The organism is Janthinobacterium kochi (assembly GCF_051380715.1).
Classification (GTDB): domain Bacteria; phylum Pseudomonadota; class Gammaproteobacteria; order Burkholderiales; family Burkholderiaceae_D; genus Janthinobacterium.
In genome coordinates, this window is the sequence record NZ_JBNYXO010000016.1 from 1 (window position 1) to 90625 (window position 90625).

Consider the following 90625-nt stretch of genomic DNA (forward strand, 5'->3'; position numbering starts at 1 on the left):
CTTGTGAACATTTGATATTTTAAGTTAGACGCCCATCCGAAGATTGACGCTGCACTTACATCAAATGCCCACACTTATCGACTGTTAATTGTTAAAGAACGGTATTCGGTACTGCTTATTTGCGACTTTCGCGCTATCGACAAAGCGTTGTGTTTGTCAGCTGCGAAGAAGGAAGAGTATGAAGCTTTTTCAGCATTTCGTCAACCTTCTTTTTTGCCGTCTGCTACTGCATCTGGCTCCCTCTGTTTCGCTAAAACTAGTGCGTCTCATCGGGGAGGCGAATCATATCAAAGACCGTCGAAGTTTGGCAAGCGCTTTTCCAGGAAAGCGTGCATGCCTTCTTTTTGCGCGGGAGTGCCGAAAGCGGCCTGGAACAAACGGCGCTCATAAGCGACGCCGTCGGTCAAGGTCGTTTCAAAGGCGCGGTTGACGCAATCCTTGATCATCATGGCAACCGAGGTCGGCATGGCAGCGATGGTCTTGGCGGCAGCCAGCGTCTCTTCCAGCAATTTATCGGCTGGCACCACGCGCGACACCAGGCCGATGCGTTCCGCCTCGGCGGCGTCGATGGTACGTGCCGTCAGCAACAGGTCCATGGCCTTGGCCTTGCCGATGGCGCGCGGCAGGCGCTGCGTCCCGCCCGCCCCTGGCGTGACACCAACCTTGATTTCCGGCTGGCCAAATTTGGCGCTGTCGGCGGCGATCAGGAAATCGCACATCATGGCCAGTTCGCAGCCACCGCCAAGTGCGTAACCCGCTACGGCGCCCACTACGGGTTTGCGCACGCGCAAGATATGCTCCCAGTTGCGGCTGATGTAACCCTGAGTGAAGGTGTCCGGGTAGGTGTAATCGGCCATAGCGGCGATATCGGCACCGGCGGCAAACGCTTTTTCGCTACCCGTGAGCACGATACAGCCGATATTCTCGTCCGCGTCGAACTTCAGCAGGGCGTCGCCCAGCTCATTCATCATATTGTCGCTCAATGCGTTGAGCGCCTTCGGGCGGTTCAGGCGGATGACCGCCACTTTGTCCTGGATATCGATGATCAAGTCTTCGTATTGCATAGTGTCTCCTCTGGATGAACGGTGCAACGATTGTAGCGGCTAACGGCGGCGGTGCGGCAGGTGCGCTGCTATTATTGTGAGCCCGATCACCTTTATCGAGCAGCGTATTTTCTCTTCCTTCTTTCAGTACTGCGCCCACTACCTGCGCGGCGACGGCAGCGCCGCCAGCGTCAATTTTCGCCGCCTGTGGTTCAGCAACGGCCTCAATTGCTTCGGCGCACAGATCACCTCGCTGGCCCTGCCGCTGTGTGCGGTACTGCTGCTGCATGCGACGCCGGAACAGATGGGCGTGCTCGTCGCGCTGCAAGCGCTGCCGTTCGCCCTCTTTGGCCTGCCTGTCGGCGTACTGCTGGACCGGCGCAGCAAGCACCCGATCATGCTCTTCAGCGAAAGCATGTCCGGCCTGGCCCTGGCCAGCGTGGCTGTTGCCTACTGGTGCGGCGTGCTGTCGATGCCATGGTTATATATAGTGGGGTTCATCATCGGCACGGGCTTCGTCGTCGGTGGCGGCGCCGAACAGGTCTTCCTGACCTTCCTCGTGGGACGCGATGGCTTGATCGATGCGCAATCAAAATTTGCTGCGACCGAATCGGCTTCGCGCCTGATCGGCCCCGGCCTGGCCGGTGTGCTGGTGCAAGTCTTGTCGGCGCCCGTCGCCATCCTGTGCACGGCTTGCGGCTATTTTGTTTCCGTCTGCAATTTGCGCGCCATGAGCGTACGCGATCCGCGTCCCGCACCATCCGACAAGCACGCCCTGCGCGACATCGCCGACGGCTTGCTGTTTGTCTGGCGTGAACCACTGCTGCGCGCGCTTGCCTGGGGTGCCGGCATCTGGCACTTCCTGTTTTACGCCAGCATGGCCTTGACGGTGCTGTTCGCCACGCGCGACCTGGGCATGAGTCCTGGCGTGCTGGGCATGACGCAGATGCTCGGCGGCGCCGGCGTATTGCTCAGCGCCTTCATCGTCAAGCCACTGACGCGCCGCTATGGTGCCGGCCGCACCATTCTCATCGGACTGGCATCCACCTCCGTCTGTTTTGCCATGACGCCCACCATCCCCGCCGCCCTGTTCGGCAGCGCGGCCGCCAGCGCCGTGGCTTATGCCGTGCTGATGTTCTTTTTCGATTGCGGCGTGATGCTGTTTTTTATTCCCTACCTGGGCCTGCGCCAGAAAGTCACGCCCGACCCCATGCTGGGCCGCATGACCTCGACCATGCGCTTCCTGACGGTGGCGACGGCACCGCTGGGCGCGCTGGCCGCCGGCTGGGTAGCGGAACACTTTGGCGTGCGCAATGGCCTGGCCTGCATCGCGGCAGGCAGCATTCTGTTGACGGTCGCGATGGTGTGGGGCACGCCGCTGCGTAGCGTGCGCACCTGAAGCGATGAACGGGCATACACTGCTGAAAGATTGCCTTGGCGACACTATTCATGCCAAAACTTGCGAGGTTTGATTTATATCAAGGTTTTAATTGATGTAAATCCATAAGCTGTCTTACATCACTTGAGGAGCACGCTATGTTTAACACCATCTTATTTCCCACCGACGGCTCGCCGTTGTCCGACAAAGCCGCCGAGACCGCCCTCGCCTTCGCTCAATTGAACAAGGCCAAGCTGGTCGCCATCAGCGTGGTGCAGCCCTTTCCGTTCTCGCCGATGGCCGATGGCGGCATCGTGCTCGACGCGAGCCTGTATGAACAGCAGATGCAGGAAGCCTCGCAACGCGCCATCGACAAGATCGGCGCAGCGGCGCGCGCCGTTGGCGTGCCCTTCGAAGGCGTGGTCGCCGTGTCACCGAGCCCGCATGACGAAATCGTCAATGCGGCGCAAACCTACCATTGCGACATCATCCTGATGGCCTCGCATGGCCGCAAGGGCTTGAACAAGCTGTTCGTGGGCAGCGAAACGCAAAAAGTGCTGGCGCATACCCTGCTGCCAGTCATGGTCCTGCGCTAACCTTGCGCTAGCGCATCCCAACCCGGCGCCGCGCAGTTCCCCCTAGCGCGCCGGTGCCTGTTTCGGCAGCAATACCCACACGGCGCCGCTCTGCTTCATGCGGCCCGCATTCTCTGCCGCTTCCGCGCCAAAGCCAAAAAAGTAATCGACCCGGATCGGCCCGCGAATGGCGCCGCCCGTATCCTGCGCCATCACCAGGCGCTGCATGGGAATCTCGCTATTGGCTTGCGTGGTGGACAGGAACACGGGCGCACCCAGTGGCAGGAAGCGCGAATCGATGGCCACCGAGCGCTGCGGCGTCAACGGCACGCCCAATGCGCCCTTCGGCCCCACCTTGGGATCGGGCAGGCGCTCTTCCTTGAAGAAGACATAGCTGGGATTGGCGTTGAACAATTCATCCTTGCGCGTAGGGTGGCCAGCAATCCACGCCTTGATGCCCTGCGCGGACGCCTGATTCAGGGTCAGCTCGCCCTTGTCGACCAGGTAGCGGCCGATCGATTTGTATGGGTGGCCATTCTGGTCCGCATACGCCACGCGCACGGTTTCCTGCGTATCGGTCAGCTGCACGCGCCCGGAACCTTGCACTTGCAGGAAGAACGCCTCGACTTCGTCATCCACCCACAGCAACTCCTTGCCCGTGACGGCCGTGGCGCGCTCGATGTCGGCGCGGGTAGCGTACGGGATCACCTTCTTGCCCACCAGCCTGCCTCGCAAGCGCATGTTTTTCAGTTCCGGATACACGCCGGACAAGTCCACCGAGACCAGATCGTCGGGCACCTTGTACAGCGGAGTCTGGTATGGACCGCCGCGCTTGCGCGCCCCATGCAGCAGCGGCTCATAGTAGCCAGTGACGAGGCCTGTGCTGACGCCATCGGCGGTGATGACTTGATTGGGCACAAAGAAGGTCTCGAAGAACAGGCGGATGGCCTTGTCGCTGTCGGCATTCACCTGACGCGCTATCGTGCACGATTCTTTCCAGTCCGGACGTTTCACCAGCACGCCGCACGAAGCCATGAACGCTGGCCAGGCGGCGCGCATGTCGTCGCGGGCCCAGCCAGGCAAAGCGGCAAATTTGGCGGGCATGAAGGTGGGGGCTGCCCCATCCGTGCCATCCCTGGCATCGGCCGGCTTGGCCGGCACCGGCTTGACGACGGTCGGCGCGATGGCGGGCGCCATGCCACTGGTGGCAGCGGGTGGCGTGGACGGCGTGGTGCAGGCGGATAGAGCAAGCGCGACGCCGGCGATTGAAACGGGTAGACTACCGCGTGTCAACAGAAGGCGGGTAAATACTAAGCTGCGGGTAAATAACATAGGAGTGCGTATGTGGATCTTGATGATAGAGGCGCTGGTGGCGTTCTTCTTGCTGGCATTTATAGTCTGGTGGACCATGTATTCGGGTAAAAAACCCGCGCCACCCGCGCGCAAGCAGCTCGGCGAAGAACAGGACAGCACCGAAAAACTGAAATAGGGGGCGCACGCCCCCGGCCTCTCGTTAATGCAGGGTACGCGGCACCGACAGCACGAATTCGGGAATCGGCGCTTCGAACTGATGGCCATCTTCGGCCACACAAAAGTATTCGCCGTGCATCGAGCCTTGCGGCGTGCCCAGCATGGTGCCGCTCGTGTATTCGAACTGCTCGCCCGGCTGCAGCAGCGGCTGGTGGCCGACGGCACCCAGGCCGCGCACCTCTTCGACCTTGTTGTTCGCATCCGTGATGACCCAGTGGCGCGAAATCAGTTGCGCGCCTGCCGTGCCCGTGTTGACGACGCGAATCGTGTAGCTGAACACGTGCCGCCCCTGGTCGGGGGCCGATTGTTCGGGCAGATATTGTGTCTTGACCGTTACCGTAAATTCATAAGTCGCCATCGTCATTCCTATTCAGACATTGCCAGTCATATATTGTGTGTCGCGCGCGCCGCATTGGCCATCGCGCGCCGTGTATTCTGCGTTCCAGTAAGGCATGGTAACGGCGTCAAGCGTAAAATAGCGCATCTTCGCATTTTCTACTCTTAGCCCTTAGCCACCATGACAACATTCCGTATCGCTCCCAGCATCCTGTCCGCCGACTTTGCCCGCCTGGGCGAGGAAGTGCGCAACGTCGTTACCGCCGGCGCCGACATCATTCACTTCGACGTGATGGATAACCATTATGTGCCGAACCTGACCATCGGCCCGCTGGTGTGCGAAGCGATTCGCCCGCACGTGCAAGTACCCATCGATGTGCATCTGATGGTAAAGCCTGTCGATCGCATTATCCCGGATTTCGCCAAGGCTGGCGCGAACATCATCACCTTTCACCCGGAAGCGTCGGATCACGTCGACCGTTCCTTGCAGCTGATCCGCGACAATGGCTGCAAATCGGGCCTGGTTTTCAACCCGGGCACGCCGCTGCATTACCTGGAACACGTGATGGACAAGATCGACATCATCCTGATCATGTCCGTTAACCCTGGCTTCGGCGGCCAATCGTTCATCCCGCAAGCACTGAAAAAAATCGCCGAAGCGCGCCGCATGATCGACGAATCGGGTCGTGACATCATGCTGGAAGTCGATGGCGGCATCAAGATCGATAACATCGCCGCCGCCGCTGCCGCCGGCGCCGACACCTTCGTCGCCGGCTCGGCCATCTTCGGCAAGCCGGATTACAAGGCCGTCATCGATGCCATGCGCGCCGAATTGGCAAAAGTGACGGGCGCCTGATGCAAGCGGGCACGGTGAAAGACCACGTACTGGCCGGCGTGCGCGCCGCCATCATCGACCTCGATGGCACGATGCTCGACACCGTGCCCGATTTTCATGTCGCCATCAATGGCATGCGCGCCGAATTCGATCTGGTGCCCATCAGCGCCGAGGCCATCAAGCTGATGGTGGGCAAGGGCTCGGAAAACCTGATCCGCACCGTGCTGGCCCTGGACTTCGATGCCGCCGGCGTGGAACAGCGTTTTGACACGGCGATGGAGGCTTACCAGCGTCACTACCTGGCCATCAATGGCCAGTTCAGCACCTTGTACCCGGACGTGGAAGCAGGGCTGGCGGCAATGAAGGCGGCGGGCTTGCGCCTGGCCTGCGTCACCAACAAGCCGATCGCCTTCGCCCTGCCCCTGCTGAAGCAGAAAAAGCTCGACGGGTATTTCGAGATCGTCTACGGCGGCGATTCGCTGCCGAAGAAAAAACCCCACCCCATGCCGCTGCTGCAAGTGTGTGCGGACTTCGACCTGGCGCCCGCCAAAGTGGTGGCCATCGGCGACTCTTCGAATGACGCGCAAGCGGCACGGGCTGCGGCTTGCCCCGTCTTGACCGTACCGTATGGCTACAACCACGGACACCCTATACACGACACCGATTCCGATGGTATAGTAAATACGCTGCTCGAAGCGGCCGATTTTATTAGCATGCACAACAGACCAGCATACTGACCAACCCAACACCATATCGTGAACACGTTTCTCATCAAAAAACACAATGTCACCCAAACCGGCTCGATTGAGGCCTGGCTTTGGCGACGCTGGCAATCCTGGCAGGCCTAAGGGCCGAGCCGTGTAAGATTGCTGTCGGCGGCACGCGCGCATTTGCGTGTTGTATGCGCCGGCAGGTTTTTTGATAACCCACCGCAGGGTCTGTGCTTTGACAGCACGACGCACACGCGTACCCTGGCGGCATGGAGAGACACATGACCGAACTCGAATTCAAATCGCTGTCCCAGCAAGGCTACAACCGCATCCCCCTGATCGCGGAAGCTTTTGCCGACCTCGAAACCCCGCTCACGCTATACCTGAAACTGGCGCAAACCCAGCAAGGCGGCAAGAACACCTTCTTGCTCGAATCCGTCGTCGGCGGTGAACGCTTCGGCCGCTATTCCTTCATCGGTTTGCCCGCCAACACCGTCTTGCGCAGCCATGGTAACCGCACCGAGATCGTCAAGAACGGTGCCGTGATCGAAGAGCACGAAGGCAATCCGCTCGACTTCATCGAACAGTACCAGTCGCGCTTCAAGGTAGCCCTGCGCCCCGGCATGCCGCGTTTTTGCGGCGGCCTGGCCGGTTACTTCGGCTACGACACCGTGCGCCACATCGAGAAAAAACTGGCCGGCGGCGCGCCGAAAGACGACTTGAACCTGCCCGACATCCAGTTGATGGTGACGGAAGAACTGGCCGTCATCGACAACCTGTCCGGCAAGCTGTACCTGATCGTGTATGCCGACACCACGCAGCCCGAGTCGTTCTCGAAAGCGCGCCAGCGCCTGAAGGACTTGCGCATGATGCTGCGCCGCGGCGTCGATGCACCGGTCACCAGCGCCTCCGTGCGCACGGAAACCATCCGCGACTTTTCCAAGGAAGACTATCTGAAGGCGGTCGCCAAGGCGCATGAATACGTGATGGCCGGCGACTTGATGCAGGTGCAGATCGGCCAGCGCATCCGCAAACCGTATGTTGACTCGCCGCTGACCCTGTACCGCGCCCTGCGTTCGCTGAACCCGTCGCCCTACATGTACTTCTATAATTTCGGCGACATGCAGATCATCGGCGCCTCGCCCGAAATTTTGGTACGCAACGAGAAGCTGGCGGACGGCGGCAAGAAAGTCACCTTGCGCCCCATCGCCGGCACCCGTCCGCGCGGCGCCACGCCAGAGCGCGACGCCGAATTGTCGGCCGAACTGCTGGCCGATCCGAAAGAGATCGCCGAGCACGTGATGCTGATCGACCTGGCGCGCAACGACATCGGCCGCATTGCGGAGACGGGCAGCGTGCACGTCACCGACCGCATGGTCATCGAAAAATACTCGCATGTGCAGCACATCGTCTCGAACGTGGAAGGCACGCTGAAAGACGGCCTGTCGAACCTGGACGTGCTGCGCGCCACATTCCCCGCCGGCACCCTGACGGGCGCGCCAAAAGTGCGTGCCATGGAAGTGATCGACGAGCTGGAAATCACCAAGCGCGGCATCTATGGCGGCGCCTGCGGCTACCTGTCGTTTGGCGGCGAAATGGACGTGGCAATTGCCATCCGCACGGGCGTGATCAAGGACGGCATGCTGTATGTGCAGGCCGCAGCCGGCATCGTGGCCGATTCGATCCCCGAAATGGAATGGCAGGAAACCGAAAACAAGGCGCGCGCCGTATTGCGCGCCGCCGAACAAGTGCAAGATGGCCTGGATGGGGAGTTTTAAGATGCTGCTGATGATCGACAACTACGACTCCTTCACCTACAACATCGTGCAGTATTTCGGCGAGTTGGGCGAAGACGTGCGGGTCTACCGCAACGATGAAATCACGATCGAACAGATCGAAGCGCTGAACCCGGACCGCATCTGCATCTCGCCCGGCCCGAAAGCACCGGCACAGGCGGGCATTTCGGTGGAAGTGCTCAAGCACTTCGCCGGCAAGAAACCGATACTCGGCGTATGCCTGGGCCACCAGGCCATCGGCGAAGCGTTTGGCGGCAAGGTCATCCGTGCCAAGCAGGTCATGCATGGCAAGACTTCCCTCATCGCACATACAGGCGTGGGTGTCTTCAAGGATATACCCAGCCCCTTCACAGTGATCCGCTACCACTCTTTGGCGATCGAACGCGCCTCGCTGCCTTCCTGCCTGGAAGTGACAGCGTGGACGGACGACGGCGAAATCATGGGCGTGCGCCACCGGGAATACGATATCGAGGGGGTGCAATTCCACCCCGAATCGATTCTCTCGGAGCACGGCCACGCCCTGCTGAAGAATTTCCTCGAGCGCTGATTCCATGCGCACGCCACGGCGTGCCATCAGTGTCCTCCTGCGCCATCATTGAAGAAGGAAGCATCATGCCGATCACCCCACAAGAAGCCCTGCTGCGCTGCATCGAACACCGCGAAATCTTTCACGACGAAATGCTGTACCTGTTCCGCCAGATCATGTCCGGCGAAATGTCGCCCACCATGATCGCGGCGCTGACCATGGGCCTGCGCGTGAAAAAGGAAACCATCGGCGAAATCGCCGCCGCCGCGCAAGTGATGCGCGAGTTTTCCACCAAGGTGCCCATGGCCGACACTACCAACCTGCTCGACATCGTCGGCACGGGCGGCGATGGCGCGCACACTTTTAATATCTCCACCGCCTCGATGTTCGTGGCGGCAGCAGCCGGCGCGCGCGTGGCCAAGCATGGCGGACGCAGCGTCTCGTCATCGTCCGGCAGCGCCGACGTGCTCGACTCCCTGGGTGTCAACATCAACCTGCAACCCGAGCAGATCGCCCAATCGATCGCGCAAACGGGCATCGGTTTCATGTACGCGCCCAACCACCATGCGGCCATGAAGCACGCGGCGCCCGTGCGCCGCGAACTGGGTGTACGCACGATCTTCAATATCCTCGGTCCGCTGACCAATCCGGCCGGTGCGCCAAACATCTTGATGGGCGTGTTCCACGCCGACCTGGTCGGCATCCAGGTACGCGTGCTGCAGCGCCTGGGCGCGCAGCATGCGATCGTCGTGTACGGCCGCGACAATATGGATGAAGTGTCGCTCGGTGCCGCCACCATGGTGGGCGAACTGGTCAACGGCGAAATCCGCGAGTATGAAATCCATCCGGAAGACTTCGGCATGTCGATGATCGCCAGCCGCAACCTGAAGGTGGCCGATGCCATCGAATCGAAAGCCAAGATGATGGAAGCGCTGCGCGGCGAACCCGGTGCGGCAGCAGACATCGTCGCCCTGAACGCGGGCACGGCGCTGTACGCGGCCGGCGTGGCCAGCTCGATCGAAGATGGCCTGGCGCGCGCGCGCATCGCCGTCAGCTCGGGTGCGGCCCTGGCGAAACTGGAACAATTCGTGCAGGTCACGCAGCAACTGGGCACCCCGGCACAAGCGTAAGCTCCCCGCCCTCCTTGATAGAATAGCGACCATCATGTCCGACATACTCGATAAAATCCTGGCCGTGAAGGCCGACGAAGTGGCGAAGGCGAAAGCCCATCGCAGCCTGGCCAGCCTGCGCGGCGACGTGGAAAGCGACAGTGCCCTGCGCGCCGATCTGCGCGGCTTCGAGGCGAGCCTGCGCCAGCACATCGCCGCCGGCAAGCCCGGCATCATCGCCGAAGTCAAAAAAGCGTCGCCATCGAAAGGCGTGATCCGCGCCGACTTCCGCCCTGCCGACATCGCCGCCAGCTATGCCCAACACGGCGCGGCTTGCCTGTCCGTGCTGACGGACGAGCAGTTCTTCCAGGGCAGCGTGGAGTATCTGCAGCAGGCGCGCGCCGCATGCGCCATCCCCGTGCTGCGCAAGGATTTCATGGTCGACATGTACCAGATCTATGAAGCGCGCGCCATGGGCGCCGACTGCATCCTGCTGATCGTCGCCGCGCTCGACCACGGTCTTATGGCCGAAATGGAAGCGTGCGCCCACGAACTGGGCATGGGCGTGCTGATCGAAAGCCACGATGGCGACGAACTGACGGCGGCACTCAAACTCAAGAGCGCGTTGATCGGCATCAACAACCGCAACCTGCGCACCTTCGAAACGTCGCTCGACACGACCATCAATCTCTTGCCGCGCATCCCGCAAGACAAATTGATCATCACGGAATCGGGCATCCACAGCACGGCCGACGTGCAACGCATGCGCGACGCGCACATCCACAGCTTCCTGGTGGGCGAAGCGTTCATGCGCGCGCCCGACCCCGGCGTGGAACTGGAACGCCTGTTCAGTTAAAGCATGGTAGGCTGGCACGCATGAGACACGCGATGATCGTCCTTGCCGCCGCCAGCCTGCTGTCGGCTTGCCAGACTGCGGCCCCGCCAGCGGCGCGCACGCCCGCAGCTACGCTCCCTAGCACGCCGGCCGCGATACAGCTCGCCGCCAGCATCGACGCCTACAAGTCGCTGGTCGCGCAGCAGATCATGGCGGCCAACGGTGCATACACGTTCAGCGGGCGCCTGCCGCCCATGCTGCCGGCCATCGTCGTGCTCGACCTGAGCGTGGGGCCCGACGGCGAACTGAAAAGCGTGCACGTCCACCGTTCTCGCAACAGCGAAGCATCGGCTGCGGCGCTGGCCGCCGTGCGGCGCGTGCCAGCGTTCTTTCCGCCGGCGGGACACTTGATGCGCCGCCACGCCCGGACCTTCGATTTTTCCGAAACCTTCCTGTTCAACGACCAGTACCGGTTCCAGCTGCGGACCTTGTCCGGTCCACAGTAAGCGCGCAAGTATCGAGTTCGATGCGGTCGCGTCCCCGCTCCTTGGCCAGGTACAGGGCCGCATCGGCGCGCGACAGCAACTGTTCCAGCCCCTCCACCACCGATGCCTGGCAAGCGACGCCGATGCTGACCGTGCATGATGGCAGGCCCGCATGATTCGGTTCGTGCAGCAAGGTGCGAATGCGTTCGGCCACGCCCAGCGCATCATGCGCCGGCATGTCCGGCATCAGCACGACGAACTCCTCGCCGCCGAAACGCGCCACGCAATCCGATTCGCGCAAGGCGCCTTTGATAACGATGGCCACATGCGCCAACACCTGGTCGCCCACGGCGTGACCGTAGCGGTCATTGATCGATTTGAAGTAATCGAGGTCGATGCTGAGCAGTGTCAGCGGCAAACAGCGACGGCGCGGACTGTCTACTTCGCGCGCATAGGCGTCGCCAAAACCGCGCCGGTTCAACACCTGCGTCAGCGGATCGTGGGTCGAGCGGCGCTCCAGTATCTGCTGCAGGCGGCGCGTCGCCACCGTCATGAAACCCACCGTCAGCAGCAGGGCCATGAAATTGGCGACCGCCAGATAGATGCCGGCCGGCGTGCCGGTCACCGTCAGGTTCACGCTGGCGCCGCCATGCAGCAAGGCCGATACGCCGCGCGCCAGCACCACGACGGCTTGCGTCAGCATCAGCGCGCCAAAGAAAAAACTGGAGAAATGGCGCTCACCATGACGCCACACCAACTGCACCTGGCGCGCGTAAAACAGGAAGACCAGCAGGGAGAAGACCGCCACGCGCGCCGAGAAATCAGGGTGCACCAGCAGCCACCAGCTATTGCCGGCGATGGCCAGGGCAAGTACCAGCAGATAGGCGCGAAGGCTGGGCGCCAGGCCAAAGAATTTCTCCGTGCCCAGCATCGACAGGCCGATGCCGGCCACCAGCGCCGCATTGGCCGCGATCATGGACAATGCCGGCGGCAGCACTTCGCGGGCGCCAAACAGCAGGGACGCGCACACGAGCAGCAGCAAGCCGGCCGCCCAATGCCCCAGGCCATGCACCTCGCGCCGGAAACTGCGATACACCGAGAACATGACGATGCTCATCGCCCCGCACATCAGGGTCGTCATCAGCATGATCGTTCGAGGATCGAGGGTTTGCACGTTAGGGGCGATCTAAAAGAACAATTCGGCAATTTTAGTTTAGTTAAAGAAAAATTAGTTCATTTGCAGTAAATATGATGGCAAGCCACCATTTCGACGGATGAGTAGCATGTGATAAATTGCTGCTTGAAATGAAAAACCGGCCAATCACGGCCGGTTTTCTGTCTTACTGCACGACAGACAGCATCATGCCGCGCTAGGACGCTTCGGCCCCGTGGTTTTCTTCGGCGCCGGCAGCAGGGTCAAGCTGACACCCGGCACGCGGTCACCCTGCAGCACGGCGGTGAATGTCATCAGTTCGTCGCGGCGGAAGGCGTGGATCGCCACCTTGGCGCCGACGGCGTAACGGCCCAGCAAGGCGTCCAGGTTGGTGCCCGTCACGCGCAAGCCGTCGACTGCCACCAGCACGTCGCCCGCCGACAGGCCGGCCAGGTGGGCGCCGCCGCCCTGGTGCACCTGCGCCAGTTTGGCGTCATTGCCGTCGCGGCCCAGGTTGACGTCCAGGCTGGCTTTTTCCGCCTTGCGCGCATCGCTGTATTTCACGCCGAACGGCGCCAGCAGGCGCGCCAGCGGCACGTCGTCCGTGCCGCGGATGTAGCGTTCGAAGAACGGTTTCATGCGCGTGCCGGAGATCTCATCGAACAGGGCTTCGACTTCGGCCGGCGTCACGCCACGGCCTTTGCCTTCTCCTTTGCCCTTGTAGAAATCGCGGCCATAGCGCTGCCACAGCGCCTGCATCACGTCGTCCAGCGACTTTTCGCCATTCGTCTTGCTGCGGATCGTCAGGTCGAAGGCCAGCGCGATCAGCGAACCCTTGGTGTAATAGCTGACGATGGCGTTCGGCGCATTTTCATCCTGGCGGTAGTACTTGCCCCAGGCATCGAAGCTGGAATCGGCCACGCTTTGCTTGCTGCGGCCGCTGCCGCGCAAGACGCTGTTGACGGTCTTGCCCAGCAATTTGAAATAGGCTGCCTCGTCGATCAGGCCCGCGCGCACCAGCATCAGGTCATCGTAATAGCTGGTGAAGCCCTCGAATAGCCACAGCAGCGGCGAATAGCTTTCCGCCTGCAGGTTGTACGGCGCAAAGGCGGCCGGCTTGATGCGCTTGACGTTCCAGGTATGGAAGTACTCGTGGCTGCACAGGCCGAGGAATTTCAGATAACCGTCGCCGATCTCCGTGCTGGTCGACGCCGTCGTCGGCAAGTCGGCGCGCGCACAGATCAGCGCCGTCGAGGCGCGGTGTTCCAGGCCGCCGTAACCGTCGCCGACGGCCATGGTCATGAACACATAGCGCTCCATCGGCGCTTTTTTGGTCTTCGGCTCGAAGAAGGCGATCTGCGTTTCGCAGATGGCTTTCAGGTCGCGGCACAAACGGTCCAGGTCCAGGTTCGGCACCTTGCCCGTGACGACGATATCGTGCGGCACGCCATGCGCCTTGAAGGTGGCCAGCGCGAAATCGCCCATTTCCACCGGGTGGTCAATCAACTCATCGTAGTTGGCCGCCTGGTAGCTGCCGAAGCCATAGCGCTTCGCCTTGAGTTCCGGCAAGGAGGTGGCCACGCGCCAGGTCTTGCAAGCCGCATCCTTCGGCTGCACGATGTGCACCTCGTGCGGCTCGGCCTCCTGCCCCAGTACGCGCAGGAACACGCTGGTGCCATTGAAGAAGCCGTGATTCTGGTCCAGGTGCGCGGCGCGCACGGACAAATCCCAGGCATACACATCGTATTCGAGCGTCAAGGCGCCCTTGCACGGAGCGGCTTGCCACGAATGCTTGTCCAGCTTGGCCAGCGCCACGGCCTTGCCCTCGGATTCGGCGCGGATGCTGACGATGTTGCGCGAAAATTCGCGGATCATGTAGCTGCCCGGAATCCAGGCCGGCAAGGACAAGACCTGGCCGATGGCGGCCGGCGACTTGACTGTCAAGGTGACCTTGAACATGTGGCCCGCCAGGTCGGAGGCGGCGATGCTGTAGATGATGCCGGCGGCGGGCGCCTTGGCGATATTTTTTTTAATTGGAGCTTTTTTCATGTTTTTCTCGTGTCTGGCATGGATGTTCTAAAGTCGCCTGGGCGCGCCATGCACCGGCGACAAATCGTCAGGTGTATCAATATCGCGCAAGATGCCGCCGTCGTCCACTGTCACGTCGCACACGGCATGGCTGTTGACGATGCTGCGCGCGCCCTGGTCGCCATCGAGCGCCAGCAGCAGCGCCAAGTGAAAGGCACTGAACGCGACAGGATTGCCGCGCCGCCCCTGGAACACGGGCACGGCGATGTGCGCGCCATCGCCGATGGCTTGCGACAAGGCGGCGATTGTAGCCGGTTCTACACTAGGCATGTCGCCCAGGGCGATCAACCAGCCCGGTGCGCCGCGCACATGGTCGATGGCGTAGGTGAGCGAGGCGGCCATGCCCGTATCGGCATCATGGCAGACGCGCACCTCGCAGCCCAGCGCACCGAGTGCGCGCGCCACCTGCGTGTCGTCGGCGCGCACCACGGCCAGCACGCGCGGCAATGCCGCCAGCATGTTCCTGGCCGCCGCCACCACGACCGGCAAGCCCGCATGCGGGCCTTCCGTCAACGGCTGCAATAATTTGTTCTGCACGCCGGAAGGGTCGAACCTGCGTCCCCTTCCGGCTGCCAGCAAGATGCCGACCGTACTCAAAAGACCACTGCCGTCATGCGGCCGCCAGGTCGAACGGCAGCTTGCGCAGGCGCTTGCCCGTCAGGGCAAACAGCGCATTGGCGAAGGCGGGCGCCAGCGGCGGCACGCCCGGTTCGCCCATGCCCGTCGGCGCGTCGCCCGATGGCACCAGGTGCACCTCGATCACCGGCATGTCGGGCATGCGCGGCACCGGGTAGTCGCCGAAGTTCTGCTGCTGCACCAGGCCATCCTTGAGCGTGATGGCCGCGCCGGGAATGGTCATGCCCAGCGCCATCAGCGCGGCGCCCTGCACTTGCGCCTCGATCGTCAGCGGATTGACGGCCAGGTTGCAATGCACGCCCGCCCATACCTGGTGCAGCTTGGGCGCGCCTTGCACCACCGACGCCGTCACCACGTAGGCGACCACGGAATTGAACGATTCATGCATGGCCACGCCCCAGGCCTGCCCTTTCGGCAGCTTCTTCCTGCCATAGCCGGACTTGGCCACGGCCAGGTCCAGCGCGGCGATGTGGCGCGTGTGCTTCGCGTCGATCAGCTGCTTGCGGTAGGCGACGGGGTCCATCTTCGCCACGTGCGCCGCTTCGTCAATCAGGGTTTCCATGACGAAGGCCGTATGCGTCGAGCCGACGGAGCGCCACCACAGCACGGGCACGTTCGCCTTGGCCGTGTGCACGGACAGCTTCATCGGCAAGGTGTACGGTTCGCCCATGCCTTCGACCATGGTGCCGTCGACGCCATTTTTCACCATGAAGGCTTCGAACGGCGTGCCGGCCATGATGGACTGGCCCACGATGGTATGGTCCCAGGCGAGTATCTTGCCTTTGGCGTCGAGGCCAATCTGCGCGCGGTGCACATGCGACGGCCGGTAGTAGCCGCCCTTGATGTCGTCCTCGCGGCTCCACATCAGTTTTAATGGTCCGCTCTTGCCGGCAGCCCGGTACGCCTTGGCGACATTGACGGCTTCGACCACGTAGTCGGACGACGGCACGGCGCGCCGGCCGAAACCACCGCCGGCCATCATCGTGTGCAGGGTCACCTGTTCGGGTTTCAGGCCGGATGTGGCGGCAATCGCCGCCTGGTCGCCCGTCTGGAATTGCGAGCCCACCCACATCGTGCATTTGTCGGCCTGCAGGTCGACGACGCAGTTGAGCGGCTCCATCGGCGCGTGTGCCAGATAGGGGAATTCGTAGACGGCCTCGATTTTTTTCGGCGCCTTGGACAATGCGGCGACATCGAATGCGCGCGCCACCGTACCGGGCGTCTTGGCCAGCGCCTTGAAGGCCGCCAGTTGCTGGTCGCTGCTGACCTTTTCCACGGCGCTCGTGTCCCATTCGATCACCAGCGCGTCACGTCCCTGCTTGGCGGGCCAGTAGCCGTCGGCAATCACCGCCACGCCGCTGCCGCCTCGGTCGGTCTTCACTTCCAGCACCTCCAGCACGCCCTTGATGGCCTTGGCCTTGCTGGCGTCGAACTTCGCCACTTTTGCGCCAAACACGGGCGGGCGCGCCACCATGGCCACTTTCGCGCCAGGCGGCTTGAAGTCGATGCCGAACTGCTGTTTTCCCGTGGACTTGGCGGCGGCGTCCAGGCGTTTCACGGGTTTGCCGATGATGGAAAAGTCACGCGGGTCCTTCAGCTTGACGCTGGCAGGTACAGGTTGGCGCATGGCCGCGTCGGCAAGTTCGCCATACGTCGCCTTTTGCCCGCCGGGGCCATACAGCACGCCTTTCGCGGCGCGCACCTGGTCGGGACTGACTTTCCACTGCACGGCGGCGGCGCCCACCAGCATGGCGCGCGCCTTGGCGCCAATTTCCCGGTACTGCGTAAACGAATGGGCGATGCTGCCCGAGCCGCCCGTCATCTGCATGCCGTAGGCGGCGTCCTTGTACTGCTCGCCGGCGGGCGCCAGCGCGCCATGCACCAGGCTCCAGTTGGCGTCGAGTTCCTCGGCGATCAGCATGGGCAAGCTCGTTTGCACGCCCTGGCCGAATTCCAGCCGGTTCACCTGCACCGTCACCGTGTTATCGGGCGCGATGTGCAAAAAGGCGTTCGGTGCATACACGGGCTTGGCGGGCGCGGCATCGGCCGCCAAGGCCAGCTTGCCCGCGCCCGGCAGGAAAAAGCCCAGCATCAAGCCGCCGCCCGCCACCGCGCCGGCCTGCATGAACCCGCGCCGCGAGACGCCACCGGCAAGCACCGCTGGCGCCGATGCCAGCGCCGCGCCCAGGGTCACTCCGCCCTGCTGCAATGCTTCCTGATTCAACCATTCGATACGCATGTCGCTCTCCTCAGGCCAGGGTTTTGGCCGCGTCCTTGATGGCCGCGCGGATCCGTTGATAGGTGCCGCAGCGGCAGATATTGCCGCTCATGGCGCCGTCGATGTCGGCATCGCTGGGTGCCTTGTTGCTGCGCAGCAGCGCCGTGGCGCTCATCACCTGGCCGCTTTGACAGTAGCCGCATTGCGGTACGTCGTGGCGCACCCATGCCGCCTGCACGGCCTTGCCCACCTGGTCGTTTTCCATCGCTTCGATGGTGGTGATCTTCTGTGCGCCGACCGAGGAAATCGGCGTGATGCAGGAGCGGATGGGCTGGCCGTCGAGATGCACCGTGCAAGCGCCGCACAGGGCCGCACCGCAACCGAATTTGGTGCCCGTCATGTTCAGATTATCGCGCAGCGCCCACAGGATGGGCGTGGAAGGATCGGCGTCGACCTGCGTGTCGCGTCCGTTGATATTCAAGTTAATCATCTGCTGCTTCCCCTTTTTTGGATTGTTATGGCATCTACAAACAACGCTTGATGATACGACAGCGGAAAAAAGTACAAAAAAAAGCGCGCCTTGCGAGGGCGCGCCGTCCAGCCTTCCTGGCGACAGCCCGGATTACTTAATGGTCGAGAATTTCTGTTCCAAGGTCTTCGCATCGACTGCGCCCGGAATGCGGCTGCCGTCGGCAAAGAAGATGGCCGGCGTGCCCGAGACGCGCAATTGCTGGCCCAGGGCCAGGATTTTTTCATGCGGATTGGCGCAAGTGGCGGCCACCGTGGCTGGCGCCTTGCCGTTCAACATCCAGTCATCCCAGGCCTTGTTGCGGTCTTGGGCGCACCAGACATTGCGCGACTTGACGATGGAGTCCGGCGACAGAATGTTGTACATGAAGGTGTAGACGGTGACGTTGTCGATTTCCTTCAGCGCATTCTGGCGGAAGCGCTTGCAATAGCCGCAGTTCGGATCTTCGAACACGGCGATGACGCGCTTGCCATTGCCCTTGACGGTTTTCATGGCCGAATCGAGCGGCAGGTCGGAAAACTTGATGCGGTTGACTTCGTCCAGGCGCACCTTGGTCAGGTCTTGCGACGTCTTGGCATCGAAGACGTGGCCAACGAACAGGTATTGCGCGGCCTTGTCCGTGTACAGGATGTCGCCACCCGTACGCACTTCATACAGGCCGCCGTACGGGGTTTCCTTGACCGAATCGACCTTGGCGCCTTCGCCCAGGCGCGGTTCGATCAGCTTTTTGATGTTCGCTTCCGTCGGCGTTTCCGCGCCAGCGCACGACATCATCAGGCCCGAGGCCAGCACCAATGCGATTCTGCTCATTTTTATCACTATCACTTCTCCACTTGAAACGCCTGGCGGAACTGACCTCTGGCCCGGCATCGTTATCTCTTTGACAAAACGATCGCCGCAGACCAGCTGCGGCGACCTTGAATTTTCACTGCTACCATTATCCGGCGATATCTTAAGATTTACTGATGTCCCAAGGCATGCGCAATCATTTTCCGCTTCAGGGCCGGCAATTTATCGAGCAAGTTTAATCCCAAATTGCGAACCACGCGCAACGGTTCCAGATCGGCGCCAAATAATCGCGCCAGACCATCGGTGGCCAGCTGCATCAGCAGCACGTCTTCCTTGCGCGCGCGCGCATAGCGGGCCAGCACGCGCTCGTCGCCGATGCCGCGGTGCGCCTCGCGTTCGGTAATCGTCTTGACCAGCTGCGCCACATCAGCAAAGCCCAGGTTCATGCCGTGGCCCGCCATCGGGTGCACCACGTGGGCGGCGTCGCCCACCAGGGCCACGCGCGGCGCCACCATGGCGTGCGGGCGCATCAGGGTCAGCGGAAACGCGCGTACCAGCTCCGGCTGCAAAGGCGTCAGTTTGCCCAGTTTGTCGTGGCAATATGCGGCCAGGCGCGCGGCCAGGGCATCGGCCGATTCGGACATCAAGGTGTCGGCCAGCGCATCGGGCGCCGACCAGACCAGCGAAACGCGCTCGCCCGGCAGCGGCAGCAGCGCGACGATGCCTTCGCGGCCCGTGAACCACTGGTGCGCCGCGCCATGGTGCGGCTTTTCGCAGGCGAAGTTGCTGACCACGCCGCGCTGGCCATACGAGCGGTAATCGAGACCGATGTCGCACTGGCCTCGCACCCACGATTGGGCGCCGTCCGCGCCCACCACCAGCGCGCAGGTGATGGTGTCGCCGCCATCGAGGTGCACGATGGCCGAGTCATTCGTCCATTCCAGGCGGCTGGCGCGACCCTGCAGCACGTTGACGTTCGGCGCGAATTTCAGGGCGGCGTCCAGGGCCTGGCCCAGGTTGCGGTCCTCGATGATCCACGCCAGCGTACCCACATGGGCGCCGTAGGCGTCGAAACCGAGTCCGCCCGCCTGCGCGCCGTCGCCGTTGACCAGCATGGCGTCGACGGGCGCCACCCTGTCGGCCGCCAAAGCGCCCCATACTTTCAGGGACGACAACAACTGGTGCGCCGTGTGATTGAGCGCATACACGCGCACATCCCAGCTGGCTTCGACCGGCTTGATGGTGGGTGCCGGCGGACTCGCCGGGGATAACAGGGTGACGCTTTGTCCTGCCTGGGCAAACGCCAGCGCCGTGGTTTTGGCGATGGCGCCATTGCCGACGATGCAAACGTCGCTGTGGCTATGCATGAAGCGCCGCATGGTAGGGGGAGTGAGACTGTTCATGCGGCCATTATAGCGTTTGCTCCAGCTGTTTCAGATAGTCCGGAAGTACAGGACGCGTGCCACAGATCAAGCGGCGCCATGAAATACGGGTAGCACGTGGTCCGCAATCTCCTGCAAGGTCTCGGCCAACGGGCGGCGGTTCTGCCGCAGCTGCAGGCCGATATGCCGCACGCCGGCCTCGCGCATGGCGTGCAGCTCGGCGATCAGGCCATCGCGCCCCATGCGCCCGCCGAAACGAAAACGCCGCAGCGGCATGTGCGGATCTTCATCCAGGTCCAGGTGAATGAAACTGACATACGGCTTGTCGTCCCCGGCCACGGCGCACCATTGCGCCGAGCGCCGCGCATGCTCGTCCGGCATGCCCGGATACGCGAGCCAGCGGGTTCGCGCAGCGGCAGCACCACGGCGGCCGTGCCCAGCAAGATGTTTTACGTAATGCCGGCTAGGTAGCCCAGATACGTAAACACCTCGAAGACCTGCGCCGCGTCGCCGAACGATGGATCATACAGGGGCACGTCGCGCAGCCACAGGGCTCTGAAACCGAGGGGGTCGGCCAGCTTTGCCAGCGCCGCATGCTGTTTCAGGTCAGGCTCGCCCGGCACACGGACGGACGCCGCATTCGCCTGGCGTCCCGTGGACGACCAGTCATTAACGAGCGGCAGTTCCAGGCCAATGCTGAAACCGCCCTGCCCCAGCTTCGTCATGGCGCCCATATCAATCCCACTGCGGCGCCAGGCCGTCCGGGTTGGCCAGGCGTTCGCCCCGCTCCAGGGTCGCCATCTGCGCCATTTCGTCCGGTGACAGGGTGATGCGCTGGAAATGCAGGTTTGCTTCCAGGTTGGCGCGTTTTGTCGATGACGGAATCACGGCAAAACCCTGCTGCAGCGACCAGCTGAGGGCCACTTGGGCCGGCGTCACGCCATGTTTGGCGGCGATGGCCACGATCACGGGATCGATGACTACCTTGCCATACGCGAGCGGCATGTAGGCCGTGATGTGGATGCTCTGGCTGCGCGCGAACTCGATGACGGTGCGGTTTTGCAGGAAGGGGTGGATCTCGATCTGCTGCGTGGCGATTTCTGCCGCGCCCACCGTATCGATGGCCTGCTGCAGCTGCGCGCTGGTGAAATTCGATACGCCGATGGCCCTGGTCAGCCCCTGCGCCTTGGCGTCCGCCAGCGCTGCCATATATTCAGCGACGGGAATCGCGTCCTGCGGCGACGGCCAGTGGATCAGGGTCAGGTCCAGTTGTTCCAGCTGCAGCTTGTGCAGGCTATCCTTTAAGCTTGGAATGAGTTTGTCGCGCTGCAGGTTCTCGATCCAGATCTTGGTGGTGACGAACAACTCGTCGCGCGGGACGGCGCTGGCGACCATCGCCTGGCCCACTTCGGCTTCATTGCCGTAGATTTGCGCCGTATCGATATGGCGGTAGCCGACGGCCAGGCCCGTGGTGACGGAATCGATGACGACCTGGCCCTGCAGGCGGAACGTGCCCAGGCCGATGGCGGGGATTGCGGAGGGTTGGGTAGTCGTGTGCATGCGGCAGTTCTCTCAAGTCAGTAGCAATGGCCGCACTATGCGCCTTTCCTTTGTTGATAAAAATACCGTTTACATAAAATTATATTTGATCTTCAAGCAAGGAATGCGATGGGCACGCAGGAAATCCGGGAAAAGTCGCCGCCGGCTCTTGCATTCCCGTTTTGGTCTGCTATAATTCGCCACCTTGGCCTGGTAGCTCAGTCGGTAGAGCAGAGGATTGAAAATCCTTGTGTCGGTGGTTCGATTCCGCCCCGGGCCACCAAGAATTCGTTTTACTTTTAAAAACGCCAACCTTCGGGTTGGCGTTTTTGCGTTTATCGTCCCATCCCGCTTTCAAGCTGAGCATCGCGCTGCCGCGCCAGCGACAAGACCTTCTGCGGCTCTTGATTCAATGACTCCAGCAACGCGACCACGGCCTGCTCGATGGCCCGCCACTCATGCAGATGGCTGCGAAAGTAGCCGATGTCGATATGAGAATTTCTCAAGCCGTGCAGGAAAATCTCGTGCGAGCAGCGGGGATTAATGACCAACTTACCGCGCTTCTTCAGCGCGTTCGCCCTTTCCGTACCGGGATCGGGAAAAAAATCCGGGTCGCAGACAATCTGCGTTTCTATCCGCTCGCGCGATGGGTATAGATACAAGTCCTTTTCATAAAATACCGTGATCACATCTTCCCGCACGCGCTGCGGCAGATCGCTGTGCTCATAGCGCAGCAAGCCATCACGTGACGCCGCCTGCTTGCGATTGGGCATCCAGATCGAGCTAAAGCGCTGGGCAAGCTGATATTTTTCGGCCAGCGTATTGGCGTCAAAATTCTGCACCAGAATGGAGACTTCATCCTGATAACTGATCCAGATGGGCGTATTGTCATGCGGAGCGATGAAGGGCCGCAACTTGCCCCCCTTCCACTGCGCTTGCAAGAGCAAACCCTGCCTGTTGCCGGCTTGCTCGTACAAACCTCGCATATAGCTTGGAATATAGTTCGCGGGAATGAGAAACTTGTTGCCATTGACCACCATGTGCAGTTCGGTCGCTGGCTGTTTGCGTGGCGACGCATACCAGGCCAGGGCGGCCAGACAAAAGATGGCGAGCAATATCCTTGTTGTCAAATGTCGCTTGCGCGGGGACGGTTGCGTCATCTCATAACCCCGGCATCAGATGAGAGAGGTCCTGCAGATGTTTGTCCATCGGACGTAGACGCTCCAGGCGGAACAGCCTGTCCAGATCCAATTGCTTGCGCAGCCGCTCAGGCGCTATGTCCATGCCGAAGCTGCCATCCATGGCGGCCGGGTAATCGAAATGCATGCGCGACCAGGCGCCATTCGCATAGCGCCAACTGCCGATCTTGTCAGCATCGGCATAGGCCTGGAATGGATCGAGGGCGTAACCTGACGTGAGCACGCCAATTTTCCCCAGCCAGGCGGCATGCTCCATGGAATTTACTCCGTTCAATAACGCGCGCCCTTCCGACCGCAGAACACGCGATGCATTGACATAAAAGCGCTCATCGAGTATGGCCTGCCAGACTTTCTCCGCGCCTGCGACATCATGGGCATTCAGATAAGGAGACAGAGGAACATGGGCGGTCCACCCATATGCATCCAGGTCAAATTTGGTAAATGTATCGACGTGATATCGAGCGATATCTTCCACCGAGAGCGGTGCGACTTTCCCCAGCGTCATCGAATTCGGCCGATATTTTTCACGATATCCAAGATCAGCCCGCATCAGCTCGATGCCAAACTGATCCCAGTCGCGCTCGCTCATCACTCTCCCAAGCTGATCTGCCCGCATCTGTGCATAACCGTTGGCAATGGCGCCGCTGATGGTGTCATTGCGCACGACACCCAGCGCCAGCCGCGCATAGCGGTCGCCGCCGGCGGCCAGATAGTTCCAGTAGGCTTCCCGGTTGCCCTGGGCCGCGTAGAAGCGCAGGATGTCCATATCGCGCGCGACCTTGTTTGCGTTTGCCGCCGCACCTTTGACGGCTGCGGCTGGCACGGTGCGCGCCAGCATGGCAGGCGCCGCCTCGATCGCCGCCGTCCGCGCCTGCAAGGATTGATGCCTGGCCAGCGCCAGTTCATTGCGCGCCAGCCACATGGCGACCGTGGGGCCGAGCCGCGCATTGTGCATGGCGGCGCCGAGTATGGCTTGCCGCCGCATGCTGCCATGACGTATGACGAGGCTCACGCTGCGCAGCATGGCGGTGATGGCGAGCGCATGGCCATGGGCGAAATCGGCGGCAACCATGCTGGCATGGGGGGCTGGGCGATGCAAATCAGACACAACAAAACCGGCGGCCGCAGGATCAGCCCCCCATAGTTTGCCTAAGCCCATGCGGTAAGTGCTGCCGGCGTCGCGCAGGCTGGCCACCATGGACTTGCCCATGGCGCCCGCGTCGAACACCTGCGCCAGCAAGGCTTCCAGCGCCGCCTGCGATGCCAGCGTCGCCATGCCCAGGCACAAGGCGACATCGTGGCAAATTTCGCTCAGCTGTGGCCATATGGTGGCAATATCGACCTGCGAAAACTGCAGGCGCAAACGCTTGAGCGCTGGCTCTTTGGCATAATCGAGCGCCTGCAGCACGCGACGCGAGCGGTTCTCAGAACGCATCAGGACAGCGGCATCATGCCTTGCATGCAACAGATGACGCCGCAGGTCACGCTCGGCTTGCTGATCGAGCGCCACCAGCATGGCATGCAGGCGCGGGCGGTCGTAGGGAAGTATCGTCATGGCAGGCCCGATGGGAAGATTCCCACAGCATGCCGTGCTGGGCTGTACCGGCGTTGAGCAGCCTCAGCGATTGCTCTTATTTTCTTGCTTGCAGCATCTGCATTCGTGTCTCAACGCTGCAAGCGCGGCCTTACCACATCAAATCATCAGGAATCTGGAACGCCGCATATGGATCGTCCTCGTCCACTTCGGTGCTGGCCTGTTTTACACGCACGACGATGGCCGGGTCGCGTTCGGCGATCTTGTCGGCGATGATGCGCGGCACCAGTTCCACGGCGCCGCCCAGGCAGACGATGACCAGACGGCCCGCCACCAGGTGGGCTTGCACGGCGGCCGTCACGTAGATGCGCTCGATCTTGTTGTTGAACGTGAAGTTGTACGGCACGTCGCCGTTGTTGCCCTTGCTTTGGCGGTTTTTTTGCACCATTTGCGCAATCTGCGCCACGATGGCCTTCTGGCTGGCGGCCGCGTCGCGCTGGGCGTTCAGTTCGCGCGCGCGTTCCGCGTTCTTGCGCTGGGTCTCGAGCGCGGCGAGGCGCACTTCGTCGACGCTTTGCGTGCCGCTCTTGCGCTCGTCCTTTTTTTGCTTGCTCTTGTCCTGGTTGGCCAGTTTGACCTTCTTCTTGTCGACCAGGCCGGCCTTTAAAAACTGCTCTTGCAACGAGACCATAACTACTCCGTGTTGAGGGTGCGCCGGCCAAGGCAGCGGCATCGGCCGGTGGAAAGACGCTAGCATAGCAAAAAACAGGGGCGCTGCCGCCGCAACATGGCTGCCCGGGCCAGCCGGCAGGTTCTTGGCGCCTGCCCGTAACAAAAAGACACACTCGAATGGAAATCTTGTTGATAAATGTCATATAGTTAGTTACGTTCTGCATATCGGCATTGCCTGCCGATTGCATGTCCCCTTCCACTGACTGCGCCTACAAGGATTTGCCATGAAACAATTAATCGCCCTCTGCATCGCTGCCGCGTTTGCCAGCACCGCCTTTGCCGCCGCACCGGAAGCGGCGCCCGTCGCCAAGACGGCGCAACAGTCAAAAATGACCACTTGCAATGCGGACGCCGCCGGCAAGAAAGGCGATGAGCGCAAGGCGTTCATGAAGGAATGCCTGAGCGCCAAGCCGGCACCCGTCATGACGCAGCAAAACAAGATGAAGGCCTGCAATGCCGACGCCAAGGATATGAAGGGCGACGCGCGCAAGGCATTCATGAAAGAGTGCCTGAGCGCCCCCAAGAAATAAGCGCCGGTTCGTAGCGCCAGTGTGCGCTTCACCCCATAGCGCCAGCCGAAAGGCTGGCTTTTTTTCGCCAGCAACACGCCGCCAGGCATGCAACCATGCTTAATGATCAAGATGACATGGAGAAAGATAGCGCGTAGTATTTAGTCAACCTACTGCTCAGTACGGTTACACGGCATTCTGGAGAAAGGACGGCAGCGTGGCGGCGTCGAACGATCTCGCGCACTGGCGCGGCCAGGTCTTTAGCCGCCTGCTGCAGGTGGTGCTGCTGCTTGGCTTCGTGACGGCCATTCCCAGCGCGCTGCTGGCCGCGAGCGAAGCCATCTGGTCCATTGTCGCCCTCGACTTGCTGGCCATCGGCTGGGTCGGCGTCATCTGGCATCTGCGCGCCATGCCCTACCGCTGGCGCGTGTGGCAATTCCTCATCGTCGCCTACCTGGTGGGCGTGGGCCTGTTGCTGAAAATCGGTCCCGTCAGCCAGATCTACATGATGCTCATGCCCGTGCTGGCGGCCTTGCTGCTGGGCATGCGGCCAGCCCTGTCGACGCTGATCCTGACTTCGCTGACCATCTTTTTACTGGGCCTGCATCCCGACGTTGCCCTGCAAATGCCGGGCACGCCCGACTCCCCCGTGCTGCGCGCGCTGATCGTGGCCCTGAACTTCCTGTTTATCGCCGCCGTCCTGACCCTGTCCTGCGCCTTCCTGCTGCGCCATCTGGAAGACAGCAGCCAGGCCCTGTCGCAACGCAACGCCGAGCTGCGCTTGACGGCGACGGCGCTGGCCCGCCTGAACGATATGGTGATGATCGCCGAAGTGGCCGATGCCCTGCCCGGCTCCAGCGCGGTGCCGGCCACGCGCATCATCTTCGTCAACGATGCCTTCGAGCGCAGCAGCGGCTATGCGCGCGCCGAGGTGCTGGGCCGCAGTCTGCTGTTCCAGCAGGGCCCCGCCACCGATGCGGACGAACTGGCGCGCATCGCCGCCGCCATGGCCCGCGCCCAACCGGCGCGCGCGGAATTGCTGAACTATGACAAGAGCGGCAAAGCGTACTGGGTCGAAGCGGAACTGGTGCCGTTTACGGATGCGGACGGCAAGCAGACGCACTGGGTGGCCGTCGAGCGCGAAATCGACGAGCGCAAGAAATCCGAGGCGGACATCCACCGCCTGGCCTTCTACGACGTGCTGACTGGCTTGCCCAACCGGCGCCTGCTGATGGATCGCATCGCCCATTTGCTGGCCGCCGCGCCGCGCGACCATAAAATCAGTGCGCTGATGTTCATCGACCTCGACCACTTCAAGCACATCAACGATGCGCGCGGCCATGCCACCGGCGACGCGCTGCTGCGCCTGGCGGGCGAACGGCTGGCGCAACTGATGCGCAAGGCCGACACGGTGGCGCGCCTGGGTGGCGACGAATTCGTCGTGCTGCTGGCGCACCTGGCCGACGACCTGGACAGCGCCGCCCGCGCGGCTGCCCAGGTGGCCGAGAAAATCCGCGCCGCCATCGCGCGCGACTTCGATATCGACGGGCAGTCCTACCACTGCTCGGCCAGCATCGGCGTATCCCTGCTGCCGAAAGCGGGCCAGCAGGCGCACGATCTGCTGCGCGAAGCCGATATCGCCATGTACCGCGCCAAGGCCGAAGGGCGCAACGGCATCGCCTTCTTTGAAGCGGCCATGCAAGCGGGCGTGGAGCGCCGCCTGACCCTGGAACGGGCGCTGGCGCGCGCGCTCGATATGGGGCAATTGTGCATGCACGTGCAACCGCAGGTCGACCGCGAGGGCCGGGTGACGGGCGCCGAATTGCTGATGCGCTGGCCACAGCCGGACGGCACGCACATTGCGCCGGGCGTGTTCATCCCCATCGCAGAAGAATCGGGACTGATCGTCAGGCTGGGCAACTGGGCACTGCGCGAAGCGTGCCGCGTCGCCAGCGTGCTGGCGCAGGTGGGAACACCCGTCGCCCTGTCGGTGAACGTCAGCCCGGCCCAGTTCCGCCAGCCCGATTACGCCTCCCGCGTGCAGGCCGCGCTGGCCGAACACGGCACGCCGGCGGCCGCCCTGATCCTGGAATTGACGGAAGGCTTGCTGATCGACCAGCGCGACGCCTCGCTGGCGCGCATGCGCGAACTGGCAGCCCTGGGCATCCGCTTTTCCATCGATGATTTCGGCACCGGGTATTCCAGCCTCGCCTACCTGACCTCGATGCCACTGTACGAACTCAAAATCGACAAGCGCTTCATCGACGACACGCCGCACGATGCGCGCGACACGGCCATCGTGCAAGCGATACTGGCCATGGCGCGCCACCTGGGCTTGCGCGTGGTGGCCGAAGGCGTGGAAACGCAGGAGCAGGCCGACTTCCTGGTCGCCCACGATTGCGACGGCTTGCAGGGCTATCTGTATGCGCGGCCCATGCCACTGGAAGCATTTATCACCTGGCTGGCCCTGCGTCAGACTTAGCTTTCCGACATTTCCTGCACGAAACTCCTCCGCTAGAATACCGGCCGCATAGCCTGTACCTTCACCATCCCCTTTTTTTAAAGCGATCCCCGATGCGTCTGGTTCTTCCCCTGCTGCCGCTCCTGCTGCTATCTCTGCTGCCCGCCGCGCATGCGGCCCCTTCCACCACCGCCCCCACGCCGATCACCCTGGATCAGGCCATGGCCGATCCCGACTGGATCGGCACTCCCGTCGAAGCGGCATGGTGGGGCTGGAATGGCCAGCTCAATTACAAGCAAAAACGCCTCGGCTCGCCCTTGCGCGACACCTATCAATTGCCAGGCGCGAACGCCAAACTGAATAGCGGCAAGAAGGTTGACGATGCGCAACTGGCGAACCTCGATGGCCAGCAGATGGTGGTCAACCGGGCCGGCACGCGCGCCATCCTGCTGCGCAACGGCGACTTGTTCGAGCGCGACCTGAAAAACGGCACCTTGACACAAATCACGCGCGGCGTCTCGGCCATCAGCGACCCGCAATATTCAAACGACGGCGGCGCGGTGCAGTACCGCAGCGGCACCGACTGGTTCAGCTGGAGCCGTTCTGAACGCCTGAGCGCCCCCGTCGCCCTGTTGCGCGCCGCCAAGGATCCGGACGCCAAGCCGGAAGCGGACGCCCTGCGCGAGCTGCAACTGCGCCTGATCGTCAACCTGGCGCGCCAGAAGGAAGAACGCGATGCGAGCCGCGAACGCCGCCAGGAAGAGCGCCGCCTGGACAGCACGCGCGCGCCGGAACCGATCTACCTGGGCGATAAAGTCACCATTTCCGGCAGCGCCCTGTCGCCGGACGGCCGCTGGCTGCTGTTCGTCACGCAGAACAAGGCCGCCGAAAAGGGCAAGCTGGGCAAGCTGGCCCGCTACGTCACGGAAACGGGCTACCCGGACGTGGATGACGAGCGCACGCGCGTGGGTCGCAACATGCCCATAGCACAAAGCCTGAAACTGGCCGACTTGCGCACGGGCCAGGTGCGCGACATCGCTTTCGACAGCCTGCCCGGCATCGCGGTCGATCCGCTGGCGCTTCTGCGCGCCGAACAGAAGCTGCCGCCATTGAAAGGCAACCGTCCCGTGCGCATCGATGCCCAGCGCGACGGCATCGCCTGGACCGATGACGGTTCCAAGGTAGCCGTGCGCGTGCGCGCCATCGACAACAAGGACGGCTGGCTCGCCAACGTCGACCTGGTCAACGGCGCCCTCGTGCCAGTGCACCGTATCAGCGACGCGGCCTGGGTCAACCGCCGCGCCGAGGAATTCGGCTGGCTGCCCGACAATGCCACCCTGTGGTACCTGTCCGAGGAAAGCGGCTACGCCCACCTGTACACGAAAACGGGCGCGGCTCCGGCACGCACCTTGACCAGCGGCCAGTGGGAAGTGAGCGCCGTCGAATGGAGCCGCGACGGCAAGAGCGCCTATTTTCTATGCAACCGGCAAGCGCCCGGCACATATGAAGTGTGCGCCAGCACGGCCAAAGATGGCGGCGCGCGCGAAATCACGAATCTGAAAGGCGTGGAAAACTTCGGCCTGTCGCCCGATAACGGCAAGTTGCTGTTGCGCTATTCGACCAGCTATGTGCCGGCCCAGCTGGCCACGGTTTCTGTCTCTGGCGGCAAGGCGACCATCCTGACGGACACGCGCAGCGACGCCTTCAAGGCGCGCAGCTGGGTCATGCCGCAGCTGGTGCAACTGCCATCCACGCATGGCGCGGCACCCATCTGGGCCAAGCTGTACCGCCCCGCACAGCTGGAGGCCGGTAAACAATATCCGATCATCATGTTCGCGCACGGCGCCGGCTACCTGCAAAACGTGACGCAGCGCTATCCCGTCTACTTCCGCGAACAGATGTTCCACAACCTGCTGGTGGAGCACGGTTATATCGTGCTCGACGTCGACTACCGCGCCTCGATGGGCTATGGCAGCGCCTGGCGCACGGCCATTTACCGCCAGATGGGCCATCCGGAACTGGAAGATTTTATTGACGGCGCCAATTGGCTGGCGCAGCAGCACCAGGGTGACATCAAGAATGTGGGCATCTATGGCGGCAGCTATGGCGGCTTCATGAGCCTGATGGCCCTGATGCGCGCGCCGGAAATCTTCAAGTCCGGCGCCGCCCTGCGCCCCGTGACGGACTGGACCACCTACAACCACGAGTACACGGCCAATATCCTGAACACGCCCGACGTCGACCCGCAAGCCTATAAAATCTCGTCGCCGATCGAATACGCCGACAAACTGACGGGCAACCTCCTGATCGCCCATGGCATGATCGACGACAACGTGTTCTACCAGGATTCCGTGCGCCTGTCGCAACGCTTGATCGAGCTCAAAAAGGATAACTGGGAAATGGCCAGCTACCCCATGGAGCGCCACGGCTTCGTGCAGCCGGAAGCGTGGTATGACGAGTACCGCCGCATCTATCAGTTGTTCCAAAGAACCTTGAAGTAATCGTCATTGCCCGGCTCGCTCGGCAAAAACTGTCGGATTACGCGAGGCGAGGCCTCGCTAATCCGACCTACTCGCTCAGGCGTAGGTCGGATTAGCGGCGCAGCCGCGTAATCCGACACCCCCACACTCCAATCGCTCAGTCAAACGGCACGGGCCGCGGCGTCGTATCGGACGATGGCGGCAAGATCGGCAGCACGATGTGCGGCTGCTTGCCCGTCAAGGTTTTCAGGAAGGCCACCAGCTTGGCATTTTCGCCCGGCGTAAAGGTGCGGCCCAGCTGCAAACGGCCCATCACGTCGACGGCTTGCGTCAGGGTCGCCGCTTCGCCATCGTGGAAGTAGGGGTAGGTCAGTTCCACGTTGCGCAAGGTGGGCACCTTGAAATTGAAGCGGTCCGCATCCTTGCCCGTCACGGCCGAGCGCCCTTGCGCCGTCATCGCCGTTTTATACGGTTCCACCACGCCCATCTTCTGGAAGGTGTTGCCGCCCACGGCGGGACCGTTATGACAGGCGATACAGCCGCTGGACTTGAACAGCTGGTAGCCGGCCAGCTCGTCTTTCGTCAAAGCGCTCTTCTTGCCGACCAGCCATTGGTCAAAGCGCGCACCGGGCGTCACCAGCACTTCCTCGAAAGCGGCGATGGCGCGCGTGACTTGCTCGATGGTCAATTTATCCTGGCCAAACACTTGCCTGAACTCCGCGCGGTAGGCGGGAATCGAGGCCAGCACGTCGATGGCCAGCTCATGCGTAAAAGCCATCTCGCCGGGATTGGCGATGGGGCCGCCCGCCTGTTCCTGCAAGTCCTTGGCACGGCCATCCCAGAATTGCGCCACGTTCATGCTGGAATTGAGCACCGTGGGTGAATTGATCGGTCCACGCTGCCAGTTATGGCCAATCGAGGTTTTGATGTTATCCGTGCCGCCCATGCTCAGGTTATGGCAGCTATTGCAGGAAATGAAGCCCGAGCGCGACAGGCGCGGATCGAAAAACAGTTTCTTGCCCAGCTCGACCATCGCCGGATTGGCGACCTTGGCGGCAGTGATCGGCTGGATCGGCTCCTTTTCGGCGGCGTGCAGCACACCGCTGAAAGCGAGGCCGGCGATGAAGACAAAGGGGAATAGGGTGCGGCGCATAGTCTAACTCCTGGAAACATTTCCCAAATCGGCGGCACGCGCCGGCGCGGGAATGCCGCACGCCGGCCCGGTTGCCACCCGTACATCGCTGAATGGATGTTGATTTATATTAACTTTGACTAGTTAATAAGGAAAATGACCGGGATCAAGGTTCTGGCCAAGTACGAATCGCGCTTGCCATTTACGCAAGCGTGGCACATGATGAAGGCATGCAAACGCCAACCTATCCCGTCTTGCTGCGCGCCGCGTGCGCCAGCTTCCTGCTGCTGGCCGCCAGCGCCTGCGGCAGCACCCCCACACACAATGATGCGCCGCCCGCCCCCGGCAATGCCGGCTTGCTGGCGCAGATCCAGGCGGAAGTGGGCAGCGCTGCCTGCGATACCACCCAGCAGTGTCAAACCATCGCCATCGGCGCCAAGGCCTGCGGCGGCCCGGAACGCTACCTGGCCTGGTCCAGCAAGGACAATGACGGAAAGAAACTCAAGGCACTGGCCCAGGCGCAAGCCGAGGCGAGCCGCAAGCAGCAGCAAGCGGACGGCATGATGTCGACTTGCTCCATCGTCACGGACCCGGGCGCCACCTGTGAGGCGGGGCGCTGCGTGCTGCAAAAGAGCGGCCTCGGCGGCAGTTCGGCGATGTAAAAAAAGCCGTTGGATCAGCAGCTTTGGGGGTTCTGCAACGCGTCAGGAGTGCAGCTGCAAGATCTTGATAATTTTGCTTTCCACCGTCTCGCCCGCGCCCGAGGTAGCATTCTTGCTTTCCTTGCGCAGCAACAATAAATGGTCACCGCTGACGCCATACTGGCGCGTGTCGTCCATCTTTTGCGCAAAGCTGATAACGACAAAGGCGCGCCGGCTTGCCCTTGTAGCTATCCATTTTTTCGCCACTGAACACGGCTTCCTCGATATCGCGCGACAGGGCGTCCACCGCCGACACCATGGATCGCAGCTCCGTCGCCTTCATTTCTCCCAGCGCAAAGCCGATCGGCGCCTTGACCTTCGGATCCTTCATCCTGGCGCGCTGCTCGGCTTCCACTTTCGCCAGCACCTCCTTACTGTAGAGCACCTGCAAGCCCGCCGGCCCGCCCTCGACAGCCACCGTGGCCTGGCCAGTATCGTCTTCCGCCGCCTTGCCCTCGCCCTCGCGGCGCCAGGTTTTCGATTCGCCCTGCGCCTTGATGGGCATCTGCCCCTGCAAGCGCGCCAGCGCCGCATTCAGATCGGCCACCCCGTCGGCCGGTGCCGTGCCGCAAAACAAACTGAACAAGCCCGCCACCGCCAGGCCTTGCACTCCAATACATCGCTGCATTGCCACATCCCTTCAGGTCATGCAAGGATGTCAAAACACCATGTTTTTGCCATCTGTTGCATTTGAACACAGCTAGCTCTGGTCAGGTGGAAAGTCTTTCTGCTATAATTCGCCGCCTTGGCCTGGTAGCTCAGTCGGTAGAGCAGAGGATTGAAAATCCTTGTGTCGGTGGTTCGATTCCGCCCCGGGCCACCAAGAATTCAGCAGTACATAACAAAAAGCCAACCTTCGGGTTGGCTTTTTTGTTTTCGCCTGCAAACAACGTCATGCCATCCATCGCCAGCTATGTACGCAAACGTACGGACTGCAGCCGCGCAAGGGAACATGCTGCAGGCAGACCACACACCCATCCCGCCGCCAGCGCCCTGCGCAATACGGCAGACGGGTCACCTGGTCATCTCTCCCTGCCATGCGAAACTCGCGCCCGACGCCGTCGAGCCGTTCCGTACATAACGGCACACTGCCAAAGGATGCATCATGAAACCTACCCTGATATTGCTCGCGCTCGCCTCTACCCTCGCCTTGACCGCTTGCCAGCGCGAAGCGCCACCGGCGCCCACCGTCGTGCAAGTCGTCCCCGGCGCGCCTGGCCCTGCCGGCGCAACGGGTGCCCCGGGTGCGGACGCGCCCGCCGGTGCGACTGGCGCTACCGGCGCCACGGGCCAGACCGGCGACAGCGGTGCCGCAGGATATGACGGCGCCAAGGGCGCCACTGGTGCACAAGGCAACGAAGGCGCCAAGGGCGACGATGGCGCCAAGGGCAAAACGGGCGAGACGGGCGACACGGTGATTGTCGTTCCGCAACGCTAATACCGTTAGCGCCGTGAAGCACCGGGAACCTTGTTCCCGCACAACGCCAACCCCTGCGGTTGGCGTTGTGCGTATGCGCTGTACCGCACAGTAGCATCGGCCATATCGGCCTACCCTGTTCTTATTACACAGGGAGATATCGCATGCTGACGATCATACTGATGGTGGCCCTGCTGGGCCTGCTTGCACTGTTTGCGCCCGGCCCCGCGCGCCGCGCCCTGCTCGCTCCGCGCCTGCTGGCCTTGTTCAAGCGCATTCTGCCAACGATGTCCGACACGGAACGCGACGCGCTCGAGGCGGGCACCACGTGGTGGGATGCCGACCTGTTTTCCGGCCGGCCCGACTGGACAAAGCTGCATGCCTATGGCCGCGCCAAGCTCACGACCGAGGAGCGCCATTTTCTTGAGCACGACGTCGAGCGCTTGTGCGAACTGGTCAATGACTGGGAAACGCAGCAGCAACTCGACTTGCCACCGCAAGCGTGGGCCTACATGAAAAGCCAGGGCTTCCTCGGCATGATCATCCCGAAACAATACGGCGGCAAGCAGTTCTCCGCCTACATGCATTCGCAAGTGGTCATGAAATTGTCGAGCCGCTGCTCGGCGCTGGCGGTGAGCGTGATGGTGCCCAATTCGCTGGGGCCGGCCGAACTGCTGCTGCACTACGGCACCGACGCCCAGAAAGATTACTATCTGCCGCGCCTGGCCGCCGGCACCGAGCTTCCCTGCTTTGCCCTCACCAGCCCGTATGCGGGTTCCGACGCGGCCGCCATTCCCGACCTGGGCGTGGCGTGCATGGGCATGCATGAGGGGCGCACCACCCTGGGTTTCCGCCTCACCTGGAACAAGCGCTACATCACCCTGGCGCCCGTGGCGACCTTGCTGGGCCTGGCATTCCAGACCAGCGATCCTGAACATTTGCTGTCCGAGAATGAAACTCCGGGCATCACCTGCGCCCTGATCCCCGCCAGCCACGACGGCGTGGTAATCGGCCGGCGCCATCACCCGCTCAATGCCGCGTTCCAGAACGGCCCCACCTCCGGCAACGATGTCTTCATCCCTATCGACTGGGTCATCGGCGGCCAGGCGCAAGTGGGCAAAGGCTGGCGCATGCTGATGGAATGCCTGGCGGCGGGGCGCGCAATATCTCTGCCCTCGTCCAGCGTGGGCATGGGCAAGATGGCCGTGCGCGGCACCGGCGCGTATGCGGCCGTGCGGCGCCAGTTCAACATGCCAATCGGCAAATTTGAGGGGGTACAGGAAGCGCTGGCCCGCATGGGCGCCAACCTGTACCTGATGGATGCGGCCCGCACCCTGGCTGCGCACGCCGTCGACCTGGGCGAAAAGCCGGCCGTCATTTCCGCCATCGTCAAATACCACGTCACGGAACGGGGACGCGCGCTCGTCAATGACGGCATGGATATTCTCGGCGGCAAGGGCATCTGCGTGGGCCCCAACAATTTCCTGGCCAGCGCCTACCAGCAAATCCCCATCGCCATCACGGTCGAAGGCGCCAACATCCTTACGCGCAGCCTGATCATCTTCGGCCAGGGCGCCATTCGCGCGCACCCATATGTACTCAGGGAAATGGCCGCCGTCAGCGAAAGCGATGGCCGCAAAGCCGTGCGGGATTTCGACGCGGCCTTCTTTGGCCACGTGGGCTTTGTATTGGGCAACCTGGCCAGGGGATGTTGGTACGGGCTGGGCGGCGCGCGCCTGGCGGCCGTACCCGACGCCTGCGCGCCCGCACTGGCGCCCTACTACCGCGCCCTGACGCGCATGTCGACGGCGTTTGCCGTCATGACGGATATGTCGATGTTCGTGCTCGGTGGCGAGCTCAAGCGCCGCGAGCGGCTGTCCGCCCGTCTCGGCGACGTGCTGGCGCAGCTGTATCTGGCTTCGTCGGTGCTGAAACGCTACGAAGACGACGGCCGCCCCGAAGCCGACTTGCCCTACGTGCACTGGTCGCTGCAAGATGCGCTGCTCAAGGCGCAGCAAGGCTTGACGGGCGTACTCGACAATTTCCCCGCGCGCGTGCTGGCCGTGCTGCTGCGCACGGTTCTGTTCCCCTTCGGCCTGCCCCACCGTCCGCCGTCCGACGAACTGGGCAGCGCAGTGGCGCTGGCCCTGCAAACGCCGGGCGCCGACCGCGAACGCCTGCTGGCCGACGGCCATGTGGCCAGCGACAGCGGCGATCCCGTGGCTTGCGCCGAGCGGGCACTGGTCTTGCTGCCGGAAGTGCTGTCCATGGAAAAGCGCCTGAAAGACACGCCCGAAGGCGCGGCCCTGCGGCACCTGCCGCAAAGCCTGTCCGCCATGCAGCAGTGGCTGGCCGCGGCCAAGGCCGCAGGCACCGTCAATTGCCAGGAGCACAATACCTTGCTGGAATATGCGCGCCTGGTCGACGGCTTGATACAGGTCGACGATTTTACGCCCGCCGCAGCGCATGAAACGCTGGGTTCCTATCCCCGCGATGATGCAGGCGTGGTTGACGCCAGCGGCAAGCCCGGCACGAGCGCTACCAAGGCCGCGCACACGACGATGACGGAGAGCCAGATGGCGCCAGATGTCAATCCCTTGACCCAAGGCAAGGCGTCGCCGCGCCTGCACGCATAGAATGGCCCGCTTTGCCCCCTCCATGCGCCACGCTCCCGAATTACTCCTGCCTGCCGGCTCGCTGGCCAAGATGCATGCCGCCTTTGACTACGGCGCGGACGCCGTCTATGCGGGCCAGCCGCGCTACAGTTTGCGCGTGCGCAATAACGATTTTTCAACCTTGCAAGCCTTGCAGGAGGGAATTGATGGCGCGCATGCGCGCGGCAAGCAATTCTTTGTTGCCAGCAATATCTTCGCCCACAATGCCAAGCTGAAGACGTACTTGCGCGACATGGAGCCGGTGATCGCCATGCGTCCCGATGCCCTGATCATGGCAGACCCGGGCCTGATCATGATGGTGCGCGACAAGTGGCCGGACATCCCCGTGCACCTGTCGGTGCAGGCGAATGCCGTCAACTGGGCCGATGTAAAATTCTGGCATCGCCTGGGCTTGACGCGCGTGATTTTGTCGCGCGAACTGTCGCTCGACGAGATCGAGGAAATCCGCCAGCGCTGCCCGGAGATGGAACTGGAAGTGTTCGTCCACGGCGCCCTGTGCATCGCCTATTCGGGCCGCTGCCTGCTGTCCGGCTATTTCAATCACCGCGACCCGAATCAGGGCACCTGCACGAATTCCTGCCGCTGGGATTACAAGGTGAAAAATGCGTCCGAAGACGCCAGCGGCGACCTGGGAGGCATGCAGGTGGTGCCCCTGGAATTTCACCAGGCGCTGGCCGAGGCCGACAACAACGCCTTTTCCGCCTTGCACCAGCAGCCGCGCCACCCGCTGGCGGACCAGCCCTATTTCATTGAAGAAGCCCAGCGCCCGGGACAGCTGATGCCGATCCTCGAAGACGAGCACGGCACCTACATCATGAACTCGAAGGACTTGCGCGCCGTCGAGCACATCGAGCGCCTGGTGAAAATCGGCGTCGACTCGCTAAAGGTCGAGGGCCGTACCAAGTCGCTGTACTACGCGGCGCGCACGGCGCAAGTCTATCGCCAGGCCATCGATGACGCCGTGGCAGGCCGCCCTTTCGATATTGGCCTGCTGGGCCAGCTGCAAGGCCTGGCCAACCGTGGCTACACGGACGGTTTCTATCAACGCCATCATACCCAGACGCATCAGAACTACATGCGCGGCGCGTCCGAAGCGGACCGCAGCCAGTACGTGGGCGACGTGCTGGGCGTAACGGACGGCTGGGCCAGGGTGGAAGTGAAAAACCGCTTCGCCGTGGGCGACCGCATCGAGGCCCTGCATCCGGGCGGCAACCGCGACTTCATCATTACCCGCATGCTCAGCGATGATGGTAACGAGATCCAGGTGGCGCCCGGCAGTGGCCACTTCGTGCGCATCGAACTCGACGGAGCCCTCGACAAGGCCTTGCTGGCGCGCTATTTGTAACCGCCAGTCTGGCGGTGGCATCGGCAAACCGGTCCACAAGTGTTTGATTTGACAAGTAAAAATCTGCGCATCACCGCCTAAATAATTTGTTTAGGCTTCAACATTGCTATACGATACGGCCACCCCGCGCCCGGGGGCCTTATCGGCATCCCGTGCGTCCCTGACACGTTCACCGGAATCCCCGATGCCACCTGCCACTACCGCCCTGATCACCAATGATGCCGTCGTCCTAGGCCTGCTTGCCATGACCCTGGGGGCCGTCTTCTGGACTGCCTCCCGCACTGACGGCTTCTGGAAAAAGTTTTACACGTATATTCCTTCCTTGCTGATATGCTACCTGATCCCGGCACTGCTCAACACCTTCGGCATCATCGACGGCAATGCATCCGGCCTGTACGCCGTGGCGCGCGACTACCTGCTGCCCAGCGCGCTGGTGCTGCTGTGCGTGGCCATCGATTTCGGCGGCATCATCCGCCTCGGCCCCAAGGCCATCATCATGTTTTTGACCGGAACGCTGGGCGTGATGCTGGGCGCCCTCGTCTCGTTCGAAGCCTTGCGTCTGATCCACCCGGAAACGGTGGCGGGCGACACCTGGCGCGGCATGACGACTGTCGCCGGTTCGTGGATAGGCGGCGGCGCCAACCAGGCGGCCATGAAGGAAGTGTTTGAAGTCGATGCCACGCTGTTCGGCCAGTTCGTCGCCGTCGACGTGCTGGTGGCCAACGTCTGGACGGCCGTGCTGCTGTTCCTGGCCGGCCGCGCGGGCGCCTTCGACCGCTGGACGGGTGCCGATTTGACGGCCATCAATGCGCTCAAGGACAGCATCGAAAGCTACCGCGCCCAGCACGCGCGCATTGCCACCTTGACCGACATCATGATCATCCTCGGCGTGGGCCTGGGCGTGACGGGCCTGTCGCACTTCCTGGCCGGCCCCATCATCAGCTGGATCGCCACCCTGCCGGCCGAGTGGCGCTTGCAGGATTACAGCCTGACGTCGAACTTCTTCTGGATCGTCGTGCTCGCCACCACCTTCGGCTTGCTGCTCAGCTTTACCCGCGCGCGCAGCCTGGAAGGCGCGGGCGCCTCGACCATCGGCTCGGCCATGCTGTACGTGCTGGTGGCTACCATCGGCATGCACATGGACTTGAAAGCCCTGTTCGACAAGCCTTTCCTGTTCCTGCTGGGCCTGATCTGGATCGCCGTGCATGGCGGCCTGATGCTGCTCGTCGCCAAGCTGATCCGCGCGCCCCTGTTCTTCATGGCCGTGGGATCGCAAGCGAACATCGGCGGCGCCGCCTCGGCCCCCGTCATCGCCAGCGCCTTCCACCCGTCCCTGGCCCCCGTGGGCGTGCTGCTGGCTGTGCTCGGCTACGCGCTGGGCACCTACGGCGCCTACATCACGGGTTTGATTCTGCGCAGCATGGCGGGGTGAGACCGATCCTTGCTTGACCAGTCAAGCCCGCAACGACAACGCCAACCTTCGGGTTGGCGTTGTCGTTTACCACTAGCATCGGCCACCGCGCCTAAAAAATCACCACCATGTAGCAGAAACCCCTCAAAACCAAATTTCCGCACCATTTTCGTGCGAAATCTGCGATGATAGTTGCCCAAATAACCGATTACCTCCATGGAATTCTGATGAAATACGCATCTGCTCACGAGTATGTCCAGCATGTCGCCGCACGCAATCCAGGTCAACCCGAGTTTCTGCAAGCCGTCACCGAAGTCATGGAGAGCTTGTGGCCGTTCCTGGAGCAGCACCCGAAATACGCGGAACAAGGCTTGCTGGAACGCTTGATCGAGCCCGAGCGCGTGGTCATGTTCCGCGTGTCGTGGGTCGATGACCATGGGCAAGTGCAAGTCAATCGCGGCTATCGCATCCAGCACAGCATGGCCATCGGGCCGTACAAGGGCGGCATCCGCTTCCATCCTTCCGTCACCCTGTCCGTGCTGAAATTCCTCGCTTTCGAACAGACGTTCAAGAATGCGCTGACCACGTTACCGATGGGCGGCGGCAAGGGCGGCGCCGATTTCGATCCGAAGGGCAAGAGCCCGGGCGAAGTGATGCGCTTTTGCCAGGCCTTCGTCAGCGAACTGTTCCGCCATGTGGGCTCGGACACGGATGTGCCGGCCGGCGACATCGGCGTGGGCGGGCGTGAAGTGGGCTACATGGCCGGCATGATGAAAAAACTCAGCAACCGTGCCGACTGCGTGTTTACGGGCAAGGGCGCCAGCTTTGGCGGCTCGCTGATGCGGCCGGAAGCGACGGGCTACGGCACCGTGTATTTTGCCGAAGAAATGCTGAAAACGCGGGGCCGCTCGTTCGAAGGCATGCGCGTGTCCGTGTCCGGCTCGGGCAACGTGGCGCAATACGCGGTGGAGAAAGCCATGGCCATGGGCGCGAAAGTCATCACCGTCTCCGATTCGAGCGGCACCGTCATTGATGAAGACGGTTTCACGCCGGAAAAGCTGGCCATCCTGATGGAAATCAAGAATCATCTGTACGGCAGGGTCAGCGACTACGCCGAACGCACGGGGGTGCGCTTCGAAGCGGGCGTGTCGCCATGGCATGTGCCGGTCGACATCGCCCTGCCCTGCGCCACGCAAAATGAATTGAACATCGACGATGCGCGCACCTTGATCGCCAATGGCGTGCAATGCGTGGCCGAAGGCGCCAACATGCCCACCACCATCGAGGCGGCCAAGGCGTTCGAGGCGGCCGGCGTGCTGTATGCGCCGGGCAAGGCCAGCAATGCGGGCGGCGTGGCCACGTCGGGCCTGGAAATGAGCCAGAACGCGGCCCGCATTTCCTGGCCGCGCGAAGAAGTCGATGCGCGTTTGCTGCAGATCATGCAAGGCATCCATGCGGCGTGCAAGCAATACGGCACGCGCGCCGATGGCACCGTCAGCTACGTGGATGGCGCCAACATCGCCGGCTTCGTGAAAGTCGCCGACGCGATGCTGGCGCAAGGGGTGATTTAACGCGCCCGGGGTCAGACCCGACGGGTCAGACCCGACGGGTCAGACCCCGGCAGTGTTCGCTTACAACATTTCAGGTTTCATCAGGCTCTTGCGGCTGATGGTCCGGCCCGACACCATGAACTCGCCGTTGCCACGGTAGTGCAGGGTTTCGGGCAGCTTGGGCGAGGTGGCCACGTGGGCCTTCACGCACTCAAAAATGAAGAAGCCGCCCTTCGGATTGCCCGCCACCTGGGCCAGCTTGCATTCGAAGTTGGCGTAGCACTCGGCGATCAGGGGCGCGCCCACCTGCTCGGCCGGCTGGGCCGTCAGGCCGAAGGCCGTGAACTTGTCCGTGTCTGCGCCGCTGCAATTGCCGATGGCGACCACCTGGTCGACCATGTCGGCCGTGGGCAGGTTGATCACGCACTCCATGCTGCGCTTGATCATTTCATAGCTGTGATTCGCGTCGGAAATGAAGCAGCCCAGCAAGGATGGCGACAATTCCATCAGCATGTGCCAGGCCATCGTCATGACGTCGCTTTCACCATTCCACGTTGAACTGACCAGCACCACCGGCCCCGGTTCGAGGAAACGACGGATATCGGCGACGGGATAATCTTCTTTGTGGTAATTTTTCATCTGGTCTCCTGGACGCGGTACGCCATAGCATAGCCCAACGGCGCCTGGCCGGGCGCGCGGCTGGCCGATGGCGGCAGCGTGTCATCCGCGCCGCGATTTGTGCAGTTCGTCGCAAATTTCTCCCCAATGGAGATGTTGCACAATAGAATACACTGATCAACTACTCAAGGAAACCGCCATGCGCCCTCTGTTCCTGTTGTCCGTCCTGTCCCTGGCTTGCCTCTCCACCCTCGCGCATGCCGACGAGCAAACCCGCACGGTCGGCGCCTTCAACGCCATCGATATCCGCGGCCCCATCAGCATCGAAGTCGAATCGGGCAAAGAGCAAAGCCTGCTGCTGCGCGGCGACCAAAAATTCCTCAGCGGCGTGATCACGGAGGTGGTCGATGGCGAGCTGAAAATTTCCATGAAGGACAAGGATATCAAGAAAACGGAGGGCGACCCGCGGGTCATCATCACCATGCCCACCTTGCGCAAGCTGATCGCGGAAGGCGCGGGCGAGAAGATCTTGACCAAGCTCCATGGTCCAAGAGTCGACATCAGCTACAAGGGCGCGGGCCGCCTGGCCGCCGATGGCCAGGTCGACTGGCTGCGCCTGAAGGCGCAAGGCGTGGGCGAAGTCGATACGAAAGCCTTGCTGGCGAAAAACGTCGACGTCAATTTCGACGGCATCGGTTCAGTCAAGGTGTATTCCTCGGGAGAACTGAACGCCGTGGTGCGCGGCATGGGCGAACTGACGTATTACGGCAAGCCGAAGATCGTGCACAAGTCGGTCGCCGGCATCGGCAGCGTCAATGCCGCCAAATAAGATTTCCTAGAACAACAAGGCCGTCAGGCCACTGGAGACCGCATGAGCGCAACACCCGAGACCCAAGCTACCGACGCACCGCTGGTGCTGCGCCAGGACGAGGGTGGCCTCGTCACCCTGCGCCTGAACCGTCCGCTGCAATTCAATGCCCTGTCGGTAGCCATGCTGACGGCGCTGCAAGCGGCGTTCGATGCCATCGCGCAGCAGCCGCACGTGCGCTGCGTGGTGCTGGCCGCCGAAGGCAAGGCCTTTTGCGCGGGCCACGATTTGCGCCAGATGCAAGCCACGCGCCAGCTTGATTCTTATCAAACCCTGTTCGCGCAATGCTCGCGCGTGATGCAAGCCATTCAGGCCTTGCCCGTGCCCGTGATTGCCCGCGTGCATGGCATCGCCACGGCGGCTGGCTGCCAGCTGGTGGCCAGCTGCGACCTGGCCGTGGCGGGCGCGTCCGCCCGCTTTGCCGTGTCCGGCATCAACGTGGGTCTATTCTGCGCCACGCCATCGGTCGCCCTGTCGCGCAATGTGTCGCCCAAGCGAGCCTTCGACATGCTGGTGACGGGCCGCTTCATCGATGCCGACACGGCCGCCGACTGGGGCCTGATCAACGAAACGGTGGCCGACGCGGCGCTCGACGAGGCCGTGGCGCGCCTGGCGCAGCAAATCATGGCGAAAAGCCCGACAGCTATCCGCTATGGCAAGCAGATGTTCTACCGGCAGCGCCAGCTACCGCTGGACGAGGCCTACGCCTATGCCGGCGACGTGATGGCGCGTAACATGATGGAAGAGGATGCGGACGAAGGCGTCACCGCCTTTTTAGAGAAGCGGCCGCCCAGCTGGGCGCGGCCTTGAGTACCTGACCGAACCTACTGCGCGTCGGTATAGGCAGCCTGCGATGCTCACCGTACTTTAGTACGGTTGCGCTTCTCGGCTACCTCTCCCTTCCGCTCGCTACGGTTCTGTCAGGTACTCTTGGACTCCATAGTCTTAACGACTGTCCTTCATCTGCTGCTGCACGGAAAGACTCAAGGTACCGAGGTCTTCCTTGCCCAGCAGCGGCAAGTGCGCCAGCAGCTGCATCAGGGTCGAGCTGCCCGTCACATCGAGCTCGGACGACTGCACCAGCACCGTGCCGGCGCCCGTGAAGTCGATCTGCTTTTCCTCGCCAGATAAACTGAAACCCGTGAGCGCGCCGGCGGCCGAAGCCCAGCCCTGCACGTGGGCGTAATCGTAGTGATACGAAGGGCTGGGGCAATCGGCCCAGCCCAGCACGGCCTGTTCGTCCACGCGGCACGGCAACTCGAGGAAATGCACGGGGCCGTTCGACGAAGCGATCACTTTGCCCGTGCCGATCATGGTCAGATAACCGGGCAAGGTCGATTCCTGGCAAATCACGTCCTTGGTAAAACCCAGCAGGTTTTTCGCGCGGATGGTCATGTTGGCGTTGTCCAGATCGTAGCACGCCAGGTCGTTGCCGTTGTCGCCCAAAATCAATTGGCCTTGCCCTTGCGCCACGACAAAGTGGTGGATGTATTTGGGCGCATTGAAGGCGTTGCGCACGATCAGGTCGAGCACGCTGCTGCCCATGGCTTCGAAGCGCAGCTCGCCATAGAAGGCGATCATCTTGCCCTTGCGAACGAAGATCTGTTCCTTGACGTCGATGACATACGAAAAACGGTTCAGGTTATCGTTCTTCGGCAAGGTATCGGGAGTGTAAATCGTCATGGCTTACCTTTCGCTCGCTTGGATGTAGACCGTGCCCTGGCCCGTGAACTTCACCTGGTACGATTCGCCGGACGCCTGGCCGACGAAGGTTTTCCAGTTCAGGTCCGTGACGATGGTCGAGCTCAGCTGCCCCGTGTGGCCGATATACGCTTGCGGATCGACAAACACGGGCACGTCCGGCGTGACGGGCAAGCCGATGGCATTGCCATCCGACAAAATCGCCACGTCGCCCGTGCCTTGCAAGGTGGTGGTAAACAAGCCCTGGCCCGAGGCCATGCCGCGCACCACGCCCTGCACGCCGCCTTGGTTGCCGAGGAACATAGTGCCGGCCGTCAGGCGCGCATCGAAGGCCAGCAGGGAATCGCTTTCCACATAGAACGTTTCGCCGCGCACGGGGACGATGCTGACGAACAGGCCGCCCTGCGCATAAAACACGCTGCCCGTGCCACGCGCCGACATCATGGCATAACCCTCATTCGTGACGGCACGCATGGCCAGACTTTGCACGCCCTGGCCCGCCAGGAAGGAGCGGCTGAACGCCACGTCGCCCTGGTACGACACCATGGCGCCCTTGCGCGCGAACACTTCTTCATTGCCGAGTTTAACCTCAAGCATCTTTTCATTGATTTGCTGATAGACAGGCATCGCGGGTCCTCGCTAACTTAACGTTCGGCCGGCTGGATGAATACCACGCCCTGGCCTGTGAATTTGTGCTGGTACGATTCGCCCGAGCTCTGGCCGATCATCGTGCGCCAGTTGACGTCGAAAACGAATTCCTGGCGGATGTCGCCCTTGAAGCCGACGAAGGCGTCCGGGTCCACGCGCAGCGGGTGCGCCGGCGTCACTTCCAGCATGATCAGATTGCCGCGCGAAATGACGGCCAGGTTGCCATGGCCCTCGACGGTGGTGGAAAACAGGCCCTGGCCCGAGCTGGCGCCGCGCAAGCCGGCAAAGCTGGTGCCCGTCTTCAGGCTGGTGTCATAGGCCAGCAGGCTGCTGCTTTCGATGGTCAGCTTTTCGCCGGCCAGCGCCATGACGGTGATCTCGGCCGCATTCTGCGCAAAAAACACCGTGCCGCTGCCTGAAGCTTGCATCACCTGCATGCCTTCGTTCGTCACCTTGCGCTTGAGCGCGCCGAAGATGCCCTCGCCGCCCAGCAGGGATTTTTCAAATTTGATGCTGCCCGTATAGGCGACCATGGCGCCGGCAATCGCCAGCACTTTTTCATCCTGCAGGCGCACTTCCAGCAGGCGGTCGGTATTGGTGCGGAAACTGGTCACGCGCGACTCCCCAAGAATGCCAGGGCACAAAGCCATGGCTATCCGACAAGATACCGGGGGCGTTACCGCCACGCAAGTGCTATTCCTCCCGAACGGGGGTGTGGGCGCATAAAAAAAGGCGTGCCCGGAGGCACGCCTTGCGTTCACGCAAAGAACGCCTTATTCAGCCAGCACCGGCCTGGCGCCGCGCGCGTTCTGCAACAGCGGCACGGGATCATTGGTATTGACCTCGACCACCGTGACGCCCTGCAGCACGCCGGCCACCTGGTAGCCGACGGCGCCCAGGTGGCGCTTGCCTTCGGCCAGATTGGACCAGCTCAGCGAAACCGACGCGGTGCCGCCCGTGTAGGCCGTGCCCGGCATCAGCGCCTTGAAGCCGCCATTCGACAAGCCCGGCGCCAGCACCCACGACGACAAGGTGTAATCGGCCTGGCCGTTTTGCGGCGCGAAACCGATCACGCACACCTTGTAGGTGCCAGCGGCGGGCAGGCGCAGTTCCACTTGCTCATTGGAACTTTCATTGCCGCTGCTGCCGACCAGCACATTGGCGGCGTTGTAGACCTCCATGTCCAGGTCGGTATTCGCCCCGCCCGTCGTTTCCGCATCGTAGGTGGCAAAGCGCGCCGCCAGGGTACCGGCCGGTATCACCACGTTGTGCACGTTCACGCCCGTCGCGCCGCCGGCCTTGCAGGCAGCCGATGCGGCAGCGCCCGTCGCTGCCTGGCCGATCGTGCGCGCTTCACGCACGGCTTCGACGAGACCCGACTTGACGCCCACCAGCGCGCCCGTGAAGCCCGTGCCCAGGGTCAGCACCTTGCTTCCCGTGGCCGCTTCGCTCTTCACCAGCGGGATGGCGGCCAGCGAGGTGCCGCGCGCCGTCAGCGGGCTGCGCACCGTGTGCGTGCCATCCGTCCAGCTCAAGGCGCCGTAAGTCCAGGTATTGGCCGGCGCCGTGGTGCGCGTCAGCTTGATCTGGTACTGGGCCTTGGCGCCCGGCGCCAGGTTCAGGGTCGTTGGCGTCACCGCCACCGTATAGCCGGGCAGGCTGGCCGAGACGTTGTAGACGGCGCTGCTGGCGCCCACATTGGTCACCGTGCGCGTCAATACCTGCGTGCCCAGCACATTGGCCGCCGTCAGCGACGCCAGGTTCAGGTTGTAGGCAGCGATGCTGCCGATGGCCTGGCAGGTGGCGGCGCTGTAGACCTTCAGGTTCAGGCCGCACAGGAAGCGCGCATAGTCGATTTCCGACATGTCGTACACGAGGCCAGGATCGGCCGCGCTATTCGGCGCGATGTGGCCGGCGCCCTGGCCCCACGGCAGCTGGCCCGAGTTCTTCGCCGTGGCATCCCACGACACGGAACCATTCAAGCCATCCGAATAGGTGCTGAAGGCCGTCGTCATCAGCGCCGACTTGATGGCCGCAGGCGACCAGCCCGGATGCTGCTGCTTGAGCAGCGCCGCCACGCCGGCCACGTGCGGGCTGGCCATCGAGGTGCCGGAATAGAAATCCCACTCGACCGACGGCGCCACGCCACCGGCCGCCACGGCATCGCGCTGCGCCTGCGTCAGGTCGGCCGTCACGCCGGCAAGCACGTTGGTGCCGGGCGCCGACAGGTCGGGTTTCAGGATGTTCGCGTTGGCCACGTTCGGTCCGCGCGAGGAACGGTCGCTGACGATCGGCGCCTGCACCGTGGTGTCGGGGATCGTATGCACTTCACCCAGCGCCGCCGTGCCATCGGGCGTCGCCGCCATGAAAGCCTTCAGCGCGTCGCCCTGCGCCTGCGCCAGGTGCACGGTCGACAGCGCGTGCGCCTGGTTGATGACGGTGTTGGCGCCGCCGGCCACGTTGGCGATGATCACGCCAGCCGCGCCCGCCGTCCTGGCGTTCGCGCTCTTGTTGACCAGCACGTTACCGCCACGGTCGCACACGAGTACCTTGCCCGCCACTTTCGCCGGGTCCAGATAGGCCGAGGTGGCATCGGCCACGCCGAAGCAGCGCAGCAAATTCAGATCCGTCGGCAGCACGCCGGCCAGGCCCGCGTCGCGCGACTGGATCAGCGGCAGCGCCGGCGTATTCGCATTGCTCGACGCGCCCTCCAGCTTGGCACCATTGCTGAGAGTGACGTTGGCCGCGTACAGGCGGTTGTGGGTGGAGTTGGCGACTGTCGCCAGCCACGGGCTGATGTGTGACACGGGCGCCGGCACATCCGGCGCGGGCGTGGCCGGGCCGGAGTTGCCGCCGGACGTGGCGACAAACACGCCCGCTGCCGCCGCGCCGAGGAAGGCCACTTCCGTCGGTTCGTCGAAAGCGCCGCCGCCCGCGTTCGGGCCGATGGAGAAGTTGATGACATTCACGCCGTCCTTGACCGCCTGGTCGATGGCGGCCACGCTGTCGGCTGTGGCGCAGCCGTTGCGCCCCGTCGAGGCGGCTGTCCAGCAGACTTTATAGGCGGCGATGCGGGCGCGCGGCGCCATGCCCGACGCCTTGCCCAGCGACACGCCGTTCGAGGTGGCGATGGCGCCATTGTTGCCGCCAGCCGTGGAGGCCGTATGCGTGCCATGGCCGCCGTGTCCCGTCAGGCCGGCAACGGAATCGCGCGGCGACAAAAATTCCGTCCAGTGCAGCGCCGAGGTGGCGGCGCGGTAGTAGCGCGCGCCGATCAGCTTATTGTTGCAATTCTCGGCGGAAAATCCCTCGCCCGTCTGGCACGTACCCTGCCAGCTGGCCGGCGGCGCGCCGTACACGACGTTGTTGCCGCTGTGGCTGGGCACGCCGTTCTCGTCGAGGCGGTCGGCAAAGGCCGTGTTCTCGGGCCAAATGCCGCTGTCGACGATGCCGATGATGATGTCTTCGCCCGCGTGCGCCTTGCCGCCCAGCTGTTCCCAGATGCCGCCCGGCTTGTCCAGGCCCAGGAAGCTGGGCGTGTAGCTGGTGTCAAGCTGCAGGATGGAGTCGGCGCTGATGCTGGCCACGCCGCTGTTCTTCTTCAGGGCCCGCACTTCATCGTCCGTCAGCAAGGCGGAAAAACCGTTGAAGACGACGCTGTACTGGTGCGTGATTTCAGCCGCGCTGACGGTGCCGGCCACGGCGGCCTGTTTGCTGTCGAGGTAGCTCAGATAGGCCTGCACGTCGGCGGCGCCCACATCGATGCGCGCGCCCGGGGCCGGCCTGGTGGCGGCCAGGCCCTTGACCTGGCCGGTGTAGGTGGCGGCCGGCTTGTCGACCAGTTGCACGATGTAGGAGCGGCGTTCCTGCGCCTGCGCCGCTTGCGCCAGGCTGGCGGCCAGCAGGAGGATACCGAGTGAAACGGGACGTAATTTCATCTCACGCTCCTTGCACGGTGGTAGCGGCGAACTTGCCGCTGCGGCGGCGCGACAGCATGCCGATGGCGCCCAGGCCGGCCAGCATCAGCATGTAGGTCGACGGTTCCGGCACGGCGCTGATATTGATATTGTCGAGCGCAAACTGGCCCTGGTTAAAGGCGGGGAAATCGAGGGAATTGCTGCAGGCGCCCGTGTCGTTGAAGATGCACGCATTGAAGGTCAGGCCCGTGAAGACATGGTTGCTGAAGCCGCCCAGCAGGGAAGCGCTCTGGAAAAAGTAATTGCCATCGCTGCCCTGGCCGGGAAACGCCAGCGAGGTGCTGACCACTTGGCCGTCGCTGAGGGTGCCGCGCAGTTGCAGCTGCCCCCAATTCTGGTTCGGCAAGCCGGTCACGGGCGCGATGAAGGAATAGTCGAAACCGGCCAGGATGAATGCCTGGTTGTCGGCACGGGAAAAGTTCACGCCGCCATCGTTGAGGATGGCCAGGTAATTGCCGGTGGCGCCCTGCGGGCAGGCGGCGATATCGCACGACGAGCCCGCGCGGCCATCGAGGATGGCGCCGACGCCGCTGACGCCGCCGCCGGCCGCCGTGGTCGGGTCAGCCAGGAACAGCAGGTTGTAGCTCGACGTATTGAGCGTCTGGCCGCTTTCATAGATATCGGGACGCAGCGAGTCGAAGCTCAGCACGTCGGCCATGGCCGGCGCCGAAGCCAGCACGGACAAGGTGGCCAGCGCGGCAAGGACGGTGGAGCGACCGCGGGTAGCGGGCGGATTGGCGGTGGCGGGCGATACCCGCGCATGTGATAAACGATTCATTCTATTCCCTTGATTGTTGTGGATAGATAGGTCGGCAGGTCTGACGCCCGCTTTCAGCTTTTTCACAAAAGTGTCAACAAATATAGCAAATTGCATAAAATAAATATCATATTTTTAATATCATTTATTTATTTTTTATCTAACTCTGCGAAACTTTGTTTTGTTTTATCTATGAAAGCTTGAGGAATCTCAACGTTACATTTTAACAACAATTCATGGCGACCCAGGCGTGCGCGCCAGCGTGCCGACGCGACTTCAGATAAGCTCGATATCCGCGCTTGCTGCACCGTCACATCGCGGTACACCTGTTCCATCCTGGAACACTGCCTGGTCTGCCGGCTCTCCACGAGACGCGCCCCTTGCGCCCCCAGTGCCGATGGCATGAAGCTTGCACAACAAGGACATCGACCGCGCTCAGGGAGCAGCATCATGCAACACGACCAACTGGCCGGCAGCGGCCGCACCGGCACGCGCCAGGCCCATCGCAGCATCATGTGCTGCGCGCTGGCGCTGGCTTTTTTCCTGCTGGCCACCAGGCTGGACCTGGCCGAACGGCTGACGCACGCCCTCTGGCGCCAGGAGCACTGGCAACTCGATGAACTGGTCCTGAGCCTGCTGCTGCTGGTATTGGCGCTGGCCGGCTTTGCCGTGCGGCGCGGACGCCAGGTGGCCCTCCTGCTGGTGCAAAACCGCGCCCTCACGCAGCGCCTGCTGCGCGCGCAGGAAGAGGAACGCTGCGCGCTGGCGCGCGAACTGCACGATGAAGTGGGACAAGACTGCACGGCCATCCGCGCTGCCGCCAGCTACATCCTGCGCGCAAATGCCGGCGACCAGGCAAATGTGCAAGCGTGCGCCGCCAGCATCGCCCGCTCTGCAGAAGCGCTGCATGCGATGGTGCGCAGCATGCTGCGCCGGCTGCGCCCGCCCGTGCTCGACAGCCTGGGCCTGGAAGCAGCCCTGCAGGCGCTGTGCGACAGCTGGGCGCAGCAGCACGGCATCGCTTGCCGTTTCGCCCCGCACGCCATTCCCGCCGGCCTCGACGACAGCACCGCCACAGCCATCTACCGCCTGGTGCAGGAGGGCTTGACGAACGTGGCACGCCACGCCGGCGCCGACCATGCCACGGTGGAATTGCGCGCCGATGCGCACGGCTTGCTGCACCTGTCCATCGAAGACAATGGCCAGGGTTTGCGCCAGGACAGGCAGCAGGATCCCGGTTTCGGCATGCTGGGGATGCGTGAAAGAGTGGCCGGCCTGCGCGGCCATATCCGCTGGATCAGCGCGCTGGGCAACGGCTTGCGCATCGAAGTGGCCATGCCATTGACGGCCAGCGCCGCATGAACATGCGCCCGATCCGCGTGATGCTGGTGGACGACCATCCGGTGGTGCGCACGGGCTACCGGCGCCTGCTGGAACAGGGCGGCGACATCGCCGTCGTGGCCGAAGCAGGCAATGGCGAAACGGCGTATGGCTTGTACCTGGAGCAGGCGCCCGACGTCTGCGTGACGGATTTGTCCATGCCCGGCATCGGCGGCCTGGAATTGCTGCGCAAGCTGCTCGCCCGCGACGCCGCTGCGCGCGTGCTGGTCTTCAGCATGCACGACACGCCGCAGCTGATCGCGCGCGCGTTTGACGGCGGCGCCTGCGGCTTCGTCAGCAAGCAGGCCGACCCGGAACACCTGGTCGACGCCGTGCGCGCCGCCCACGCGGGCCGGCGCTACCTGGATCCGCACAGCGCGCCCAGCGTGCTGCAGGGCACGGCCAGCTTGGAAGCGCAGCGCTTAAGCAGCCTGAGCCAGCGCGAATTCGAAATCTTCCGCTTGCTGGCCGAAGGCCGCAGCGCCGCCGACTGCGCCCGCCTGCTGCACGTGAGCAGCAAGACGGTGGCCAACCACCAGACCTGCATCAAGGAAAAGCTCGACGTGCCCGGCCCCGCCGCTTTGGTCCACCTGGCCTTACGTAACGGGGTCATCGAACACGTCCACCCTTAAAACGCGTAGCGCATACCCACATTCACGCTGCGCGGTGCGCCGGCCGCATAGAAGGTCGCGTTGACCATCGGATAGTCGCCGCCCACGGCCGGCAGCGGCCGGGCGGCGAAATTGCCGTTGGCGTCGAAAGCCGTGGCGCCCAGCTGGGCCGCCGTCGCATATTTCCGGTCGAACAAGTTATTCACCTGGGCAAATATGCTCAGGCTTGGCGTCAGCTGGTACTTGCCATTCAGCTCGACCACGGCGTAGCCGGCGCTCTTGCCAGAACCCAGGTACGATGGCCCGCCTGCCTGGTGCTGGTTATTTTCATTGCCGCGCGCATAGGCGCTCGACACGGCCACCATGGCCAGGCCCACCGTCCAGTCGCGTCCACCCTGATAATCCACGTGCGCCTTGAAAATGTGGCTCGGTGTCAGGGGAATGCGCTTGCCCGGCGTAATGACGATATTGCCTTCCAGGCCAGGCGCGTCGGCATCGCTGCTGCTGTTGGCGCTGCCGTTGACCACTTCGCGGCTTTGATACGTCGCCTGCAGCCACGTGTAGTTGACGCCGAAATCCAGCGCGCCCGTCTTGCCATCGGCCGCCAGTTCCACGCCCTGATGGCGCGTCTTGCCGAAATTTTTGAAGTAGCCAAAACCGGCCTGGTTGTCGGCCACGAACAGGATATCGTCGTGGTTTTCCGCGCGGAACACGCCCGCGCTCCAGCGGGCCACCTTGGCGAGCTTGCCGCGCACGCCCGCTTCCCACGTCTTCGTCACCACCTGTTTTAATGGCGGGTCGCCGGCCATGGCGTTGGGCAGGCGGCACGGGTTTTCCGGGTCGGCGCAACCGAGTTCGATGGCCGTCGGCGTGCGGCTGCCTTCGTTGTAGCCGAGGTAGGCGCCGATGCCGGCCGCTGGCGCATACGCCAGGCCGATGGCGGGATTGAAACGACTGAAACGGTGGTCGCCATCGAGCGAGCCGCTGCCACCGCCGGGCGTGATGGCGTCGCGGTTGCGCACCGTGCTGCGGTTGTAGCGGCCCGAGACGGTCACCGTCAATGCTTGATTGAGCGCAATGCTGTCGCTCGCATACACGCTCCAGGTGCGCATGCGCCCGCTCAAGTCGACCCGGTTGTCCACCGGCGTGCCATCGTCATCGATCTGCGTGCCGTCGGCAAAGAAGTCGACGGGCGTGATGCTGCGGTCCGGGTTCAGGTAGCCGAACTGGCTGGTCTGGCGAAAGGTGGCGTGGCTCGTGTCGTAGGCGGCGCCGGCCGTGACGGCATGGCGCGCTCCCGCCAGATCGGCCAGCACGGTGAACTGGCCCGAGAAACCATAGTTTTCCTGCTGCGTATGGCTGCGATTGATCATGCCATTACATTTTTCAGCCGGCTCATCGTTCAACAGCACGTTGCCGAGGCAGCGCCACTTCGGAAACGGCGTATTGCCTGCATTCGCCCCGCTGGCGGGAAAGCCCGTGTAGCCGGCCGCCGCCAGCGCCGCCCGTTCGGCCGCGCCGGGCTGGTAGACGGACTGGTCGAGCGACTCGTCGTTCAGGTCGCCGTTAAACGTGTGCGTGTCGATCTTGCGGTAGTACACATTGCCGGACAACAACAAGGCCTCGCTGGCCTGGTGCTTGCCCGTCAGGTTCAGCAGAGTCGACTTGTTTTCCGTCAAATCCGGCTTGGTGTAGACGCTGCGGTAATCGCGCGCCAGCAGGCGCTGCTCCTGCAAGCCATTGCCCGTCAGCGCATTGTCCGCGTGGGCCACGGTGACGCCGATATCGGTGCGCGCATCGCTCCAGCCCAGCTTGCCGAAGACCTGGCGCACGTCCGACGGCGAATCGTCGCGCCACCCATCTTCCTTGAAACGGTTGCCCGTCACATACCAGTGCCAGCCCTGCGCGTTGCTGCCGCCATGCTCGACTTCGACGCCGCGCCGTTTATCCGAACCCAGGCGCACCTCGATGGCGGTGCCGGGACTGCTGCGCCCATCCTTGGTCTGCAGGGCCAGCGCGCCGCCCAGCGTGTTCAAGCCGAACAGGGGGTTCGAGCCGGGCATCAGGGTCAGCGATTCGATCGCCATGCGCGGGATCAAGTCCCAGCTGACGACATCGCCAAACGGCTGGTTCAGGCGCATGCCGTCGAGGTACACGGACAGGCCTTGCGGCGTGCCCAGCAGCGGTGACGCCGTATAGCCGCGATAGCTGACGTCGGGCTGGAACGGATTGTTCTGCACCTCATTCACGTAGACGCTGCCCAGATTGCGGCGCATGAAGGCGGAAATATCGAGCGCGCCGCTGCGCGCGATCTGCTGCGCGCTGGCCGTCTGCACGGGCGAGGCCAGCGCATCGCGCGGCTGCTCCACGCTGGGTAGCGGCATGCTGCCCGTGATGATGACGGTGGGCAAGTCGCCCGCTGCGGCCAGGTTCGCGGACAGGCTGGCGACAGCCGGCTCGGCGGCCTGCGCCTGGCACAGCGCCATGGCAGCTGCGGCGAATAAAGTCAGTTTCATGCGTATCCCCGTTTTTATAGTGGTTTTTATTGCGTCCAGTATCGGACAGCCACCAGGGATGAACTAGGGAAAAATTCCCGCCGTGCAGGGAAGGGGTAACAAAGTCAGCGCTGCAGCGGCAAGTAGCTCTGTTTGAGCTGGCGCAAGACAAAGCTCGATTTGCTGTGGCGGATGCCGGGAATTTTATACAGGCGCTCGCGCAACAGGCGTTCATAGTCGCGCGTGTCGCTGACCGCAATGCGCAGGTAGTAATCGTAGTCGCCGGAGACGAGAAACGCTTCCAGCACTTCCGGGATCATGGCCAGCGCGTGGCCGAATTCGAACAGTGCCTGATCGGAATGGTCGTCCAGCGTCACTTGCACGATGACGGTGTCGGCCAGCCCCACCTTGGCCGCGTTGACGTTCACCGTATAGCCTTCGATGACGCCATCGTCTTCCATGCGCTTGATGCGCGCCCAGCATGGCGACGAGGTCAGACCCACCCTGGCGCTCAGCTCGTGCAGGCTGATGCGGGCATCCTGCTGCAGGGCCGTCAGGATGGCGAGGTCGAATTTGTCGAGCTTCATTCTGTCATATCCTTATTTCACAGCAAATTTTACTGAACATATCATTTTATACGAGAAAAACAGCAGCCTTTTCTGCCGGGGCAAGCAGAAAATAGACCCATGAAACCCGATCCCGCTCCCCTCCTCGCTCCCGCCCACGATCTTGCGCCGCGCAACGGCGCCAGCACCCTGATCGATACCCTGCTCGCCTTGGGCGTCGACACCGTCTTCGGCTATCCGGGCGGCGCCGTGCTGCCGCTGTACGACGCGCTGCACGCCCAGCCCCGCTTGCGCCATGTGCTGGTGCGCCACGAACAGGCAGCCGTGCACGCGGCAGAAGGGTATGCGCGCAGCACGGGCCGGCCCGGCGTCGTCTTCGTCACGTCCGGCCCCGGCATGAGCAATACCACCACGGGCTTGCTCGACTCCCTGTGCGATTCGATTCCCGTCATCTGCATCAGCGGCCAGGTGGCCACCACCAGCATCGGCACCAACGCCTTTCAGGAATGCGACGCGCTGGGCATTTCGCGCCCCGTCACCAAGTGGAACCGGCAAATCCGCACGGCCGACGAGACGGCGGCCGTGGTGCAGGAAGCGTACGCGCAGGCCACGCAAGGCCGGCCCGGTCCCGTGCTGATCGACTTTCCCAAGGATATGCAGCTGGCGCAGGTCGCGGTAAACACGCCGCTGCCGCCCGCTACCGCCACCGCAGCGGCCATGCCCGATAGCGCCGACCTCGAACATGCCGCCAGCCTGATCGCCTCCGCGCGCCAGCCCGTGTTCTATGGCGGCGGAGGCCTCATCAATTCCGGTCTGGATGCCTGCGCTGCGTTCCAACAACTGGTGAAGCTGGCGGCCGCGCCCTGCACCTTGACCCTGCTGGGCCTGGGCGCCTTTCCCGCCTCGCACCCTGCCTTCCTCGGCATGTTGGGCATGCACGGCACGCTGGAAGCGAATCTGGCCATGCACCATGCCGATGTGATCGTCTGCGTCGGCGCCCGCTTCGACGACCGGGTCACGGGCCGTCTGGACGCCTTCTGCCCCGGCGCGAAAATCATCCACATCGATATCGACCCGGCCTCGATCGGCAAGGTGGTGCGCGCCGACGTGGCCCTGCGCGGCGACTGCGCACCCGTGCTGGCTGCATTGCTGGCGCAGCTGCGTGGACGCTTGCTGGCGGACCGCCAGCCGTGGTGGCAGCGCATCGATGGCTGGCGCGCGCAGGAGTCGCTGGCGTTCGACGACACGCCCGACGTCATCGCGCCGCAGGCGCTGATGCGCCAGTTGCAGGCGGCGCTGGACAGAATGGATAGCGTCGACGCCATCGTCTCCACCGACGTGGGCCAGCACCAGATGTGGGCGGCGCAGCACTTGCGCTTCGAGCAGCCGCGCCGCTGGCTGACCTCGGGCGGCGCCGGCACCATGGGTTATGGACTGCCGGCCGCCATCGGCGCGCAGATCGCCCATCCCGAAAAATGCGTGGTGTGCGTCAGCGGCGACGCCTCGATTTTGATGAATATCCAGGAACTGGCCACGGCCACGCAGCACCGCCTGCCCGTCAAAGTGGTATTGTCGAACAATGGCTATATGGGCATGGTGCGCCAATGGCAGGAACTGCACCACGGCGAGCGCTACAGCCACAGCTACACGGCAGCGCTGCCCGATTTCGTCGCCCTGGCGCGCGCGTTTGGCTGGCAGGCGCACAAGGTGAGCCGGCGCGAGGAACTCGATGCGGCATTAACTACCTGCCTGGCGTCCGAAGGTCCGTACTTCCTCGACGTGCGCGTGCATGGCGAGGAAAACTGCTTCCCCATGCTGGCGCCCGGCGCGGGGCAGCATGAGGTCACCTTATCCAAGGGAAAAGTGTACAGCGAGCGGTAGGTCGGATGACGGTCCTTCGGACCTCATCCGACCTACGTCCATATTCTATAGACCCAGTAACTTTCATCATCGCGGCTGGCACGCGCCAGTTCGGTGGGGCTCAAGCCCGTGATGGCGCGCACCTCGCGGCACAGGTGGGCCTGGTCAGCGTAACCGCCCTCGGCGGCGATATCGCTCCATGAGGCATTGCCTTGCAGCATGGCCTCGCGCGCGTCGAGAAACGACTGTTCCGCGCGGCGCATGCGGCGCAAGGTGCGCATGGGCTGGCCGGCCCAGGCCTTGATGCGGCGCTCGATATTGCGCACGCCGCTGGCCAGGCCCGTCGATGCCGCTTGCACGCCCAGGCGGCGCACCCAGTCCTGTATGGCGCCGGCCGGATGGTCGCCGCTTTTGCGCGCCATCGCCCAGCGCGGCGCCAGGAACGCTTCCACCAGCGCGATGCGCGCCGCGTCGTCGGGTGCGGCCAGCACGGCGTCGGACAGTGCCAGCCAGTCGGCGTCGAACAGGGGTTCGAGCGGGCGCACCTGGTCGAACAGGACTGCCATGTCGATGCCCGTCAGCGCATGCAGGGCGGCCGGATACAGCATCACCATGAACGAGTGCACGGGGCCGGGGTTGTAGCTGACCAGCGGATAGCCGCGCGGGCCGCTGAACAGGGCGGGCGGCATGCGCACATGCAGCAAGTCAGGGCCGGGCGCCGCCGCCTCGACCTCGCCCGCGACGGTCCACAGCAGGCAGCACATGGGCGTGGCAGGAAAACGGTTCAGGCGCTGCGCTGGCGGCAACGGCGCGCAGCCGGTGGTGTCGCGCACGAGGAAGGCGCGCACGCAGGAAGCGAGCGCGGTGCGCGGCGCGATCAGGCGGGTCAGGGGCGTAAGGGCGGCAGGCATGGCGACGATTGTACCGGCAATTTCTGGCTGCGCACGATGTCGTATTCGTTCAAGACGCGCGAACGCAAGCGCGCTACAGTCATGTCATCGTTCCCACTACAACAGGAGCTTGCCATGCCACCACTCGACCACGTCGCCGCGCCCGCCACCACCGCACCCCTGCGGCAGATCCGTCAATTGCCAGGGCCTTTCGCCCTGCCCATCATCGGCAACGCGCTGCAAGTGAAACTGCCGCGTATCCACCGCGACGTGGAAGGCTGGGTGCGGCACTATGGCCCCTACGTGCGTGCCTGGTTCGGCCGCACCCTGGTGCTGGTGGTGGCCGACAGCGAAGCCGTGGCGGCCGTGCTGCGCGACCGCCCGGACGGCTTCCGGCGTCCGCTGTCGAGCTATATCGTGTCCGAGGAAATGGGCGGCAACCCCGGCCTGTTCCTGGCCGAGGGCACACAATGGCGCAACCAGCGCCGCATGGTCATGGCCGGCATGGCGCCGGGCGCCATCAAGGCGTATTTCCCCGCACTGGTGACGGTGGCGCAGCGCCTGCAGCGGCGCTGGCATCTTGCCGCCACGCAAGGCCAGGCGATCGGCCTCGATGGCGACCTGAAACGCTACACGGTCGACATCATCGCCGGCCTGGCCTTCGGCACGGCAGTCAATACGCTCGAATCGGGCGAGGACGTGATCCAGCGCCACCTGGACGCGATCCTGCCCGCCGTGGCGCGGCGCAGCCTGTCGATGCTGCCGTACTGGCGCTACTTCAAACTGCCAGTCGACCGGCGCCTGGACCGCGACGTGGCAGCGCTGGACGTGGCCGTGGCCGACCTGGTGCGGCAAGCGCGTGCCCGCCTGGAGCGCGATCCCGCGCGGCGCGTGCGCCCGCCCAACCTGCTCGAAGCCATGATCGCCGCCGCCGATGAGCCCGACAGCGGCGTGGACGACCGCGCCGTGGCCGGCAATGTACTGACCATGCTGCTGGCCGGCGAAGACACGACGGCCAACACGCTGTCGTGGATGATTTACCTGCTGCAACGCCATCCGCCCACCCTGGCGAAGGCGCGCGAGGAAGTGCGGCGCCTGGCGCCCGACGTGGCGCACTTCACCCTGGCGCAAATGGATAGCCTCGACTACCTTGGCGCGTGCGCCAGCGAAGCCATGCGTTTGAAACCGGTGGCGCCCTATATCCCGCTCGAAGCGCTGCGCGACACGGTGGTGGGCGACGTGGCCGTCCCCGCCGGCAGCCTGCTGTGGTGCGTGATGCGCCACGACAGCGTCTCCGATGCGCACTTCCCCGATGCGCAGGCCTTCCAGCCCGAGCGCTGGCTGGAGGACAGCAGCGAGGCCAACAACAAGCGCGCCGCCATGCCCTTCGGCGCCGGTGTACGCACCTGCCCCGGCCGCTACCTGGCCTTGCTGGAAATCAAGATCGCCATGGCCATGCTGCTGGGCAGCTTCGACATCGCCGGCGTCGATACACCCGATGGCGGCGAGGCGCAAGAACTGATGGGTTTCGTGATGTCGCCCATCGGCCTGACGATGCGCCTGGCGCGGCCGCAGTGATACCATGGGGGAAATCATACTCACTTGAGTTCCCCCCATGACAATCCGCCCGGAATCGCCGCAGCAAGCCGACGTGCAAACCCTGATCGCCGAGCTTGATGCATATCAACAAACCCTGTATCCGGCCGAGTGCGTCTATTCGCTGGATCTGGCGTCCGTGCCGCCGGACAGCTTGCTGTTTGCCGTCGCCCGCGATGCTGCGGGCACGGCGCGCGCATGCGGCGCCATCGTCGTCACGCCCGCCTTTGGCGAGGTCAAGCGTATGTACGTGCACCCGGACAGCCGCGGCCTGGGCCTGGCCAAGCGCCTGCTGGCCCTGCTGGAAGAGCAGGCGCTGGCGCGCGGCTGCCGCTTGCTGACGTTAGAGACGGGCATCCACCAGCCCGCCGCCATCGCCCTGTACGCGCGCCACGGCTATCAACAGCGCGGACCGTACGGCGACTATCCCGACGACCCATTCAGTGTCTTCATGGAAAAACCGCTGCAGGTGGCTGCATGAACGCGCCCACCGACAGCTTGCTCGACATCCGCGCACGCCTGCGCGCCTTTGCCGGGGAACGCGACTGGGACCAGTTCCACACGCCGAAAAACCTGGCCATGGCCCTGTCCGTGGAAGTGGCGGAGCTGGCCGAGCACTACCAGTGGCTGCCGACGGGCGCGGATGCGGAACTCGACGATGCAAAGCGCGCGGGCATCCGCCACGAACTGGCCGATGTGCTGATGTACCTGGTGCGCCTGGCCGACAAGAGCGGTGTCGACCTGCACGCGGCCGTGCTGGAAAAGATGGTGCTCAACGCGCAGAAATACCCGGCGCAGCAGGTGCGCGGCGACGCGCGCAAGTATAGCGCGTACTGATACACCCATCCGTGCGTGGCTGCTGCCTAAAAAGGCGTAGCATCCAGGCATGCGTATTCCTCTCTCCCTGCTGCTCGCCTGCCTGCTCCCTGGCTCACTGTACAGCGCTGTTGCGCTGGCGCAAACCGCGCCCGTGCCGCAAGTGAAAGTGGATGCCACGCGCGACCCCGTGGATAAATCCTACCGCAAGATGCTGCAGGGCGTGGACCGCTTCGAGCGCGACCATGCGCTGGCGCCGCAGGCGGTGCTGCGTTTTCGTTTGCTGCCGCGCCAGCCTGGCGTGGACATGACGGGCGTGCAGCTGCGCATCGCCGGCGATACCGTCAGCATCCCCTTGCCCTTGGCTGAGGACAACAGCTTTGCCCCCGTGCGCAACGCGCAAGCCGCGCGCGAAGATGCCGTCCTGATCGCCAACCGCAAGGCTTCCAGCATGAGCTGGCGCGCGCAGGTCATCACGCCCGGCTTGCCGCCCGGCACGCGGCGCCTGGGCGACCTGCGCCTGGAATGCCGCGCCGGCATGGATTCGGGCCTGATCTCGAACGACCCGCAAATCATCGCCTGGCTGTCCAGCATGCTCTACAGCACAGACAAGGTGTGTTCCGAGCCGGATGGTAATTATTTGTTTTTCACGGAGCGTCCCCTGTTCGGCGTCACCCTCGTGCATGGCGAACGCAGGGTTACGCTACCGCTCACCATGCTGTACGCGGGCGGCGAGCAAACGCCCGCCTCACTGCCCTATTGCGATTGCCAGGTGCTGCTCGACCGCACGTATTACGCGCCCCTGTGGGACGCCAGCTGGCCCGACGATACCTTGCTGGAATTTACTTACATGGACGAGGTGGCGCCATGAAATGGCTCAGTGTCTTCGCGCTGGTGCTGCTCGCCGCCTGCTCCGGCACGCGCGCCTTGCAGGCAAGTAAGAATGTGCCGTACGCCACCCTGGAACAGACGGTGCAGCCGGGCAGCAGCACGCGCGAGCAGGTGCGCGCGGCGCTGGGAGACAGCACGGCCATCCGCTTCGACAGCGGCAATGAAGTGTGGATGTACAACTACCCGGCCGCCGCCGGCGCGCAGGGCGAGTATGTCATTTTGTTTGGCGGGGATGGGGTGGTGCAGAAGGTGCGCAGCGGGGAAGTGTACCGGGTACCGAAGTAGCTCCCGCCAGCGTTGCGCTGGCGGGATGATGGTCTTAGCGTGCCTTCAGCAAGGCCCTTGCCGCCACGCCCGCACCCACGCTGCGGCCTACGCCGGCAGCCTTGCGCTTGGGCGACGCCTTGAGTTTGAAAATGCTGATCGACTGGGCGACGCTGTCGGTGCGCAGCGCCAGGCTGGTGGCAGCCGCAGCGGCCTGCTCCACCAGCGCCGCATTTTGCTGCGTGATGCCATCCATCTGGATGACGGCCTGGTTGACTTGGCCGATGCCCTGGTTCTGCTCGCGCGTGGTGGAGGAAATCTCGTCCATCACTTCCGTCACGCGGGCCACCGAGGCGATCACTTCCGCCATGGTGGCGCCCGCATTGCTGGTCAGCACGCTGCCCGCATTCACGGTAGCGATCGAATGGTCGATCAGATTCTTGACTTCCTTGGCCGCAGTCGCCGAGCGCTGCGCCAGGCTGCGCACTTCACCGGCCACGACGGCGAAGCCGCGGCCATGCTCGCCCGCACGCGCCGCTTCCACGGCCGCGTTCAAGGCAAGAATGTTCGTCTGGAAAGCGATGCCGTCGATCAGACCGATGATGTCGAGAATCTTGCGCGACGACGTACTGATTTCATTCATCGTGGTGACCACTTCGCTGACGATGGTGCCACCCTTGGACGCGACGCTGGATGCCTGCGCAGCCAAGTCGTTGGCCGTGGCCACGTGGTCGGCGCTGTTTTGCACCGTGGACGTCAGTTCTTCCATGCTGGCCGCCGTCTGCTCCAGGCTGGACGCCTGCGATTCCGTGCGGCTGGACAAGTCCATATTGCCAGTGGCAATTTCCGCCGTCGTGACGCGGATATCCTCGAAGTTGGCGCGCACGTCGCCGATGATGCTGTGCAGGTTGATGTTGGTCTGGCGCAAGGCCGCCATCAATTGCCCCATATCATCATCACGCACCTTGTCGATGACGCCCGTCAAGTCGCCACCGGCCATCTTGCGCGCCATGGTGATGGCGTCGCCCAGGGGCGCGACCAGCGAATTGTGCAGATGAGCCCAGAAATACAACATCAGTGCGACGGCTGCGGCGGCAGCGCCGCTGAGCCAGCTGCGCGTTGCCGTGCTCGTGTCGCCGTCGATATTCCAGACGGCGCAGCCGAGGATGGCCAGCACCACGCCAAAGACGATGCAATGCAGGGCCAGGTCTTGCGACAGGCTCAGCTTGCGCCACTCGGCCAGCTTGGCGACCCAGCCCTGGCGCACGACACGGCCATTGCGGAATGCCAGCCTGGCGGTGTTGCCATCTTTAAAACTTTTATACAGGGCTGCCGCTTCGTTGATCTGCTCGCGCGTGGGCTTGGTACGCACGGACATGTAGCCGATCGGGCAGCCGTTCTCGATGACGGGCGTGATATTCGCAAAGACCCAATAAAAATCGCCATTCTTGCAGCGGTTCTTCACCATGCCGGTCCATGGCATGCCGGTCTTGATGGTATCCCACAGGTCGGCAAACGCTTCGGCCGGCATATCGGGATGACGCAGAATATTTTGTGGCGCACCCAGCAGTTCCATTTCTGAAAAACCGCTGACTTCAATGAAATACTGATTGGCGTAATTGATGTTTCCCTGTAAATCCGTGGTGGAAACAATCGTCATGCCTTCATTTAATACGTATTCATTTTGCGTGATAGGCGTATTGACCCGCATCGTCGCTCCTCTATTTTTTTTCAACTAGCATAACAAAAACATAAAAACAATATACCACATCAAGCACCAGCGATATATCGCCACGGCGACAGTGACACGGGTCAAACAATTTAACAAAAGTCAATTTATTTATATTTTAGAATTTACTTTAACCTAACTTGATTGACTTTATTGAAATTCAAAGTTTCAATAGGATGCAGCATGAATAATTAATTAAATATTATTTATTGTTATCCAGCGCGATAAACAAGCCGCCTACGCCGCTTAAAAGATGGAAACGGCAGGCCAATAGGAAAAATGCATGGCACAGCCATCCGCGTTAGTAACGCAGCAACAAGGTTCATTTCTTGAGGGGGGGAAATAAAAACTGGCGCGAACGCGCCAGTGGGGGATATGTCTCCAATCCGCGACACAGGCGCCGGGGCGCCTGTGGGGATGGCTTACTTAAATGATTTACGCGGCGGGGACTTCGGACGCGGCGGCGCAGGTTTACGCTCCGTCGTGCCGTCATCGAGGCTGATGCGCAGTTTCTGACCCGAGACCACGACCGATTTCAGGTGGTCGAGGATTTCCGGCGGCATGCCTTCCGGCAGGTCCAGCACGCTGTAGTTGTCAAAGATATCGATGCGGCCGATATGCTTGGCTTCCAGGTTCGCTTCGTTGGCGATAGCGCCGACGATGTTGCTTGGCGTCACAGCGTGCTCACGTCCCACTTCGATACGGTAAGCCGTCACGCCTGGGCGCGGACGTTCCTTCTTCGGCGCGCGCGGTGCTGGTGCCAGCGCTGCGTCGCCCGCGTCGGCCGGCGCATCCTTGAACGCTGGCGCGGACTTGGCGGCAAACGGCTTGCGTGGCGCGGCTGGCGGCGCCAGATCCGGCGCGTCGCCATCGCGGCTGATGCGCAATTGCTGGCCCGCGACCCATACGCTTTTCAGCTGGTCCAGCAATTCCTTCGGCATGCTGTCCGGCAAGTCCAGGACGCTGTAGTCGTCATAGATTTCGATGCGGCCGATGTTTTTCGAATCGATGCCCGCTTCGTTGGCGATGGCGCCCACGATATTGCCCGGTTTAACACCATGCTGATGACCTACCTCAATGCGGAAGGTTTGCATGCCGGCGTCGGCAGGACGGGAGATGCGTTCCTTTTTCGGGAAGGCCGGACGTTCGCCCCGTTCGCTGCGCTCGTTACGCTCGAAGCGCTCGCCCCGTTCCGGACGGTCGTTGCGCTCAAAGCGGTCTTGGCGCACAGGACGGTCGTCTTGCCAGGTGGCTTGCTCGCGCGCCTTGTTCTTGTCCAGCAACAGCGGCACATTGCCACGCGCCATCTTCGCCAGGGCGGCGGCGATTTCGATGGCGGGAATGTTCTGTTCGCGTTCGAAATCTTCGATCAGCGACTGGAACTGTTCCAGTTCGCCCAAGGCCAGGGTTTCGCTGATCTGTTCCTTGAACTTGGCGATACGCACGTCGTTGACGGCCTGGATCGTCGGCAGTTCCAGCATGCCGATCGGCTGGCGGGTCGAGCGTTCGATGGCTTTGAGCAAGTTCTTTTCACGCGGGGTGATGAACAGAATCGCTTCGCCGCTACGGCCGGCACGGCCCGTGCGACCGATACGGTGGGTATAGCTTTCCGGATCGTGCGGCACGTCGTAGTTGACGACGTGGCTGATGCGCTCAACGTCCAGGCCGCGGGCGGCCACGTCGGTAGCCACGAGGATGTCGATCTTGCCGTCTTTCAACTGCTGGATCGTGCGCTCACGCTGCGCTTGCTGGATATCGCCATTGATGGCGGCAGCCGAGAAGCCGCGTGCCTGCAGTTTGCCGGCCAGCTCTTCCGTACCCAGCTTGGTGCGGGCAAAGATGATCATGCCGTCAAACACTTCCGCTTCCAGGATGCGGGTCAATGCGTCGAGCTTGTGCATGCCCGAGACCAGCCAGTAGCGTTGGCGAATGTTGTCGGCCGTGCCCGTCTTGGCGGCGACCGTCACTTCGGCTGGATTGACCAGGTAGGTGGTGGCGATGCGCTTGATGACGGAAGGCATGGTGGCCGAGAACAGGGCCGTTTGATGGCCATCCGGCGTTTCTTTCAAGATGCGTTCGACATCGTCGATAAAGCCCATGCGCAGCATTTCATCGGCTTCGTCCAGCACCAGCGTTTTCAGCTTGGACAGGTCGAGCGACCCCTTGTCCAGGTGATCGATGACGCGGCCGGGGGTGCCGACGATGACGTGCACGCCGCGGCGCAAGGCCGACAGTTGCGGACCGTAGCTTTGGCCGCCGTAAATCGGCAGCACGTGGAAGCCGGGGATGTGCGCGGCGTACACCTGGAACGCTTCAGCGACCTGGATGGCCAGTTCGCGCGTCGGTGCCAGGACCAGGGCTTGGGGTGAGCTTTGTTTCAGATCAATGCGCGACAGGATAGGCAAGGCGAAGGCGGCGGTCTTACCCGTACCTGTTTGCGCCTGGCCCAGCACGTCGCGGTTAGCGAGCAACAATGGAATCGTGGCCGCCTGGATAGGCGACGGTGTTTCGTAACCGACATCCTTGAGCGCGCGAATCAGCGGCTCGCTCAGGTTAAGGTCGGAAAATAAGGAAATTGGTGTATCAGACATGAAATCACTCACAAGTTCGCTCGAATCGCCCAATGCGAAAGAGTGTATCTGCTAGTTTACTCTTTACTGGACCTTACCGGGTGGCCGCATGCCGCAGAACGCCGTTTTTTGCGGCATATGGACCGAAAAAAGGCAGAAAAATCGGTGATCCGCACGCAATTGCCGCGTGATTTTGCCAACATTAAACGATACACAACAATGTGCGGCCTGCGCCTGTTCCACGCGGCAACAGCAGCGGCGGGCACCTCTAAACGATGGCGCCCACCCCGTATCAGGTGCGCAAGAACTCCAGCAAATCCTCGTTCAGGCGGTCCTTGTGCGTCGTCGCCAGGCCGTGCGGCGCGCCCGCATACACGAGCAGTTTGCTGCCGATGATGAGCTCAGCCGTGCGCCGCGCCGAGGCGGCGATGGGCACGATCTGGTCATCGTCGCCATGGATCACCAGGGTCGGCACGTCGAATTTGGCCAGGTCGCCGGTGAAATCCGTTTCCGAAAATTGCTTGATGCACAAATAGGCGGCCGGCATGCCGGCCTGCATGCCCTGCCGCCAGAAGCTGTCGCGCACGCCCTGCGACGGCTTGGCGCCGGACCGGTTGTAGCCATAGAAGGCCTCGCTCAAGTCGCGGAAGAATTGGCTGCGGTCCGCCTGCACGCCGGCGCGGATGGCATCAAAGGCGGACAGCGGCAAGCCCAGCGTGTTGTCCGGCGTTTGCAGCATCAGCGGCGGCACGGCGCCCACCAGCACGGCGCCCGCCAGGCGCTGCGTGCCATGGCGGCCGATATAGCGCGCCACTTCGCCGCCGCCCGTCGAGTGGCCCACCAGGGTGGCGCCCGTCAAGTCCAGCGCCTCGATCAGGGCGGCCAGGTCGTCGGCATAGGTATCCATGTCGTTGCCGTCGAAGGGCTGGCTGGAGCGGCCATGGCCGCGCCGGTCGTGCGCGATGACGCGGTAGCCGTGCGAGGCCAGATAAAACATCTGGTCTTCCCAGGCGTCGGACGACAATGGCCAGCCGTGGCTGAAGACAACGGGCGGGCCGCTGCCCCAGTCCTTGTAGTAGATCAGGGTGCCGTCGGCGGTACGCAGGGTATTGCTCGATTGCAAGTCAGTGGCAGTCATGGAACGCTCCTTGTCGGTGGACCAGAAGCCATTGTGGCCGCAATGGCGCGCGCACGCCGCGCGCTACGCCAGAGCATTGCGGTAGAGTAAGATTGCCGCTGCTTTGCTTTCCCGTATTCACTTTTGGAGTCGTCATGCGTTTTCCCATCGTCCTCGCCGCCAGCCTGTTCAGCACGGCTACCCTCGCCCAACCGCTCGTTGCCGAAGCGCCCCTGCGCGCCCACCTGTCCTTCCTGGCCGACGACTTGCTCGAAGGACGCGGCACGGGCCAGCGCGGCGGCGACCTGGCCGTGCGCTACCTGGAAACGCAGGCAGCCGTGGCCGGCTTGCAGCCACTGAAAGATGGCACGTACCGCCAGGCGCTGACCATCGTCGGCAGCAAGGCCTTGCCATCGAGCACAGTGACCTTCAGCGCGGGCGGCAAGACGCTCGCTCCCGCCTTCGGCAAGGACATCGTCTTCGGCGCCTCCAACGGCCAGCAGACAGTGGCGTTCGACGCGCCCGTCGTGTTTGCCGGCTACGGCATCCGCGCCCCGGAAGAACACTGGGACGATTTCAAGGGCGTCGACCTGAAGGGCAAGCTGGTGATCATGATGGTCAACGATCCGCAGCCGACCGCCGCCGAACCGAACCGCTTTGCCGGCAAGTCCCTCACGTATTACGGCCGCTGGGTCTACAAGTACGAGGAAGCGCTGCGCCAGGGCGCCGCCGGCGTGCTGCTGATCCATACGACGGCGTCCGCCTCGTATCCATGGTCGGTGCCTGCCAACGGCTTCGGCCATGAGCGCTTCAATCTGGCCGGCGCGGGCAATGCGATGGAAGGCTGGCTGCAGGAAGACATGGCGCGTACGCTGTTCCAGGCCGCTGGACAGGATCTGGACGCCTTGCGCGCGCAGGCCGAAACGCGCGCGTTCCGCCCCGTGGCCCTGAGCGCGACGGTCAAGGTGCAATTGAACAGCCAGATCCGCAGCATCGAGCAATTCAACGTGGCCGGCATCGTGCCGGGCACGGACCCGAAACTCAGGGACGAAGCCGTGATCTACTCGGCGCACTGGGACCACCTGGGCAAGGATGACGCAGGCAGCCAACGCGCCGGGCAAAGCGACCATATCTACAACGGCGCCATCGACAACGCCTCGGGCGCGGCGGCCCTGCTGGCCATGGCGCAAGTGGCCGTGAAACAACCGGCGCGGCGCACGCAGATCTTCCTGTGGCCGGCCGGCGAAGAAACGGGCATGCTGGGCAGCACGGCCTACACGCGCAAACCCCTGTGGCCGCTTTCGAAAACAGCCGCCGACCTGAACCTCGACAGCATGAACTTCGTCGGCAAGACGCATGACATCGGCGTGGCCGGCGCCGAGCGCAGCAGCCTGTACGCGAGCGCCGCCAAGGTGGCCAAGCGCATGGGCCTGCGCCTGGCGCCCAGCATTCCCGACCTGTCCGGCGCGTTTTACCGGGCCGACCATTTTGCGTTTGCCAAGGCCGGCGTGCCCGCCTTCAACGTGGGCTCGGCAGTATTCTCCGGCGACGGCGCGTTCGACTTCGTCCAGGAACCGACAGCGTCCGGCGAGCGCCTGGTCGCCTTCAAGAAGGATTATCATCAGGTCACCGATGAATACCACCCGTCGTGGGACTTGTCGGGCATGGTGCAGCAGGCGCAGTTCACCCTGAACCTCGGCTATGCAGTGGCAAACGACAAGAACTTGCCTACTTGGAACAAGGGCGAAGCGTTTGGCAAGGTGAAACGCTAGGCAGATAGCGGTGAATTAACCCGCAAAACAAAAAAGGCCGGGGTCAGACCCTCAGGGTCTGACCCCAGTATTTGCCGTTGGGCCTGGTAAATCAAATTGCCATGATGCGTTTCAGGTCGACGAATGCCGTTTCATACAGGTGCTGGAACGCGCCCACCATGACCTCTTCCACGCCCTCCGCCGCGTCGAACTCGCCCGACCATTCCGCCACGCAGGAAGTGCCGCCCGGTTCGCCCGTGACGCGCAGGGTGGAACGGTAGTTTTTGACGGGGATCGGGCCCGAGACGATGGTGTAGCTGTAGCTCTTGTCCGCTTCGCTGTAGCTTTGCAGGCGTTCGGCGATGATGGCGCCGTCCGTGGTTTTCAGGCGGCGCACGCGGCCGCCATGCTCGGACAGGCTGGTCTTGATGGAGCTCGACCATTCAGCCAGCGACTGGAAGCCGCCGATAAAATCCCACACGCGTTCGGCGCTTGCCGCCAATGTTACAGAAACAATTACTTGGGCCATCTTTAATTCGGTTCCTCATCCAGGTTTGCCGGGCGCCGCGCCCGACCGGCCGGAGTTGCCCGGCACAGCCGCTATTTTAGCGCCCATGCGGCTTTGCTGCTGAATCGACAGCGCTTGCCGCTCTCCCGCTTACAGATTTTCTGACAGGAAAATCAAGGAATTGCCGTGCGCGTGGGCGGCGGCGCGCTGCTGGTAGCTGTCGCGGTGGGTGCAGTTGAAACCGTGCTCGGCGCCCGGGTAGATATGGATTTCCACGTCTTGCCGGTCTTCGAAGCGCTCGGCGATCTTTTGCACGGCGTCCGGCGGGATATGGCTGTCCTGTCCGCCGAAATGCATGAGCAGCGGCACCGTGATCTGGTCGGCCAGGTCCAGCTTGTTCTGGATGCCGCCGCCGTAATATGCAATGGCGGCGTCGACCAGGCCGGCCGCAGCCGCTTGATACGACAGCCGGCCGCCGAAACAGTAACCGACCGAGGCCAGCTTGCCCGTCACTTCCGGGCGCGCGCGCAAGGCGGCGACGGTGGCGGCGATATCGCTCAAGGCATGTTCGTTATCGGTGGCTTGCATCAGTTCCACGGCGCGCTTCCAACCTGCTTCGTCATAGCCCAGCTCGATGTGCGCGCCCGCGCGCCAGAACAGGTCGGGCACCAGCACCACATAGCCATCGGCCGCATACTGGTCGGCCACGGCGCGGATATGCTCGTTGACGCCGAAAATTTCCTGCAACAGGATGATGGCGGGGCCTTTGCCGATATGCGGCACGGCCAGGTAAGCCTGGAAGCTGCCGGCCGGGCCGGCGATATCGATCCACTGCGAAGTCGTGCTCATAGAAACTCCAGTCTGAGGTTGGGGGAATGCCACAGCCAGGCATGTTACTGGTTTTTCGCCCTGCCTGCGCCCATTCCCCTTTGCCCAGGCTCAATACAGCTCGCGCAGGTAAATCACGGGGCCCGATCTGAAGACGCCGAAGACGACGGTGCCGATCGTGCTGCCCAGGTAGGGATGGTTACCCACGGACACGTCCACGCTGCCGGCCTTGCCGGCGCCGGGCGCCAGCAAGGTCAGGCGATTGGCCTGCGGCAGTGCGCCTTGCACGACGGAATACGTCCGGTCATCTGCTGCCAGCGCAGCGCAATCCAGGGTTTTCTTGCAATTGACAAACAGCACGTCAGACTTGTTCAGCGCACTGATGCTGTCGAGCAAATTCGTCGTCCATTTCGTCCCGTTCCAGTACTGGACTTGCGCGGCCAGTTTAACGGGCAGCAATGCGGAGCCATAGCTGTTGGGCACCATCCATTGCCCCGACAGCACGGTCATCCGTCCCTCATTCTGGACTACTGTCGAAGTTGAGCTGACGACGGCGCCGCCGGGATACGTACTGCTGGCGCGCAGCAGCACGTCGGTAGGCGCCACCGGCGCGCCTGCCTTGCCCGGAAAACGGTAGGCGACCATGGGCGAGGCAAAGCCCAGTGTGAATTTCACGGGCGCCACGCCGGTGACGGTGGTTTGCGCCTTGCTGCCATCGGTGAGGCGGCTGCTGCCATCGGAAGTGCTCGGCGGAAAGGAATTCGTGCCCGTGGCCGCATCCAGGCCTTCGAGCAGCACGGGCGCCAGGGCCGTCGGGTTGCGGTCGTCATAATTTTGGGTCGTCGCCCCCCCCAAGGCGCGCGCCGTCACGCGCACGCCGATCGCCTGCCCCGAGTAGGCGTAGCGGCCGTTCGCCCCATCGCCGGCGCAGGTGAGCGGCGCGGCGCATGGCATGGCGATGCCGTTGGTGTCTTTCGGCAAGTCACCTTTGCTGTTGTCCTTGATCAGCTCCGTGATGAAGTGATGCGGGATGAACTGCACCTTGCCACTCGTGCCGCTGGCCAGCGGTGGAACGACGCCGTTGACGGCAGGCAGTTGCCATCCCAGGTAGTTCATCAAGCTGGCCGTAAATTGAACCAATCCCACTTCCTTCCAGCTCATGCCCGTGCCGATCAAGACACCCTCGCTAAAGCCCAGGCTGCCATCGGCCGACGGCTCGGCGTGGCCAGCAAACGTGGGCTCGACGACAGTACGTCCCAGCAGCACGGTTGGCGCCACCGATTCGCGGCCAAAGTTGGGCGTTGCCACTTTCGCCCCATTCAGGGCCGACACCCGTATCTCTTTTGCCGGCGCCACAGGCACCACGGCCACGCCGGCCTGTTGCGGCGTGGCGATGGCGCTGAAGGCGAAATATTTTGGGCCCACGATGACCGTGCCGCTGCCCGTCATCGTCAAGCCGCTGCCGCTGCTCGATGCATAGGTGGCAATCAAGCTCAGCGCACCCACGTCGGCGTACAGCATCTTCGGCGTGGCCACGCCATTGGCATCGAAGGCCAACTGGATGCTGGTCCCGGCGACGCTGCAGGAGCTGCCGGCATTGGCGTTGGCGGCCAGCGCCACATACGTGCCACCCTGTCCCTGTATGCGTGCCGGCAAGGTGCCAGAGGCGGGGTTGGCATAGGTGCATCTGAGGTTCAGCGTCTTGCTTTGTCCCGCAAACAGGGGCACGCAGGCGTTCGGATTCGATGATGACGTCTGCTTGGCGCTGATGCTGATGATCTCCTCTTCCTCCGCGTAGCGGGGCACACCGCTGATCTGTAGCGCGCTCGTGAGGAATGCCATCTGGCAATTGGTCGTACTGTTGTCGATACTGCTCTTGCATACCAGCGCGCCCGTCGTGGTTGGCACGCTCGTCAGACCCAGCTGCACATTGCTGGCGGCCGTCGTCTGCCCCACGCTGGACGTCACCATGCCCGTGGGCGGTTGTTTATTGTTGATTTGCGCCGTCGCACCGCCCGGCGTCAGGGTCACTTGCGCGGCGCCCGTGTAGACGCTGCTGCAGCTGGCGTCGGCGCAGGCCGTCACCGTCACGGGCGCCGCCGCGCACGTGAGCGCCGAAGGCGGATGCGTGATCTGGAAGTGGTCGGGGCCCGCCTGCGTGCCGGGCCCGCATTTCGGCCCCATCGGTTCATTAAAGGCCCAGCCGCTGTTGTTCGTCACGCAGCTGCATGGATTAGACGGCGTATACGCCTTGCAGGTGATGGTTTTCTGCACCCGGCCCTGCCAGCCCAAGGTGATATGGTCGACCTTGGCGTTGCCCGTAATATAGGCGCTGGACGAGTCGAGCGTCACCTCGCCGGCGTCCACATTGCCCTTGATGCCATTGCCGGAGGCGATCGACAAGGATTTGCTCGCCTCCACGTCGCCGGTGACGACCAGGCCGGACGCCTTCAAGTCGATCGTCGGCGACTTCAGGTTGCCCGTCACCTGGCTAGCGGAACCGATGGTCAGCGAGGTGGTCGCCGTGATATCGCCCTGCACCTCGCTGCTGGCCGCGTCAATGCTGATGATGGGCGCCTCGGTGGTGCCCTTCAGGTGACTGCCCGAACCCAGGCTGAAGGCATTGACTGCCTTCACGTTACCCGTGATCGTCACGCTGGAACTGGTGGTGATGCTGCTGCCGTTGATGGGTCCCGTTATGGTCGAGCTTGACCCGATGCTGACACTGCCGCTGGCCTTGACGCTGCCCGTAATGGTGACATTGGAACTGGTGGTGATGCTGCCGCCGCTGATGGCGCCATTCAGCGTCGAGCCGGCAGAAATATCGATATTGCCCGTGGCCGTGATACTGCCCGTCACCTTCACGGGCGTGCCTCCCACGGTAATAGACGCCGCCGAGATATCGGCCACGAGCACCGTGCCGCCCTGCGACCCCACCTTGAAATTACCCCCCTTGGCCGTCAGGCTGCCGCCCGTGATCTTCAGGTTGGGCGGATTGACATTGCTGATGTCCAGATTCTTGTTGGCAGTCAGGGCCGCCGTGCCACTCATGCTCAGGCCCTGGTTGTAGCCGATGCTCACATCGCTGTTGACCGTCACGCCATAGCCGCTGGCGATGACGACGTTGTCGCTGCTGCCCATAAGCAGGGAGGCGCACGTGTATTGCGTGCTTGACGCCGGCAGGGTGCAGCCGCTGACAGCCCCGCCATTGAAGTTGAGCATGGCCGCGTGGGCAAGGGATGAGCCCAGCAGCAATGTCAGGGCAGTCAAAATGTGGAGTAAGCGCACGATGTCCAGAAATCTGATGAGTGGAAGGCAAGCGCGAACGTCGATTATTCCATGCTAATCTACGCCATCGCTGTTGTTGCATTATGGCAGTATTTATCCCCCTCGCGCATATCGTATGATCAAGCAAAGCCCCAAAGAATTCCCCCTGCGCACCGTCGACATCATCGTCTACCCCGGCTTCAAGGCGCTCGAAGCCATCGGCGCCATGAAAGTGTTTGATTACGCCAACACCCACTTGCGCCTGCGCAATCTGCCCGGCGGCTACGACGTGCGCATCGTGTCGACGGCCATCGGCCCCGTCGAGTCCGATACCCTGATGTCGCTGCACGCCAGCAAGGCGCTCGATGTGAACCGCTTGCCCGACCTGGCCGTCATCGTCGGCTGCCACCACGTCGAGCAAGTCTTGCAGGATATTCCCGCCCTCGCCGCCTGGGTGGCCGAGGCGGCGCCGCGCATCGCGACCCTGGCGGCCCTGTGCACGGGCTGCTTCTTCCTGGCCGAGGCCGGCGTGCTCGACGGCAAGAGCGCCGCCACCCACTGGAGCGCCGTGGACAGCCTGCGCCAGCGCTATCCTTTGATACAGGTCAATGCGGATGCGATTTTCGTGCGGGAAGGAAAATTCTGGACATCGGCCGGCGTGACGGCCGGCATCGACCTGGCCCTGGCGCTGGTGGAAGACGATTTCAGCCGCGATATCGCGCTGGAAGTGGCGCGCGACCTGGTGGTGTATTTGAAGCGGCCCGGCGGCCAGTCGCAGTTTTCCGTACACCTGTCGAGCCAGATGACGACACATCCGACCATCCGCCAGTTGCAGGGCTGGATCATGGAACACCTGGCCGAAGAGATCACGGTGCCGCTGCTGGCGGCCAGGCTGGCCATGAGCGAGCGCAATTTTACGCGCGTATTCCAGCGCGAAACGGGCAGCAGCCCCACGGAATTCATGGAGACGGCCCGCTTTGAAGCGGCGCGCCGCTTGCTGGAAGACAATGTGTCCTCCTTAAAACAGGTGGCTGTGCAAGCGGGCTTGCACAGCGAGGAAAGGCTGCGCCGCCTGTTTCAAAAGAAACTCGCCATCACGCCGCGCGACTACCGCGAACGCTTTTCCAGCACGGCGCGCTAGGAATTCAGCGCAGTTTGCCGTGACGCACGTGACGCGTTGCCAGTTGCCGGCGCTGGCGCGCCAGCGGTGTAAACAGGAGGGCGCACAGCAGGAACGTGGCAAGCAAGCCCAGCCACATGGTGGACGAGGCCAGAATGGCGGCATCGCGCCACCATAGCGCCCCCAGCGAACACAGGGCAGCAGCCAGGAAGACGGGCAGCATGCGCCGCAAGGTCAGCAAATAGGCAGTGGCGAACATGACAGGCTCCCATCTCAAGGCGACGTGGCGATACTTTCACACTAGCAGGCGCAGGCAGCGAAGTACAGCCTGCCGCCCTGCCCCGTCCGTCAAGTGTTGCGCAATGAGTACAGTGCTTAATATAAAACCACGGAACGGATCGATTCGCCGCTCTTCATCAAGTCGAAACCCTGGTTGATGTCTTCCAGCTTCAGGCGATGCGTGATCAGGTCGTCAATATTGAGCTTGCCTTCCATATACCAGTCGACGATCTTCGGCACGTCCGTGCGTCCGCGCGCGCCGCCGAAGGCCGAACCGCGCCATTCGCGCCCCGTCACCAGCTGGAATGGACGCGTGGAAATTTCCTGGCCCGCTGCCGCCACGCCGATGATGAACGATTTGCCCCAGCCCTTGTGCGTGCACTCGAGCGCCTGGCGCATCAGGGTCGTGTTGCCCACGCATTCAAACGAATAGTCGGCGCCGCCGTCCGTCAGTTGCACGATGGCGTCGACGACGTTTTCCACCTCGTTCGGGTTGATAAAATGCGTCATGCCGAACTTGCGGGCGATGGCCTGGCGCGCCGGGTTGATGTCGATGCCGATGATTTTATCGGCGCCGACCATTTTCGCCGCCTGGATCACGTTCAGGCCGATGCCGCCCAGGCCAAATACGGCCACATTCGCGCCCGCTTCCACCTTGGCCGAGAACAGCACGGCACCCACGCCCGTCGTTACGCCGCAGCCGATGTAGCAAACCTTGTCGAACGGCGCATCTTCGCGGATCTTCGCCAGGGCGATTTCCGGCACCACGATATAGTTGGAAAAGGTCGAAGTGCCCATGTAGTGGAACAACGGCTGGCCATTCAGGGAAAAGCGGCTGGTCGCATCCGGCATCAGGCCACGCCCCTGCGTGGAACGGATGGCCTGGCACAGGTTCGTCTTTTGCGACAGGCAGAACTTGCACTGGCGGCATTCCGGCGTGTACAGGGGAATGACGTGGTCATCCTTCTTCAGGGTCGTCACGCCCGGGCCCACGTCGACGACGATGCCCGCGCCTTCATGACCGAGGATGGCGGGAAAGATGCCTTCCGGGTCGGCGCCCGACAGGGTGTAGTAATCGGTATGGCAAATGCCCGTGGCTTTCAGCTCGACCAGCACTTCGCCGGCGCGCGGGCCGGCCAGGTCGACTTCTTCGATGGTCAACGGGGCGCCCGCCTTCCAGGCAATCGCGGCTTTGGTTTTCATGGGGATTCTTCCTGCTCGGTTTCAGATGCGCCATTATCGGACGCTTGCGGGCGTGGCGGGGCCAGCGGCGGCGCGCTTGTCTGAAAACGCGGCGCATTTGTCCGATGCCGCCACACCGTGCAGCAACGCACGGAAGCGCGGCAGGCGCGGGGCGTATGCTGACGTCAGTGCGATGTCCGTTTGCGCCAGCTCAATCTTCCCGGCATACAGACGCGCATTCTTGGCACAAGCGACATTCATCGCGTAGCCGTTGCGTCGTTCCCGCAGGAGACTGACATGCGCAATCTATTTTCCCGACGCACGAGTATCTGGCTGGCCCTGCTGCTGGCATGCTGCCTGGCCCTGCTGGCCGCCTGTGGTGGCGGCCACGACGACGACCCGCCCGGCGCGACCACCGGCAGCCTGACGGTCAGCATCGGCGGCTTGTCGGCCGGCGTGGCGGGCGCCGTCACGCTCAGCGGACCCGCGTCCTACAGCAAGCTGCTGGCGGCAAGCACCACGCTCAGCGACCTGGCGCCCGGCGCCTACGCGCTCAGCGCCGCCAGCGTGGCGCACGGCACGGGAACGCTGGCGCCCACGCCCGTCGCGCAGCAGGTGCAAGTCAATGCGGGCGCGACGGCCAGCGCCAGCGTCACCTATGCGGCCACAGCGCCGCTGGCCCTGGCCCTGCAAGAGGTGGTCTCCGGCCTGAGCGCGCCCATCTTCCTCGCGGCGCCACCCGGCGACAGCCGTTTGTTCATCCTCGAACGCCCCGGACGCATCCGCGTGGTGCAGAACGGCAACTTGCTGGCCACGCCCTTCCTCGATATCAGCGCGCTCACCACCACCAGCGGCGAGCGGGGCTTGCTGTCGCTGGCCTTTCATCCACAATACGCCAGCAACGGCTATTTCTTCATTTACTACACCGACATAGCCGGCGATATCGTCATCGAGCGGCGGCAAGTGTCGGCGGGCAACGCCAACGCGGCAGATCCCCTCTCAGCGCTGGCCATCCTCACGATTCCCCATCCCACGTTCAGCAACCACTATGGCGGCTTGCTCAGCTTTGGCCCGGATGGCTATCTGTATGCGGGCACGGGCGACGGCGGCAGCGCGGGTGACCCGCCCGGCAACGCGCAAAATACCAACGTCCTGCTGGGCAAGCTGCTGCGCCTGGACGTCAACGCCAGCACGGTGGCCCAGCCATACGCCATTCCACCCGGCAATCCATTTGCCACGGCAGGCGGGCGCCCTGAAATCTGGGCCTACGGCTTGCGCAACCCGTGGCGCTACGCCTTCGACGTGCCGGCCCAGCTGCTGTACCTCGCCGACGTGGGCCAGGCCAATCGGGAAGAGGTCGACGTGCGGCCCGTGGGCCAGGCGGGCAACAACTATGGCTGGAACATCATGGAAGGCACGCAGTGCTACAACAGCGCCAGTTGCAACCAGGCGGGACTGGTCCTGCCCGCCATCGAATACGGCCACGATACGGCTGGCGGTTGCTCGATCACGGGCGGCTATGTGTACCGGGGCACAGCCTTGCCGGAACTGGCGGGGCACTACCTGTATTCGGACTACTGCAGCGGCTGGCTAAAAAGTTTCAGCTACAGCAATGGCACGGCCTCCGCCGTGACTGACTGGAACATCACCAACGTGGGCAACATCCTGTCCTTCGGCCAGGATGCGCAAAACGAGCTGTACATGCTGAGCGGCACGGGCAAGGTTTACAAGGTTGTACGTAAATAAGCGTACGCAAATGAGCGTGCGCCACTGAAGCGGAGCCGCACGCGGCTGAGGGCGTTTTTCGACGGGGCGCGGGGAACCGGCTAGAATGGGTTTTTCCCGTCGCGCCCTGCGCACCAGCCCAAGAGAACACCATGGCCCGTTTGAAACTTGAATTTCCCGAAGACCAGTACTGCTATTCCTCACAACTGACGGTACGCACCACGGACATCAATGCCGGCAACCATCTCGGCAACGATTCCATGATTTCCATGATTTCCGAGGCCCGCGCCCGCTTCCTGTTCGAATTCGGCGTGCGCGACATTGAAGCGGACGGCACCGGCATCATCGTCACCGACTTGGCCACCACCTACCGTGCCGAAGCCCATGCGCGCGACCAGTTGCTGTTCGAAGTGGGCGTCATGGATTTCAATAAATATGGCGGCGACATCACTTTCCGCATCACGCGTCCGCGCGACAACGCCCTGATTGCCATGGCCAAGTCCGGCTTTGTGTTTTTCAACTACAAGCGCAGCCAGGTCGTGCCGATGCCGGAAGAGTTCGGCAGCAAGTTCCCGCAGGTGAACTGGATCGATTAATGGATAGATTAAGCGGGTCGCCTTGCCGCCATGCTGTATGCTTGCCAGGAAGACATTGAATCTGGAGCGGCATGCAAGCAGCAATAACGGCAAGACTGTGCCTGAGCCTGGCCCTGCTGGGCATCTTGCCGCCCGCCCTGGCCGCGCCGCACACCGTCATCCTGTACGGCGACGACGACTATGCGCCATACAGCTACGTGGAAAATGGCGTGTTCAAGGGCATGTACGTCGACATGCTGCGCGCAGCCGCCACAAGCATGCCGGAGTATCGCCTGGACCTGCAGCCGCGCCCCTGGAAACGGGGCCTCGATGCGCTGGAAAAAGGCCAGGTATTCGGCCTGTTCCCGCCCGGACGCAAGACGGAACGGCCCTACGTGCAACCGTATTCGACCATGCTGTACCGCGAATCGGTGGTGTTGTTCTGCCATGACGCCGTCATGCGCACGCCGCGCACGCACTTCCCCGCCGACTTTGCCGGCCTGAGCATCGGCGTCAACACGGGTTTTTTACTGTCGGAAAAATTGATGGCACCGGCCCGCCAGGGCTTGCTGCGCCTGGAAGCGGCCATAGGCAATGAAGCCAATCTGAGGAAACTGGCCCTGCGGCGCGTCGATTGCTACGCCAGCGACCGCGGCGCAGCGCGTCACACGGCGCGCCAACTGCAAGGCGAACTGGCCAGTTACGGCTTCCGATTACACGAAGTGCTGGAACTGTCGTCCGAAGCCACGTATATCGCCTACAGTGCGCGCAACACGCCGGCCTACAAGGCCGCATTCATCGACAAGATGAATGCGGCCTTGCTGGCCATGCGGCAGAACGGGCAGATGGCGCGCATCGAAGCAGCCTACCTGCGCTGAAATGGCGATGAATGCTCGCTTACTTGCGCGTCTGGCGCTTCACCTTGATGCCGAAGGTGTCGGCATACCAGTCATCGATCATCAGCTTTTCATAGCGCAGCTTTTCAGTGCTGAAATAATGATTGATGCGGCTCAGGTAGGACATGTCGGACAGGGCTGCATCGCCACTGCGAATGACCTTGCCATCCTGTTCCAGCACATAGTGCAGGCGCATGCGCGGCCAGTCGACCTGGCCATTCATGACGCGGATATCCTGGCCGACACGCAGCGCGGGATTTACACGGCCCGCCAGGTCCACATCCGTGACGTCGATTTTCAAGGTCTGCCCGGGCGGCAGCGATGCCCCCAGTTTCTCGAAATGCCGGCTCAGTTCCTTCAACACCTCTTCCCGTTCCTGCGGGTTGAACGAAACATCCGTGTATTGATCCGGCTTGCTGAACTGCACTTCCGTTCCTGCCCAGGCCGCGCTGCTGGCCAGCAAAGCCAGGGCGGCGACCAGGGCGCGCGTCGTTTGTTTTTGCATGATTGACCCTTTCAGGAAATGTGAGTGGCATGGGGCCACTTCTTATGCCTGTTCAATATAGCGCGCGGCATCCCATTCTGGCGCGGAATTCATACCTTGTTACTTTTCTGATTTCCCGCCAAAAAGGCAAGACGCCGTATTTTTTGCAGATTCATTGGCAATATTAATTAAAACAAAGTATTGTCTTGAAAATATAGTTGCCTAAGCGATAAAGTATAGATAGTGTTAGCAGCCTGGATTTAAAGTGTTTTTTCAGTACGGGTGTTGCATGTTTTTAGTCAATTTTTCTTGCATATTGTTAATATTTAGCTGTCAGTCTACAATCGACAAAATGCGCCCGAAAAACGCGCAACGCCAGTAGTGGCGCACAGGCTAGCCTGGCGCGGGCGTCTCAGCATTGCGTCAGTTATGCCTTTTAGCGGAACTCGCCCTTATGTCATTTTTGTCTTCAGCTTCACCCAAGTTACTCCCCTGGAAAGTCCTGCTCGTCGATGATGAACCCGACATCCACGACATTACCAAACTGACGTTGAGCCGTTTTCGCCTGGAAGGCCGCGCCCTGAGCTTCGTGCATGCGTACAGCGGCGCCGAGGCCAAGCAGGTGCTGGCGCGCGAAGAAGGCATCGCGCTGGTGTTTCTCGACGTGGTGATGGAGCGCGAAGACAGCGGCCTGGAAGTGGCGCGCTGGATGCGCGAAGACCTGGGCAACCAGTTTACGCGCATCGTGCTGCGCACGGGGCAGCCGGGACAGGCGCCGGAAGAACGGGTGATCGTCAACTACGACATCAACGACTACAAGGAAAAGACAGAGCTCGATCGCACCAAGCTGTTTACCACCACCTTTGCCGCCCTGCGCGCCTACCGCGACATCATGAAGGTGGAAGAGGCGCGCCTGGCCCAGCTCCATTACCGCGAAGGCCTGGAGCGCGTCATCGCCGCCTCGGCGCACATTTTCAAGCAGCGCAACCTGCGCGACTTCGCCAGCGGCCTGCTGCAACAAGTCGTCGCCCTGCTGCGCCTGGAAACGAGCATGCTGCTGCGCCTGCGCGGCGCCAGCGCCATCTCGGGCGAACAGGATTATGAAATCCTCGCGCAGATCGGCGACCATGAAGCCGATGACGGTATCCTCAGCCCATCCCTGCTGTCGCAGCTGGACGACGCCAAGAGCAATAAAATCTCGCGCCTGCACGGCGACACCTATGTCGGCTATTTTCCGAACAGCAGCGGCAAGGCGTCCTTGCTGGTGCTCAAGGGCGTGGAAGAGATTTCTGACCTCGATGCGCAATTGCTGGAAGTATTCTGCTCGGGCGTAGCGATTGCCTTCGACAACATCCTGCTGACGCAGGAAATCACCGATACCCAGGCCGAGCTGATCCTGCGCCTGGGCGACGTGGTCGAATCGCGCTCGCACGAAGGCGGCAACCACGTGCGCCGCATGGCCGAAGTGTGCCAGCTGCTGGCGCAAGCGTCCGGCATGTCGGAAGAAGAAACCATGGTGCTGCGCCACGCGGCGCCCATGCATGACATCGGCAAGATTTCCACGCCCGACGCCGTGCTGCTGAAACCGGGCAAGCTCGACGCGGCCGAATGGGAAATCATGAAGCAGCATCCGACGGTGGGCATGTCCATCCTCGACGGCTCGCAGCGCCCGCTCTTGAAAGCGGCCGCCGTGATCGCCCACCAGCACCATGAAAAGTACGACGGCAGCGGCTACCCGCAAGGCCTGGTCGGCGAAAGCATCCACAAATACGCGCGCATCGCCGCCGTCGCCGACGTCTTCGACGCCCTGATGCACAAGCGCTGCTACAAGGACGCATGGCCGCTGGAGCGCGTGGTCAGCTATTTGCGCGAAGTGAGCGGCAGCCACCTCGATCCGCAATATGTGGAGTTGCTGATTGCGAATCTGGATGAAGCGCTGGCGTTGAATCAGCGTTTCCCTGACTGATATTCACGGCCGTCGTTTTCATTCTGCGAACCCGCGCCGCAAGAGCGCCTGAAAAACGTTCAGGGCAAGGCGCGCGGTCGCAGACAGTGCGAATAGCACGGCAAGACCAAGCAACGCAGCCATGGACGTTTTCTCAGGTGCTCTTAGGTTCCAGTGGGAAGCGGATCTTGTAGTGCAACCCCATGCCCGGGGCGCTGACCACCTTCACCGTGCCGCCCAGCGGCCCCGTCACCAGGTTGTACAGGATGTGCGCACCCAGGCCGCTGCCGCCGGAACCGCGCTTGGTCGTGAAGAAGGGGTCGAACAGCTGGCCCAGGGTGGTGCTGTCCATGCCCATGCCATCGTCGCTGTAGTCGAGTTCCAGCATCTCGCCGGCCGTCCGGGCGGACAGCTTGATCTTGCCCGGCTCGCCTTCGACAAAACCGTGCACCAGTGAATTGACCACCATGTTCGTGACGATCTGCGAGACGGCGCCCGGATAGCTGCGCAGCTGCACCTCGGGCGCGCAATCGATGTCCACCCTGACCGGCTTGCCCTTGAGCTTGGGCTGCAGCGACAGCAGGATTTCATCGAGGTATTTGCGCAAGTGAAAGCTGCGCAATTCGTCCGAGGACTGGTCCACGGCCACCTGTTTGAAGCTGCGCACCAGCGCCGCGGCACGCTGGGTATTCGTTGTCATGATGCGCAGGGTCTGATCGATGATGTCAAAGAATTGCCGCAAGCCGTCTTCATCGAGCCGGCCGCCTTCCAGATCTTCGCGCGTGAGTTTCAATTCCTGCACCAGGTGGCTGGTGGCCGTCACGCAAATGCCCAGCGGCGTATTGATTTCATGCGCCACGCCCGCCACCAGGCGGCCCAGTGAGGCGAGCTTTTCCTGGCGCACCAGTTCCGACTGCGCTTCCTGCAAGGCGCTCAGGGCGCTGTTCAGGGCCGCGTTCTGCTCTTCCAGCGCTTCCTTGGCCTGGCGCATGGCGCTGTCGGCCTGGATGCGGGCCATCGCCACGGCCACGTGGCTGGCCATGAAGGCCAGCACGTCCAGTTCCGCCTGCCCATACACGACCGAGGTGTCGTAGCTTTGCACGATGATCACGCCATATTTGCGCTCGCCCAGCAGCATGGGCGCACCCATCCAGCTGGCGATGCCCACGTTGCCCAGCGGCTCGTCCATCTCGCCGCTGGCCACCAGCGCCGCATAGCTGCTGGCATCGAGCAAACACGCTTGCCGGCGCGCCAGCACGTACGAACTCATGCCGATGCCGTAATGGAAGCGTTTCACGGGCGCCTGCGCATCCTTTTCATCGACGAAATACGGGATCGTGATGTCCTTGTTGTCGGGATGGTACAGGGCGATGAGGAAATTCTTCGCCGTCACCAGTTCGCTGATGATGGCATGCAGGCGCGCATACAGGGTGGTGGCGTCGGCAGCCTGCGCCGACAGGTTGGCGATTTCATACAGCGCATGCTGCAGGTTTTCCGCGCGGCGCCGCTCGGCCACCTCGTGCGCCAGCAGGGCCGTGCGCTCCTGCACCGCCTTTTCCAGCCGGTCCATGCTTTGCATGCCTTGCAGGGCACTCGACACGTGCGTGGCGATCAGCGCAAACAGGGCCTGGTCTTCCAGGCTGAAGCGGTGCTGCGCGTCATAGCTCTGGATGACGATGGCGCCCAGCACCTGGTGCTGCTGATCCAGCAGCGGACAGCCGATCCAGTGCTCGGCCGCCGTGCCGCCGCCCCAGGCGCCGCCACCGATGGCGCGCATGGCGTCATCATCAGCCGTCATCACCAGCTGCTTGCGGTTGACGATGACCCACGCGGTGGGCGACTGCGCGGCGCTGGCCAGGCGCACGCCCACGTCCGGGTCGGGCGCGGCGTCGAATTCATCGACAAAATAGGGAAAGCGCACCAGGCCGTCGTCGCGGTCGCTCAGGGCCACATAAAAATTGGCCGCATACATGATGCGCCCCAGCGCCGCATGCACCGCCTGCAGGAATTCACTGATATCGCTGCAAGTGCTCGAGCGCTGCCCGATTTCCAGCAACACGGTTTGAACGGCTTCCAGGCGGCTGAGACGGCTTTCCATGGGTAACTGTGTGCCTTGTGTAAGTATATGTTCTGAAAATCAATATTATCAGTTCAGCCCAGCCTTGGCACGGCATAAAACGGAGAATCTTGCCTTGAGGCAGAGCAACACACGCCACGCCGGCATTTGCCACCTTGGCGATACAGTGGCAGACTAGGCCCCTTCCTACAGACCAGACCGTCCTCATGACCGCCACGCTACGCGCCTCGCTTCGCCCCTACACCCTTGCCGGCCTGCTGGCCTTTGCCGCGCTGGGCATGCCGCCGCTGTGCGCCGCGCCAGCCAAGGCGCCGGCGGCGGAGACGGCCGATGGCGGACGCTATTTCGGTCCACTCATCGCGGGCAAGATGCATGGCCAGGGTCGGCTCGAGTACGCAAGCGGCGCGTTTTATGCAGGGGGCTTCGCGCGCGGCGTGTTTTCCGGCCAGGGCACGCTGCGCCAGGCGTCCGGCGTCGAATACGTGGGCGCCTTCCGCCAGGGCGCCTTCGACGGTATCGGCCGCTACACCTCGCCCAAGGGCGAGATTTATGCGGGCAGCTTCGTCAAGGGCAGCTTCGAGGGGCAAGGCCGCTTCCAGGGCGCCGACGGCGCCACCTTCGTGGGACAGTTCAAGCACTGGCGCCCGCACGGCGCCGGCAAGCTGACCGACACGGACGGCAGCGTCTTCGAAGGCGACTTCGTCCAGGGCCAGTTGCAGGGCAAGGCCAAGGTCAGTACCAGCGACGGCATCCACTACGAAGGCGAGCTGAAAGACTGGAAATTCGAGGGTGTCGGCGTGTTGCGCACCGCCGAGGGCGACGAATACCGGGGCGACTTCAAGAATGGCCAGTTCGACGGCAAGGGCGTGCTGCGCTACGCCGTCGCGCAGGCGGACGGCCGACGCGAAGACAGTGGCAACTGGACGGAAGGCCTGCTGGACGACCCGGCCCTGGATAAGCTCACGCGCGATAATATCGAACTGGCCCTGTATAACCAGCGCACCGTGCTCGACGGCGCCCTGGCCCGGATCGTGCCGCGCGATGCGGCAAAAAAAATCAATCTGTACCTGCTGGGCGTGGCCGGCGATGGCGCGCAGGAAGTGTTTCACCGCGAAACAGCTTTCGTGCAGCGCCAGTTCGACCGCGATTATGGTACCGTGGGCCGCTCCCTGATGCTGGTCAACAGCCGCAACACGGTGGCGCAGCAGCCGATGGCCACGCGCACCAGCATAGCCGCCAGTCTCGGTGCGCTGGGCGCAAAGATGGACAAACAGAACGACATCCTGTTCCTGTTCCTCACCAGCCACGGCTCGCCCGAGCACGCACTGGCGCTGGCGCAAAACGGCATGGACCTGCACGGCCTGCCCGCGCAGGAACTGGCGTCCATGCTCAAGGACAGCGGCATCCGCTGGAAGGTCATCGTGATCTCGGCCTGCTATGCGGGCGGTTTTATTGCGCCGCTGAAAGATGACAACACCCTCATCATCACGGCCGCGCGCCGCGACCGCACCTCGTTCGGCTGCGACGACCAGAACGATTTTACGTATTTCAGCGAAGCGTATTTCAAGGAAGCCTTGCCCAAGAGCGCCGGCTTTGCCGAAGCCTTCGACAAGGCCAAGGCGCTGGTACAGGCGCGCGAGGCAGCCGACTTCCGCGAAGGCGGCATGGAAGCGGAAGAGCATTCCGAGCCGCAAATGTTCCAGGGCAAAGCCATCGCCGCGCATTTGAAAGCATGGCGTGCCCAGCCAGGCATGCGGGACCGCCTTTCTGTACAATAGACGCATACATGAAAAAATTCTTCCTCATTCTGCTGCTGTTCGTGCTTCCGCTCCAGATGTCCTGGGCTGCCGCGAGCGCGTATTGCCTGCACGAAGAAGGCAAGGCGGCGCAGCACCTGGGCCACCACAGCCACCAGCATAAGGCTGATGCGGACAAGCAACCCGTGGCCGACAAAGCTGACAAGCAATCCAAAGGCCAGCCGCACAGCGACTGCAACGTCTGCCATGGCATCGGCCATGCGTGGCTGCCGGCCGGCTCCAGCTTGCCCGTCGGCGACACGGCGTCCGTGAATGCGGACACCTCCCCCTTCTTTTACGCTTCCCACATCCCGGATGCTCCCAAGCGCCCTGACTGGTCGTCGGCCGCCTAGGCCGACGGGACGTTTCATTCCACTGATCGCAATACACGCGCCTGATTGACCTGGGCGCCAGCCTGCGTGTCCCGTCGAATTCTTTTCCATGCTTTTGGAGAATTCGATGTACCGATCCATCTTGTTACTTTCCGCTGGCCTGCTGGCCGGCAACTTTGCCCATGCGCAATCTAGCGTGGAACCCGCCGCGCCCCTGACCCTGCCCGCCGCGCTGCTGCTGGCCGAAGGCGGCAACGCCACCCTGTCAGCCGCACGCCATGAACTGGCGGCGCAAGGCGGCACCCTGCAGCAGGCGCGCGCCCTGCCCAACCCGGAACTGCAAACGGTGCTGGAAGACACGCGGCGCGCCACGCGCAGCACCACCGTGCAACTCAACCAGCTGATCGAACTGGGCGGCAAGCGCGGTGCCCGCGCAGCCGTCGCCCAGCGCGGCGAAGACTTGGCGCAAGCGGGCCTTTCCCTGCAGCAAGCCGACACGCGCGCGCTAGTGACCACCGCCTTTGTCGACGTGCTGGCGGCGCAGGAAGGCTTGCGCCTGGCCGACAGCGCGCAGGCCCTGGCCGCGCGCGCCAGCGACATCACGGCGCGCCGGGTGACGGCCGGCAAAGCGTCCCCTGTCGAGGAAACCCGCGCCAAGGTCGCCGAAGCGAGCGTGCGGCTGGAGCTGAACCTGGCCCGCAGCACCCTGGCCAGCGCGCGCAAGCGCCTGGCCGCCCTGTGGGGCAATGCCACGCCCCGTTTTTCCCTGGCCGAGGGCCGGCTGGAAACCTTGCCTGAGCTACCGGCCGCAAGCGAACTGGCCGCGCGCCTGGTCCAGGCCCCGGCCGTGCGTCAGGCGCGCAGTATGCTGGCGCAGCGGCAAGCCATGCTCGACGTGGAACAGCGGCGCGCCGCGCCCGACGTCACGCTGAGTATCGGCATGAAGCGTTCGGAAGAGCTGGGCCGCAACCAGGCCATCATCGGCCTGGCCCTGCCGCTGCCTTTGTTCGACCGCAACGCCGGCAACAAACTCGACGCCCTGCGCCGCAGCGACAAGGCCAGCGACGAGCTGGCCGCCGCCCGCATCGCCGTGCAAACGGCCGTGGCTGCCGCCAGCGAACGGCTGGCCACGGCCCGACTCGACGTGGAAAGCTTGCGCCAGGACATCTTGCCCGGTGCGCAAAGCGCCTACGACGCGGCCAGCAAGGGTTTTGAGTTCGGCAAGTTCGCCTTCCTCGACGTGCTCGATGCCCAGCGCACCTTGCTGCAAGCCAAAAACCAATACTTGCGCGCGCTGACCGAAGCGCAGCACGCCGCCGCCGAGATCGAGCGCCTGCTTGGCGCCCCCGCTCCCCAGTAAGGATGACCCGACAATGAACATCAAACTCGACAAGAAACAAGCGATCGCCATCGCCTCCATCGCGGCCGCCGGCATCGTGCTGACCGTTCTCATCCTCGGCACGGGCAAGTCCATGACTGCGCCGCCCGCCGCCGTCAAGACGGAAGCACATGCTGAAAAGAAAGACGAACACGGCCACGAGGAAGTGGAAGGCCGGCTGGAATTGACGGCGGCGCAAAGCCGCGCGGCCGGCGTCGTCATCGCCACGGCCGCGCCCGGCCGCATCAAGACGACCGTCGCCCTGCCCGGCGAAATCCGTTTCAATGAAGACCGCACGGCCCACGTCGTGCCGCGCCTGGCCGGCGTGGTGGAAGCCGTGCAGGCCGACCTGGGCGAGCTGGTCAAAAAGGGACAAGTGCTGGCCGTCATCGCCAGCACGGAGCTGTCGGAACAGCGCAGCGAACTGCTGTCGGCGCAGCGGCGTTTGTCGCTGGCGCGCTCTACGTACGAGCGCGAAGAAAAACTGTGGCGCGAGAAAATTTCGGCGGAACAGGATTATCTGCAGGCACAGCAAGCGTGGCGCGAAGCGGAAATCGCCGTGCAGAACGCGCAGCAAAAGCTCAGCGCGCTGGGTGCCAGTGGCGCTGCCAAGGGTCCGCTGAACCGCTACGAGATCCGCGCGCCGTTCGACGGCATGGTGCTGGAAAAACATATCACCCTGGGAGAAGCGGTCAAGGAAGACGCGAACATCTTCGTCATTTCCGACCTGTCGACCGTGTGGGCGGAAATCGCCGTGCCGGCGAAAGACCTGGCCACCGTGCGCGTGGGAGGCAAGGCGGAGGTGAAAGCCAGTGCATTCGACGCCAGCGCGCAAGGCACGATCACCTACGTGGGCGCGCTGCTGGGTGAGCAGACGCGCACGGCCAAGGCACGCATCAGCTTGCTGAACCCGGACATGGCCTGGCGTCCGGGCCTGTTCGTCAGCGTGGAAGTGGTGTCCGGCGAAGCGGACGCGCCCGTCACCGTGCACAGCACGGCCATCCAGACGGTGGAAGACAAGCCCGTCGTCTTCGTGCAGGTGAAAGATGGCTACCAGGCCACGCCCGTGGTGCTGGGGCGCAGCGATGGCAGCTTGACGCACATCCAGCAGGGCCTGGCCGCCGGCACGCCGTACGCGGCGCAAGGCAGTTTTGTCCTGAAGTCTGAGCTGGGCAAAGATGCTGCCGGCCACGAACACTGATCACGTCAAAGCTAAGGAAACCATCATGTTTGAACGCTTGATCCGCTACGCCATCGAGCAGCGCTGGCTGGTGATGCTGGCCGTCGCCGCCATGGCTGGCCTGGGCATCTACAGCTATCAAAAGCTGCCCATCGACGCCGTGCCCGACATCACCAATGTGCAGGTGCAAATCAATACCCAGTCCGCCGGCTATTCGCCGCTGGAAACCGAGCAGCGCGTCACCTTTCCCATCGAGACGGCCATGGCCGGCTTGCCGAACCTGGAACAGACGCGCTCGCTGTCGCGCTATGGCCTGTCGCAAGTGACGGTGATCTTCAAGGATGGCACGGACATTTATTTTGCCCGCCAGATGATCAACGAGCGCTTGCAGGAAGCCAAGGAAAGTCTGCCGGCCGGCATCACGCCAAAGATGGGGCCCGTCTCCACGGGGCTCGGCGAAATCTACCTGTGGACGGTGGAAACGCAAGACGGGGCGAAGAAGCCGGACGGCACGCCCTACGCCCCAACGGACTTGCGCGAAATCCAGGACTGGATCATCAAGCCGCAATTGCGCAATGTCACGGGCGTCACGGAAATCAATGCCATCGGCGGCTACGCCAAGCAGTACCAGGTGGCACCGTATCCTGAAAAACTGGCCGCCTACGGCATCAGCCTGCAAGACGTGGTAACGGCGCTCGAGCGCAACAACGGCAACGTGGGCGCCGGCTACATCGAAAGGCAGGGCGAACAATTGCTGATACGCGCGCCGGGACAGGTGGCATCGAAGGACGACATCGCCAACATCGTCGTCGCCAATGTACAGGGCGTGGCGATTCGCATCCGCGACGTGGCCGACGTGGTGCTGGGGCGCGAGCTGCGCACGGGCGCGGCCACGGAGAACGGCCGCGAAGTGGTGCTCGGTACCGTCTTCATGCTGATCGGGCAAAACAGCCGCGCCGTCTCGCAAGCGGTCGACAAGAAGATGGTAGAGATCAACCGCAGCCTGCCGAAAGGCGTGCATGCCGTCACCGTGTATGACCGCACGGTGCTGGTCGACAAGGCCATCAATACGGTGAAGAACAACCTGCTCGAAGGCGCGGTCCTGGTGATCGCGATTTTGTTCCTCTTCCTCGGCAATATCCGCGCGGCCGTCATCACGGCCATGGTGATTCCGCTGGCCATGCTGTTCACGTTTACGGGCATGGTGCAATACCATGTGAGCGCCAACCTGATGAGCCTTGGCGCGCTGGACTTCGGCATCATCATCGATGGCGCCGTGGTGATCGTGGAAAACTGCGTGCGCCGCCTGGCCCATGCGCAGCAGAAACTGGGACGGCCATTGACCTTGCAGGAACGTTTTCACGAAGTGTTTGCGGCATCGCAAGAGGCGCGCCGGCCATTGCTATATGGTCAGTTGATCATCATTGTGGTGTACCTGCCCATCTTCGCGCTCACCGGCGTGGAAGGACGGATGTTTACGCCGATGGCCCTGACGGTCGTCATCGCCCTGCTGGGCGCCATGCTGCTGTCGATCACCTTCATCCCGGCCGCCGTGGCGCTGTTTATCGGCGACAAGGTGGCGGAGAAGGAAAACGCCATCATGCGCGCAGCCAAGCGCTGGTATGCCCCGCTGCTGGAGAAGGTGATGCGCAACACGCCCGTCGTGTTGACGGGCGCGGCAGTGGCGGTATTGCTGTCGGGCTTGCTGGCCACGCGCATGGGCAGCGAATTCGTGCCCAGCCTGAACGAGGGCGACATCGCCATCCAGGCCTTGCGCATCCCCGGCACCAGCTTGAGCCAATCGCTGGCCATGCAGCAGCAGCTGGAACGCAAGCTGATGGACAACCACAAGGAGATCGCGCGCGTGTTCGCCCGCACGGGTACGGCCGAGATCGCCTCTGACCCCATGCCGCCGAATATTTCCGACGGTTACATCATGCTCAAGCCCCGCGACCAGTGGCCGCAGCCGACAAAATCGCGCGAGCAATTGCTGGCGGAAATCGAAGCGACGGCCACCAGCTTGCCGGGCAATAACTACGAGTTTTCGCAGCCGATCCAGCTGCGCTTCAATGAACTCATTTCCGGCGTGCGCAGCGACGTGGCCGTGAAACTATTCGGCGATGACATGCTTGTTCTCGACAGCACGGCGGCGAAGATCGCTAGTGTGCTGGGCAAGATACCGGGCGCGACGGAAGTGAAGGTCGAGCAGACGACGGGCTTGCCCATGCTGACGGTGCAGATCGACCGCGAGCAGACGGCCCGCTACGGCCTCAACATTGCCGACGTGCAGGCGGCGATTGCCACGGCCATCGGCGGGCAAGAGGCGGGTACCCTGTTCCAGGGCGACCGCCGCTTCGACATCGTCGTGCGCCTGCCCGACAGCCTGCGCAGCGACCTGGAGCAGCTGAAACGCCTGCCCATCGCCCTGCCCCTGGGCGCGGCGGCGGAAGGCCGCGCCCGCTTCATCCCGCTCGGCGAAGTGGCCAGCCTGCAAGTGGCGCCGGGGCCGAACCAGATCAGCCGCGAAGATGGCAAACGCCGCATCGTCGTCAGCGCCAACGTGCGCGGGCGCGATATCGGCTCCTTCGTGGCCGACGCCACGCAGCAGTTGCAAGCGCAGGTGGCCATTCCCCCCGGCTACTGGACCAGCTGGGGCGGCCAGTTCGAGCAATTGCAATCGGCCACGAAACGCCTGGAGCTGGTGGTGCCCGTGGCGCTGGCGCTCGTCTTCGTGTTGTTGTTTGCCATGTTCGGCAACGTGAAGGATGGCTTACTGGTGTTCAGCGGCATCCCGTTCGCCTTGACGGGCGGCATCGTCGCCCTGTGGCTGCGCGACATTCCCATGTCGATATCGGCAGCGGTGGGCTTCATCGCCCTGTCCGGCGTGGCCGTACTGAACGGCCTGGTGATGATCGCCTACATCCGCCAGCTGCGCGAACAGGGCATGCCCTTGCAAGAAGCGATACGTGTAGGGGCCATTACCCGCTTGCGGCCCGTGCTGATGACGGCGCTGGTGGCGTCGCTGGGCTTCGTACCGATGGCCATTGCCACGGGCACGGGCGCCGAAGTGCAGCGTCCGCTGGCCACCGTGGTGATCGGCGGCATCCTGTCGTCGACAGCCTTGACCTTGCTGGTGCTGCCGCTGCTGTACCGGCTCGCGTATCGCCGGCAAGATGAGGTGGAGGAGGAAGAAGTAGATACTGTTATCCCCGTCAAGCGGCGTGCAAGGTAGGATCAAATATTTTTCCCGACCTGAGCACGCCGAATGCCACGTGCACCAGCTTGCGCATCATGGCGCCGATGATCAGCT

Annotated in this window: 77 protein-coding genes, 2 tRNA genes and 1 pseudogene; 42 read left to right on the top strand and 38 right to left on the bottom strand. The window is 63.0% G+C overall.

The genetic code is table 11. From position 1 onward, the window contains the following. Positions 1–287 precede the first annotated feature (287 nt). A complete protein-coding gene (locus tag ACQ4WL_RS24440; protein WP_436512064.1) occupies positions 288–1064 on the bottom strand; it encodes an enoyl-CoA hydratase in 777 nt (258 codons plus the stop codon). A gap of 76 nt (positions 1065–1140) precedes the next feature. Between ACQ4WL_RS24440 and ACQ4WL_RS24445 the strand changes: the two genes are divergently transcribed. Both ACQ4WL_RS24445 and ACQ4WL_RS24450 read left to right on the top strand, forming a co-directional pair. Next, positions 1141–2442 (top strand): MFS transporter, encoded by a 1302-nt coding sequence (locus tag ACQ4WL_RS24445; protein WP_436512065.1) that lies wholly within the window; start codon positions 1141–1143, stop codon positions 2440–2442. Between the two features lie 137 nt (positions 2443–2579). Beyond that, entirely contained in the window at positions 2580–3017 is a 438-nt protein-coding gene (locus ACQ4WL_RS24450) for a universal stress protein (protein WP_436512066.1), read from the top strand. A 42-nt stretch (positions 3018–3059) separates the two neighbouring features. Here the strand turns inward: ACQ4WL_RS24450 and mltA are convergent, their stop codons facing one another. Further along, positions 3060–4193 carry a murein transglycosylase A gene (gene mltA, locus ACQ4WL_RS24455; protein WP_436512067.1) on the bottom strand — a complete coding sequence of 378 codons (1134 nt, stop codon included), beginning with the start codon at positions 4191–4193 and terminating at the stop codon, positions 3060–3062. Between the two features lie 145 nt (positions 4194–4338). Between mltA and ACQ4WL_RS24460 the strand changes: the two genes are divergently transcribed. Then, the gene (locus tag ACQ4WL_RS24460) at positions 4339–4485 is read left to right on the top strand and encodes a hypothetical protein (protein WP_165829277.1); all 147 of its coding nucleotides are present in this window, start codon (positions 4339–4341) and stop codon (positions 4483–4485) included. A 24-nt stretch (positions 4486–4509) separates the two neighbouring features. On the opposite strand, the gene apaG is transcribed toward ACQ4WL_RS24460, so the two are convergent. Then, on the bottom strand, positions 4510–4884 hold the full coding sequence (apaG, locus tag ACQ4WL_RS24465) for a Co2+/Mg2+ efflux facilitator ApaG/CorD (protein ID WP_034753698.1): 375 nt from the start codon (positions 4882–4884) through the stop codon (positions 4510–4512). A 159-nt stretch (positions 4885–5043) separates the two neighbouring features. On the opposite strand from apaG, the gene rpe reads away from it, so the two are divergent. The 7 genes from rpe (at position 5044) to ACQ4WL_RS24500 (ending at position 11179) form a co-directional block, all read left to right on the top strand. Then, positions 5044–5718, top strand: a complete 675-nt coding sequence (gene rpe / locus ACQ4WL_RS24470; protein ID WP_219117435.1) for a ribulose-phosphate 3-epimerase — start codon at positions 5044–5046, stop codon at positions 5716–5718. Further along, positions 5718–6434 (top strand): phosphoglycolate phosphatase, encoded by a 717-nt coding sequence (locus ACQ4WL_RS24475; protein WP_436512068.1) that lies wholly within the window; start codon positions 5718–5720, stop codon positions 6432–6434. Before rpe ends, ACQ4WL_RS24475 begins: the two co-directional genes overlap by 1 nt. Before the next feature lie 254 nt (positions 6435–6688). Further along, positions 6689–8185 (top strand): anthranilate synthase component I, encoded by a 1497-nt coding sequence (trpE, locus tag ACQ4WL_RS24480; RefSeq protein ID WP_436512069.1) that lies wholly within the window; start codon positions 6689–6691, stop codon positions 8183–8185. A gap of 1 nt (position 8186) precedes the next feature. Beyond that, positions 8187–8750 carry an aminodeoxychorismate/anthranilate synthase component II gene (locus ACQ4WL_RS24485; RefSeq protein WP_035824429.1) on the top strand — a complete coding sequence of 188 codons (564 nt, stop codon included), beginning with the start codon at positions 8187–8189 and terminating at the stop codon, positions 8748–8750. Between the two features lie 65 nt (positions 8751–8815). Further along, a complete protein-coding gene (gene trpD / locus ACQ4WL_RS24490; RefSeq protein ID WP_436512070.1) occupies positions 8816–9859 on the top strand; it encodes an anthranilate phosphoribosyltransferase in 1044 nt (347 codons plus the stop codon). A gap of 34 nt (positions 9860–9893) precedes the next feature. After that, the gene (trpC, locus tag ACQ4WL_RS24495) at positions 9894–10694 is read left to right on the top strand and encodes an indole-3-glycerol phosphate synthase TrpC (RefSeq protein WP_436512071.1); all 801 of its coding nucleotides are present in this window, start codon (positions 9894–9896) and stop codon (positions 10692–10694) included. A 20-nt stretch (positions 10695–10714) separates the two neighbouring features. Beyond that, on the top strand, positions 10715–11179 hold the full coding sequence (locus ACQ4WL_RS24500) for a hypothetical protein (RefSeq protein ID WP_436512072.1): 465 nt from the start codon (positions 10715–10717) through the stop codon (positions 11177–11179). On the opposite strand, the gene ACQ4WL_RS24505 is transcribed toward ACQ4WL_RS24500, so the two are convergent. The 9 genes and pseudogenes from ACQ4WL_RS24505 to dkgB all read right to left on the bottom strand — a co-directional run bounded on the left by ACQ4WL_RS24505 (position 11130) and on the right by dkgB (position 21513). Beyond that, the gene (locus ACQ4WL_RS24505; RefSeq protein ID WP_436512073.1) at positions 11130–12305 is read right to left on the bottom strand and encodes a GGDEF domain-containing protein; all 1176 of its coding nucleotides are present in this window, start codon (positions 12303–12305) and stop codon (positions 11130–11132) included. The genes ACQ4WL_RS24500 and ACQ4WL_RS24505 overlap by 50 nt on opposite strands. A 213-nt stretch (positions 12306–12518) precedes the next feature. Further along, entirely contained in the window at positions 12519–14360 is a 1842-nt protein-coding gene (locus tag ACQ4WL_RS24510; RefSeq protein ID WP_436512074.1) for a M61 family metallopeptidase, read from the bottom strand. Positions 14361–14387: 27 nt separating this feature from the next. Beyond that, on the bottom strand, positions 14388–14996 hold the full coding sequence (locus ACQ4WL_RS24515) for a nucleotidyltransferase family protein (protein ID WP_436512075.1): 609 nt from the start codon (positions 14994–14996) through the stop codon (positions 14388–14390). Positions 14997–15009: 13 nt separating this feature from the next. Then, positions 15010–17274 carry a xanthine dehydrogenase family protein molybdopterin-binding subunit gene (locus tag ACQ4WL_RS24520; RefSeq protein WP_436512076.1) on the bottom strand — a complete coding sequence of 755 codons (2265 nt, stop codon included), beginning with the start codon at positions 17272–17274 and terminating at the stop codon, positions 15010–15012. 10 nt (positions 17275–17284) lie between these two features. Then, a complete protein-coding gene (locus ACQ4WL_RS24525; RefSeq protein WP_436512077.1) occupies positions 17285–17743 on the bottom strand; it encodes a (2Fe-2S)-binding protein in 459 nt (152 codons plus the stop codon). A 132-nt stretch (positions 17744–17875) separates the two neighbouring features. Further along, positions 17876–18592, bottom strand: coding sequence for a DsbC family protein (locus tag ACQ4WL_RS24530; protein WP_131689910.1), 717 nt, complete (start codon positions 18590–18592; stop codon positions 17876–17878). 149 nt (positions 18593–18741) lie between these two features. Next, the gene (locus tag ACQ4WL_RS24535) at positions 18742–19974 is read right to left on the bottom strand and encodes an FAD-dependent monooxygenase (RefSeq protein ID WP_436512078.1); all 1233 of its coding nucleotides are present in this window, start codon (positions 19972–19974) and stop codon (positions 18742–18744) included. 66 nt (positions 19975–20040) lie between these two features. Continuing rightward, positions 20041–20687: pseudogene (locus ACQ4WL_RS24540) on the bottom strand (LLM class flavin-dependent oxidoreductase). 1 nt (position 20688) lies between these two features. After that, on the bottom strand, positions 20689–21513 hold the full coding sequence (gene dkgB / locus ACQ4WL_RS24545) for a 2,5-didehydrogluconate reductase DkgB (protein WP_436512079.1): 825 nt from the start codon (positions 21511–21513) through the stop codon (positions 20689–20691). A gap of 186 nt (positions 21514–21699) precedes the next feature. On the opposite strand from dkgB, the gene ACQ4WL_RS24550 reads away from it, so the two are divergent. Then, positions 21700–21775: transfer RNA gene (locus tag ACQ4WL_RS24550), tRNA-Phe, on the top strand. Between the two features lie 52 nt (positions 21776–21827). Here ACQ4WL_RS24550 and ACQ4WL_RS24555 read toward each other — a convergent pair. From ACQ4WL_RS24555 to ACQ4WL_RS24565, 3 genes are all read right to left on the bottom strand, one after another. Beyond that, positions 21828–22652 (bottom strand): hypothetical protein, encoded by an 825-nt coding sequence (locus ACQ4WL_RS24555; RefSeq protein WP_436512080.1) that lies wholly within the window; start codon positions 22650–22652, stop codon positions 21828–21830. Between the two features lies 1 nt (position 22653). Further along, entirely contained in the window at positions 22654–24246 is a 1593-nt protein-coding gene (locus ACQ4WL_RS24560; RefSeq protein ID WP_436512081.1) for a DUF6861 domain-containing protein, read from the bottom strand. A gap of 130 nt (positions 24247–24376) precedes the next feature. Next, on the bottom strand, positions 24377–24916 hold the full coding sequence (locus ACQ4WL_RS24565) for a DUF2058 domain-containing protein (protein ID WP_436512082.1): 540 nt from the start codon (positions 24914–24916) through the stop codon (positions 24377–24379). A gap of 265 nt (positions 24917–25181) precedes the next feature. Between ACQ4WL_RS24565 and ACQ4WL_RS24570 the strand changes: the two genes are divergently transcribed. The 3 genes from ACQ4WL_RS24570 (at position 25182) to ACQ4WL_RS24580 (ending at position 30428) form a co-directional block, all read left to right on the top strand. Continuing rightward, a complete protein-coding gene (locus ACQ4WL_RS24570) occupies positions 25182–25487 on the top strand; it encodes a PsiF family protein (protein ID WP_436512083.1) in 306 nt (101 codons plus the stop codon). A 196-nt stretch (positions 25488–25683) separates the two neighbouring features. Beyond that, a complete protein-coding gene (locus tag ACQ4WL_RS24575) occupies positions 25684–27948 on the top strand; it encodes a putative bifunctional diguanylate cyclase/phosphodiesterase (RefSeq protein WP_436512084.1) in 2265 nt (754 codons plus the stop codon). Positions 27949–28040: 92 nt separating this feature from the next. Then, positions 28041–30428 (top strand): S9 family peptidase, encoded by a 2388-nt coding sequence (locus ACQ4WL_RS24580; protein ID WP_436512085.1) that lies wholly within the window; start codon positions 28041–28043, stop codon positions 30426–30428. Positions 30429–30564: 136 nt separating this feature from the next. Here ACQ4WL_RS24580 and ACQ4WL_RS24585 read toward each other — a convergent pair whose 3' ends face one another. Next, positions 30565–31560: a cytochrome-c peroxidase gene (locus ACQ4WL_RS24585; protein ID WP_436512086.1), complete on the bottom strand. Its 996-nt coding sequence runs from the start codon at positions 31558–31560 to the stop codon at positions 30565–30567. A 209-nt stretch (positions 31561–31769) separates the two neighbouring features. On the opposite strand from ACQ4WL_RS24585, the gene ACQ4WL_RS24590 reads away from it, so the two are divergent. Further along, entirely contained in the window at positions 31770–32201 is a 432-nt protein-coding gene (locus ACQ4WL_RS24590) for a hypothetical protein (protein WP_436512087.1), read from the top strand. 42 nt (positions 32202–32243) lie between these two features. Here the strand turns inward: ACQ4WL_RS24590 and ACQ4WL_RS24595 are convergent, their stop codons facing one another. Beyond that, positions 32244–32378, bottom strand: a complete 135-nt coding sequence (locus ACQ4WL_RS24595; protein WP_436512088.1) for a hypothetical protein — start codon at positions 32376–32378, stop codon at positions 32244–32246. Continuing rightward, the gene (locus ACQ4WL_RS24600) at positions 32344–32868 is read right to left on the bottom strand and encodes a hypothetical protein (RefSeq protein WP_436512089.1); all 525 of its coding nucleotides are present in this window, start codon (positions 32866–32868) and stop codon (positions 32344–32346) included. The genes ACQ4WL_RS24595 and ACQ4WL_RS24600 overlap by 35 nt, the downstream gene beginning before the upstream one ends. Before the next feature lie 119 nt (positions 32869–32987). On the opposite strand from ACQ4WL_RS24600, the gene ACQ4WL_RS24605 reads away from it, so the two are divergent. The 6 genes from ACQ4WL_RS24605 (at position 32988) to gdhA (ending at position 40659) form a co-directional block, all read left to right on the top strand. After that, positions 32988–33063: transfer RNA gene (locus tag ACQ4WL_RS24605), tRNA-Phe, on the top strand. A 282-nt stretch (positions 33064–33345) separates the two neighbouring features. After that, positions 33346–33678 (top strand): hypothetical protein, encoded by a 333-nt coding sequence (locus tag ACQ4WL_RS24610; protein WP_071079608.1) that lies wholly within the window; start codon positions 33346–33348, stop codon positions 33676–33678. A gap of 143 nt (positions 33679–33821) precedes the next feature. Beyond that, positions 33822–36293 carry an acyl-CoA dehydrogenase gene (locus ACQ4WL_RS24615; protein ID WP_436512090.1) on the top strand — a complete coding sequence of 824 codons (2472 nt, stop codon included), beginning with the start codon at positions 33822–33824 and terminating at the stop codon, positions 36291–36293. 22 nt (positions 36294–36315) lie between these two features. Continuing rightward, positions 36316–37677, top strand: coding sequence for a prephenate-dependent tRNA uridine(34) hydroxylase TrhP (trhP, locus tag ACQ4WL_RS24620; RefSeq protein ID WP_436512091.1), 1362 nt, complete (start codon positions 36316–36318; stop codon positions 37675–37677). Between the two features lie 184 nt (positions 37678–37861). Then, the gene (locus ACQ4WL_RS24625; protein WP_436512092.1) at positions 37862–39109 is read left to right on the top strand and encodes a DUF819 family protein; all 1248 of its coding nucleotides are present in this window, start codon (positions 37862–37864) and stop codon (positions 39107–39109) included. Between the two features lie 206 nt (positions 39110–39315). Continuing rightward, the gene (gene gdhA / locus ACQ4WL_RS24630; RefSeq protein ID WP_436512093.1) at positions 39316–40659 is read left to right on the top strand and encodes an NADP-specific glutamate dehydrogenase; all 1344 of its coding nucleotides are present in this window, start codon (positions 39316–39318) and stop codon (positions 40657–40659) included. A gap of 60 nt (positions 40660–40719) precedes the next feature. Here gdhA and ACQ4WL_RS24635 read toward each other — a convergent pair whose 3' ends face one another. After that, positions 40720–41277 carry a flavin reductase family protein gene (locus ACQ4WL_RS24635; RefSeq protein ID WP_436512094.1) on the bottom strand — a complete coding sequence of 186 codons (558 nt, stop codon included), beginning with the start codon at positions 41275–41277 and terminating at the stop codon, positions 40720–40722. Positions 41278–41455: 178 nt separating this feature from the next. Between ACQ4WL_RS24635 and ACQ4WL_RS24640 the strand changes: the two genes are divergently transcribed. Both ACQ4WL_RS24640 and ACQ4WL_RS24645 read left to right on the top strand, forming a co-directional pair. Continuing rightward, a complete protein-coding gene (locus ACQ4WL_RS24640) occupies positions 41456–42085 on the top strand; it encodes a head GIN domain-containing protein (protein ID WP_436512095.1) in 630 nt (209 codons plus the stop codon). Between the two features lie 42 nt (positions 42086–42127). After that, positions 42128–42934, top strand: a complete 807-nt coding sequence (locus tag ACQ4WL_RS24645; RefSeq protein WP_436512096.1) for an enoyl-CoA hydratase — start codon at positions 42128–42130, stop codon at positions 42932–42934. Between the two features lie 135 nt (positions 42935–43069). Here the strand turns inward: ACQ4WL_RS24645 and ACQ4WL_RS24650 are convergent, their stop codons facing one another. From ACQ4WL_RS24650 to ACQ4WL_RS24675, 6 genes are all read right to left on the bottom strand, one after another. Next, entirely contained in the window at positions 43070–43807 is a 738-nt protein-coding gene (locus ACQ4WL_RS24650) for an AIM24 family protein (RefSeq protein ID WP_436512097.1), read from the bottom strand. Positions 43808–43810: 3 nt separating this feature from the next. Further along, positions 43811–44422: an AIM24 family protein gene (locus ACQ4WL_RS24655; protein WP_436512098.1), complete on the bottom strand. Its 612-nt coding sequence runs from the start codon at positions 44420–44422 to the stop codon at positions 43811–43813. A gap of 47 nt (positions 44423–44469) precedes the next feature. Beyond that, positions 44470–45123, bottom strand: a complete 654-nt coding sequence (locus tag ACQ4WL_RS24660) for an AIM24 family protein (RefSeq protein ID WP_081344927.1) — start codon at positions 45121–45123, stop codon at positions 44470–44472. A 123-nt stretch (positions 45124–45246) separates the two neighbouring features. Beyond that, positions 45247–48411, bottom strand: coding sequence for a S8 family serine peptidase (locus ACQ4WL_RS24665; RefSeq protein ID WP_436512099.1), 3165 nt, complete (start codon positions 48409–48411; stop codon positions 45247–45249). 1 nt (position 48412) lies between these two features. Further along, positions 48413–49228, bottom strand: coding sequence for an NF038120 family PEP-CTERM protein (locus ACQ4WL_RS24670; RefSeq protein ID WP_436512100.1), 816 nt, complete (start codon positions 49226–49228; stop codon positions 48413–48415). A 128-nt stretch (positions 49229–49356) separates the two neighbouring features. Beyond that, positions 49357–49611: a hypothetical protein gene (locus ACQ4WL_RS24675; protein ID WP_436512101.1), complete on the bottom strand. Its 255-nt coding sequence runs from the start codon at positions 49609–49611 to the stop codon at positions 49357–49359. A gap of 46 nt (positions 49612–49657) precedes the next feature. Here ACQ4WL_RS24675 and ACQ4WL_RS24680 point away from each other — a divergent pair, with 46 nt between their 5' ends. Beyond that, positions 49658–50569, top strand: a complete 912-nt coding sequence (locus tag ACQ4WL_RS24680; RefSeq protein WP_436512102.1) for a histidine kinase — start codon at positions 49658–49660, stop codon at positions 50567–50569. Next, entirely contained in the window at positions 50566–51219 is a 654-nt protein-coding gene (locus ACQ4WL_RS24685; protein WP_436512103.1) for a response regulator, read from the top strand. The genes ACQ4WL_RS24680 and ACQ4WL_RS24685 overlap by 4 nt, the downstream gene beginning before the upstream one ends. On the opposite strand, the gene ACQ4WL_RS24690 is transcribed toward ACQ4WL_RS24685, so the two are convergent. Both ACQ4WL_RS24690 and ACQ4WL_RS24695 read right to left on the bottom strand, forming a co-directional pair. Further along, the gene (locus ACQ4WL_RS24690) at positions 51216–53714 is read right to left on the bottom strand and encodes a TonB-dependent receptor (protein WP_436512104.1); all 2499 of its coding nucleotides are present in this window, start codon (positions 53712–53714) and stop codon (positions 51216–51218) included. The genes ACQ4WL_RS24685 and ACQ4WL_RS24690 overlap by 4 nt on opposite strands. Positions 53715–53818: 104 nt before the next feature. Then, positions 53819–54280: an Lrp/AsnC family transcriptional regulator gene (locus ACQ4WL_RS24695; protein ID WP_101483722.1), complete on the bottom strand. Its 462-nt coding sequence runs from the start codon at positions 54278–54280 to the stop codon at positions 53819–53821. A gap of 99 nt (positions 54281–54379) precedes the next feature. On the opposite strand from ACQ4WL_RS24695, the gene ilvB reads away from it, so the two are divergent. After that, entirely contained in the window at positions 54380–56140 is a 1761-nt protein-coding gene (gene ilvB, locus ACQ4WL_RS24700; protein ID WP_436512105.1) for a biosynthetic-type acetolactate synthase large subunit, read from the top strand. A 32-nt stretch (positions 56141–56172) separates the two neighbouring features. On the opposite strand, the gene ACQ4WL_RS24705 is transcribed toward ilvB, so the two are convergent. Further along, a complete protein-coding gene (locus ACQ4WL_RS24705; RefSeq protein WP_436512106.1) occupies positions 56173–57030 on the bottom strand; it encodes a helix-turn-helix domain-containing protein in 858 nt (285 codons plus the stop codon). 114 nt (positions 57031–57144) lie between these two features. Between ACQ4WL_RS24705 and ACQ4WL_RS24710 the strand changes: the two genes are divergently transcribed. The 5 genes from ACQ4WL_RS24710 to bamE are packed head-to-tail and all read left to right on the top strand — an operon-like array spanning position 57145 to position 60597. Continuing rightward, positions 57145–58587: a cytochrome P450 gene (locus tag ACQ4WL_RS24710; RefSeq protein ID WP_436512107.1), complete on the top strand. Its 1443-nt coding sequence runs from the start codon at positions 57145–57147 to the stop codon at positions 58585–58587. A 37-nt stretch (positions 58588–58624) separates the two neighbouring features. Beyond that, on the top strand, positions 58625–59086 hold the full coding sequence (locus tag ACQ4WL_RS24715; protein ID WP_436512108.1) for a GNAT family N-acetyltransferase: 462 nt from the start codon (positions 58625–58627) through the stop codon (positions 59084–59086). Then, entirely contained in the window at positions 59083–59442 is a 360-nt protein-coding gene (locus tag ACQ4WL_RS24720) for a nucleotide pyrophosphohydrolase (protein WP_436512109.1), read from the top strand. The genes ACQ4WL_RS24715 and ACQ4WL_RS24720 overlap by 4 nt, the downstream gene beginning before the upstream one ends. Positions 59443–59491: 49 nt before the next feature. Next, the gene (locus ACQ4WL_RS24725; RefSeq protein WP_436512110.1) at positions 59492–60292 is read left to right on the top strand and encodes a hypothetical protein; all 801 of its coding nucleotides are present in this window, start codon (positions 59492–59494) and stop codon (positions 60290–60292) included. Next, positions 60289–60597, top strand: a complete 309-nt coding sequence (gene bamE / locus ACQ4WL_RS24730) for an outer membrane protein assembly factor BamE domain-containing protein (protein WP_436512111.1) — start codon at positions 60289–60291, stop codon at positions 60595–60597. The genes ACQ4WL_RS24725 and bamE overlap by 4 nt, the downstream gene beginning before the upstream one ends. Before the next feature lie 34 nt (positions 60598–60631). Here bamE and ACQ4WL_RS24735 read toward each other — a convergent pair whose 3' ends face one another. The 3 genes from ACQ4WL_RS24735 to ACQ4WL_RS24745 all read right to left on the bottom strand — a co-directional run bounded on the left by ACQ4WL_RS24735 (position 60632) and on the right by ACQ4WL_RS24745 (position 66013). After that, positions 60632–62287 (bottom strand): methyl-accepting chemotaxis protein, encoded by a 1656-nt coding sequence (locus tag ACQ4WL_RS24735; RefSeq protein ID WP_436512112.1) that lies wholly within the window; start codon positions 62285–62287, stop codon positions 60632–60634. Positions 62288–62727: 440 nt separating this feature from the next. Next, entirely contained in the window at positions 62728–64896 is a 2169-nt protein-coding gene (locus ACQ4WL_RS24740) for a DEAD/DEAH box helicase (protein ID WP_436512113.1), read from the bottom strand. Positions 64897–65167: 271 nt separating this feature from the next. Beyond that, the gene (locus ACQ4WL_RS24745; protein ID WP_436512114.1) at positions 65168–66013 is read right to left on the bottom strand and encodes an alpha/beta fold hydrolase; all 846 of its coding nucleotides are present in this window, start codon (positions 66011–66013) and stop codon (positions 65168–65170) included. Positions 66014–66147: 134 nt separating this feature from the next. On the opposite strand from ACQ4WL_RS24745, the gene ACQ4WL_RS24750 reads away from it, so the two are divergent. Beyond that, positions 66148–67764 (top strand): M28 family peptidase, encoded by a 1617-nt coding sequence (locus tag ACQ4WL_RS24750; protein WP_436512115.1) that lies wholly within the window; start codon positions 66148–66150, stop codon positions 67762–67764. Positions 67765–67855: 91 nt separating this feature from the next. Here ACQ4WL_RS24750 and ACQ4WL_RS24755 read toward each other — a convergent pair whose 3' ends face one another. The 3 genes from ACQ4WL_RS24755 to ACQ4WL_RS24765 form a co-directional block, all read right to left on the bottom strand. Then, positions 67856–68272, bottom strand: a complete 417-nt coding sequence (locus tag ACQ4WL_RS24755; RefSeq protein WP_436512116.1) for an SRPBCC family protein — start codon at positions 68270–68272, stop codon at positions 67856–67858. Positions 68273–68401: 129 nt separating this feature from the next. Further along, positions 68402–69100, bottom strand: a complete 699-nt coding sequence (locus tag ACQ4WL_RS24760) for a dienelactone hydrolase family protein (RefSeq protein ID WP_436512117.1) — start codon at positions 69098–69100, stop codon at positions 68402–68404. A 90-nt stretch (positions 69101–69190) separates the two neighbouring features. Beyond that, complete coding sequence (locus ACQ4WL_RS24765) at positions 69191–72367, bottom strand: DUF6701 domain-containing protein (RefSeq protein ID WP_436512118.1); 3177 nt, start codon at positions 72365–72367, stop codon at positions 69191–69193. A 115-nt stretch (positions 72368–72482) separates the two neighbouring features. Here ACQ4WL_RS24765 and ACQ4WL_RS24770 point away from each other — a divergent pair, with 115 nt between their 5' ends. After that, on the top strand, positions 72483–73487 hold the full coding sequence (locus ACQ4WL_RS24770) for a GlxA family transcriptional regulator (protein WP_436512119.1): 1005 nt from the start codon (positions 72483–72485) through the stop codon (positions 73485–73487). A 4-nt stretch (positions 73488–73491) separates the two neighbouring features. On the opposite strand, the gene ACQ4WL_RS24775 is transcribed toward ACQ4WL_RS24770, so the two are convergent. After that, positions 73492–73725: a hypothetical protein gene (locus tag ACQ4WL_RS24775; RefSeq protein WP_436512120.1), complete on the bottom strand. Its 234-nt coding sequence runs from the start codon at positions 73723–73725 to the stop codon at positions 73492–73494. A gap of 116 nt (positions 73726–73841) precedes the next feature. Further along, on the bottom strand, positions 73842–74948 hold the full coding sequence (locus tag ACQ4WL_RS24780) for an S-(hydroxymethyl)glutathione dehydrogenase/class III alcohol dehydrogenase (protein ID WP_436512121.1): 1107 nt from the start codon (positions 74946–74948) through the stop codon (positions 73842–73844). 276 nt (positions 74949–75224) lie between these two features. On the opposite strand from ACQ4WL_RS24780, the gene ACQ4WL_RS24785 reads away from it, so the two are divergent. The 3 genes from ACQ4WL_RS24785 to ACQ4WL_RS24795 all read left to right on the top strand — a co-directional run bounded on the left by ACQ4WL_RS24785 (position 75225) and on the right by ACQ4WL_RS24795 (position 78105). Continuing rightward, a complete protein-coding gene (locus ACQ4WL_RS24785) occupies positions 75225–76673 on the top strand; it encodes a PQQ-dependent sugar dehydrogenase (protein ID WP_436512122.1) in 1449 nt (482 codons plus the stop codon). A gap of 131 nt (positions 76674–76804) precedes the next feature. After that, positions 76805–77248, top strand: a complete 444-nt coding sequence (locus tag ACQ4WL_RS24790; RefSeq protein WP_426073220.1) for a thioesterase family protein — start codon at positions 76805–76807, stop codon at positions 77246–77248. Between the two features lie 71 nt (positions 77249–77319). Beyond that, on the top strand, positions 77320–78105 hold the full coding sequence (locus ACQ4WL_RS24795; protein ID WP_436512123.1) for a substrate-binding periplasmic protein: 786 nt from the start codon (positions 77320–77322) through the stop codon (positions 78103–78105). A 19-nt stretch (positions 78106–78124) separates the two neighbouring features. Here the strand turns inward: ACQ4WL_RS24795 and ACQ4WL_RS24800 are convergent, their stop codons facing one another. Continuing rightward, positions 78125–78628 carry a DUF3016 domain-containing protein gene (locus ACQ4WL_RS24800; protein WP_436512124.1) on the bottom strand — a complete coding sequence of 168 codons (504 nt, stop codon included), beginning with the start codon at positions 78626–78628 and terminating at the stop codon, positions 78125–78127. A 433-nt stretch (positions 78629–79061) separates the two neighbouring features. Between ACQ4WL_RS24800 and ACQ4WL_RS24805 the strand changes: the two genes are divergently transcribed. Next, the gene (locus tag ACQ4WL_RS24805; protein ID WP_436512125.1) at positions 79062–80573 is read left to right on the top strand and encodes a DUF3369 domain-containing protein; all 1512 of its coding nucleotides are present in this window, start codon (positions 79062–79064) and stop codon (positions 80571–80573) included. 133 nt (positions 80574–80706) lie between these two features. On the opposite strand, the gene ACQ4WL_RS24810 is transcribed toward ACQ4WL_RS24805, so the two are convergent. Beyond that, a complete protein-coding gene (locus tag ACQ4WL_RS24810) occupies positions 80707–82650 on the bottom strand; it encodes a GAF domain-containing sensor histidine kinase (protein WP_436512126.1) in 1944 nt (647 codons plus the stop codon). A 185-nt stretch (positions 82651–82835) separates the two neighbouring features. Between ACQ4WL_RS24810 and ACQ4WL_RS24815 the strand changes: the two genes are divergently transcribed. The 5 genes from ACQ4WL_RS24815 (at position 82836) to ACQ4WL_RS24835 (ending at position 90547) form a co-directional block, all read left to right on the top strand. Next, complete coding sequence (locus tag ACQ4WL_RS24815) at positions 82836–84407, top strand: C13 family peptidase (RefSeq protein ID WP_436512127.1); 1572 nt, start codon at positions 82836–82838, stop codon at positions 84405–84407. A gap of 8 nt (positions 84408–84415) precedes the next feature. Further along, on the top strand, positions 84416–84778 hold the full coding sequence (gene czcI, locus ACQ4WL_RS24820) for a cation efflux protein, CzcI family (RefSeq protein WP_436512128.1): 363 nt from the start codon (positions 84416–84418) through the stop codon (positions 84776–84778). Positions 84779–84884: 106 nt separating this feature from the next. Beyond that, on the top strand, positions 84885–86117 hold the full coding sequence (locus ACQ4WL_RS24825; RefSeq protein WP_436512129.1) for a TolC family protein: 1233 nt from the start codon (positions 84885–84887) through the stop codon (positions 86115–86117). A 13-nt stretch (positions 86118–86130) separates the two neighbouring features. Continuing rightward, complete coding sequence (locus tag ACQ4WL_RS24830; protein WP_436512130.1) at positions 86131–87336, top strand: efflux RND transporter periplasmic adaptor subunit; 1206 nt, start codon at positions 86131–86133, stop codon at positions 87334–87336. Between the two features lie 25 nt (positions 87337–87361). After that, positions 87362–90547, top strand: coding sequence for an efflux RND transporter permease subunit (locus tag ACQ4WL_RS24835; protein ID WP_436512131.1), 3186 nt, complete (start codon positions 87362–87364; stop codon positions 90545–90547). Positions 90548–90625: the final 78 nt, after the last annotated feature.

What these genes read in the sequence shown, in the direction of transcription:
- ACQ4WL_RS24695 (WP_101483722.1), bottom strand. Translation starts at nt 54,280, where the DNA reads ATGAAGCTCGACAAATTCGACCTCGCCATCCTGACGGCCCTGCAGCAG.
- ACQ4WL_RS24760 (WP_436512117.1), bottom strand. Translation starts at nt 69,100, where the DNA reads ATGAGCACGACTTCGCAGTGGATCGATATCGCCGGCCCGGCCGGCAGC.
- ACQ4WL_RS24655 (WP_436512098.1), bottom strand. Translation starts at nt 44,422, where the DNA reads ATGCTTGAGGTTAAACTCGGCAATGAAGAAGTGTTCGCGCGCAAGGGC.
- ACQ4WL_RS24440 (WP_436512064.1), bottom strand. Translation starts at nt 1,064, where the DNA reads ATGCAATACGAAGACTTGATCATCGATATCCAGGACAAAGTGGCGGTC.
- ACQ4WL_RS24520 (WP_436512076.1), bottom strand. Translation starts at nt 17,274, where the DNA reads ATGCGTATCGAATGGTTGAATCAGGAAGCATTGCAGCAGGGCGGAGTG.
- ACQ4WL_RS24790 (WP_426073220.1), top strand. Translation starts at nt 76,805, where the DNA reads ATGGCCCGTTTGAAACTTGAATTTCCCGAAGACCAGTACTGCTATTCC.
- ACQ4WL_RS24505 (WP_436512073.1), bottom strand. Translation starts at nt 12,305, where the DNA reads ATGCTGATGACGACCCTGATGTGCGGGGCGATGAGCATCGTCATGTTC.
- ACQ4WL_RS24525 (WP_436512077.1), bottom strand. Translation starts at nt 17,743, where the DNA reads ATGATTAACTTGAATATCAACGGACGCGACACGCAGGTCGACGCCGAT.
- ACQ4WL_RS24830 (WP_436512130.1), top strand. Translation starts at nt 86,131, where the DNA reads ATGAACATCAAACTCGACAAGAAACAAGCGATCGCCATCGCCTCCATC.
- czcI (WP_436512128.1), top strand. Translation starts at nt 84,416, where the DNA reads ATGAAAAAATTCTTCCTCATTCTGCTGCTGTTCGTGCTTCCGCTCCAG.
- ACQ4WL_RS24450 (WP_436512066.1), top strand. Translation starts at nt 2,580, where the DNA reads ATGTTTAACACCATCTTATTTCCCACCGACGGCTCGCCGTTGTCCGAC.
- ACQ4WL_RS24770 (WP_436512119.1), top strand. Translation starts at nt 72,483, where the DNA reads ATGATCAAGCAAAGCCCCAAAGAATTCCCCCTGCGCACCGTCGACATC.
- ACQ4WL_RS24565 (WP_436512082.1), bottom strand. Translation starts at nt 24,916, where the DNA reads ATGGTCTCGTTGCAAGAGCAGTTTTTAAAGGCCGGCCTGGTCGACAAG.
- ACQ4WL_RS24780 (WP_436512121.1), bottom strand. Translation starts at nt 74,948, where the DNA reads ATGAAAACCAAAGCCGCGATTGCCTGGAAGGCGGGCGCCCCGTTGACC.
- ACQ4WL_RS24815 (WP_436512127.1), top strand. Translation starts at nt 82,836, where the DNA reads ATGACCGCCACGCTACGCGCCTCGCTTCGCCCCTACACCCTTGCCGGC.
- ACQ4WL_RS24660 (WP_081344927.1), bottom strand. Translation starts at nt 45,123, where the DNA reads ATGGCTTTGTGCCCTGGCATTCTTGGGGAGTCGCGCGTGACCAGTTTC.
- ACQ4WL_RS24800 (WP_436512124.1), bottom strand. Translation starts at nt 78,628, where the DNA reads ATGCAAAAACAAACGACGCGCGCCCTGGTCGCCGCCCTGGCTTTGCTG.
- ACQ4WL_RS24510 (WP_436512074.1), bottom strand. Translation starts at nt 14,360, where the DNA reads ATGAAAAAAGCTCCAATTAAAAAAAATATCGCCAAGGCGCCCGCCGCC.
- ACQ4WL_RS24485 (WP_035824429.1), top strand. Translation starts at nt 8,187, where the DNA reads ATGCTGCTGATGATCGACAACTACGACTCCTTCACCTACAACATCGTG.
- ACQ4WL_RS24710 (WP_436512107.1), top strand. Translation starts at nt 57,145, where the DNA reads ATGCCACCACTCGACCACGTCGCCGCGCCCGCCACCACCGCACCCCTG.
- ACQ4WL_RS24705 (WP_436512106.1), bottom strand. Translation starts at nt 57,030, where the DNA reads ATGCCTGCCGCCCTTACGCCCCTGACCCGCCTGATCGCGCCGCGCACC.
- ACQ4WL_RS24680 (WP_436512102.1), top strand. Translation starts at nt 49,658, where the DNA reads ATGCAACACGACCAACTGGCCGGCAGCGGCCGCACCGGCACGCGCCAG.
- ACQ4WL_RS24715 (WP_436512108.1), top strand. Translation starts at nt 58,625, where the DNA reads ATGACAATCCGCCCGGAATCGCCGCAGCAAGCCGACGTGCAAACCCTG.
- ACQ4WL_RS24645 (WP_436512096.1), top strand. Translation starts at nt 42,128, where the DNA reads ATGAGCGCAACACCCGAGACCCAAGCTACCGACGCACCGCTGGTGCTG.
- trpE (WP_436512069.1), top strand. Translation starts at nt 6,689, where the DNA reads ATGACCGAACTCGAATTCAAATCGCTGTCCCAGCAAGGCTACAACCGC.
- ACQ4WL_RS24755 (WP_436512116.1), bottom strand. Translation starts at nt 68,272, where the DNA reads ATGGCCCAAGTAATTGTTTCTGTAACATTGGCGGCAAGCGCCGAACGC.
- ACQ4WL_RS24535 (WP_436512078.1), bottom strand. Translation starts at nt 19,974, where the DNA reads ATGAACAGTCTCACTCCCCCTACCATGCGGCGCTTCATGCATAGCCAC.
- ACQ4WL_RS24640 (WP_436512095.1), top strand. Translation starts at nt 41,456, where the DNA reads ATGCGCCCTCTGTTCCTGTTGTCCGTCCTGTCCCTGGCTTGCCTCTCC.
- ACQ4WL_RS24590 (WP_436512087.1), top strand. Translation starts at nt 31,770, where the DNA reads ATGCAAACGCCAACCTATCCCGTCTTGCTGCGCGCCGCGTGCGCCAGC.
- mltA (WP_436512067.1), bottom strand. Translation starts at nt 4,193, where the DNA reads ATGGCGCCCGCCATCGCGCCGACCGTCGTCAAGCCGGTGCCGGCCAAG.
- ACQ4WL_RS24475 (WP_436512068.1), top strand. Translation starts at nt 5,718, where the DNA reads ATGCAAGCGGGCACGGTGAAAGACCACGTACTGGCCGGCGTGCGCGCC.
- ACQ4WL_RS24460 (WP_165829277.1), top strand. Translation starts at nt 4,339, where the DNA reads ATGTGGATCTTGATGATAGAGGCGCTGGTGGCGTTCTTCTTGCTGGCA.
- ACQ4WL_RS24775 (WP_436512120.1), bottom strand. Translation starts at nt 73,725, where the DNA reads ATGTTCGCCACTGCCTATTTGCTGACCTTGCGGCGCATGCTGCCCGTC.
- ACQ4WL_RS24650 (WP_436512097.1), bottom strand. Translation starts at nt 43,807, where the DNA reads ATGACGATTTACACTCCCGATACCTTGCCGAAGAACGATAACCTGAAC.
- trpC (WP_436512071.1), top strand. Translation starts at nt 9,894, where the DNA reads ATGTCCGACATACTCGATAAAATCCTGGCCGTGAAGGCCGACGAAGTG.
- ACQ4WL_RS24625 (WP_436512092.1), top strand. Translation starts at nt 37,862, where the DNA reads ATGCCACCTGCCACTACCGCCCTGATCACCAATGATGCCGTCGTCCTA.
- dkgB (WP_436512079.1), bottom strand. Translation starts at nt 21,513, where the DNA reads ATGCACACGACTACCCAACCCTCCGCAATCCCCGCCATCGGCCTGGGC.
- ACQ4WL_RS24720 (WP_436512109.1), top strand. Translation starts at nt 59,083, where the DNA reads ATGAACGCGCCCACCGACAGCTTGCTCGACATCCGCGCACGCCTGCGC.
- bamE (WP_436512111.1), top strand. Translation starts at nt 60,289, where the DNA reads ATGAAATGGCTCAGTGTCTTCGCGCTGGTGCTGCTCGCCGCCTGCTCC.
- ACQ4WL_RS24825 (WP_436512129.1), top strand. Translation starts at nt 84,885, where the DNA reads ATGTACCGATCCATCTTGTTACTTTCCGCTGGCCTGCTGGCCGGCAAC.
- apaG (WP_034753698.1), bottom strand. Translation starts at nt 4,884, where the DNA reads ATGGCGACTTATGAATTTACGGTAACGGTCAAGACACAATATCTGCCC.
- ACQ4WL_RS24580 (WP_436512085.1), top strand. Translation starts at nt 28,041, where the DNA reads ATGCGTCTGGTTCTTCCCCTGCTGCCGCTCCTGCTGCTATCTCTGCTG.
- ACQ4WL_RS24555 (WP_436512080.1), bottom strand. Translation starts at nt 22,652, where the DNA reads ATGACGCAACCGTCCCCGCGCAAGCGACATTTGACAACAAGGATATTG.
- ACQ4WL_RS24745 (WP_436512114.1), bottom strand. Translation starts at nt 66,013, where the DNA reads ATGACTGCCACTGACTTGCAATCGAGCAATACCCTGCGTACCGCCGAC.
- ACQ4WL_RS24595 (WP_436512088.1), bottom strand. Translation starts at nt 32,378, where the DNA reads ATGGACGACACGCGCCAGTATGGCGTCAGCGGTGACCATTTATTGTTG.
- ACQ4WL_RS24530 (WP_131689910.1), bottom strand. Translation starts at nt 18,592, where the DNA reads ATGAGCAGAATCGCATTGGTGCTGGCCTCGGGCCTGATGATGTCGTGC.
- ACQ4WL_RS24740 (WP_436512113.1), bottom strand. Translation starts at nt 64,896, where the DNA reads ATGTCTGATACACCAATTTCCTTATTTTCCGACCTTAACCTGAGCGAG.
- ACQ4WL_RS24585 (WP_436512086.1), bottom strand. Translation starts at nt 31,560, where the DNA reads ATGCGCCGCACCCTATTCCCCTTTGTCTTCATCGCCGGCCTCGCTTTC.
- ACQ4WL_RS24500 (WP_436512072.1), top strand. Translation starts at nt 10,715, where the DNA reads ATGAGACACGCGATGATCGTCCTTGCCGCCGCCAGCCTGCTGTCGGCT.
- ACQ4WL_RS24735 (WP_436512112.1), bottom strand. Translation starts at nt 62,287, where the DNA reads ATGCGGGTCAATACGCCTATCACGCAAAATGAATACGTATTAAATGAA.
- ACQ4WL_RS24600 (WP_436512089.1), bottom strand. Translation starts at nt 32,868, where the DNA reads ATGCAGCGATGTATTGGAGTGCAAGGCCTGGCGGTGGCGGGCTTGTTC.
- ilvB (WP_436512105.1), top strand. Translation starts at nt 54,380, where the DNA reads ATGAAACCCGATCCCGCTCCCCTCCTCGCTCCCGCCCACGATCTTGCG.
- ACQ4WL_RS24685 (WP_436512103.1), top strand. Translation starts at nt 50,566, where the DNA reads ATGAACATGCGCCCGATCCGCGTGATGCTGGTGGACGACCATCCGGTG.
- ACQ4WL_RS24570 (WP_436512083.1), top strand. Translation starts at nt 25,182, where the DNA reads ATGAAACAATTAATCGCCCTCTGCATCGCTGCCGCGTTTGCCAGCACC.
- ACQ4WL_RS24615 (WP_436512090.1), top strand. Translation starts at nt 33,822, where the DNA reads ATGCTGACGATCATACTGATGGTGGCCCTGCTGGGCCTGCTTGCACTG.
- trhP (WP_436512091.1), top strand. Translation starts at nt 36,316, where the DNA reads ATGCGCCACGCTCCCGAATTACTCCTGCCTGCCGGCTCGCTGGCCAAG.
- ACQ4WL_RS24665 (WP_436512099.1), bottom strand. Translation starts at nt 48,411, where the DNA reads ATGAAATTACGTCCCGTTTCACTCGGTATCCTCCTGCTGGCCGCCAGC.
- ACQ4WL_RS24785 (WP_436512122.1), top strand. Translation starts at nt 75,225, where the DNA reads ATGCGCAATCTATTTTCCCGACGCACGAGTATCTGGCTGGCCCTGCTG.
- ACQ4WL_RS24635 (WP_436512094.1), bottom strand. Translation starts at nt 41,277, where the DNA reads ATGAAAAATTACCACAAAGAAGATTATCCCGTCGCCGATATCCGTCGT.
- trpD (WP_436512070.1), top strand. Translation starts at nt 8,816, where the DNA reads ATGCCGATCACCCCACAAGAAGCCCTGCTGCGCTGCATCGAACACCGC.
- ACQ4WL_RS24610 (WP_071079608.1), top strand. Translation starts at nt 33,346, where the DNA reads ATGAAACCTACCCTGATATTGCTCGCGCTCGCCTCTACCCTCGCCTTG.
- ACQ4WL_RS24560 (WP_436512081.1), bottom strand. Translation starts at nt 24,246, where the DNA reads ATGACGATACTTCCCTACGACCGCCCGCGCCTGCATGCCATGCTGGTG.
- gdhA (WP_436512093.1), top strand. Translation starts at nt 39,316, where the DNA reads ATGAAATACGCATCTGCTCACGAGTATGTCCAGCATGTCGCCGCACGC.
- ACQ4WL_RS24670 (WP_436512100.1), bottom strand. Translation starts at nt 49,228, where the DNA reads ATGAATCGTTTATCACATGCGCGGGTATCGCCCGCCACCGCCAATCCG.
- ACQ4WL_RS24750 (WP_436512115.1), top strand. Translation starts at nt 66,148, where the DNA reads ATGCGTTTTCCCATCGTCCTCGCCGCCAGCCTGTTCAGCACGGCTACC.
- ACQ4WL_RS24805 (WP_436512125.1), top strand. Translation starts at nt 79,062, where the DNA reads ATGTCATTTTTGTCTTCAGCTTCACCCAAGTTACTCCCCTGGAAAGTC.
- ACQ4WL_RS24690 (WP_436512104.1), bottom strand. Translation starts at nt 53,714, where the DNA reads ATGAAACTGACTTTATTCGCCGCAGCTGCCATGGCGCTGTGCCAGGCG.
- ACQ4WL_RS24795 (WP_436512123.1), top strand. Translation starts at nt 77,320, where the DNA reads ATGCAAGCAGCAATAACGGCAAGACTGTGCCTGAGCCTGGCCCTGCTG.
- rpe (WP_219117435.1), top strand. Translation starts at nt 5,044, where the DNA reads ATGACAACATTCCGTATCGCTCCCAGCATCCTGTCCGCCGACTTTGCC.
- ACQ4WL_RS24810 (WP_436512126.1), bottom strand. Translation starts at nt 82,650, where the DNA reads ATGGAAAGCCGTCTCAGCCGCCTGGAAGCCGTTCAAACCGTGTTGCTG.
- ACQ4WL_RS24675 (WP_436512101.1), bottom strand. Translation starts at nt 49,611, where the DNA reads ATGCCATCGGCACTGGGGGCGCAAGGGGCGCGTCTCGTGGAGAGCCGG.
- ACQ4WL_RS24725 (WP_436512110.1), top strand. Translation starts at nt 59,492, where the DNA reads ATGCGTATTCCTCTCTCCCTGCTGCTCGCCTGCCTGCTCCCTGGCTCA.
- ACQ4WL_RS24835 (WP_436512131.1), top strand. Translation starts at nt 87,362, where the DNA reads ATGTTTGAACGCTTGATCCGCTACGCCATCGAGCAGCGCTGGCTGGTG.